We start from the raw sequence: 115343 nt of genomic DNA on the forward strand, positions 1-115343 counted from the left end.
TAGTCGCTGGTCAGGCCACGCTGGCTCGGGCGACGACCTGACGTAGGCGGGAGTCGCTGGCGTGGCGGTTCCGCCGGATGATGTAGCGGCAGATCATGCTGCCCTGTTCCTTGTGGGTGGCGTGGTCGGTGCCGTCGAGGGTGAAGTGGCGCAGGGCGGTGAACCGGGCCTCGATCCGGTTGAGCCAGGAGCTGTTGGTCGGGGCGTAGGCGATCTCGACGTTGTGAGCGGCGGCCCAGGTGCCCACTCGCTGGCACTTCTTCGTGGTCAGGTGCGGGGGAGAAGTTGTCGCAGACAATCTCCATGCGGACACGGTTCGGGTCGAGGGTGCGAAGGCTCAGGCGTTGAAAGGAGACGCCTTCCTCGCGGAGCAGGATGCGCAGACCCTCGTGGCTGATGTCGTCGACCACCCCCTCGGCGACCAGGAGTCCGCCGGTTTGGTCAGGCTCCACGTCGAGAACGGCAGGTCGTACTCGGTCGGCCTCGACTCCGCGATCTTCTTGATCTTGCGCCGCTCGGGCAGCGTGAAGGTTTTCGGCCGGCCGTCGGAGCACTTCGGGCAAAGGGAGTCGAATTCGTCGGCGTCGGAGTTGTGGATCACGTCCCAGGCGCGGTCGCGGCACAGCATTCGAACGGCGCGTCACACTGTGACTGACCGTCCTCGCTTGCCGGCATCTCCGCGTCTCAGCGCCGGGACGGCCCACCGGTAGAGTCGGTCCGAGAAGAGTGCTGATCTGGGGGACTCATGACGGCAGCGGGTGCGACACCCATCATCTTCGTACACGGGACGCGGTTCAGCGCGGGACAGTGGAGCCCACAGCTCGCCGCGCTCCGAGAGGACTTCCGGGTAGCCGCTGTTGACCTACCAGGCCACGGTGCCCGCTCTGCTCAACCCTGGAGCCTGAACGCGGCGACGGAGATCATCGCTTCCGCGGTGGACTCACTCGACTGCGGACCGGCTCTGGTCGTCGGGCACTCGCTCGGCGGATACGCCTCGCTGGAGTTCGCGCGGCGCTGCCCCGAGCGGCTGCGAGGGCTGGTCCTTGCTGGGGCCAGCGCCTCAACTCGTGGCCCGTGGGCGACGACGTATCGGTGGGTCGCCGGGCTCGTCCCTCGCATACCTGCGGACCGGCTGGCCCGGTGGAACGACCGGTTGCTGCGCCGGCTCTATCCACCCGAGGTGGTGCAGGCGACCATCCTCTCCGGCTACGCCTTCCACACCCTGCCGGCCGCCTGGGGCGAGGTGCTGGGCCGCTTCGACGCGGGTGCGATGCGTCATGTGGCGGTTCCCGTGCTCATCTTGAACGGGGAGAAGGACACCGTCTTCCGGTCCGGCGAGCTGGCCTTCGCCCGTGCGCATCCGCACGCCCGCGTCGAATTGATCCCGCGGGCAGGGCATCTCGCGAACTTCGACGATCCAGATGCCTTCACCGATGCTGTCCGCCGCTTCGCCCGGCAGCTGCCTGTTCGCAGCTGAGCGCGCCGGAGTCGGGTCCACCAGGGCGGCCCGAGCGCAGTGGGGCCCTGAACAATCCAACGGGCCCCGCGCTCAGGGCACTTGGCCTCGCCGACCCCGCCCCTGCGCACGGCCGCCAGGCTCTTGCGCAACTGCCGGTCCGTAGGCCACTTCCTGGCACGACACGCTGAGGAGCAGAACACGGCGTCAAGCCGAGCCCCCGGCCTCAGCCGCTCGCCCAACGGGTTCTCTCCCCGGGCCGCCCTCAGTCGGAAACCGGGGATCGGACAGGTACTCAGGCGGCGCGGCGACCCGTGTGGAGCGGGGTGCCGTCTGCGAGGCCCTCCGGGTCCAGCCCGAGCGACAGGGCGGCGGTGGCGCCGACGTCCGCCAGGCTGTGTGCGTCCGGGAGGAGTTCCACGCCGTCCGCGCCGGGCCGGTGGATCAGCACCGGGACGTACTCCCGGGTGTGGTGCGCGTGGCCGATCGTGGGGTCATTGCCGTGGTCTCCGGTGACGATCAACCGGTCGCCGGGGTCCGCGAGCAGCGCCACGAGTCCGGCGAGCCCGGCGTCCACCTGTTCCAGCAGGTGCCCGTACCGTTCCGTGTCCTGCTGGTGTCCTGCCAGGTCCGTCTCCTGGACGTTCGCGATCACGAGGGCGTCGCCCTCGGCGCGTACCGCGTCCAGGGTGTGCGACAGGACGTCGGCGGTGGCGACGGCCGGATGACGTGTCGCCGCCTCGCACACCAGGATGTCGGCGGCCTTGCCCACCAGGGTGACCGGGATCCCGGCCCGGGCTGCCAGCTCGGGAAGCTGGCGGGTGTGATCGAGTGGGGCGCCCAGGTGCTGCACCTGGAGACCGCCGTTGCGGTAGAAGCCGGTGGCGGGGGTGTCCAGGCCGACCGTTCCTCCGTCGCCGGGGCGGACGAAGTCGCTGAGCGGGCCGTCCGCGTGGCCGCCGACCGCGATGACCCGTGCGACCGGAGCGACGGCGCGCACGGTACGGGCGATGGAGAGGATTCCGCCGGGCCCGTCGAACGGGAGGGCGTCGAGGCGGCCGGAGGCGTTCCAGTTGATTCCGGGATCGGCCTCCAGGTTGTCGTGGACCAGGACCGCCCCGTCGACGACGAGCAGCGGCTTGCCGCCCAGCGGTTCGACCCGGTGGCCTGCGGCCGTCAGCGCGTCGGACACCTCGTCGAGGTGGTCGGCGAGCCGGGCGACCGTCACCCGGCTGAAGTCGGCGCCCATCATGGTCTGATGGCCCGCGAAGGTGTCCGCGCCCGGGTAGCCGAGCGCGGCCCTGCCCGCGGCCACGGGCAGGTGGGTGCGGCGTGCCAGGTCCGGGTGCGGGTGGACCAGCCCGAGCCCCAGCGCCCCGAGCAGCGGGAGGCGCAACGGCCGGCCCAATGCGGTGCGGCAGTGGTCGAGTACGTGTCCGCAGGTGTCGGCGGTGAGGTCGCCGGGGCGCAGGGTGCCCGCGTCGGGCATGGCGCCGACGCCGAATCCGTCGATGACGACGATGACGGTCTTGGCCATGAGGTGCTCCTTACAGGGCTCGGCCGTGGGCGTCGTACAGTCCGTTCAGCCGGGGGCTGCCGGAGGCGAGCCCGGAGACGACGGCGACGGTCGAGCGGGTGACGAAGATCTGGGTACGGAAGGCGAGCAGCGCGGTGTCCCCCACACGGACGTCCGCCGCACGGGCGGGCGCGTCGAGCAGCCGGTAGTAGTCGATGTTCTCGGCGGGTGCGTTCTGAACGCCCAGGCGGGTGCCGGTACGCGGCAGGAGGGCGCTGCGGATGTGCGAACGGGTGTAGAAGCCGCCGCCGAATATCGCCGGGCGGCCGTCGTCGAGCGTGTGGGCGACCTCGCTGACGTACACGTACGCGGGCTTCTCGGGCTGGGCCGGATCGAGGGCGTGCAGGGGGGTGGTGCCGGTGAGGGCGTGGCCCGGCTCGCCGTGGGTGGCCCCGAGTTCGGCGAGCAGCGGGAGGGACGCCATCGAGGTGGCGCTGGGGGCACTGAGCTTGAGACCGTGGTGTCCGCGCGCGGTCAGGAGCTCGCGGGCCTTGAGCGCCAGGCCGAAGTTGGGGGTGGCGGCGGGTACCCCGGTCACCGGGTCGCACAGGACGCAGGGGAAGGCGGTGACGCCCGCGATCCGGATGCCGTCCAGTGCTTCGGCGTCCTTGGCGAAGGCCTCCAGACGGTCGAGCGGTACGCCGCCCTCCTGGCCGGGGTAGACGGAGCCGTCTGCGCCTTCGAGCCGGATCAGGATGTCCTGGACGAAGCCGAGGCGGCGCGCCGCGTCGGAGACGGCGCGGGCGTTGGCCAGATCGAAGACCGTGACGGTCTCCGGGCGCCAGGCCAGCATTTCGGGCAGCGCGCGCCGGGGAATCTGGACGAGGTGTCCGAGGTTGCCGGGCTGTGCTCCGGCGGCATGCAGGGTGCGGGCCTCTGCCGGGTCGATGGCGGCCGAGCGGGGGATGTGCCGGGCGATGGCCCGGATCAGTTCGGGGTTGCGGCCGAGCTGCTTGACGACGAACCAGAGGCTGATGCCGAGACGTTCGGCCTCGGCCGCCAGCAGTGCGGCGTTGGCCTCGACGGCGTCCAGGTCGACGACGTAGGTGTCGGGCGGGATCTCGCCGTTGCGGTGCAGTGCGGCCGCGGCATCGACGAGCCCGGGATTGCGGGTGAGTACGGTGTCGAGAAACACGGTCAGTCGTCCTTCGGGTCGTCCAGGGCGGCGAGCGAGCGGCGCAGGATGTCGATGACGAGGTCCGCGCCCGCTCGCATCGGGTTGATGCGTACGGTCCAGTCGGCCAGCTCGGGGGAGTCGTCCAGGGCGGAGCTGGACATCCGGTAGAAGAGCGGGGCGATCTCGTAGCGGGAGTTGGAGCCGACGGGGTAGGGGGCGGCTCCGAAACGGGCGGCGGCGGCGGGCAGCGCCGCGGCGACAGGCCGGTCGAGGCGGACGAGCAGACAGCGGTCCTGGGCGTTGGCGACGCTTACCTGCGCCACTCCGTCCACTTCGCCGGCCGCCAGCCGTTCCGCGATGTCGGCGCCCACCCGGGACTGCACGGACCACATGACGGGAACGTGGGTGAGGGCGCGCAGGGCGTCGAGCGCCTGATGGCCCTGGACCTGCCCGCCGCCGGAGTAGTTGTCGCGGCGGACGTGCTCGACCAGATCGCGGGCGCCGACGACGAGACCGACGCCCTCCGGCCCGTGCAGCTTGAAGAGGGAGAAGCAGGAGGCGTCCGCTCCCAGCTCCACACCGGCGGCGGGAGTGCGCATGACGGCGTAGTTGTCGTCGACGATCGTGCGGACCCCGGCCGCCCGGCACGCGGCGATGACCTCGGCCGGATCGTAGGAGTCGGCGAGCCGTTGACGGGTGTGCTGGATGTACGCCCACCTGAACCGCCCGGACGCCAGGGCCTCGCCGAGCGCCGAGGCCTCGTTGAAGTCGGCCTCGACGGTTTGCACGCCGATGCCCCTCAGGGTGACCGCGGTCGTTCGGTAGACCGGGGCCCGGTGGATGAGCAGCGGGTCGCCCGCCCGGACGGCCGCGTTGAGGGCGGCCCGGATCGCGCCGGTGCCCGCGCCCTGGACGAAGGCGGCGTCCGCGGCTCCGAAGAAGTCCGCGAGGACGGCCTCGACACGGGCGGTGGTGCGGGGCCGGCCGAGACCGGGGACGACTCCCGCGTCGGACGAGAAGAGCTGCTGTCCCTCGAAGTGGGCCGCGGTGGCCTCCAGCAGCCGGAACTGCGTGGCGACGGCTTCGTCCAGGCCGACCGTCGCCAGCGGGAAGGTGACGGGAAGTACGGGGTTCATATCAGTTCTCCTCCACGCTCGCGCCGGTCAGGAAGCGCAGCGGATTGCGGCGGGTCAGCAGGTCGATCAGGTCGTCATCGGCGCCTGCCGCCCGCAGCTCGGGCAGGAAGCTCCGGAACATGTGCCCGTAGCCCTGGCCGCCTTCGTCCAGCAGGTAACCGTGGCGGGAGATGTCGCAGCTGAGCAGCGCCCGGTCGGCGTGTCCGGCCTCCACCAGGTCGAGCAGCAGCCGCAGCCGGGTCCGGTCGCTCTGGTAGGACGACTTGCCCACGGTGTCGAAGGCGACGTACGCCCCGCTCGCCGCGAGCTCCCGGTGGACGCCCGGGTCGTCGAGCAGGTCCTGGTGGCCGATGCTGACGCGGTGGGCGGGCAGCCCCTCACCGGTGAGCAGCTCCAGCTGGGCGAGCCCGCCCCGGCCCAGCTGCGCGTGGGTGGCGAGGGAGAGGCCGGTGGCCCGCGCGGCCCGCGCACCGGCCCGCAGCACCTTGGCCTCGGGAGCCGTGGGGACGTCCCCGTGGCTCCCGATCTCACCGAGGACGCCGGGCCGGATGCCGGTTGTGCCGATGCCCTCCTCGATCTCGCGGACGAGGACCTCGGTGAGCTGTTCCACGTCGCAGGCGTCGATCTCCGGGGTGTGGAACGGCTCGTAGTACCAGCCGGTCGCGGCGACCACGGCGACCTGTGCGTCCCGGGCGATCGCCGCCAGGGCGCGTACATCGCGTCCCATGCCCCGGCACGTCAGTTCGACGACGAGGGAGAGACCGAACTCCTCCCGCAGCGCGCTCAGCTCGGCGGTCACCGCCGCCGCGTGGCGTCGCGGGTCGAGGACGGCTGCGCCGTCGCCCTGCTGGTCCAGGTCGAGGACGAGGTGCTCGTGGGCGAGGGCCGGGCCGCGTACCGAAGCGGTTGTGACATCGCCGGTGACGGTGCGCAGGGTGTGCGGGGCGGGGTGATTCATCGTGGGGGTTCCTTCTTCGCGTACGGGCCCGGTCCGGTCGGGGGGTGTGCAAGCCCTGGTATCGGGGTGAACGGGTCCCCGATCCGGGGGCGTGTCAGCCCTTGACCGGGGTGAACAGATCGAGCCAGTACAGGATGTTGAGCAGAATGCCGCCGATGATCACGGCCGCGGGTGCGGCGGCCATCTTCACGACGGGGCGGCCCATCGCCTCGTTCAGCAGGTAGAGCCCGCCGACGACGAGGATGCCGAGTCCGCCGCCCATGGCGTTGGCGGCCATCAGCGAACCGAAGAGGATCGCGAGCTGGAGGGTGTCGCCGATGGCGCTGCGCAGGTGTTCCGACGAGTCCCGGACGCTGGGCAGCTTGCCGAGGATCCTGCCGATCCAGGAGAGGGCCAGCACCTCGGCGGCGAACACGAGCGCACCGACGACGGCCGCCAGGAACGGGTTCGGCATGAGGTAGCCGATCGGGTACACCAGCGTGAAACCGGCGATGCCGTACGCGCCTGAGGCGAGCGCCGTCGTCGCGATCAGCGGGATGAAGCCGAACACCCGGTAGAAGTCGACCTGGGCGGCCTCGGAGTACTGCCCCTTCGCGATCAGGAAGCTGGTTGCCTCACCGCCGCCGAATATGTGCATCTGGGCGAGCACACAGACCCCGGCCCCGAGCACCATGAACAGCGGCAGGTACCTGCGCAGACGGGCCGCGCTGGCGCTGAACAGCGACGCCATCGGGTCGTCCTCCAGGACGACCTCCTCGACGCCCGCCGCCCGGTCGGCCCGGCGCTGCCGGACGTCCTTGGCGACTGCCAGCCCGATGAGCATCAGCACACCGACGGCCATGGCCAGTGCTCCGGCGAACATGTTCGGCCACAGCTTCATCGTCATGACGACGAGGGCCAGTTCGAGGACGCCCGCGATACCGCCCCACTTGCGGCCGAACTGCTTGGTGATGGCGAGCACCGGGAACAGCGAGAAGAGGAACAGGATCGGCGTCGACATCTGCTGCATCGCCGTCAGGAAGTCGACCGGCAGATCGTGCGCGACGTTGTTCGCGCCGTTCAGACCGAACACGACCACCGCGCCCCAGGCGCCGCCGAGGAGGGGAGCGAGCCACTTCTTCGGCGCCAGCATCCCGAGGATGTCCGTGGGCAGGAAGACCAGCCACGGGTTCAGAACTCCGGTGGACAGGGCCATCGGCGCACCGAGTCCGAAGATGAATCCGGCAGAGAGACCGAACGAGACAGCCGTCGTCGCGCTGCGGGTGGTGCGCCCCTGGATGAAGTCCAGCATGAAGGGGCGTACCCCGTCGTTGAAGACGGCCAGGGCCATGTGCGAGATGTAGGCCGTCAGCGCACAGAGGGCTATCACGGTCAGTTGCTGGGCCAGCGTGAAGTCAAGGCTGGCGCCGGCGGCGAGTGTGGTGCTCACGAGTCACTCCTTGGTGCCCGGGACGATGAGAACAGGCTGTGTTCAGCCGCGGGCGGCGATGGCGCGCGCCATGAGGGGGGCGATGACGTCGATCTGGTCCATCGAGAAGCCGAAGACCCTCTTGCCGTCGGCGAGCAGTTCGGCGACCTTCTCCTCCGTCGGAACGCTCCGCCCGAAGGTGTGGCAGGCTGCGCTGCCCATGAGGCCGACGAGCACGCCCAGCGAGGCGCCGGCGCCCGTGTGACAGGTGCCCAGGTAGTAGTCGGCCTGGCCGACCCGGAGCTTCATCGCGGCGTCCATATCGCTGGAGGCGACGACGTCGAGCGAGTCGATGCCGAGCTTGCCGATGGCCTCGGTGACCTCGACCTTGCCGACTCCACCGGTGAGGATCTTCGTCATGGCTGTGCTTCTCTCTGTGTCGGTACGGGGCGAGGGGGGGATGCCTGCCGTGACCGGTCAGGACGTGGGTGCGGAGGGGGACTGCTGGGCCAGTACAGCGAGGTGCATCCCGAGGAAGTTGACCTCGGACTCGGGGAGCGCGGCCCCGAGCTCCCGTTCGGCGCGGGCCGATACGGCGCGGGCACGGGCCACGGCGTCGGGATGTCCGGCCAGCTCGGCGGCGACCTGGTCGTCGGTGAGGAACTGCTCGATCGCCTCGCCGTCCAGGATCCGGCCGAGCGCCATCATCAGATGGCTGGTCAGCATGCCTGCCGTGGCTTCGGTGACGGTGCGGCCCTCGGCCTCGAGAGAGGTCAGCTCGGTGGTGACGAAGTCGGCCACCTCGGGCCTGACCTGACCGCCTTCGCGAAAGAGCTGGATCCGCAGTGCGAGCTGGTCGTCCATGATGATCCTCCTAAAATCAACAGTAACCAGGATTTTGTATTTTGAAGGCGAGTGACGCCTCGGAGTTATGAGACCCCGGTCACTGAACCCGCTGGTCAGTACGAGGGGACGCGCTCACCGCGCAGCACCTCGCTCTGCAGCCGGGTCACCAACGACAGATCCAGCGAGTCGCGAACGGCGGCGAGCGCCTGGGCCCCGTCCGACCGGCCGATCACCGCGGCGGTGGAGTTGCGCAGGGCCAGCTCCCGGTTGACCTCGTCCCCGAGCGGAAGCACGTCGACGCCGATCCCGAGCCGGTCCTGTGCCTCGTCCAGGTTCCAGACCGTCGCATCCACCTCGTTCCGGGCGAACAGGTCGCTCAACTGCATGTACGACGCCTCCCGCCACTCGACGTCTTCCCGGCCGGCGAAGACCCGCTCCACGAGCATCCGCAGATCCTCCGAGGCGTGGTCGACCGCCACCCGCAGTCCAGGTGTGTCCAGGTCGACGCCGTGGCGCACCAGCATGCCGTGCGCACCGACGTAGGTGGCGGGACCGAGGTCGGCCACCAGCTCCACCGGGTGCTCGGCGATCAGCTGGTCGGCGGCGAACCGCGACAGGACGACCAGGTCGACCTTGCCCTCCAGCAGTGCGGCGGTCCGGGCTCCGGCGCCTCGCATGAAAGTGATCGCGAACGGTGCGCCCGCCTCCTCGAACGCGCTGCGCAGGCCGGTTGCCAGGCCCTCGTACCGTCGCGAGTAGGGAAGTGGCATCGCCGCGAGCAGGGTCCCCAGGCCGGACAGCCGCCACAGGATGGTGCGGTCCGAGTGGACGAGGAACGTGCCGAGATGACCGCGAGCGGTCGTGGAGATCGCCCCGGACTCCTCCAGCAGGTGGAGGGCGGCCTGGACGGTACCGTTTCCGCAGCCCAGCTCCTGCGCGAAGTCGCGCACGCGGGGCAGGCGGGTGTCCGGCTCGTGATGCAGGAGCAGGACGGCGAGCTGCCGCGCGGCGAGGCCGTTGCGCGTGAGGAAGCGGTCGTCGAAATCGTTCACGAATCAAACAGTAACCAGGATTCTGGATACTGACAAGAGGCGTGAACTTCGCAGATGGGCGAGTTCCAGAGTCGGCTTCGCCCTCTGGGCCGCCAAGCTGACGACGCTCTCGATGTGCGACCAGTGGCCGTACGCGGTGCTCGCCGGTGCAGGCATCGGCTTCCTGCTCGCGCCCGCCTCCACCGACGCCGTCAACCGGTCGATCGGTACCTCGCGCGACGAGGTCACCGGCATCACGCAGACGGTCCGCAACTTCGCCGCCGGCATCGGTCTGGCCGTGTCGGCACGGTGCTGACGCACGTCGCGGTGAACCGCTTCGGTGAGACGCTGCGGTCGGAGGGCGTGCCGCGCGGACCCGCCCACGCTGCTGCCCACCGCATCGCCGAAGCCGTCACCGGGAACGCGGACGCGCGGCAGTCCACAGGCGACGGCAGGGCCGCCGAGCTCGCCCAGGAGTCGATGCAGGCGATCCGTTCGGATTCCGCCGAGGTGAACCAGTGGGTGTTCTACTCCATGGCGGGCGCGCTCGTAGTCGCCTTCATCTGTGTGCTGTGGCATCCGGGCAGGCGTGTGACGGGGGATGCCGGCGGCGCTGCGTGCCCCGAGGAGCCCGCCCCGCACCCATACCTGGGCCCGTCCACTCCGAGGCCCGACCCTTGGGACCTTCCGTCCGGACCAGGATCGCCCGGCCCCGGGCGATCGGCTCGCGAGATATTCCTTGACGCGAATATTCGTCTCAAGGAATACTGGTGCTCATGACCGACGCACTCCTCATCGCGCTGGCCGATCCGGCCCGCTGGCGGCTTGTGAGCCTGCTGGCCGAGCGGCCTCGCTCGGTCGGCGTCCTCGCCCAGCTGGCCGAGGCGCGCCAGCCGCAGACGACCAAGCACCTGCAGACTCTTGAGCGCGCCGGAATCGTCACCTCCCAGCGCAGCGGCCAGCGCCGCGTCTACGCACTCCGGCCCGGTCCCCTGCGGGACCTGGCGGCTGAGCTCAACCGGCTCGCCGACACCGCGGATCAGGTCGACGGCCCGCGTGCGGCCTACGACCAGTACGGGCTCAGCCTCCACACGGAGCGGCTCGCCGCCGAGAAGTCGGGGTGGGCCGACGGCCGCTCGTTCAAGTTCCTCCGGTCGCTGACGGGGCGCCCCGAGCTGGTCTGGCGCCATCTGACCGAGGCCGCCCTGCTCGCCCACTGGTGGACACCCGACGATCTCCGCACCTCCGAGCTCGTCTTCGAGGCGCGACCGGGCGGACGGATCGTCCTGGAGTACCGCGACACCGAGGACGCCGACGGCTCGGACCTGGTCGTCGGGCGGGCCGAGGGAGCGGTCGACGAGACGAGTCCCGGTGAGCGCCTCGCCTACCGGCTCTCCCCCCTGCTCCCCGGCGGCGGCCTCGCCTTCACTGCCCATGTGGATCTCGATCTCCGGCCCACCGATTCCGGTACGGACCTCGACGTCCACTACCGGATCACCAACAGCACGGTCGACTCCGCGGACTTCATCGCGGGTATCGAGATCGGCTTCGGCCAGAGCCTCGACAAGCTAGCCGCGACCCTCGCCGCAGACCCGCACCGCACCGACGTCACTCACGACACCGGCATCACCCACATCACTCGTGTTGCCGACGACTCAGACGGCACCGATACCGATACGAGGAGCACGAAATGACAGAGCCGACCGCCGGACGCAGGATCGTCACCAACATGAGCCTGTCCCTCGACGGCCACTACGCCGCGCCGGACGACCCGCTGAACATGGGCTGGGTGATGCCGTACGCCGTCACCGACGTCGCCCGCGACCACCTGGCCGGCCTTTGGAGGTCGGCGACGACCGTTTTGCTCGGTCGGGTCAACGCCGAGGGGTTCCTCGGCTTCTGGCCCACCGTCATCGACATGGAGGGGGCCGACGCACGCGACGTGGGCTTCGCCAAGTGGCTCGTCGACAGTGACAAGGTGGTCCTGTCCTCCACCCTCGACGACGCGCCGTGGGAGCGGACGACGATCGTTGACAAGCCGGCTGCCGAGGTGGCAGCGGACCTCAAGGCGACCGAGGGCGGCGACATTCTCGTGCTGTCCAGCGCGAGCGTCATCAAGGCACTGCTGGCGTCCGACAAGGTCGACCGGCTGGCGCTCACGGTCTGCCCGGTCTTCCTCGGTGGCGGGCCGCGCCTCTTCGACGACGGCCTGCCTGCGGGACGGTGGACGCTCGTCAGTCAGACTGCGGGCGAGCACGGAACGCTGGCCCTCGTCTACGACCGAGTCCGCTGAGCGAGTCGTTCATAGCACTCGCCCTCCGAGCCGGCCCGGACCGGTGGGCAACCGCGCCTGGCCGGCCCGCTCGTAGAGGGCCCGTCGCGCACGCGTCCACCAACTCGCCTCCCTGAGTGCAGCGGTGCTCCCGCCCTCACTTCGGATCTTGCCTGGGACGTGGCGGGGGACCCGGACATGTTGCGTGCCTGGGCGCTCGCCTGGGACGGCGGAGACGGCAGCGCGGGCCTCTTCCGGCCCGAGTTGCTCGACGACCCGGCCACCTTCCAATCAACTTGCTACAGGGGCGCGAAGCACCCGTCCACACGCCCTCACCGATTCCGAGAGGAAGCCAGAAGAACCTGCTCCGCTGATCCCAGAACACGTGCTTACGAGCAGTTGGGGAACCCTGTCTGCGACGCACGATCCTCGGCTGCATTGAACGGAAGTTCACGCAGGTCGTCACCCATCCGACGATCATGACAGCTCATTCGGCCTCCCCGGCGAGCAGTCCGGAACACGGACGGGCCGCCTTCTCCGGATTCGTGTGACAGGTACTCAGCGGGCAAGAAGTACGCCGGCGAGTTCGCGCCAGGCGCTGCGTGCGAATGTGCCGCGCGATTCGGTGGCGATCTGCACGGCGATGTGGTCGGCGCCTGCCTTGAGCCGTTCGGCGAGCCCTGCCGCGATGTCCTCGGTGTTTCCCCAGAGGAACAGAGCGTCGATGAGGCGGTCGCTTCCTCCGCCGGCCAGGTCCTCTTCGGTGAATCCGGACCGCAGCCATGCGGCCCGGTAGTTCGCCAGGGACATGTAGGGGGAGAGGGTCCAACGCGCCCGGGCTCGGGCAACCGCCGGATCGGTGTGCGCGACGACGGTCTGCTCCAGGGCGAGCAGCGGCCCGTCTCCCAGCAACTCCCTGGTACGGATCACGTGCTCGGTGTCCACCAGGTACGGGTGCACACCGAGGGTCCGGTCGGCCGCCAGCCGGGTCATCCGGGGCCCGTGTGCCCCGATCAGCCGTGCGGAGACCGGCAGCGGAGGCACGCCCGAGTCCAGTTCCTCCAGGTAGCCGGCCATCGCGGTGTAGGGCCGCCGGTACGTGCTGACTATCTCGCCGTGGCTGACACCCAGTCCGATCACCAGCCGCTCCCGGTCGGCCGGCGGCAGCGCATGGTAGGCGCGGGCCAGTTGATCCGCGGGCCGGTCCCAGACGGAGACGCAGGCGGGGGCAACGACCGCACGGCGGGTCGCGTCAAGCATCCGCGCCACTGTGACCAGATCGCCCCGCGGGTTGCCGCCGGGATCGCCGCCGAGCCACAGCGTCTCGTACCCGAGTTCCTCGGCCTCCGCCGCAGCGTCCGCGGCCTCACCGGGGTCGCCGTGGGTGAAAGCCAAGCTCCAGATGCCGAACATTCCCAGTTCCATTGGCCGCCCTCCTGATGTCGGGTACGGCTCTTCCTATCGGAACAGTGACCACCCCTACTGCTGGATCCCGCTGAGCCCCGTGAGTTCGTGAAAACTGAAGGGTTCTCGGCAGGAACCCACGGGTCCGACAGCAGAATTTCGGGTGAGAAGGCGCGGGTTCACGACGAACCTGGGGTGCGGGGCCAGCTACAGAGGTCGGTAGGTGCCGTAGTTCCCGGCGAGGGAGTTAGTGGCGGCTTCGGCGACATCGGATCGGGGGCCGGTGATGCATGCAGTGAGGAAGTCGTGTACTCGCTGCCCTGTCCAGCCGGCCGCGGCGACAGCGGGCCAGAAGTAGATCCCGTCGTGTGGGGATCTGGCTTCGATGAAGTCGAGGACGCAGGTCACGGATTCCAGATCCAGCGCAAGCCGGAGCATGGCCACAGCCTGCAACGCTCCGCCCACAAGCGTCTCGTTACCGGTACTCAGGCACCAGCCAATGACCTCGGTGTGGGAGTGCTCCATGTAGCTCAGCCGGACGATGGCGTCGCCCCCGGCAGTGTGAACCGCATGGAGAGTTTCGCGCTGAAGGACGAGGTCTCGCAGGTAGGGGAGGTCGGACGGGGAGCCGCAAGTACCGAGTGCCATCGTCATCTGGTACTGGGTTTCCCAGGTCCGCGAATCCCTCACCTCATTCTTCAGGGCTTCGAGCAGGGCAGGACCCGCGGATGGGTCGCCCAGCTTTCGAAGTCGCTTCGCGGCCGAGCGGCGCTTGGCGGAACTTCGGTCTTGAAGCTGACTGATCGCCTCAACGGCGTCGAGAGCCACGGTCTCTCCTACTGGATGCGGACGTCACCGGACTCTATTCGGCTTCTCTGACAGTCCCACCTGGGGTCTCACCGGGCGAGGCCAGAAGCAGCTGGCGGGCCGAGTCCGCGTAGCGCATGGCGGTCTTCTCATCGAGCCCGAAGACCTCGGCGAGGTGGAGCGGGTCCGGACCCTGGGTCATTGCTTCTTCGAGCTGTCGGTCAACGCGGAGCCGCTCCAGCGTTGCGGCCTGTCCGCGCATCGCGGCGCTGATCCAGTGGTTGCTGGCTCGGGTGGTCCTGTTCGCGGTCTGGTTGTTGATCAGCAGGTGGAGGTTCGCCGTGTTCGGCCAGCGGGTGCGCCGGTGCTCCAGCCAGTCCAGCAACAGCTTCAGGGTGAGGTCGTCGAGGGGACGGACGCGGCCGGCGATGGTCAGCCGCCGGTTGCCGATGTCGACGTCTTCGAGCATGAGCGTGCCGATCTGGGCGACCCGGGCGGCGTGCACCGCGGCAAGAGCGAGGATGAGCCGTGTGGCTGGGGTCGTCGCCGCCGCGACGGCCCGGTTGACCTGTTCGGGGACGAGCAGCTGCAGCACGGCGTACTCGTGCTGCCCGACCTTCATCCGGCTGGTGGGGTTGCGGAAGATGAGCCCGTTCCGCTTTGCCCAGCTGAACAGCGAACGTAGCGCAACGAGTTGATCGCGGCGGTGATGGCCGTGGAGATCCTTGAGGTGGGTAAGGACGTCGTCGCGGGTTACCTCCCGCAGGTGGTCGTAGCGATCCGACCACTCCAGCAGTGCCGGACGGACCCGGTTGAGGTAGAGCCAGACCGTTCCTTCTCGTCGCGGGAGACTGCGCGGGCCGCCGTCGTGCAGGACGCGGGTCCAGCGTTCGGTCTCCGAGCGGATGCCGGGCGCGAGGCCCTCCAGCCGCTCGGCGAGCCATCGCTCGAAGGAGGGCTCGCTGTCGTCCTCGTAGATCCTCATCTCCTCCAGGACCGTGACGATGTGGCCGACCGGCAGGTCGAGGGCTCTCAGCGGAATGAAGAGCTCGGTGTGCCGGATGACGTCGCCCTCGACGTAGCCGGTGAGGAGGTGCGCCAGGCCGCGATTCACCGCGAATCGGATGTTGCGGCCCCATCCGCGGGCCTCGGCCAGTTGGTGGGCCAGGTGTTGCGCCCAGGCCAGCCAGGGGCCGACCGGGTCGCGGTTGGCCGGGTCGAGTTGGCCGTAGTCGCGTGGGACCTGGTCGAAGAGTGGTAGCTGCCTCCAGGCGGGATCCGGGCGCCATGCCGGCGGGGGCGGTGGCTTGCGCGGGGCTCCCCGGCGGTCGTGGGGCTGCGGCAGAGGAGGCGTCGATCTCCGGCGGTAGTGCATGCCGATGAAGAACAACTGGTGGTACCTGACGGCGCCCAGTCGTGTCCGCACGTCCGCCTCGTCCATCGACGAACCGGCTTCGGCCTTAGCGCCGAGGCGTGCCTGGCACCAGCACAGACGGCAGTAGCCCCACTTCGTCGGCTGGACGCGATGGCAGCCGATGCAGGCGGCCTCGTCGTGGCTCCGGCCGAACATGTAGCACGTCGGGCAGCGGCGGCCGCTGAAGTTTCCCCAGGCCAGGCAGCTGTCGCAGGAGTCGGTCGGTTTGACGTACCCCTTCGGGAAGCGGGCCACCGGGTCACTCCGGTGGAAGCGACCGGCCGTCCCGGCGCTTGGGGACCACCGTTGGTGGGGCTGCCATCGCACCGACGGCGACCCGCGCTGTCTCTTGGCCCGGACGGACGACCTTCGCCGGTTCGGGGATCAGCAGGTCGCCGATCTCGCAGCCGAGCACGACGCAGATCACGTCCAGGTCCTCCAGCTTGAGGGATACCGGCTGGCCGGACCACAAGCCGGACATCTTCCCGGCCGAGATGACCAGCCCGTGCTCGGCCAGGCTCCGCTGCAGTTCGGACGCCTTCCAGACGCCCTTGTTCGCGGCGGTCAGCCGCAGGTTCCACTTCATCCCATCAGTCCTTCCAGCCGCCTCGCGGCCCGTTGCTGCCCGGCGAGCCAGGCGTCTTCCACCCGGGTCTGCTGGACGTGGACGTACCGCATCGTCGTGGCGATCCAGGAATGTCCCAAAATCTCCTGAATTGCAACCAGGTCGAGACCGCCCGAGTAGAGCTCGGACGCACAGAAGTGCCGCAGGACATGCGGCGTCAACTTCTCGGCCCAACAAGGAAGATGAGCCTCGACAGCCGCGGCCAGGCCGTTCCGCAGGGCGTCATCACCGACCCGGCGCGAGGACCCGTCGGTGTTTTTGCGCTCGGAGGGGAACAGCGGGGTGCCGGGGCGGGTGTGATCGTCGTCGAACTGGCCCCAGACGTCCTCGATGAACCACCGCAGCGTTCGGTCCGCGCCGTTGATCAGCGGCACCATCCGCTCGCGCGGGCCCGATCCGCGGGCGCCCTTGCCGTGGCGGACGTGGAGCTTGCCGAAGCGGCCCAGGTGCCACTTGATGTCGTCCAAGTCGAGTCCGCACGCTTCGCTCACCCGAAGTCCGACCTGGGACATCAGCTTCGCGGCGGTGTAGTTCCTGGCGGTTGGGGCGAACTTGCGGCAGGTCGCCATCTCGCCGCCCCAGCCGGTGAACAGCCGACTGATCTCCGGCGCGGTCGGTGGGATCCGCAGCTGGGCGTCCTTGGAGCCGCGCGGTCGGTTCATCTCGTCGATCGGGCACTCGACGACCCGGCCGGTCATCCGGTGGATCTCGACCTTGTGCCGCAGCTCCAGGAACAGGAAGTACGTGCTCAGCGCCTGGGAACGGGCCAGACGGGTGCCGCTGGGCGAGCCCCGCAGCACCCGTCCGAAGTATGCGTCCGCGTCGGTCGGCTCCATGTCCCACAGCGGGTGGCCGAACCAGGTCCTCACCTGCTCCAGGTGCCCGACGTCGCCGCGGATCGTGCCGTCCGTCAGCCCCGCCGACGCCCGGGCCAGCACGAAGCCAGCCAGCACGTCCGTCTCGAACCGCTCCAGTTCCTCCGCCGAGACCGGCTCCCGGTACTCGCGCAGGTCCCGCACCACCGCCAGCGCCGCCAACCCGCGCCTCCTCACCTTCGACCGGACCGCAGATCGGTCGCACGAGCTGAGAACGCTTCAGGATTCCCGAAGTTACGTCACACTCCGGCGGATCACTCGAAGGGGGAAGAAGCCGCTGGCCACGGCTTCGGTGACTCAGCGGGGCTCAGGAGAACTCGCGGGATGTCGCACAGGCTGTCCGGAATTCGCAGACCAGCCCGACGGGATTCGACCGGGAATCAGGCAGAACCTTGAACTGCGCCGGTACGGGCTCACGTCCGGCGTGGGAACCGGCCGGGAATGAGCGTGTTCCTATGGGCCTGGTCCCGGCCCGGCCCCGGCCGGCTCGCGACCGGATGCGTGCGGGGAGCGGACGATGCATCCCGCCCGGACCGACTGGCCAGGGAGCCCGCCATCGGAACATGGGAGTCGTGGAGACCTGCCTGTGGGGCAGGCGTCAGTCTTGGTGCCAGACCAATGTGTATCGCCAGAAGACTCGTCGGCGGAGCCGCACACCGGGCAGCACGTGCCGGGCATCACGAACGATATCGGCGAAGCTCATCGTCGCCGGTCGGGTGGGAGCGGTCATCGATGCCGGCCGTGCTGACCTGCCACCCCGGTTCTTGATCCAGGCCATGGCGACGTTCAGCGGAACGGCAGCCGTGCCGATCACGCGATCGCCGGATGACTGCGCGCGGGCGAGTCCTACGACAACCAGAGTCCCGCCCGGCGCCAGGTGCTGGCGAAACAGGGTGAGGGCCTCGGAGAACGGCAGATGATGGATGGCGGCGACACATGTGATCACGTCGTAGGAGCCGGGCGGTATGTCGGTCAGCGCGTCTCCCACGGTGAACGTGACGGGCACAGCCGGCGCGGTGAGTTCCCGTGCCCGAGCAACAATCGTGGGGTCGGCGTCCAGGCACAGCACGGACTTGGCACGTGTGCCCACCAGCCGGGCCAGGTCCCCGCTGCCCGATCCGATGTCGAGGGCCGTGTCGAAGCGCCTCGGAATCTGCCGCATGATCCAGCGGTGGTAATGGGCGTTGTGGTCCCACGGGTGGACTGCGTGGAATTGATCCAGCGCCTTGAGGATGCGGGGCAGCCGTGTCGTCATGGCACGATTCCATCATCCGCCTTCCGCAGCCGGCGCCGGATCTCCGCCGCGCCCTGCGCGCTCGCACCGGTACAGCTGCGACGGTCCAACTCTGCTCACAGTGGGCCCAGGCACTGTTTCTCGGATCTCCTGACGCGGGTCGGGTGTTGGGTCCAGGGTGGTTGTATGGGGCGTGGGGATCTGACGAATGCGGAGTGGGACCGGCTGGAGTCGTTCCTGCCGCGGGGCGGTACGCGTGGCGGTCGTTGGAGTGATCACCGGAGGGTGATCAACGGGGTTCTGTACCGGGTGCGGACGGGTGTGCAGTGGCGGGATCTGCCGGAGCGGTTCGGGCCGTGGGAGACGGTCTATAAGCGCCATCGCCGCTGGTCGGCGGATGGAACGTGGGAGATGTTGCTGTCGAAGGTGCAGGCTGCCGAGGATGCCGCGGGCCGGATCGACTGGGACGTGTCGGTGGACTCCACCGTGGTGCGGGCTCACCAGCACGCCGCCGGCGCGAGAAAGGCGCCCCCGGCCGCAGTTCCTCAAAAGGGGGCCGGACGGGGGACGAACCAGGTCGATCCGGTGCTGCGGAAACTGGTCGTCCGGCTGGAGGAGGTGGTCAGGTCAGCGAATGCCTGGGACGGTCCCGAGGCGGCTTCACCACCAAGATCCACCTCGCAGCCGAAGGGCGATGCCGGCCCCTCGCCCTCGTCCTGACGCCCGGACACCACGGGGACGGTCCGCAGTTGGAGCGTGTGCTGGAGCTGATTTCCGTGCCTCGCACGCGGCCCGACCGTGTGTTGGCGGACAAGGCTTACACCTCCCGGAAGAACCGCCGCTACCTGCGACGACGCGGAATTCGGCACACCATCCCCGAACGCCTTGACCAGCACAGGCATCGCAAGAACCGAGGCTCCCGAGGCGGTCGGCCCACCGGCTTCGACCGCGAGCACTACAAGAAGCGCAACACCGTCGAACGCGCCATCAACCGCCTCAAGGGCTTCCGCGCCGTCGCCACCCGCTATGAGAAACGCGCCTACATCTACCTCGGCACCGTCACCCTCGCGGCCCTCATGATCTGGCTCCGAACATGATCCGAGAAACAGTTCCTAGTTCGGTATCCAGGCCTCGTCTCCGGGAGGGGCGGGACGTGCGGCGTCGAGGCGGGTGCGGCGTGGGCGAGGCGCGGGTTGTTGGTGCGCCAGAGCAGTGAGCACGTTCGAGGTTGAGGCATGGCCGGGCGCCACCTGATGCGAAGGCCCGATTCCGCGGACGGCGTGGCGATTCCTGAGCCCCTTGCAAAGGTTCCCTGACCTGGGGACCCCGTTCTCTCTTCCGTGGGCGTCGCACCTGCTCACATTTTCTGGAACTCATATCCAGAATCCTGAACAGGTATGAAGGGTCGGTGCGTTGTGCTCACCCTGGTCTTCGTGACCATGTGTGCGGGTGGCATCACCGTTCCGGTGCTCGCCTCGGGCGCGATGGCGGGGCCGGGGCGGGGCCGCTGCCGCGGTAGCGGCCCTGGAGGATCGTCAGTCGTCGGTCGCGACGAACCGCAGCCAGTACGGATCGCCGATCCGCTTGCCGACGCGCAGGGCGGCGTCCCGCACCGTCCTGCCGAAGCGCTCGGGCATGTCGTTGCGCAGCTCCTGGGAGGGGAGTGCGATGCCGATCCCGAAGATCTGGCCCGTGTCGCCGTCCATGACGGCGCCCGAGATCCCGGCCACGCCGGGGACGTACTCGCCCCGCGAGAACTCCCACCCGTCGACCCGGACCCGCGCCAGCTGCGCCAGCAGCTCCCTGCGCGTCTTCGGCGCGGCTCCCGCGCTGTGCTTCAGGCGGTCGTCGACGAGGCGCATCACCTCGGCGTCCTCCAGACGCGCCAGCAGGGCCCGGCCCATTGAACTGGCGTAGGCAGGTGCCCGGGTGCCCGCCGGGGTGTAGGCGTGCAGAGCGCCGATGGCGCTGACGCGCATGTGCAGTACGAGCGATTCGCTGCCGTCGAGGACGTCGACGTACCCCGTGTAACCGGTGTCGGCGACCAGCCGGGCTGCCTCCTCCTCCAGCAGGGAGACCGTGCCGCGCGAGGCACGGAAGTGGTACGACGCCTCCATGATCAGTTCGCCGGGGCGGTAGGCGCGGGTGAGCGGGTCGCGCTCCAGGAAGCCGTACTCGGCCATCATGCTCAGGGTCCGCGACACCGAACTCTTGGGAAGCCCGAGTTCGCCCGCCACATCGGTGACGGTGACATCGCGCTGCAAGTGGGCCATGAGACGCAGGACGTCCCGGGCGTTGGCGAGTGTGCTCACCGTCTTCCTCCCTCTCCGGCCTCTCCCGGCCGTGTCGCGTCCGATGGTATGCGGCCCCGGCACGGTCCCCGGCCGTCCACATTCCGAGACCCCTTGACGGCGGGCCCTCCTCGATCCGATGATCCATGCGTAGTCCAGATATTCGTACTCGGTTCCATATTTTAGAACTTTTCGATGGTTGACACGGCATCGCCCCCGCACCGACCTGTCAGGAGCACCGATGAGCCACGACGCCGACACCGCTTCGTCGGCCGAGACCACGCGCGTCGAACGGCCCGCAGCCTCCCCGCGACGCCATCATCGGTTTCCCGCCGGAGGCCCTCGTGGTCCTGGCCGGCTTCACCGCCGCCACCGGCCCGGCCTTCGCCGACATGGGCTACGACCTCAAGACCGGCCACCTGCTGCGCGGCGGGGACGGCGACCCGGCATTCGACCTGGAAGGCCGCCGACAGCAGTTGATCGCCGCCATGATCGGCTTCGGTGTGGCGGTCGTCGTGGTGCTCGTCTCCTACCAGATGTTCTTCGACAACGGGAAGGTCCCGCCCATTGACGCGGCCTACGTGGCCGCCATCAAGACCGGTCCCTTCATGGAGACCGCGCGCAATCTCGCCCTGTGGGCGATTCCCGGTGCCCTGGTGCAGTTCCTGGGCGGGCCGCGCCGTCAGCTCGGCATCCTGTTGGTCACCGGCCTGCTGATCACCACGCCCATGGCGGGCTGGCTGGTCGCGGCGGGCCTGGTCTGCCGCCTGCTCGCGCCGCGGGTGCTCGGCCCCCGCGTCCAGGAGGACCTCGAGGTCTTCGCCGGCGGTGCCATCGCGGGCGACGCCCTCTACTCCTTCGGCCACGGAGCGTTCGACGCCCTGCGCAAGTAGCCGGCAGCCCGCACACCGGACCGCTCTTTCAACCAGCCCCCTTCAGAGGAGAAGAAACGTGAAGCGACAGTTGACCCACGACGACATCCGCGCGGCCGTGTACGGCGGCGCCGTGCTCGGTGGGGGCGGCGGCGGATTCGTCGAGCGTGGGCTGCGCACCGCCGAACTCGCCCTCCAGGCGGGTGCACCGGAGCTGTGGAGCGCCGACGAGTTCGCGCCCGAGGACCTGACCGCCACCGTGGCCCTGGTGGGCGCGCCCGCCGCATCCGACCCGCTGGTGCTGCCCACGCATCTGCTGCGCGCACTGGAGCTGCTGCGCCGCGACCTGCCGCGCCCGCTCGCGGCGATTCACACGAACGAGAACGGCGCCGAGACCACCGTCAACGGCTGGTTCCACTCGGCGATGACGGGCCTGCCCGTCATCGACCTGGCCTGCAACGGTCGCGCCCACCCCTCCAGCGTGATGGGCGCGATGGGTCTGCACCTGAAGGACGGATACCGCTCCGTGCAGGGATATGCGGGTGGCAAGCCGTACACGTACGTCGACGGCGCCGTCTCCGGCGGCCTGGAGGCCACGTCGTCCGTGGTCCGGCGCGCATCGGTCGAGGCCGGCGGCTGGGTGGGCGTTGCCCGGAACCCGGTCGAGGTCGGCTACGCCACGGTGCACGGCGCGCCCGGCGCCATCGGCTTCGCCATCGAACTCGGCCATCGGTTCCTGGCCGACGGCCCGGTCGGCGCGGCGCGCCACCTGGGCGGCGAGATCGTCGCCACCGGCACGGTCCGTGAGTACCGCTGCGAGCAGCGAGAGGGCCTCGACGTCGGCGTCGCCGTGCTGGACGACGCGGCCGGCACCACATTGCACTTCGTCAACGAGTACATGACGCTGGAGTTGGGCGGCGAGCGCAGGGCCGCGTTCCCCGACCTGATCACGACGTTCGACGCGGACGGCGCGCCGCTCGCCTCCGCCGACGTCGCGGTCGGCAAGCAGCTCGGCGTCCTGTTCGCCCCGGCCGCGAACCTGCTCCTCTCGTCGACGATGTACATGCCCAAGGTGTACGCACCGGTCGAGGCACTGCTCGGCTTCCCCTTCGCGCCCAAGGACAGGACCCTGGCCCACGCCTGAACCGGTTCGAGGACGGACACCGTCCGCGTGCGTGACTTCCGCGACGCCCGATGGGGCGGGGGCCACTGCCCCCCCGGGCCAGGAGCCGCACAACTCACGTCATGTCAAACGACCGGCCGGGCAACAAGGGGCCGCCCGGCCGATCGCCGAAATCCATGCGGTGCTGTCAGCGCAGGAAGCTGCCGAACAGCGCCTTGGTCGCCGGGCCCCCGACATCGCCGGGGCCGAAGGCCTTCGCGTGCTTCGTCGTCAGGCCCTTGGCGGTGCCGTCGAGGGTCCATACCGCTCCGGCCGAGGCGTTCTCCGCAGTCGAGGAGACCGCGAGGTCGCGGTGGCCGTCGCCGTTGACGTCAAGGAGCGCGCAGGCCGCCCCGAACTTGTCGTTCGCCTCGGCGACACCGGGCACGCCGGAGGTGTTCTGGTGCATGACCTGGCTGCCCTCACCGGTGACCCCGGAAGCGGTGCCGTGGAGCAGCGCGAACGAGCCCGCGTCGGCCAGACCGCCGAAGTCCTCGCCGTCGATGCCGAGGGCGATCTCCGCGCGCCCGTCCCCGGTCACGTCGGCGACCGAGACGCACGAGCCGACGTGGTCACCCTTCTCCTGCGTTCCGGGGAATCCGGGCAACGACTGGTCGAAGGTCTTCACGCGCCTGGACGAGGGGCCGGAGGCCGAGCCGTACACGACGGTGACCTTGCTGGTGCCCTTGCCGCTGCCGATCACCACGTCGCCGTAGCCGTCGCCGTCCACGTCGCCGATTCCGGTGGCCCCGGCGCCGCCCACGGAGCCGATGCCTCCGATCGTGCCGGACCTCTTGAAGCCGCCGGCGCCACCGAGCAGGACGCTGTTGCCCCACACACCGTCGCCCTCGTAGGCCCAGACGGCGATGTCGTCGCGGTGGTCGCCGTTGACGTCACCGACCGCCTCGGCGGTGACGGGCCCACTGAGTGAGTGGGGGCCGTCCACGCACGAGTCGTCCGTCGCGCAGCCGTCGTCGTCGTTGTTGTAGCCCCACCACTGGGACCGGTCCAGGAAGTCGAGCCGCGCGGTCGGCTTGCCCGTGCGCGAGATGGGCCCCTTCCACAGGTTCGCCGACTGCTGCACGGGGTCGTCGCCTTCTACCTCGGCGTCACCGAACAGCGCCAGATCGGCCTTCCCGTCACCGTCGAAGTCGCCCACCTGCGGGGTCCGTCCGTAACCGGCGATGGCGGTGCCGCCGGTGAGCCCCGAGGGCGAACCCCATACGACGACGCTGCCCGTGGCCCCCTGGGCGGAACCGATCACGAGGTCGCTGTAGCCGTCGCCGTCGAGGTCACCCTTGCTGAAGGTGTCCCCGAACCGCTGTTTCGCGGTGGCCGACCCGGGCACTCCGCTCGTCGAGCGGTTCACGAGCGTCTTGTGCGCGGGATCAATGCCGTTCGCCGAGCCGTACGTCACCGCCACATAGCCCGCCTGCGCCTTGCCGGAGACAGTCGCGCCAGGGGCTGCCGTGACGAGGTCCGCGTAGCCGTCGCCGTTGAAATCCTCCGCCGGCGCCGCGCGGCCCCCGGCCGCGTGAGCTACCCCGGGGGTGAGCGATACAACGGTCAGACCGCCCGCGACCAGGAGCGCTGCGGCCAGCGGCGCTGCCGCACGGGCGCCATGCCGTCTGCCGGTCCGTCGCGCATTGTGGGTGTCAGGGCGTCGTATCCAGAGCATGAGGTCTTCCTTCGGTCGCCTGTTCACATCCACTCGGTATGACGGCGTCCCCACGGAGATGGTTGTGCCCCACAGGGCATCCGGGGTTTCACGTACGGGAGTTGTGCGGTGGGTGACCCGTGGTGTACGACTCCGCTCTGACGGGGTTCAGGGCCCCACCGGGTTCCGGCGCATGCCCTGGAGGCGAATTCAGGCAACGTTCGCCCGGCTGGGCGTTCGAAGGATGTGACCTGAGTCACGGTTGACGTTTGCTGGATTCGCGCAAATTTATGCAAAGCGCCAGCCGTGAGGCGTGTGTGCTGGTGGTGGTGCTGGCGTGTGCGTGGCGTGAGGTGGCTAACGGCGCTGGATGAGCAGGAGGGAACGTCTGTGCGTGAGTGGCCTTGTCGCTCCGTAACTTTCCCTGAATTGCCCCTGCACACTTGTTCGTTCCCAGGTGTTGTTGAGAGTGAAGGGCGCACGACCCGCGCACTTCCCGGGCTCGAAGAAGCGCCCGGCTCTTCGCACGAACAGAGGCTCTCGCCTGTGACGATCCACCTCGTAGGTGACCTGATGATCCTGGCGGTCACGCTCCGCGTCTTCGGCAAGGACACCCTCACCCTGCTGCGCCACCTCGCGGCCGCCGGAGTCCGGGTCGGGGTGAGCGAGATGAGCCGCCGTCCCCACGAAGGGAAGGAAGGCCGGTGAGCGAGTACCGAAACCGCACCCGTCAGGGCACCGATCCGATGACCCAACAGCTCCCCGACCTCTCCTTCACCGCCTTCCACCAGATGAACCGGCCGCGCTACATCCACTACGCCGAGACGTTCCTCCACAACCGCCATGACGCCGAAGAGGCGATCGACAGCGCCTTCGAGCAGCTCCTGCGCACCTGGGACAAAGTCCTGCTCGTCGAGAACCCCTCCGGCTACGCCTGGACCGTCATGCGCAACAAGGTCAACGATCACAGCCGCGCGCGCAGGCGCCGGCCCCCGCTGCTCGACGACGAGGCCTTCAACACCTTCGCCCTGCGCGACGCCGTGGATCCGTACGGACAGATCACCGAGTCCCTCGCCCTCATGAGGGCCATGCGTCAGCTCACCGTGCGTCAGCTCGACGTCATGGTGATGACCTACCTCCATGGACTGAACGCACCCGAAGTCGCCGACGTCCTCGGTATCACCAGCGCTACCGTCCGCTCCACGGTCCGCCACGCGACGCGCCGGCTGCGGGACATCCTGGGACCCGACCGCGCCATGGAAGGACGACGATGACACGCCACATCACGGAGTTCCTCTCCCGCGCACGCCTCGTCACCACCCCTTACACCCAGGACGACATCAACGCCGCCGAGACCCGGCTCCTCGCCCGGCTCCGCACCACCAACCCGTCCTTCGCCCCACCGCCACCATCTGTCCCCGCGCCGGAGGAACCGACGGAGCACGAAGCGGCCCAGAACCTGCAGACCCTCTGCGAAACCGTCGTCACCCGCAACACCGCCCTCAGCACCCTGGACACCTTCCTCACCCCGCAACTCCCCGAACCCCCGGGCGCACGGGTCCTGGGCTGCATCCTCCAGCTCGCCGAATCCGAGGAGAACGCCCGCTTCTGGTGGCAGTACGCGGCCGGCGCCGGTGACCCCGCGGCCTCCTACTGCCTCTACCTCCACCACCTCGCGCTCGGTGAGCACGGTGAAGCCCGCTGGTGGTACGAGCAGACCGAGCAGATCCAGAGCGCTCCCCCCTCCACCGACGACTTCACCGACGCCGCGCCCGACGTCACAGCCGACGACGTGCCGGGCATCGTCAGCGACGCCCTCAACGCCGTGACGACCACCGACGCGAACCTGCTGCCCACGGCGCTGCGGATCCTCGGCGCGCTCAAGACCGATCCGGCCCCGGTCCCCGCCATGGTCGGTGCCGTGCTCGACTACGTTCCCGCGGCCGTCGGCCACATCGACGACTTCGAACTGCCGCTGCCCGCCCCCGGCTTCACCGACCACATCCGCACCCTCACCGCGACCAGCGCCCCCGCCCCCGGACGGCCTCCCGTGCGCAACCGGCTCCAGCCCCGGCCCAAACCCACCCGGCCACTCATCGCCGCTGCCCGCCGGAACCCCAAGTGGTGCTGGGGGTAGAAGAGCGGAGCGCCGGTGCGACACGTGGGCCGAGACGCATCCTCAGCCCCGCCGGGGCCCGCCGATCCGGCCGAGCGCATTGGCCAGTTCCGCCGCGTCGGGCGGGTTGGCTCCGGCCCTGGACACGGTCACGGCCGCCGACGCTGCCGCGTGGCGCAGGACATCGGTGACGGTGGCCCGGTCCAGTGAACGGAGCCGTTCCCGGCCGTCCGCGCCGAGCAGTCCGCGCGCGGCGAGCGCGTGCAGGGTGCCCGACATGAAGGCATCCCCCGCCCCCACCGTGTCGGCGACGTCCACGGGCGGCGCTTCGACCGCGACCCGGCCGTCGGGCAGCACCGCCAAGGCCCCGTCGCCGCCCCGGGTGACCAGGACGACGGCCGGGCCGGTGGCGAGCCACCGCTCGGCGACCTGCCCCGGCTCCTGACCCGGGTAGAGCCATTCCAGGTCCTCGTCACTCGCCTTGACCACATCGCTGAGCGCGACACAGCGCTCGACCTTGCGGACGGCGGCCGCATGGTCCCCCATCAGTTCCGGGCGCACATTGGGGTCGTAGCTGACGGTCGCGGCCGTCCGGAGCGCGTCGACGGCAGCGACGACCGCGGTCGCCCCCGGTTCCATCACGGCGGCGATCGACCCGGTGTGGACGTGCCGGGGCGGCTGCTCCAAGGACACCGGGCCGAGCGTCCAGGTGATCTCGAAGGTGTACGCGGCCTGCCCGGCGCCGTCCAGGGTGACGGCGGCGGACGGGGTCGGGGCCGTGGCACCGTCGGTGCGCACCTCGACCCCGGCACCGGCCAGATGGTCGCGGATCTGCCGCCCGTCGGCGTCCGGGCCGAGCTGGGTGAGCAGGGTCACGCCGTGCCCGAGCCTGGCCAGGCCGTATGCGACGTTGGCCGGGCTGCCTCCCGGGTGGACCTGGTCGGCCGCACCCGGCAGCCGGACGATGTCGGCGACGCATTCACCGATGACCAGCAGGTCGATTCTGTTGAGCATGAGGGTGAGGTCTCCCAGAGTGCGGTGACGTAGGTGTCCTGGTAGGCCGCGGCACGGCCTCCGAACACATTGAGCCCGATCCTGCCTCGCGCATAGCGGGTATCGGTCGCGTCGAGGACCTGCCGGCCGTCGATGAACGCCTCGATGCGCCCACCCCGGGCCAGGATCCGCAGGGTCATGATCGCTCCCGAACGGATCGGCAGGGGCGTCTCGGCGAGTACGGTCGTCTGCCCGCCGTGCCCGCCGTGCCCGCCGTGCCGGCCGCAGGTTCGGATCGAGGTTGCCAGTGCAGGAGGTCGGTGGAGTCTGCGTGCGCCCACCGCCCCGAGTCCTGGTGGAACATCGCGGATGCATCGACGCACAGACGACGGCATGAACGATTGGGGCCACACAAGCCCAGTTCATCCGGCCCCCAACCGTTCATGCCGTCGTCCGGGTGCCATGGCGTCCCCGGAGCCCACTCACTCCGCGCGCGTGGCCGAGACCCGGAGGCCGGGTAGGGCGTGCAGAGAACCCCGTCGGGAAGACCGCGACGCGATGACGCTACCTACGACCGTCCCGACCTGACCGGGTTCGCCCGGCTCGATGCACTCGGCCTCGAAGCCACCGGGCAGCGGCTCGACCCGGATCGTGCAGCGCTGGCGTGTCCGGTCGTTGAGCCGGACCAGTGGTGTCGCGGGTGCGGCGAGAAAACGCCGCGCGACACGGTGAGCGCATGCTGATCGACAAAAAGGGCCGGTTCGACGCGGTCTGAGGAGCCCGGTCGAGCAGCCGCGCATCCTCATCACCCTCGAACCCGGCCGGCCACTGACCGACGGCGATCTGGCCCACCTGGAGCACAAGTACCTGCGCTTCCGACTTCCCCAGCAGTACCGGGCGTTGATGACCGGGAGTGGCGGCGGCCGGCCCGCCCGGCCGTGCACATGGACCACGGGTTCGTACTCGACCAGCAGTTCTTCAACCTCTATGTCGAGGACAACCCCTACGACCTGCTCGATGTCGCGATGCGCTTCGTGGACCGCTTCACCGGCGATCTGCTCACCATCGCGTGGGTCCAGGGCGGCGCCCTGGTCATGGCGACCAAGGGGCCGGACGCCGGATCGATCTGGTACTGGGACAACGATGACCGTCGGGGAACCCAGCGACACGATCAGCCCCAGGAGAACGTGGAGTTGCTGTCCCCGGTGGCGGACAGCCTGGCCGCCCTGTTCACCCACGCCTTGGTCGAAGTCCCCGCCAGGCTCGACGAGATCGCCCGCAACAGCATCGCTGAGGGACACTTCAGGCAGGTCGCGCCCGACAACGCAGGAACGGCCCTGCCCCCCGAACTCCGCCGCTGACGGCCCGACAGATGTGGCGTCGCCTCCGGTGCGGGCACTTGTGGCTCTCTGCCTCCTGGGCGGCGCCGGGCCACTGCCGGCGGTCGTCCGGTATGTGAGGGATGGCGGTTGGACGGCCGCCGCGCGAAGAGCCTGAAGACGGCTGAACTCCGGAAGTTGTGATCCCTCGAAGTGAAGCAACCAGCTCGACCCGGGTGCGACGACGCCGACGTTCACCGCCGCGGGCAACAACTTCGAGCTGGCCACCGCGGTCGCCGTCGCCATCGTCGGTGCCACCCCGGCCAGGCCCTCGCCGGAGTCGTCGACTCTTCATCGAGGTGCCAGTCCTCATCGGCCTGGTCTACGTCGCCCTGGCCGCTCGCCGTTTCTTCCCCCAGCCCGCCCCGGCGGCCGGACCGGCTGCCGGGGCGGAAAGTGCCGCCCGTGTCCGAGAGCCCGAAGCCGTCCGTGCCGTTCGTGTGCGTCCACAACGCCGGCCGCTCGCAGACGGCCGCCGCGTTCCTCACCCACCTCGCGCAGCTCCGGGGCGAGGTCCGCTCTGCCGGGTCCGCACCGGTCAACGCCGTGAACCCCGCCGCCGTGCGAGATGCCGGAGGTCGGCATCGACATGCCCGCCGAGACACATCGAAGGGCCTGACCAGCGAAGTCGTGCGGGCGTCGGATGTGGTGATCACCATGCCGACCCGTCCGAATCCCTCGTGCGCCTCAGGAGTCATGCTGTGATCAACAGCGACCCGGGCCCGTTGTCCCCGGCCGGCCGGGGATTGTCCGTACGGATGAGAAAGCGCCCCTCACGCCTGGCCGCCGCTGACGTCGAACGATGCCTGTGAGCCGCGTACCGTCACCACTACCGCGGACGGCGGTGGATTGCCGGGGTTGGCGAAGGTGAAGAACCCGACCGCGTTGATGCTCAGCAGCTCCAGGGTCGTCAGCGGACCGGGAGTGGGACCGCTTTCCCTCACCAACGTCCGCTCTCCTGCGGTCACTTCAGCCTGCAGATCCGAATCCTGAAGGTTGTCCTCGGCGGACACCGTGACACTGACGTGCAGTTTTACGAGTCCGTCCGCGGCCGTGTCGACGGTTGGCAGGACCCAGTAGTCTCCCGCCTGTTGAGGCGGGTAGTCCGGAATTCCACTCATCAGGGCACCTCGCAGGTCACTGTCCACTCGTTCTGCTGAAGGACCGCACCCCCGTTGCACGTATCGATCACCCGGCCGCGGAAATCTATGTCCATGCGAATGAACGCGCCTTGCGGCGACTTCATGCTGGGCGTATCTCGACCGGTATACGTGCAACCCGTACGCCGGGGGAACGGCTGGTAGAGGTCGTTGAGGTCCACCGTCGCCGTAGGGCGCGGGCGGTGTCCGTAGTGCAGGTCCACGTGCGTCAGGAGGTTCTGTGAGGCCGGTCTGCCGTCCTCTCGGAAGTTGTCGTCCGCCGCGCCGGATTCCGGCCGCGGCCGCAGAACCACGGGCGGGACGTTCACGCCGTCCTGCAGAATGAAGTTGATGCGCTCGCCGTCGACGAAGAAGTCACCTCGCACGTACTGGCGATACTCTCCGCAGGCGCACAGGGATGGATGGGCCTGACGCATGGCTGCCCGCATTTCGAAGGTGCGTACGGCGGTGACGGCCGGTGCGGTGGTGGTCGCGCAGGCAGTGAAGCTTGCCGGGGCGGTGAAGGAAGTGACCTCGGCCCGGGGCCACTCGATCGCCTCCTGCAAGCGGTCGGTGAACCCGACCCCGGCGAGCTGTGTCCAGCCCTCGGCGGTGTCGCGGGGGTAGACGCTTGCGTCGACTGTGTCGTTGCCGATGTTGTACTTGATGTACTTCGGTCCCTTGAAGAAGTACGCGTATCCGTCTCCCCAGTTGATGGCGGCATCGATTCCTGTGCGGAACGACGCGGGGAACGCCGTCCAGCCCTCGGCGGTGTCGCGGGGGTAGACGCTTGCGTCGACTGTGTCGTTGCCGATGTTGTACTTGATGTACTTCGGTCCCTTGAAGAAGTACGCGTATCCGTCTCCCCAGTTGATGGCGGCATCGATTCCTGTGCGGAACGACGCGGGGAACGCCGTCCAGCCCTCCGCGATATCGCGCGGGTAGTTGCTTGCGTCCACCGTGTCGTCGGTGGCATCCCAGCGCACGTACGTGCTGCCCTTGAAGAAGTAGACGAAGGCATCGGGCCACGTCACGGCGGCGTCGATGTTGTTGCGGAAGGAGACGGGCATGGCGTCCCACCCCGCACCGATGTCACGCGGATAGCTGCCTGTGTCGACGGTGTCGTTACCGGTGCTCGGATTCACGTCGTACCGGACGTACGTGCCGCCACGGAAGAAGAACGCCGTCCGGGTTGCCATGATTCCTCCTGGTCTGAAGGGTCACTGGGGCCACTCACCGGCAGAGGCACGGAGCCGGTCGGTTTTCCTGATTGAGCCTTCCCGCACGAGTCGGGGAGATGGTTGAGATGCCTCTCCGTCCACTCAACTCCTCCAGGGTGAACAGCGCATCTTGGCTCGCTTACGGCGCCCGAGATTCTCCAAGTGCGCTCACTGAGAGCGGATTTGGCGGGGGCGCAGGGCAACGGGACGCCGATGTGTTCGCGCATCGCTACGGCCGGCGACGGGCTCCGGTCGCCCTCGGGTGCCCGCCGGAACTACGCGACAGCCCCTCGGGCGCGGGTCGCCGGGCTGCGGCGTCCGAGCGGGTCGACAACGACGAGGTCGAAGTGCGCGTCCGGGACCGGCGAGGGGTCGGTCCAGGACAGCGTGGGGTCGAGCACGGGGACGACTGCCTGCTGTTCCGCGAGGGTGCCGGCCGTTCCCCGGTAGATCTCCAGCAGGTAGGGGGCGTCCGCAGCGGGGAGAGCGGTCGGCAGACCGCCCAACGACAGTGCCACGGAGCCGTCCGCGCCCGTCGTCACGTCCGGCGCGGCAGGTGCTCCCGGTCCGTCCGGTGGGACCAGCAGCGATTCGGCGGCAAGGGACGGCTCGCTCCACAGGCCCTCGGAGCTGCTTCCGACCGTGCTCCATGCAGGCTCGATGCCGCCGTCCGCGGGGAGCGCGACCACACCCGGCGGGAGCGCCGGCTCGGCAGGATAGCGGACCTCCGCGTACCAGACGCGGCGGACGAAGGGGGCCAGCTCGACCGGCGGTACGTTGACCGTCGCCGACCAGACGCCGTCTGCGTCGGGACCGGAGAGGAACCCGGTCAGATGTATGGGGGCGTAGTGGCCGTCAACGCCACGACTGGTGCGGCGCAGGTGGTATTCCGGCGTGCTGCCCGGTGCGGCACCGAGCAGTTCGGGCCGCAGCCCGTGGGCGCGCAGGGTCAGGGTGAGTCCGAGGTTCGGATCGGTGCGCGCATCCAGGAGCGGCGGCGGCGGACGGTCCTGGACGGGGACGGCGATGGGGACGAGGCCGCAGGACGGGAACGCGGCCTCGGCGCCGCCGGCGGTGAGAGGGACCACGCGGACGAACTGGATACTGCGCAGGCCGCCGGGGATACGGGTGGCGAAGTGGACGAAACCATCATCGGACGGGGCGCCCCCGGTCTCACCGAGGAAGGTGAAGGCGCTCTTTGTTGTGAGCTGGTCACCGGCGAGATGGATCGGGTGGGCCTGCGTCGCCCGGACCGGGGTGAGGGGGAGGGAGAGGCCGAGTTCGCCGGCGAGGCGGCGGGCGTCGCCGAGATAGATCCGGTACCGGTCGGCATGCGGCTGGGGCGGCCAGCGGAGGGCCAGCTCAGCCAACCCGGTCGCGTCCTTCTGTCCGGCCCACAGGACCATCGGTGAGGTGGGAACGACCTGCGGGGCGCGAGTGTCGTGGACGGCGCAATCGTTCTCGGACGCAGGCGACGCCGTTCCGTCCGCGTCCAGGTAGGTGGAGACGATCCGTACGCTGCGGCGCTCGCCGACATCGAAGGGCTCTGGTGTCGCTTCGAGGACGACGGTTTCGCCGGGATCGAGCGGCCTCGGTGCGAGGGGCTCCCCGTCGACACCGACGCGGAGTTCCACGATCGGAAGGCTGCCGGGTGCGGCGGAACCTGGATCGGGTGCGGTGTACCGGAGCCGGAGGGTGCCGGGCACGCGTGGCCCGTTCGAGCCGTCGGCCGGCTCGGCGCGGAACGTGGCCTCCAACACGGGTGCGGGCGGCGCGGGCCGCATGGGCAGCGGTACGCCGAGTTCGGCACCGTCGGACCACTGGCCGAATTCGTCCGCTCCCCAGACCCGCCAGCTCGCGCCGGCCGGATCCGCCGGAACCGTGCGGTCCTCCACGACGCGTTGATTGTTGGCGGCCCAGTTCGGTACGAGCGGCAGGGCCCGGGTGACGTAGCCCTGGGCCTGCGGCGGTGCGAAGCGGTGCAGGGCGACGGGGCCGTCCGGGCCCGTGCGGGCGAAGCCGACCATGCCGCGTGCCGGCTGCGCGCCGAGGGAGACGGGCTGTCGCCAGCTCTCCGGGCCGGGGTCGTCCGGATCGGCGGAGGGGTTCCACTGGCCGGGCTCCGCCGCCGCGAGCTGGAACGGATCAGGCGGGTCGGGCGGGGCGTCACCGGCGGCGACTGCGACCGCGAACAGGGTCGCGCCGGACCACGGTCCGTCCTCCCCGCCGGGCCGTTGGGCGAGGTCACCGATGAGCTGCGGCGCCTCCGGGAACACGCCGTCGAGCAGGCCGTCCGCCCAGCCGCCGGAGGCGGGTGGCCCGAGTACGTCGCCGAGGGTGAGCGGAGCGCCGAGCTGATCGCTCGACGGGTGGAGGGTGCGCTCCCGCTGAACGGCCCAGCGCCCGGCGACCACCCAGACATTGGCCCGCTGAATCGGTGCGGTGGCGGAGAACGGGACGGTGGTGGCAAGGCCGAGGTACCGGGCGATCTGCGGGTCGACAGCCATGGTCGAGAGTGACGGGGTGATGGCCGCGGTCGCCTTGACAGGCCGGTTGTCGGCGCCCGTGACGGAGTCGCTGAACGTGGCGTGCGCCGGAGCGAGGTCTGGGTCGTACCACCCGCTCTGGAGCCACGGGTCGACGTACTCCGGGGCGATCCGCTCCACGATTCTGCGGGTCTCGGCGTCCGGGTCGGTGTCGTTGGGGAGCCGTCCGTCGGGGTTGTCCGGTGGGTTCAGTCGACGTGGCGCGGCAAGGGCGACCCGTTCCGCCGCGGCGCCCAACGGGTCGGTGTTCGAGTCGGGGGCGTACCAGGGGCCCGGGGGGAGCGGCAGACCGAAGACGAGATCCGGTGGCCGGTCGGCGATCGCCGTCTCCTGGAGGACGGAGGTCTGTCGCAGGCCCCATGCCGTGCTGACGGTTCCCGCACCGGATGCCTGGAGACGGGCGACGCGGGTATGGCCGAACCTGAATGGCGCGCTGCGGCGGGTGGCGAGGACGCGTGCGCCCCCGGCAGTGGCGTGCAGAGCGTCCAGCAGGTCGACGCGCAGCCCGCGATCGTCGACGTCCACCTCGGCCCAGATGCAGGGATCGGCTGCGGGGTATCCGAAGAGCGAGCCTTCGGCGAAGCCGCCGGTCTGCTCCAGGTCGAATGGGACGGTCAGCGCGTTTCCGTAGGAATCGCGCCACTGGATCGGCAGCTCGGTCAACTCCTCGTCGAAACCCAGCCGCCAGGCAGCGAAGGGGTGGATCGGGAAGCCGATCCACGGGTTCAGCTTCACGCGGAGATGGAATCCGTCGGCCAGCCAGGGCACGCCCGCGGCGGCGATGGCACTGGCTCGGAACAGTGTCGGCGGGGCGACGTCGAGGCTCATGTCAGATCCTTCGCGAAGCCGGGCACCAGGGGCGCCGGGCAGCTGAGGGCCGTGTCCACCGGCACGGTGGTGGCCTCCAATGGGACGTCCTGCAGGGTCACAGCGAGAGTGAGCGGGCCGGTGGGCACGACGGGGCTCCCGGTCAGGAAGAGGAGCCGGTCACCGGAGGCGGAACGGATAATGCCTGGGAACAACTGACCACCGCAGTCAAGGCTGTTCACCCTCAGCCGGCCGCCGAAGTCGACGAGGTCGAGCGAGTCGGGACGGTGGATTGGTTCGGGAGCTTCCAGCAGCACTCCGTGCAGGGCCCACGTACCGTCGTCGTCCGTCCACAGGGCTGTTGTGCGGCCCTCGTGAGTGGGGGAGGGGCGGCCGAGAGCCAGCATGGCGAGAGCGTGTTCCAGCGCGCCGTCGGCGGTGATGTCCCCGACGGCCACCGGAATACGGTCCACCCGCAGATCACCGGTGATGTGGCCACCTTCCGCTCCCGGGGGGACGAAGCCCAGATCAGCCAGGAGGGCGTGGGGGCCGGTGTAACGGGAGGTGGTGAACACTCCACCGCGGATCGCCGATCCGCCCGATTGCCCGGAGCCTGCCGAATCCAGGAAGGGGAAGGCCAGGGAGAGCTCGTAGTCGGACAGCGGCTGGAGGGCCGGCCGGCCTCCGAGCGTCGCTCCCGGCCCCGGATAGGGGCAGGAGCCGGCCGTGTTCGTGGCCCCGTACAGGCGCAGATCGGCCTGCGGCTGGAGGTTCGAGACGCCGGCCTGCCAGATGTCGGCGGCGGGGAAAGCCTGCTCCTCGAACGGATCCGGGTGGCCCCGGGTCGGGTCGGTACGGCGGACGCGGACGAGCGTGTCGTGGTCGTAGGCGGCGGCGAGGTCCGGCACGTGGCTGACTTCGAGCTGGACCCCGACGGGGTCGTCGAGGAACCAGGAGCCGGCCTTGTCCGCGGGCATCCAGGAGAGGATGTAGCGCTCCAGATAGGCCGGGTCGAACCGGTCCGTCCGCAACAGGACCGCAGGGGCGGCGACGTAGTCCTCGTAGTGCTTCAGGGCGAGGGCGGACGTGGTCCCCTGTGGGTACTGCGTGCCGTTGCTCGGCGCGGGGCCGGACATGTCCGCGGTGCGGAACCAGTAGCTCTCCACGTGGGGGACCACCGGACCGGTGGCGCCTTCGCGCCGGCCCTGGCCCTCGACGCCGATGTCGATGCGGTAGACGGTGTCCGGCGACAGCATGGGACGTGGCGTCACCGTGTGCGCCTTGGCCGCGGCGGCCTGGCCGGCGCTGCTGTCCGCTTGGGTGGCCGCCTCCGCGTTGCCCTGCGCGCGGACCGAGACGGCTCGTACACCGAGGACCTCGGGAGCGAGAGCGGCGTGGTACTCCAGCACGATCGCGGTGTACGGGCCTCCCTCCGCCGCGTAGCTGCGGACCTCCGCGTCGCCGGGTACGGGCTCGGCGCCGGTGCCGGGGAAGGGGACTGTGCCGTCCGGGCCGATCAGGCTGACCCGCACCTGGTCCGCCCGGCCCGGAGGCCAGTCGGGCAGGCGCAGGCCGAGGCAGGGATCGAGCAACGGCTCGGAGAACGAGAGTACGGCTCTGACCGGCACCTCGCCGATGCCCGGGGCGATCTCGTCCGGGTCACGGTCGAGCGGCAGGCCTGCCACGTGAGGTAGCGCGAAATCGCCCGCGAAGCCGCGGCCGATCACCGGCAGCGGTTCGTCGAACACCGTGGGAGCGCCGAGTCGCAGCGGGAAGACATAGGGGAAGAACCCGGCCGTCGCGTCATCGATCGGCACGCCCCACCATTGCGCGGCGACGCTGACGTCGAACACCGAGGAGAAGAGGCCGGGTCCGGGCTCGGTGGGCAGATTCCAGTCCTCGCCGGGGCCGTGGCGGTTGCCGAGGCTTCCCAGCGCCCACCCGGGCTGTGCGGAGAACTCCGTGCGGCAGCGGTGCGCGATGGCGGGAACGGGGTCGTTCGGGTCATTGACCGCGCCGTCCACCAGCTTGCGGGTCCAGAGCGCCGATTCCCAGCTGAGGAGGGCGAGTTCTCGTGCGCCGGGCTCGCCCGGGGCGCCGGTCCTGATGTCCTGCCAGGCGGCTTCGAGCTGACCTGGGACCGGTGTCTCGTTCCCGGTGGCGGGGTCGATGGCGGTGAGGTCGACGGAGGTGAGGGTGTAGGTGTAGCTGAGGCGGTCGTTCCCGACGATGCCGCTGCCGACCGCGGTCGGGTTCCAGGCGAGCCTGTCGTGGAACGGGCCGGGTCGGAGGCCGTCGGCCGGGCCGTTGGTGAACTGGAGGAGGGGGATGACGTCCGGCCAGACCACCGGGAGGCCGTCGACGGGGGGTGGGACCGGTGCCCCGACGGCGTCGGCCAGTTTGGTGTAGCGGTGATCGGCGAGCGCCACCGATTCCAGCGGCCAGTCGACCGGATCGGGAACCTCCGTTCCCTTCTGGCCGAGTTCGATGGTGACGCAGCCCTCCAGGCTGAAGAAGAAGAGGTCGACCTCACCGCACACCTCGAACCGCACCCAGGTGTCGCCGAGTTCGGGGGCGATCAGGAAGCTGACCTCGGCACTGGCCCCGATGGAGACGGGACCCAGGTGCAGACTGCCCGAGAGGTGTCCGACGCCGCCGAGCAGCAGCGGACGGGTGCCGAGGGCGAGGATGACGGAGGCGCTGATGTCGACGTGGATGAGCGGGATGCCGTAGACGGCGGTGAATCCGGCTCCGAAGCCGAGCGAGAACCCGGTCGGTGAGAGTGCCGGAATGCCGCCGAGGTGTGCGATGCCGTCGCCCTCCACCATGAAGAACGCCCACGCGTTGATGTTCAGGAAATCCGGGAGCACTTTGGCCTGGATGAGGCCGGGGCCGCGGCCGGGCTGACCGTCCGAGCCGAGCCGGACGTACCAGTCGCGCCCGTGGTTCGGGAAGCGGGCGCCGAAGGGGACGTCGAGCGTGAACAGGACGGGTACTTCGTAGTGGCCCCGCATGGCGACGGTGACACCGTCTCCGGCGACGGCGAGTGCGCCGATGAAGGAAGCACCCTCTCCCGGCGGGCCCAGGCTGTCGGTCATCTGTATGCGCGGTGACAGGATGCGGCCCTGAAGGCTTGCCCGGACCGCGACGTCCGGCAGGCCGATCACCACGACACCCTTGGCGCTGAACGTGAAGCCGAGGTCCGGGGCGGTTCCGACCACGACGCCCAGGCCGAACACGCTTCCGTCGGGGGCGCAGGCGTAGCTGCCGGCGTCGAACGGATCCAGCCCCAGCTGGAAGAGGATGGGATCGTCCCCCGGGCCGGGGGAGGGCAGCGCGGCGTTGACGCCGAAAATGCCGCCGAGCCCGTAGAGTCCGAGGCCGCTGTTGGCGAGGGGGACCGGCCCGGGCAGGTCGACGCCCAGCGCGAGGACCAGTTCGTTGACCCCGTCACCGCAGTCCTTGTAGCTGAGGTCGGCGAACGCGGCGACGTTGAGCGGGACGATGTGGGCGGCCAGGGCGAGGTCCAGCTTGCCGGCGCCCAGCGATGCCTTGCCGCGGGCCTCGAACAGCCCCGGCAGGACAAGCGCGGCGTCAAGTCCACGTACCTCCGGGTGGAGTGCGCCCCCGGGCCCGAGCGTCACGCGGACCGTTGCCCCGCTGACCTTGACCGGACCGAGGTCGAGCGCGAAGCGCAGATCGGTCTCGAACCATTGAGAGCCGTGGCCCGAACGGCTGCCGAGCACATCGAAGAGGTCCGACAGGGTGCCGGGAGACTGGATCTGCCAGCCGCCCGGATCCTCCACGTCGATGTCGGCCTCCCCGTAGGAGAGGTGGAAGCGCTCAAGGCCGGACTGGGCGAAGTCGACGAGCAGCCGTACATTGCGGTAGCGCAGCCGCATGGGCACGCTCGGCTTCATGCCGATGCTCATGAACCCGAGGTCGATCGTCTTGATCTGGACGTCGACGCTGTAGTCCACCCGCAGGGTGACCTGCGTACCGGCCGAACCGAGCCCGGCATCCACCTCTACGGCGTGCAGGACGACCGTACCGTCGTCGAGGAAGGCGCTTAGTCCGGCAGCGGCGACCAGCAGCATGTGCAGGGTCGCGCCGAAACCGTCGTACGAGGTCTGAGCGGGGGTGGGCGGATCCGCATCCGCCATGAAGGCCGTTGCCAGGGCTGCCGCCGTGACGACGACCTTCCCGGCGGTGTCATGTCCCGTCACGGAGAGGAGCCCCTGATCGCCACCGGCCTCGACCACCAGGCCGAAGTCGAAGTCGCTCGTCCCGGGCCTGCGCGAGAACCGTCCCGTCACACGCAAGGGGCGGCCGCCGAGCAACTCGATGGTCCCCAGACCCGGCGGAGCGGTCGCCTGGTCCAGGTTCCATTCCGTGCGTATTTCGATCGAGGCCGGCAGCGTGGAGGCGAGCGAGGTCGCGCCGGGATCGTCCCAGACGACGGTGACGTCGAATGCGGGGCGTGATCCGTCGGCAGGGACGTGCGCCTCCGTACGTCCGTACAGGCCGTTGGGCAGGCCGAGGTCCAGCTCGACGGGGATCGGACCACTGCCCACGAGCGGAGTCGCCTCCGGGAGGAAGAGTTCGGCCCGGCGGATCGCGACCCCCTCCCAGCCCGGCGCCCCGGAGGGTGCCGGTCCTCCGGTCCCGTCCGTCACCGGTACCGGTGCGCGGGTCGCGGAGGAATCGACCGTCAGACCACCGGGGAGATGGAGACCGAATCCCTGCGTACCCAGGAGGAATGCGGCCGGGCTGGTACCGACCGTGCCCAGCCCCTGCCCGGCGGCGTCGAGTACGACGACGCCCTGCTGTGCGGGGGAGTCGACACCGCCCTCGACGCGGATTGCCAGAGGGTCGGCACCATTGAGCGTGAGGGCGACTTTGCCGCCGCCGGCCTGCGCCACCAGGGTGCGCCGGCCGGCGGCACCGACCTGGACCGCGGCCGGCACACAGGCCGCCGGAAGCTCAAGCAGGCCGTCAGCCGGCTTCAGATCGAGCTGGAAGCCGGACGGTACGGCGGAAGGACCGGTCAGGCGTAGGTCGAAGGGGATCGGCGGGCCGAGCGGGTCGATCGAGAGCTGGGCGAAACCGCCGGCCGAGTCGTCGGCAGTGGCCCGTGCGTCGCCGGAGAGCGGAGCGGCGGAAGGACCGGCCGGCAGTGGCAGATCCGTGGAGAGGTGATCGAGGAGAAGCCTGATCCCGGGCGGAAGGACGATGCGGTCGAAGACACCAGGCAGGAGAGGCTTCACGAAGTCGAGCAGCGGCGTGGTCATGGCCTTGCCCTTCTGGCGGGCGCCCGACCGTACCTGGCAGGACGCCCCGAGACCGGACCCGCTGTCACGGAGACCCCGTTGGCACTGGTCAGCCGTCTCATCGCTCGGGTGGAGCGAGAGCCGATCGGCTCTCGCGCCCCTCCCCTGTCAGGCCTCGTCCCAATCGACGACCGTGTCGAGGTCGCTCTGGAATTCGGTGGGGAGTGCGGGCCAGTTGTCGGAGATTTCGGTGGGGCCGACGTCGACTGTGTCGTTGGTGATGTTGTAGCGGAGGTAGCGGTCGGCCTTGAAGAAGTAGGCGTTTCCGTCTCCCCAGTTGATGGCTGTGTCGAGGTCGCTCTGGAATTCGGTGGGGAGTGCGGGCCAGTTGTCGGAGATTTCGGTGGGGCCGACGTCGACTGTGTCGTTGGTGATGTTGTAGCGGAGGTAGCGGTCGGCCTTGAAGAAGTAGGCGTTTCCGTCTCCCCAGTTGATGGCTGTGTCGAGGTCGCTCTGGAATTCGGTGGGGAGTGCGGGCCAGTTGTCGGAGATCTCGGTGGGGCCGACGTCGACTGTGTCGTTGGTGATGTTGTAGCGGAGGCAGCGGTCGGCCTTGAAGAAGTAGGCGTTTCCGTCTCCCCAGTTGATGGCTGTGTCGAGGTCGCTCTGGAATTCGGTGGGGAGTGCGGGCCAGTTGTCGGAGATCTCCGTGGGATCGACGTCGACTGTGTCGTTGGTGATGTTGTAGCGGAGGTAGCGATCGCCTTTGAAGAAATAGGCAGCTCGGTCACTCATGACTCGCCCTTCAGCGCGGCGGCTGAAAATTCCGGAGGGAAGGCGACCAGCGGAGTACTGTCACTCACCCGAGTCTGCCCATCAGATGGCAGCTTTCCGGTCGATGATTCCCTGCCTCCACGGTCTCATCCAAGCTCCGGCGCCGCACCTCAGGCGGCTCCGTGAATTCCGTCCGACGGGAACCACCGGACGGGCGCTGTCTGGCCCTCGGCGGGGGCGTGGGTCAAGGGCAGTCAGCCGTATTTGGGTCGGCTCCGGCGTACTGGTAGATCCAACCGGCGGAGGTCTCGGGGGCTCGAACTGAGGTGTGTGTCAGGCGGCAGGATTCCAAGGTCCCTGCCGCCGGCCGCCCCGAGCACGCAGGCGTGCGGGCGGTAGCCCGTCCTGATCTGAGGGTGATCTTGGTCCGCCCGTCGTAGCAGGCGCGTGAGGCCGCGGCTTCGCGGCGCCGCCGGCGGTCCGCGGTGACGGCCCGGCGGGTCCGCTGGGCCAACTCGGCTGTCCGGGCGGGCGGGCGGAGGGGGCGAGCTCAGCAGGGTGGACGGCCGGTCGGTAGCAGCAGCCCGCACCAGCGCCAGTTCCCGGGCCGGCTCACCCTTCTCTCTTGGGTGTCCTGCTCAGCCGTGCAGCGAACCGCGAAGTCACCTTGGAGCCTGGTGACCGGATTGCCCAAGCGGGCTGCGGTCTCAATGCGGTTGTAGTGCTGCGGCCACTCCAGCCACTCCGGATCATCGAGCTCGCGCAGCAACGCCGGCAGATCCGTTTCGCTCTCGGTCACGCCCTCATCCTGACGCGGACAGCCAGACGCGGCGGCGATCGGAGTACCACCGCGCTTGCCCTGCCCCGACAACACCCATTCACGTCCCTGCCGCCGGCCCGCGCCGGGGAGGGGGCCAGGAGCGGGGCCGCGCATGCCGTATGCCGCCCGGTGCCGGATTCCGCGGTCGGGTTGTCCGCGGACAAACGAGGGTTGTCCGCACCTCGGCTGGGCTTTTGTGCCGACCGCTTTACGGACAATCGGCGTCGGCCGCACGGTGGTTCTCGCACCGAATCCGCGGACCACGTCACTACAGAACGGAAACGTGATGGCGAACTCACTCAACCCCGAGGACATTACGGTCATCAGGCCCGAGGGCCTCGAACTCGCGCGGCACGACATCAGCAGGGGGAACCACGACGACAACGACACCAACGATTCCGGCAAGAGGGACGTGTTCAACCAGTACATCGACAACATCTACGTTGACGACGAGGATTAAGGGCTGTCCCGCAATTCCCGGCGGGCGCGCGACGACAGTTACGGCACCTCGCCGCGTTGTCGGAACGTCCACATACATCCAGTATGCGGACGCCCCTCCGCCTTGCGATGCACCGCATCTGACGCCGCGCGCTGATCCGCCAGGAATTGCGGGACAGCCCTTAGGGCTTGCAGATCATTAACACGGTGTCTTGATCTTGATGCTGGTGTCGCCGGTCAGTGCGAGGACCCTGGCTTGGAGGACTGTGAGGGACGCGGGTGGGGTCTTCGCGGGCGGGATAGTGATGCCCTGGGCCTCGAGCAGTCTTCTGTTCTTGAGGAGAGTGCGGTGCATGGCCGTGCGGCTGCTGGCGAACAGTACGGCGAGTGGTTCCGCGGCCAGGGCGACCCGCAGGTGGAGCACGGTGGCCAGGACCTGTTCAGGGAAGGTAAGTCGGGGTGGGCGACCTCGCTGAGTATCCCCGTCGGGAGCCAACATTGTCGTGAGGTTGTCCAGTTGCTGGCGGGGCATCCCGGTCAGGGAAGGATCGGTCAGTAGGGCCTGGTCCCACTGTGTGTCAGCGGCCTGCGGGGCTCGTGCCGCCGGGATGGCAGGGCGTGTCTGGGGGTGCAGTGCATAGTTCCAGTCGGCGTGGAAGGCATGCCGGGTCAGCGGCAGGGCAGCCATCTCTGCGTCGCCGATCTTCACCCCGATGGGATAGCTGTTGGTGTCAAGCGCGGCTTTCACGCGCAGTCCGGTGCGGGTGGTGGTCGCTGCGATGCTGTTCACGATGACTTCGTGGCTGGTCAGCGGGCGGCCGCGCCAGTTCATGGTGATGTGCGAGAAGAGCCGGTGCTCGATCTTGTTCCACTTTGACGTGCCCGGCGGTAGGTGGCACACGGTGATGGTCAGTCCCGTTTCGGCGGCGAGCCGTGCGAGTTCGAGTTTCCAGGCCCGGGTGCGGTAACCGTTCGAGCCGCCCGCGTCGGCGGTGACGAGCAGTCGCGTCGCTTGCGGGTAGGCGGCCCGACCCTGGCCGCACCACCAGCGGCGGATCGATTCCACTGCGAATGCGGCGGTGTCGTGATCGGTGCCCACGTTGACCCAGCCGGTGTTCGCCGCGAGGTCGTAGATCCCGTACGGGACGGCCTTGCCCAGCCGGGGGTCGGCGAAGTCATGGACGTTCACCGGCGCCGGATCAGCCGCAGGCCGCCACTGGAGACCGTTGTTCTTGAACTCGCCGACGAGTTCCTTCTTCTTGGTGTCCACGCTGATCACCGGCTGGCCAGCGTCCCGGTGATCACGGGCCTGCTCGTTGAGATAGCGGAACTGGGCATCTCGGTCGGGATGTTGGCTTCCCTCGATGGTCTTGGCGTTGGCCTGCAGACTGAAGCCTTCCTCTCGCAGCAGGTCCGCGACGGTGTCCGCACTGACTTTGTGTCCGGTTCGGGCGAGTTCCCGCGCCAGAGTGCGGGTCGACTTCACCGTCCACCGCAGCGGCGACATCGGATCGCCTCGCTCGTCTGGCTCGACAAGCGTCAGGAGAGCCGGCCGCAGCCCCGGATCGAGATCTGCGACCCTCTTGCGGCCTCCGCCCGGCCGCCGCACTCTCCCCAGAGGCTCCTCGCCGGCCTCCAACTCGGACACGCCCTTGCGGACCGTGGTCTCACTCATCGAGGCCGCCCGCGCGACGGCCCGAACGCCACCGTGTCCCAGAGCACGGGCCTCTGCGGCCATCAGCAGCCGTCGTTGCCGCTCATCCAGATGAGGGAACAACACCTCGAACTTCATGGTGAGTTGGGCACAGGCCTCTTCCAGGATGCGCATACCACATCAACGAGCCAAGGGACGGGAAGCAACACCTTGATGATCTGCAAGCCCTTAGGCCTTCCCCCTTCGAGCTGTGCGCTCATTCAGCAAGGAGAGTCAGAAGCAGATGACCATTCCTGTCGGCCGGCAAGAGGTCGGTCCCGGGCCTCGGCTCGTTCCGGGAACCGAGGAGCGAGTTCCTTTCGGTCTTTCTCGGATAATTCACCCGTTGGAAACGGAATCCTTTCGGGAAAAGTACTGGGAGAAGCAGGTTCTTTTGGTCCAACGCGAAGATCCCAGCTATTTCTCGGACCTTTTGACGCTGGACGACGTGGACCTGTTGCTCTTCTCCTCGGGCGTGAATCTCGATGGCATACGGGTCCTGACCGAGGGCAAGGAGATGCCGGTCTCCGAGCTGGAGCACCTGAGCGGACAGAACGGCCGGGTCACGGTCCTCGAAACGCTCTACCAGCTCTACCGGACGGGATCCACGATTGCGCTGAACGCCCTGGAGCCGCGCTGGGAGCCGCTGTCCCGTCTGTCCGCCGAACTCAGCGCGGAGACCAGTGCGCGCGTGCAGACGAATGTGTATCTCACTCCGGGCGGTGGCGCCCAGGGACTCAGCCCGCACTACGACACTCACGACGTCTGCGTTCTGCAGGTGCACGGGGTGAAACGCTGGAGCCTCTACGGAACGGCGCACGAGCTGCCTCTCCGTGATCAGCCCTTCGACCACTCGAAGGTCTTCGAGCGTGAGGTGGAGCAAGAAATAGACCTGAAGCCGGGTGATGTGCTCTATCTCCCGAGGGGAACCGTCCACGCGGCGACCTCGACGGACTCGGCATCGGTCCACATCACCGTGGGATTTCGTCCGCTTCTGTGGAACGCGGTGATCCAGGAGGCCGTCAACGCGGTTCTCGGCGACGACGTGCGGTTCCGCACCGGCCGATGGGATTCGCCAATGACGCGCAAGCGCAGAAGGAGACCGAGGAGACCCTGACGGATCTTCTCGCGTCGCTGGCCTCCAGGCTGTCTCCGACGTCGATGACCGCCAGGGCGGTGAAACGTGCGGTGTCCTTGGCAGCGCCACGGCTGCGGCACCACTTGACCGACCTGGAAGGCGTCGCGTCCATCGGGCTCGACACGCCGGTGCGACTCCAACCCGGTGTTCGGTGGCGTATCGAGGCGAAACCCGAGGGAATCGAACTCCGGTTCCACAACAAGACGGTCGCGTTCCCCGTCCACGTGTCGGACGAGGTCCGGTACGTGGCCAAGAGAGACGAGGCGTCGTTCTCGCCGCGGTCGATTCCGGGCCTGTTGGACGAGCCTGGTCGGCTGGTGCTCGTCCAGTCACTCGTACGGGAAGGATTTCTGACTCTGAGCTGACCTGCGGTGCCAGCAGCAAGTGATCACGCCGGACCGGTGGCCTCGTCGGACGCAGCGCCGACGGGGCCACCGGACGTCCGGCAGTCCGGAGGGGGAGACGCGCTTGACCGCCGAGCTGAAGGGTCCGCAGCGGGTGGGGTTACTCAGGGTGCTGAGGCTCTTCCTGCCGTACCGTGGACGCCTCGCCGTGCTGATACTCCTGATCGTGGGGGCGTCCCTGGTGTCGATGGCTCTACCCTTCCTGCTGCGCGAGATCGTGGATGTGGCCCTGCCACGGGCACGCACCGGTCTGCTCACCGCTCTGTCAGCCGGGATGGCCGGAGTCGTGGTACTGAGCACCGGGCTCGGCGTACTCCAGTCGTACCTGACCGTGGTCCTGGGACAGCGGGTGATGCAGGACTTGCGTATCGGCGTCTACAACCATCTCCAACGAATGTCGCCGGCGTTTTTCACGACCGCTCGCACGGGCGAGATCCAGTCCCGGATCTCCAACGATATCGGAGGTATTCAGGCGACGATCACGAGCACCGCCACGGTGGTCGTCGGCAGCGTCACCACGGTTCTGGCCAGCCTGGTCGCGATGGTCGCACTGGACCCGGAACTCACCGTTCTCTCTCTCGCCATACTTCCGCTGTTCGTATGGATCAGCCGCAAGGTCGGGGCCGAACGACGCGGGATAGTCATGGAGTACCAGCGCAAACTGGCTGTGACGTCAGCCCTGGTGGAGGAGTCGCTGTCGGTGAGCGGCTTCCTCCTCGGCCGGACGATGGGCCGGACCAGTACGTTGAACGCCGAGTTCGCCGCGGACTCCCGGGCCCTGACCGACCTCGCGGTCCGGTCGACGATGGTGGGCCGGTGGAGGCAGTCGACGATTGCGATCATCATGGGGACGATGCCCGTCATCATCTACTGGGCGGCGGGAGTCATCGGTCATCAGAGCCAGGACCCGGTCTCCATCGGCACACTCATCGCCTTCACATCGCTTCAGCAGGGCCTGTTCGGCCCCGCGGTCTCGCTCCTGCAGGTGGGCATCTCCATCCAGAGTTCCATGGCGCTGTTCGACCGGGTCTTCGAGTACCTCGACCTTCCCGTGGGCGTCCCCGAACCGGCCGATCCGAAGCCGCTCCCTCACCCGAAGGGCAGGGTCGAACTGCGGGGAGTGCACTTCCACTACCCCGGATCCACGACAGGGCTGTCAGGGATCGACGTGGACATCGCCCCCGGTGAACACCTCGCGGTCGTGGGAACGACTGGAGCAGGGAAGACGACCCTGGGATACCTGATCACGCGGCTGTGCGACCCGACCAGCGGCACGGTCACCGTCGACGGGGTCGACGTCCGGGACCTCGGCTTCGAGACCCTCGCGGCCACGGTGGGCCTGGTATCACAGGACACCTACCTGTTCCACACCACCATCGCCGACAACCTTCGTTTCGCGAAGGCGGGCGCGACGGACGGAGAGCTGGTCGCCGCGGCCAAAGCGGCCCACATCCACGACCTCATCAGCAGCCTTCCCGAGGGGTACCGGACGATCGTCGGCGAACGGGGGTACCGATTCTCCGGCGGGGAGAAGCAGCGCCTCGCCGTCGCCAGGACAGTGCTGCGTGACCCACCGGTCCTCGTCCTGGACGAAGCCACCAGCGCGCTCGATGTCGACACCGAGCGACACGTCCAACGCGCGTTGGCGGAGATGTCCGGCGGACGCACCACGATCACCATCACCCACCGCCTCTCCACGGTGGTGAACGCCGACCGGATCATCGTGCTGGAGCGCGGACGCATCGTCGAGCACGGCTCTCACACCGATCTCCTGGCACACTCGGGCCGCTACGCCGCGCTGCTCCGGCCGGACCACCGGGAGCGGCCCCGGGTGTGAGGAGACGCGTGGACTGACAGAGCTCCGCGCCGAACCGGCGCCTCCCCCGACCTGGAGAAGATCGTCCGGCCAGGAGGCGTCACTCCGCGACCACGAGTGTTCGGACACGTCCCCCGATACGCAGCCAGTCCGTCCCGTCCCATTCCCGGACCGCCGCGCGATCGCGGTCCAACCGGTAGAGATGGTCCCCGCGGGTCCCGTACGCGGCTCCGGCATCGCCGACGCGCGACCAAGCGCCCGCCCGATAGCGCCAAAGCCCGCCGTCTCCGTAATTCGTGACGTACAGGTCCGAGAGACCGGCGAAGAGTTCGCCTGCCGGCCCGCCGATCGGGCTCCAGACGCCTGCCTTGCCGCTCCAGCGCATCACCGCGCTGCGTTCGGGGTTGAGCCCGTACAGATGGTCGCCGCTCACGGCGAAGTCGGCGCCGGCCGTTCCGGCGCAGAACCAGACGCCGTCCTTCCCCCCGTACGCGAAGATCCGGCCGTCCACGGGATCGGTCGCGAACAGCCCCGCCCTGCCGCCGTACAGCCTTCCCGCCGGACCGCCGATCCGCGTCCAGGTTCCACGGGCCCGGTTCCACCGGTGGACGGCGTTGCGGTCCGCGGCCAGCCGGTACAGCTGCCTGCCGCTCATCGCGAAAGCGACTGCGCGCGCGCTGACCGCTGTCCAGTCCCCGGGCACACCGGTGTACCCGGGCAATTCGCCCGTCTCCGGGTCGGTGGCGAAGACGCCGGCCGGGCCCGCGTAAAGATCCTTGGCGGGACCGCCGATTTTCACCCACGCGGCATCCGCCCCGCTCCACTGCACGATCGCACGGCCGTCCGCCGCCACGGCATAGACGCCGCTGCCCGACGGCTTCGGGATCTCGGCGGGCAGCGGTGCCGTGGACGACGGCACCGCCTCGGACGCGAACCGGCTCGGCACAGGCGCGGACGGGTGTGAGGGAGCGCCGGCAGAGGGCGCCGTTCCCGGCGGTAATCGGCTCGATGTCGCCACGGGGGGCCGCAGCGGGGAGCCGGTGGCGTGCTTCTGCGGGGCCATCTCCGGTATGCGGCCGGACCGGAAGGGGGCCGCGGATTCGGCGCGCGGAGCGGACGGCATCGGGTCCAGCGACGTGGCCGCCGCTCCGAGGACCAAGACCACGCACACCATGAACAGGACGCGCCGCTGCCATCCCGGGTACAACGGCGCACGAGCGAATACGCGTCGCAGTGCGACGGGCGAACGGCTGCGTCCGCCGAACGCGTTGTCCGCCCGGCTCACCACGCGTCCGGAGACGACCTTCGCCTCCCCGGCCGCGATCATTCCGGCCCTGGTACGAAGTTGGGGCAGGTCCGCACGCCGGACCTCCACATTGGCACCGACCGGAATGAGAGGCGCTTCAAGGTCTCGTGTCGCTGGCAGATACAGATCTCGCAGGACGAGCTCCGCTCCGGGCGGGATACCGCTCGCTTCGTCCTGCGCGTCCGGCTGCCGGTCGTCGCACAGTTCCCCGGCTGCCGGGGACGGAAGGACGTCCCTCTTCTCCCGGGCGACGGCATGTTCTTGGGACGGCTGTACGAGGTCGTCCTCCGCCGCACCCGGCCGGGACTGTGCCGAAGGTCCGGGCTCCGGCCCCGTGGACGGAGCCCAGCCCACCGCCGTCACGCCGCCCGCCCTTCGGAGGGCGTCGTCCAACTCGCTCTGCAGCCGTGCCGTCACCCCCAGCAGACTGCGCACCGACCTCGCGGATTCGGCCAGGCGCGCCTCGGTGAGCCGCTTGGCCTCCCGCATCGGCTCGAGCCATTCGCCGCTCGCCGAAACCTCCTTCGCGCCTGTCCCTTGCCCTCTTCCGCCGCGCAGGCAGCGGCGTGCAGCCGCCTGGCCCGGGCAAGCAATTCAGCGCGGCCTCGGTCGTCGCGGACCCGGCTGAACGCCACCCGTTCCAGCAGCTCCAGCGGAGCGATCTTCGCCCCGGAGCGGTAGTCGCTCCAGCTGGCTCTGCCGGCCCCGTAGCTCTTGGCCAGGTCGCGGACCGTACGTCCTTGTGTGATGTCCCGCAGGAAGACGGCCAGCGCGTTCGCCTCGGCCGTCTCCCTTCTTGGCTCCTCTTGTCGGCGTCCCGCCTTGCCCATCTCCAAAATCTTTCAGTGGGTGGCGGACTTCGCGATCCCGGCGAAGGCACGAACGCGCCCCAGCCGGTGCGGGCGGCTGGGGCACTGACGGCTGCACCGGCACAGGGTGATCCAGGTGACCAGGGCGGCGACACCGGCAGCGCGGTGGGCCGCTCTGCCCAGCCCCGTGAGCGCGGTGCCGGGCCCGCCTACGTCTCGGCAAGGACGGCGCGAAACGAGTGCCGTCAAACGACCCTGATCGCCGAGGGATCAGCCGCGAACGAGAGGTCCATGAGTACCAGAGCGGGCGGAGGAGTCGCAGGGGCGGCCTGCTCGGGTGCGATGCCCCCACAGCCATGTCGTCGTTGTCGGGGACCTGCACCCTGCCGTGGGCGAGCACGTCGGGTTCGGGATGCCAGCGAACACGAGGGCCAGGGCCTGCATTTCACTGGGCGTGACACCGGTCTCGGGCCGGATCGGTCGACGCCGAGGCCGCGGGGCAGATCTCGTCATGGCCTTGCCTCTCGAACGTGTGGGGTCGCCGCCTATGAGCTGTCGGCTCGCCAACGCGACGGTTGAGTTCGCAGGGGTTGCCCTTTGCGATGGCGAGCAAGGTAGTTTCTACTCACTGACCCTGGGAGCTTGGATGGGACTCGGCCATCCGCAGCACTGACAACCACGTGTCCTTCATGGGCCATGAAGGGCCCCAGCCAGATTCGGTGGCCGGGGCTCCGCCGCCGGTGTCAGCGCTCGGGCTTGGGAGGCCGCTACATCAGCGCGGCCCTGGCCTGGTCGAGGGTGACCGTCTCGTGCAGCAGCGCGGAGATCACTTCCGTGATCGGCATCCCGACATCGTGCGCGAGCGCAAGAGCAAGGAGTGCCTCCGCGCTCTTGACGCCCTCGGTGGTCTGCCGGGTGGCAGCGGTTGGGCTTCCTGGACGCTCAGGCCCCGGCCGAGGTGTGAGCCGAAGGTGCGGTTCCGAGAAAGCGGGGAGGAGCAGGTGGCCACCAAGTCGCCCACACCGGCGAGACCCGCGAGGGTGGCCGGGTCGGTGCCCATCGCGGTGGCCAGCCGGGTGGCTACCGCCGACCCACGGGTGAGGAGCATGGCGGCCGCGTTGTCGCCCAGATCCATGCCCGAGGCGATGCCGACCGCCAGGGCGATCACGTTCTTCACCGCTCCGCCGAGCTCGCAGCCGGTCACGTCCGTGCTGGTGTAGGGGCGGAAGTACGGGGTGTGGCAGGCAGCTTTGAAGCGTCGCGCCACGTCCTCGTAGGGGCAGGCGATAGTCGCGGGCAGCGGGCCGTCCGGCCATGACCTCGCGGGCCGGATTCGGGCCCGACAGCACCGCGACCTGGTCGGCGGAGAGGCAGGCCACCTCCGCCATGACCTGGCTCGCGCGCAGCCCGGAGCCGACCTCGATGCCCTTCATCAGCGACACGATCACGGTGTCGGGCCCGACGCACGGCGCCCACGCGGCGAGGCCGGCCCGCCGGGACTGTGCGGCAATGGACAGCACGAGGTAGCTCGCAGCTGACCATCACTCTGCCGCTGATCGCCTCGCGCCTCCCGCCGGGCGGGAGGTTGCGGCCGCACCACCGACCTGCCCGAGGCGGCACGTCGCCAAGCAGGTGCCGGGGAAGGGCCGACTACGGCCTCGGGAAGTGCGCGTGCCGGTCGTACTCGGGGTGCCCGGGCCGGTAGACGGCCTGACGGGTGCCCCATGCCGAGAGCTTTCCCGGACCGAGCACAGCCCGCCGCGCAGCCCCGCGCCGCGGAACACGGCGACGGGGGCGTGAAGTCGGCAGCCGGTACGCGGGCAGGCGTTCAATGACATTAGCTCTCATACAGAGCTAAAATGGACGGATGAAGGCGAGTGATCTCTCTGATGAGCTCGCCGGACTTCTGCTCCGCATCCAGCGGCTCGCCCGGCGCAGACTGTGGAACGGCTTGTCCGCTCCCCGGCTGCGAGGGGCGCACGCCGAACTGTTGCGGCTGGTGGCCACCGAGCCCGGCGTGCGGGTCTCGACGGCCGCACGGAGCCTCTGCCTCGCGCCCAACTCGGTCAGCACGCTGGTGAACCACCTGGTCGCGGAGGGACTGCTGCGGCGGGAGAAGGACCCCGGAGACGGGCGTGCCGCCTTGCTGTACCCCACCCCCGCGGGGGTGGAGAAGTTGCACGAGTGGCACACCCGCCGTGAGGCGCTCTTCCGCCGGCACCTGGCCGGACTCGACGCCGACGACCGCACGGCACTCGCCGCCGCACTCCCGGCCCTGCACAGACTCGCCGCGTCACTGGGCAAGGGGGATGAGACCGCGTGACCACAGATACCGCGCCCGCTGTCCGCTGCACCGCCCTGACCTACAGCTTCGGCAGCTCGAAGGCCGTCGACAGCCTGGACCTGCTGGTCCGGCCCGGGGAGGTGTTCGGGCTCCTCGGCCCGAACGGTGCGGGCAAGACCACCACCATGCGCGCCATCACCACCCTGCTGCCTGTGCCGACCGGAGTCGTCGAAGTGTTCGGCCATGACGCGGCCCGGCAGCAGATGGCGGTGCGGCGCCTGCTCGGTTACGTACCGCAGCAGTTGTCGGCGGACGCAGGGCTCACCGGTCTGGAGAACGTCCAGCTCTTCGCCCGCGTGTACGACGTACCTCGCCGCGAGCGCGCGGCACGCGTCTCCCAGGCCCTGGACGCCGTCGGCCTCGGCGACGTCGCGCGCCGGCTCGCCGCCACGTACTCCGGCGGCATGGTGCGCCGCCTCGAACTGGCCCAGGCCCTGGTCAGCGCCCCCCGCCTGTTGATCCTGGACGAGCCGACGATCGGCCTGGACCCGATCGCACGGGACAGCGTCTGGGACCGCATCAACGAGATCCGGACCGGCACCGGGATGACCGTCCTGGTGACCACGCACTCCATGGACGAGGCCGACCGCCGCTGCGACCGGCTCGCCCTGATGCACCTCGGCAGGCTCCGCGCGCTCGGCACCCCCACCGAGCTCAAGAGCGAACTGGTCACCCACCGCCGGGAAACCGGTGAACCCGCCTCCCCGCCGCCGTCCCTGGAGGACGTCTTCCGGTACCACTCCGGAAGCGGACTGGACGACCCCGGGGCCGAGGAGGAGAAGGGAGCGTTCAACGATGTCCGCCGCACCCGCCGCACCGCAACCCGCCGCGGCTGAGCCCGATCCGCGCTTCGCCCTGCTGCTCACCCCGCCACCGCCTCGCACCGGCTGGCGGGTCGTACCGTCCCGGGTCGGCGCGATGTGCGCCGTCGAACTGCAGAAGCTGCTGCACGACCGCACCGAGATCTACACCCGCGCCGTCCAGCCCGCACTCTGGCTGCTGATCTTCGGTACGACGTTCTCCCGCATCCACGCCATCCCCACCGGCGGCGTCCCCTATCTCGACTTTCTCGCGCCCGGGATCATCGCCCAGTCGGCCATGTTCATCGCTATCTTCTACGGCATCATGATCATCTGGGAGCGCGACTCCGGCGTCCTCACCAAACTCATGGTCACGCCGACCCCACGGTCGGCCCTCGTGACGGGCAAGGCGTTCGCCGCCGGGGTCAAGGCCGTGATCCAGGCCGTCGTCGTCATCGTGATCGCCGCCCTGCTCGGCGTCGGCATGAGCTGGAACCCGCTGCATCTGCTCGGCGTGGCCGTGGTGGTCGTGCTGGCCTCGGCGTTCTTCTCGTGCCTGTCGATGTCGATCGCCGGGATCGTCCTCACACGCGACCGGCTGATGGGCATCGGCCAGGCCATCACCATGCCGCTGTTCTTCGCCTCCAACGCGCTCTACCCGGTCGCCCTGATGCCCGGCTGGCTCCAGGCCATCAGCAAGGTGAACCCGCTGAGCTACCAGGTCGACGCCCTGCGCGGCCTGCTCATCGGCACTCCGTCCCATCTCGGCCTGGACTTCGGGGTGCTGGCCTTCGCCGCGGCGGTCGGCATCGCGGCCGCCGGATCCCTGCTCGGCCGGCTCGCCCGCTGACGGCCCGTACCGACCCACCCCTGCACGAGCCCCCGTACCGCTCCCGTGGGAGCGCTGCGGGGGGTTCCATGCCGGTGTGGCAGCCACATATGTGAAGCGATTCACCATGCGACCGCCTCGACACCGGCTTACACCGGCCAGCTATTCGCGGAGGCCGGCCGCCGGCACAGTGACCGCCTCCGGCACCATCCCCAGCGCCCGCGCGCACAACCTCACCGTCAACCAGCACCTCGTGCACCACACCCATGACCCCAGCGTCGTCGTCTCCTATGAAACGGTCCGGCGATGGTGCCGGAAGTTCGGGCAGGCCTGGCGGTGAGGCCGAACTGAACCGGATCACCGGAGTGCAGACGCCCTCGGGCGTGCCCGTCACCATCCCCGCACCGCTGACCGAGCGGCCCAGGAGCGGTGGCGCGTCGTCCCGAGGCCGGCGCGGACGCCCCGTCCGGGCAGTCGCGTCGCTCGGAGCTGCCCACGCCGGACGCGCGCGCCGCCGGCAAGCAGCGCCGTACCAACCGGGTGTGGTGACCTCGGGGGCAGTGCCCCTCAGGCGATCATGAAGTTCCTTACGGGCAGGGCGCGTTCGACGATCCTGATGTCGCCGAGCCAGCCGTGCATCAACTGGTCGAGTCTGCCCCCGTACTCGTAGGCGCCGAGCAGCCAGGGCAGGCCCAGGGTGGCGAGGCCAGCGGTGTGGGTGGCAGGGTTGCGGGCGACTATGCAGCCGTCGATGTACATCGTCGTGTGCTTCCCGTCATTGACGACCGCCACATGCCACCACCGTTCACGCAGCAGTTCATGGCTCCAGTTGGTGACGGCCCCCGGCTGGTTCAGCGGCGCCGCCGCCCACTGGAGCCCGGGGCCGTCCGACACGGAGAGGGTGGCGACGGGTTCCTCCGGGTCGCCGGAGGTCTTGCCGGCCGCTCCGAGGGTGCCACGGCGGCCGAGTACGGCGCCCCAGGCATTGCGTCCGGCGTCCCAGTCGGCGGGGAGGCGGAGGAATGCCTCGATGGTGTAACCGGACCTGAACGTCTTGGTGTTGAGCGGTGCGTTGCTCTCCGTGCGCAGATACGCGCCCCGCAGCGGTGGCTTCGAGCCGTCGAAGTAGAGGCTGCCGTGGCCGGGCTGGTCGGGGTGGTGGGCGGTGGACCAGCGCAGCGCGTCGGGCGCACTGCCGGGGACGGCTTCGCGAACCAGGTCGTTGCGGTGCCCGGACAGGTCGGGGACGCGCAGGCCGGCGTCGGCGGCGGAACCGTCCTGTTGCGAAGGGAAGTCGAAGCGCCAGTAGGCGACGGTGCCCGGTATCACCAGCTGCTTCGCTGGGCGGGGGCCCCGCACGGGCACGGGGGCGAAGCCGGCGAAACGCTTCTCGAAGTCGATGGGAACGGCGAAGCTGTCCTGTGGGCCGGTCAGTTCGATCTCGCCGCGCTCCAGGTCGTTGATCCTGTCGCCCGCGCGGCCGAGGATCCATGGAGAGATCGTCTCCACGTCGATGGTGTTCCTGGCCAGGTCGAAGCGGTAGAGGCGGATCATGGCGCTGCCGCCGTAGTAGCGGTTCTGGTAGTTCGTGATGTGCAGATGGACGTCGTTGCCCGCGGTGTTCTTACGGGTGGTGCGTCCAGCGGGCCAGTAGTGGCCGTTGAGGGTGAGGAAGATCTGGTCGTGCCCGGCTATCAGCTCGTCCCACAGATGCTTTCCGTGATCGGAGAGTTCAGCCTCGTCGCCGTCCGTGTCCGCGTATACCAGCTCGTGGGTGGTGAGGATGACCGGAGTGTCCGGGTGCTGGGCGATGACGTCCTTCGCCCAAGCGAGCCCGGCCGCCGATGGCCGCCAGTCGAGCGCCAGCACCAGCCACTCGCGCCCGGCGGCGCGGAACAGGTGGAAGGTGTTGTAGCCATCCAGGGTTGCCCCGCCGAACGTCGGCAGGCGTCGCATCCGCTGCGGACCGAAGGTGTCCAGGTACGGGGTGCGGCCGCGCTGATCGTCGGTGGAGGACTTGATGTCGTGGTTGCCCGCGACGACGCTGTAGCCGACTCGCCGCCGGTCGAGCAGCTCGAACGCTTCGCCGATCGCCTCGAATTCGCCTGACTGGCCGCTCTCGGTGAGGTCGCCCAGATGGGACAGGAAGACGATGTTCTCGTCGCGCCCGTGATCGAGTACGTAACGCAACGACGCCTCGACCGGCGCCTTGTTGATGCTCGCCCCGTCGAAGAGGTACTGGGTGTCCGGCATGACGACGAGCGTGAACCTGGAGCTCTCGGGGTCGGGCCGCCAACCGGCCGTGACGGCGTCGGCCGTCTGCTGGGAGAGAGCCGCGGCGGGCGCGGCGGACGCGAGCCCCGTGGCTGCGGTGGCGGCACCGGTGAGCGCGGTTGCCCGCAGGAACGTACGACGGCTCGCGCCGGGAAGAAGCGGTCCGTCGGGCTGGTGGAGGGGGCTGCACATAGATGTCTCCGCGGAGGATGAACGTCGGGGTGATCGTCTGCAAGCTAGCCGCGGGGTGAGGGAGAAACCGGTCCGTAAGGGCGACAGCCGGGCGAAGACTCAATGAATTGCACAGCGCCGGCGCGCGGGATCGTGGTGGTGGGAACGTGAGGGCGCGGGTTGGCCTGGGCCGGGTGGCTCAACGGGCCGCCACCAGCAGTGAACGTCCACGCGGGCTCCTGGTCCCGCAACCGTTCAGCGTCCACCCTGATCGCGGCGCCCACACCCTGCTCGCCCAACCACTCCAGGATGAGCAACACCGCATCCTCGATGCCACTGTCCTGGTCGATCTTCGGCCACCGGCCCCGGCTCGCTGTCACAAACGCAACTCCAGCCACAACCCGACGAAGGCAGCCGTGCCGATCAACCGCAGTCTAACTTGATCTTTAACCTCGGGGTCCGAACGGCTCGTCGTACTTGATCACTCGGATTGGTAACTGCCGTACACACGGGCGGCCTTCGGCTGAGCATGTGATCCGACCAAGGAACACACAAGCTCAGCACGAAGGCCGTGGGGATGACTCTGTCGCACCATGCTGTCGGGCAGGATCCGTTTGCGGAACTGTCACGCTTCCGGGGTGAGTTCTACTCCTGTCTGACCAGGCGTGCGGATGCGCTGTTCGAACTCGCGGACGCGGTGCTGTGTGCGGACGGTCCCGTCCGGTCGCTGGTGGAACTGTCGCTGGTGGGTGAACACCGTCGCGGACACGGCGGGCTCTACGACGCCCTGTCTGCAGGCCGGGTCGACGTCGCGCGGCTGCGACGGGCTCTGGCGGCGGTGCCGCTGCCGCGGGCGGCGGACGGCCGGCTGGTCCTGGCCGCCGACCTCACCTGCTGGCTGCGGCCCAGCGCGCACACCTCACCACAGCGGATCCTGTGCCACACCTACGGACGGGGCAAGGACCAGCACATTCCCGTGCCCGGCTGGCCCTACTCGGTGATCTGTGCGCTGGAGACGGGCCGCAGTTCCTGGACCGCACCGCTGGACGCGCTGCGTCTGGCGCCGGGCGATGATGCTGCCACTGTCACCGCCGGGCAGATGCGTGACCTTGTCGAGCGGCTGATCGCGGCGGGGCAGTGGAAGGACGGCGACCCGGAGATCCTGATCGTGGTGGATGCCGGCTACGACGTGCCCCGTCTGGCCTTTCTGCTGAAGGACCTACCGGTGCAGGTACTGGGCCGGATGCGCTCGGACCGTGTCCTGCGACGCGCGGTCCCATGCCGCGAGCCCGGTGTCCGGGGGCGGCCGCCCCGCCACGGCGGCGAGTTCGTCTTCGGTGACCCCGCCACCTGGGGCACTCCCGATGCCCAGACGGTGACCGCAACCCGCCTCTACGGCGCCGCCATCGCACGGGCCTGGGACCGTCTTCACCCGAGACTGACCCACCGCTCTGCCTGGACGGCCCAGCTCGGCGCCCTGCCGGTCATCGAAGGAACCGTGATCCGTTTGCAGGTCGAGCACCTGCCCAGCGGCGCGACACCGAAGCCGGTCTGGCTGTGGTGGTCAGGCACCGACGCCACCACCGGCGACGTCGACCTGCTCTGGCAGGCATTCCTGCGACGCTTCGACATCGAGCACACCTTCCGCCTGTTCAAGCAGACCCTGGGCTGGACCTGCCCGAAGATCCGCAGCCCCGAAGCCGCCGACCGCTGGACCTGGCTGACCCTGGTGGTCTTCACCCAGCTCCGACTCGCCCGCCCGCTGGCCGCCGACCTCCGACGGCCGTGGGAGAAGCCGAGCCCGCCGGACAAACTGACCCCCGCACGAGTCCGCCGAGATTTCCGGCACCTCCGCCCGAAGGCTGCCTGTCCTGCCGGAGCACCGAAATCCTCACGGCCCGGCCCAGGACGGCCACCCGGCCGCAGAAACAACCAACCCACCGCACGCTACGACGTGCACACAGTCGGCAAACCAGGCCCCGCAAAGCGACGGACGAAAAAGTCAACAACCCCCCGTCCCCGCCGCACAGGATAAAGATCAAGCTAAGGGCTTGCAGATCATCAAGGTGTTGCTTCCCGTCCCTTGGCTCGTTGATGTGGTATGCGCATCCTGGAAGAGGCCTGTGCCCAACTCACCATGAAGTTCGAGGTGTTGTTCCCTCATCTGGATGAGCGGCAACGACGGCTGCTGATGGCCGCAGAGGCCCGTGCTCTGGGACACGGTGGCGTTCGGGCCGTCGCGCGGGCGGCCTCGATGAGTGAGACCACGGTCCGCAAGGGCGTGTCCGAGTTGGAGGCCGGCGAGGAGCCTCTGGGGAGAGTGCGGCGGCCGGGCGGAGGCCGCAAGAGGGTCGCAGATCTCGATCCGGGGCTGCGGCCGGCTCTCCTGACGCTTGTCGAGCCAGACGAGCGAGGCGATCCGATGTCGCCGCTGCGGTGGACGGTGAAGTCGACCCGCACTCTGGCGCGGGAACTCGCCCGAACCGGACACAAAGTCAGTGCGGACACCGTCGCGGACCTGCTGCGAGAGGAAGGCTTCAGTCTGCAGGCCAACGCCAAGACCATCGAGGGAAGCCAACATCCCGACCGAGATGCCCAGTTCCGCTATCTCAACGAGCAGGCCCGTGATCACCGGGACGCTGGCCAGCCGGTGATCAGCGTGGACACCAAGAAGAAGGAACTCGTCGGCGAGTTCAAGAACAACGGTCTCCAGTGGCGGCCTGCGGCTGATCCGGCGCCGGTGAACGTCCATGACTTCGCCGACCCCCGGCTGGGCAAGGCCGTCCCGTACGGGATCTACGACCTCGCGGCGAACACCGGCTGGGTCAACGTGGGCACCGATCACGACACCGCCGCATTCGCAGTGGAATCGATCCGCCGCTGGTGGTGCGGCCAGGGTCGGGCCGCCTACCCGCAAGCGACGCGACTGCTCGTCACCGCCGACGCGGGCGGCTCGAACGGTTACCGCACCCGGGCCTGGAAACTCGAACTCGCACGGCTCGCCGCCGAAACGGGACTGACCATCACCGTGTGCCACCTACCGCCGGGCACGTCAAAGTGGAACAAGATCGAGCACCGGCTCTTCTCGCACATCACCATGAACTGGCGCGGCCGCCCGCTGACCAGCCACGAAGTCATCGTGAACAGCATCGCAGCGACCACCACCCGCACCGGACTGCGCGTGAAAGCCGCGCTTGACACCAACAGCTATCCCATCGGGGTGAAGATCGGCGACGCAGAGATGGCTGCCCTGCCGCTGACCCGGCATGCCTTCCACGCCGACTGGAACTATGCACTGCACCCCCAGACACGCCCTGCCATCCCGGCGGCACGAGCCCCGCAGGCCGCTGACACACAGTGGGACCAGGCCCTACTGACCGATCCTTCCCTGACCGGGATGCCCCGCCAGCAACTGGACAACCTCACGACAATGTTGGCTCCCGACGGGGATACTCAGCGAGGTCGCCCACCCCGACTTACCTTCCCTGAACAGGTCCTGGCCACCGTGCTCCACCTGCGGGTCGCCCTGGCCGCGGAACCACTCGCCGTACTGTTCGCCAGCAGCCGCACGGCCATGCACCGCACTCTCCTCAAGAACAGAAGACTGCTCGAGGCCCAGGGCATCACTATCCCGCCCGCGAAGACCCCACCCGCGTCCCTCACAGTCCTCCAAGCCAGGGTCCTCGCACTGACCGGCGACACCAGCATCAAGATCAAGACACCGTGTTAATGATCTGCAAGCCCTAAGGGCTGTCCCGCAATTCCGGATCAGCGCGCGACGACCGCTACGGCACCTCGCCGCGTTGTCGGAACGTCCACATACATCCAGTATGCGGACGCCCCTCCGCCTTGCGATGCACCGCATCTGACGCCGCGCGCTGATCCGCCAGGAATTGCGGGACAGCCCTTAGGGCTTGCAGATCATCAAGGTGTTGCTTCCCGTCCCTTGGCTCGTTGATGTGGTATGCGCATCCTGGAAGAGGCCTGTGCCCAACTCACCATGAAGTTCGAGGTGTTGTTCCCTCATCTGGATGAGCGGCAACGACGGCTGCTGATGGCCGCAGAGGCCCGTGCTCTGGGACACGGTGGCGTTCGGGCCGTCGCGCGGGCGGCCTCGATGAGTGAGACCACGGTCCGCAAGGGCGTGTCCGAGTTGGAGGCCGGCGAGGAGCCTCTGGGGAGAGTGCGGCGGCCGGGCGGAGGCCGCAAGAGGGTCGCAGATCTCGATCCGGGGCTGCGGCCGGCTCTCCTGACGCTTGTCGAGCCAGACGAGCGAGGCGATCCGATGTCGCCGCTGCGGTGGACGGTGAAGTCGACCCGCACTCTGGCGCGGGAACTCGCCCGAACCGGACACAAAGTCAGTGCGGACACCGTCGCGGACCTGCTGCGAGAGGAAGGCTTCAGTCTGCAGGCCAACGCCAAGACCATCGAGGGAAGCCAACATCCCGACCGAGATGCCCAGTTCCGCTATCTCAACGAGCAGGCCCGTGATCACCGGGACGCTGGCCAGCCGGTGATCAGCGTGGACACCAAGAAGAAGGAACTCGTCGGCGAGTTCAAGAACAACGGTCTCCAGTGGCGGCCTGCGGCTGATCCGGCGCCGGTGAACGTCCATGACTTCGCCGACCCCCGGCTGGGCAAGGCCGTCCCGTACGGGATCTACGACCTCGCGGCGAACACCGGCTGGGTCAACGTGGGCACCGATCACGACACCGCCGCATTCGCAGTGGAATCGATCCGCCGCTGGTGGTGCGGCCAGGGTCGGGCCGCCTACCCGCAAGCGACGCGACTGCTCGTCACCGCCGACGCGGGCGGCTCGAACGGTTACCGCACCCGGGCCTGGAAACTCGAACTCGCACGGCTCGCCGCCGAAACGGGACTGACCATCACCGTGTGCCACCTACCGCCGGGCACGTCAAAGTGGAACAAGATCGAGCACCGGCTCTTCTCGCACATCACCATGAACTGGCGCGGCCGCCCGCTGACCAGCCACGAAGTCATCGTGAACAGCATCGCAGCGACCACCACCCGCACCGGACTGCGCGTGAAAGCCGCGCTTGACACCAACAGCTATCCCATCGGGGTGAAGATCGGCGACGCAGAGATGGCTGCCCTGCCGCTGACCCGGCATGCCTTCCACGCCGACTGGAACTATGCACTGCACCCCCAGACACGCCCTGCCATCCCGGCGGCACGAGCCCCGCAGGCCGCTGACACACAGTGGGACCAGGCCCTACTGACCGATCCTTCCCTGACCGGGATGCCCCGCCAGCAACTGGACAACCTCACGACAATGTTGGCTCCCGACGGGGATACTCAGCGAGGTCGCCCACCCCGACTTACCTTCCCTGAACAGGTCCTGGCCACCGTGCTCCACCTGCGGGTCGCCCTGGCCGCGGAACCACTCGCCGTACTGTTCGCCAGCAGCCGCACGGCCATGCACCGCACTCTCCTCAAGAACAGAAGACTGCTCGAGGCCCAGGGCATCACTATCCCGCCCGCGAAGACCCCACCCGCGTCCCTCACAGTCCTCCAAGCCAGGGTCCTCGCACTGACCGGCGACACCAGCATCAAGATCAAGACACCGTGTTAATGATCTGCAAGCCCTAAGGGCCGTCCCGTAAGTGATCTTGCTCTGCGATGATCTTGACCGTGTCAGGTGTGATCACGGCCTCCGAGCCGTCCTGGATAGCCCCGTTTACCGGGCTGCGCCCGCCCGTCTTCAGCAAGTTGGTGACCGCGCTGCGTCGTGAGGGTGCCGACTCCCCGGGCCGGGGCCGGCCGTGGAAGCTGTCGCTGGAGGACCGGGTGCTGCTGGTCGCCGCGTACTGGCGAACGAACTTGACGATGCGGCAACTGGCCCCGCTGTTCGGGGTGTCGAAGTCGGCCGCAGACCGAGTGATCGGCGACATCGGCCCGAGGCTCGCGCTGCATCCCCGCCAGCGGTTCGCCAAGGACGCGGTGCTGATCGTGGACGGCACCCTGGTGCCCACCCGGGACCACAAGGTCGCCGAGCAGTCGAAGAACTACCGCTACTCCACCAACCACCAGGTAGTCATCGACGCCGACACCCGCCTGGTCGTGGTGGTCGGCCTGCCGCTGCCGGGCAATCGCAACGACTGCCGGGCCTGGTCGGAGTCCGGCGCCAAGGCCGCCGTCGGCAACACGATTACCATCGCCGATGGCGGCTACCCAGGAACCGGGCTCCTGATGCCGCACCGCCGCCGCAAGGAGAGGATCTCCCCGACTGGAAACAGGCCCACAACAAGTCCCACAAGCAGGTCCGCGCCCGCGTCGAGCATGCCTTCGCCCGTATGAAGACCTGGAAGATCCTGCGCGACTGCCGCCTGAGAGGCGACGGCGTGCGCCACGCAATGCACGGCGTCGCCCGCCTACACAACCTCGCCCTCACGGGATAACCCCCGCCGCATGCGGACCTGAGAGGGTCCAGGTAAGACAGCTCCCCACCTCGCAGTCTCGGAGGAGACTCAGTCGAGGCAGAACTCGTTGCCCTCGATGTCCTGCATCGTGATGCACGACTCGTTGACGCCATCGGCGCGCTGCGTCAGCACGTGCTTCGCGCCGAGCGCCATCAGCCGTGCGCATTCAGCCTCGAGTGTGGCCAGGCGCTCGTCACCCACGAGCCCGGCGCCGGCCCGCACACAGAGATGCACCCGGTTCTTGACGACCTTGCCTTCGGGAACTCGCTGGAAGAGCAGGCGCGGGGCCACACCCGAGGGATCAGTACACGCGAAGTAGATCTCGTCCTCGGGCGGCAGCGAGCGGTGGTACTCCTCCCACGTGGCAAAACCCTCCGGGACCGCCGGTACGACGTACCCCAGCACCTCACACCAGAAGGCGGCGAGGCGCGCAGGTTCAGCGCAGTCGAAGGTCACTTGAAACTGCTTGATCGCTGACATCGGCGCACCCTACCAAGGGGGCTCTGCTGCACTTTCCCCAGGTGGATCCCCATGCCGTCGAGATGTCGACCCAACCCCGCCGAAACCTGGCCCGGATCGGACATCAGGTAATCAAACCGAACAGGTCACGCGAACAGCGCAACCCTGGCGCGTAGCTGCGTGCCGAAGACCAGTTACGGGACAGCCCTTAGGGCTTGCAGATCATTAACACGGTGTCTTGATCTTGATGCTGGTGTCGCCGGTCAGTGCGAGGACCCTGGCTTGGAGGACTGTGAGGGACGCGGGTGGGGTCTTCGCGGGCGGGATAGTGATGCCCTGGGCCTCGAGCAGTCTTCTGTTCTTGAGGAGAGTGCGGTGCATGGCCGTGCGGCTGCTGGCGAACAGTACGGCGAGTGGTTCCGCGGCCAGGGCGACCCGCAGGTGGAGCACGGTGGCCAGGACCTGTTCAGGGAAGGTAAGTCGGGGTGGGCGACCTCGCTGAGTATCCCCGTCGGGAGCCAACATTGTCGTGAGGTTGTCCAGTTGCTGGCGGGGCATCCCGGTCAGGGAAGGATCGGTCAGTAGGGCCTGGTCCCACTGTGTGTCAGCGGCCTGCGGGGCTCGTGCCGCCGGGATGGCAGGGCGTGTCTGGGGGTGCAGTGCATAGTTCCAGTCGGCGTGGAAGGCATGCCGGGTCAGCGGCAGGGCAGCCATCTCTGCGTCGCCGATCTTCACCCCGATGGGATAGCTGTTGGTGTCAAGCGCGGCTTTCACGCGCAGTCCGGTGCGGGTGGTGGTCGCTGCGATGCTGTTCACGATGACTTCGTGGCTGGTCAGCGGGCGGCCGCGCCAGTTCATGGTGATGTGCGAGAAGAGCCGGTGCTCGATCTTGTTCCACTTTGACGTGCCCGGCGGTAGGTGGCACACGGTGATGGTCAGTCCCGTTTCGGCGGCGAGCCGTGCGAGTTCGAGTTTCCAGGCCCGGGTGCGGTAACCGTTCGAGCCGCCCGCGTCGGCGGTGACGAGCAGTCGCGTCGCTTGCGGGTAGGCGGCCCGACCCTGGCCGCACCACCAGCGGCGGATCGATTCCACTGCGAATGCGGCGGTGTCGTGATCGGTGCCCACGTTGACCCAGCCGGTGTTCGCCGCGAGGTCGTAGATCCCGTACGGGACGGCCTTGCCCAGCCGGGGGTCGGCGAAGTCATGGACGTTCACCGGCGCCGGATCAGCCGCAGGCCGCCACTGGAGACCGTTGTTCTTGAACTCGCCGACGAGTTCCTTCTTCTTGGTGTCCACGCTGATCACCGGCTGGCCAGCGTCCCGGTGATCACGGGCCTGCTCGTTGAGATAGCGGAACTGGGCATCTCGGTCGGGATGTTGGCTTCCCTCGATGGTCTTGGCGTTGGCCTGCAGACTGAAGCCTTCCTCTCGCAGCAGGTCCGCGACGGTGTCCGCACTGACTTTGTGTCCGGTTCGGGCGAGTTCCCGCGCCAGAGTGCGGGTCGACTTCACCGTCCACCGCAGCGGCGACATCGGATCGCCTCGCTCGTCTGGCTCGACAAGCGTCAGGAGAGCCGGCCGCAGCCCCGGATCGAGATCTGCGACCCTCTTGCGGCCTCCGCCCGGCCGCCGCACTCTCCCCAGAGGCTCCTCGCCGGCCTCCAACTCGGACACGCCCTTGCGGACCGTGGTCTCACTCATCGAGGCCGCCCGCGCGACGGCCCGAACGCCACCGTGTCCCAGAGCACGGGCCTCTGCGGCCATCAGCAGCCGTCGTTGCCGCTCATCCAGATGAGGGAACAACACCTCGAACTTCATGGTGAGTTGGGCACAGGCCTCTTCCAGGATGCGCATACCACATCAACGAGCCAAGGGACGGGAAGCAACACCTTGATGATCTGCAAGCCCTTAGCTTGATCTTTAACCTGTGCGGCGTGGACGTGGAGTCGTTGGCTTCTTCGTCCGTCGCTTTGTGGAGTCTGGTTTGCCGACTGTGTGCACGTCGTAGCGTGCGGTGGGTTGGTTGTTTCTGCGGCCGGGTGGCCGTCCTGGGCCGGGCTGAGAGGATTTCGGTGCTCCGGCTGGGCAGGCGGCCTTCGGCCGGAGGTGCCGAAAATCGCGGCGGACTCGTGCAGGGGTAAGCCTGTCCGCGGGACTTGGCTTCTCCCAGGGTCGGCGCAGGTCCGCCGCCAGGGGGCGGGCGAGCCGGAGCTGGGTGAAGACCACGAGGATCAGCCAGGTCCAGCGGTCGGCGGCTTCGGGGCTGCGGATCTTCGGGCAGGTCCAGCCCAGGGTCTGTTTGAACAGCCGGAAGGTGTGCTCGATATCGAAGCGCCGCAGGAATGCCTGCCAGAGCAGATCGACTTCCGCCTCAGTGGCGTCGAGCCCTGACCACCACAGCCAGACCGGCTTCGGTGTTGCCCCGCTGGGCAGGTGCTCGACCTGCAAACGGATCACCGTGCCCTCGATAACCGGCAAAGCACCCAGCTGAGCGGTCCAGGCCGAGCGATGGGTCAGTCTCGGGTGGAGCCGGTCCCAGGCCCGGGCGACGGCGGTGCCATAGAGGCGGGTTGCGGTCACCGTCTGCGCGTCGGGAGTGTTCCAGGTGGACGGGTCACCGAATACGAACTCGCCGCCATGGCGGGGCGGCCGACCCCGGACACCGGGTTCGCGGGGCGGGACCGACCGTCGCAGGACACGGTCCGAACGCATCCGGCCCAGCACCTGCACCGGTAGATCCTTGAGCAGGAAGGCCAGGCGGGGCACGTCGTAGCCGGCGTCCACGACGATCAGGATCTCCGGATCGCCGTCCTTCCACTGCCCGGCATCGATCAGCCGCTCGACGAGATCGCGCATCTGCCCGGCAGTGACGGTGGCGGCGTCATCGCCCGGTGCCAGACGCAGTGCGTCCAGCGGTGCGGTCCAGGAACTGCGGCCTGTCTCCAGCGCGCAGATCACCGAGTAGGGCCAGCCGGGCACGGGAATGTGCTGGTCCCTGCCCCGCCCGTAGGTGTGGCACAGGATCCGCTGCGGTGAGGTGTGGGCACTGGGCCGCAGCCAGCAGGTCAGGTCGGCGGCCAGGACCAGCCGGCCGTCCGCCGCCCGTGGCAGCGGCACCGTGGCCAGGCCCCGTCGCAGCCGGGCGACGTCGACCCGGCCCGCGGACAGGGCGTCGTAGAGCCCGCCATGCCCGCGACGGTGTTCGCCCACCAGCGACAGTTCCACCAGCGACCGGACCGGACCATCCGCGCACAACACCGCGTCCGCGAGTTCGAACAGCGCATCCGCACGCTTGGTCAGACAGGAGTAGAACTCACCCCGGAAGCGTGACAGTTCCGCAAACGGATCCTGCCCGACAGCATGGTGCGACAGACTCATCCCCACGGCCTTCGTGCTGAGCGTTGTGTGTTCCTTGGTCGGATCACATGCTCAGCCGAAGGCCGCCCGTGTGTACGGCAGTTACCAATCCGAGTGATCAAGTACGACGAGCCGTTCGGACCCCGAGGTTAAAGATCAAGTTAGGGCGTGCCGGTAAACAACTTGCTGTCGAACACCCTGCTTGAGCAGCGGTGTCAAGGGCTACAACACGCAAGTTAATGCTCTGCACGCCCTTAACCTCGCGCTTTCATGAAGCGGGCTGTCCGACGGGTGGCGGCCGAGTTACCACTCGGTCGTGACTTTGCCCCCCGCCGGCAGCGGGTCCTCCCTCGGACCGTGCCCTATGCGGTGACGCGGCATCCGGCCACGGAGCCTCCGCGAAAACCCGTTGGCGAACCACGATGGCCACTGCTAACCTCTCGGAGGCCGTGCGAGAGAACGAGGAGGTGGTACCCGTGAACGCAGTATCGACATGGGTGCTCCCCTCCGGGGTCACGGTCGGACGATAGGTCGTCCGGGAGCGCCGTTCAAGAGCACTCCCGAAAGGCACGACCATGCAATTCACTTCCGAACAGCGCCTCGACGACGGCGTCCTCGAACGCGAATTCACCCTCAGCGAGATCCCTGGTGTCCTGTGGATGCCTGACTCCGCACCGGCCCCGCTGATCCTGATCGGCCACAACGGTGGCTTGCACATGCGGGAACCGCGGCTGGTGGCCCGGGCCCGGCACTACGCGGCGAAGTACGGCTTCGCGGCGGCTGCCGTCGACGCCCCCGGACACGGTGACCGGCCCCGTTCCGCCGCCGATGAGCAGTCCCGTGCTGACCTCCGCCGGGCAGCGCAGGCCGGTGAGCCTGTCGACGAGATCCTCGACGCCTTCATCCTCCCGCTGGTCGAAAAGGCGGTCCCGGAATGGCGGACCACCCTGGACGCCCTCCTTTCGCTGCCCGAGATCGACGGCCCGGTCGGGTACAACGGGATGACCGCCACCGGCATTCGGCTGGCGGTGGTCGAACCGCGCATCTCGGCCGCCGTCTTTTTCGGCCAGGGTTTCGTGCCCGGCACCCTGCGCGAGGAGGCCCGGCAGGTCGCCATTCCGCTGCAGTTCCTGATGCAGTGGGACGACGAAGGAATGGAACGGCAGCCGACCCTGGACCTGTTCGACACCTTCGGCGCCAAGGAGAAGACGCTGCACGCCAATCTTGGCGGACACGCCGGCACTCCGTGGTTCGAGGTGGACGACGCGGCCCGATTCTTCACCCGGCACCTGAGGTGAGGCCGGGCCGTCAAGCCGGCAGCAGACGCTAGGCCATGTCGGCCAGTATGCCGGTCATCGAGGACGGGTCCCGGCCCTCATCGAAGCGGTGGCCAGCAGATGCATAGCCGCCCCGATCGCGGCGATACCGGTCATCTGCGGTACCGGCCGGTCGGGGCGGTGCCGGCCGCCAGCGCGCGGCCTCGGTGGTTCGGCTGACCTTGGAGAACAGGGGCTCGGTGGCGGCTCGGTACGCGGTGACGAAGAAGCCGTTCTTGGTCTTTGGTCCGTGCCCTGTGTGGTGGGGCGGAGAAGCCGGTTGTAGCAGCAGCGGTGGTGGCGATGATGGCCCTGTGACTTGCTCCGTACTTCGCGGGTGGCTGGGTCGGGTGGAGTTGCTGCCTGGCCGTGTCCGGTCCGGGGCGGTCGTGTTGACCGGGTGTGACGAAGTCTTCCCGGTCCCCGCGGCTGCGGACGGTGCGTCCGCGCGTGGAATGCGTGGTCACCTCCGTGGTGGAGAAGCGTCTGGGCGCTCTGCCTGTCGCTGCCGGGTTGCTGCGCCGGCTTGATGTGGCCGGGACCGTCGATCGGCTGCGCCGGGCCGCGACATCGCCCACCTCACGCATGGTCAGGTCATCGAGGCGCTGGTGGCCGACAGGGCTGACCGCGCCGTCGCCGTTGTGGCGGGTGGTTCGCTGGGCCCGTGGCTTTGTCCATGAGAACGGGTTCTGGCTCAGTTTCGTGGTCGACCACACTGCGCATCGCCCGCGTCTCATGCGATCCGAGGATGCTGCACGAGATCGCGCGCCATACGCACGTTGGGCAACCTGTCTCGCCACAGCTCACGCTCACCCGTGAGCTGGAACCCGTGGCGCTCGTAGAACCGGATCGCTCTCCCGTTGTACTCAGTCACCCACAGGTGCATGGGAGTACCGTCCGCCCATAGGAAGAACTCACCCATCAGCTGACCGCCGATGCCCTGGCCTTGGGCTTCGTTCAGCAGATACATCGGTCCGAGGGTCACTAATTCGTCCCGGCGACCACAGAGGACACCAGTGATCTCAGCCCCGGATCGGACGACACGGCAGAAAAGCCGTTCAGGGTGGCGTGCGACCTCGTCAATGAACTCTCGCCACTGCGCAATGCCCTCGGCGGTGACAGCGGACGCTCGCTGCTCGCGGATCCACGTCTCATCAATGCCGGCGTCCTCGTTGGGGTAGGTCTGGAGCCAGGCCGTGAGCTGCATGCGGCCCACGGGTGCAGCATCGTCGGGACTGGGCGCTTCGATTCGGTGGACCATGGGCACCATTCTCAGAGATGTAACTGACCTGCCGCATGCGGTTATGCCACTGCTGGCCTGTCGATACCCAGAGGCGGCCAACGGGTGTCGGCGATCACAGAGCGTCAGGACAGAAGGACGCGCTTGCGGAGTTCGAAGCCGGCGCGGCCGAACATCTGGCGCTTGAGCATCTTGATCCTTGACATGTCCTTCGACGACGCCCGAGTTCCAGGGCAGGGTCAGGCCGGCGATCACAGCATCCCGGTCGCGTTCCAACCCTGTGGCGAGGGCGTGGAGACTGGGAAGGTCGTCCTGTCGGATGGCGTCGAGCCAATCCGGTAGACGCTCGCCCTGACGCTCGGTCAGCATGGTCGCGAAGGACCGGACGTGGCGGGTGAGGGCGGCGATCTCCGGGCAGTTGGTCGAGACGGCCTTGAGCTGGAGCTGTTAGAGGACGTTTCGGTTGAAAACCGGATAGTTCATGGGTTGTGCCAGGTTATGGGCGTTTCGCCGGTTACTCGCTTCGCAAGGTTCGAGATCATCGCGATGCGGATCATGCTTTCGGAGTGTGCTGGTTTGGTCTCGTAGTCGCGGGCGAGGCGGCGGTGCATCATGATCCACCCGAAACTTCGCTCGACAACCCAGCGCCTCGGTACCACGGAGAAGCCTTTGACCTGCTCGTTTCGTGGGACCACGTCGACGTCGATGCCGAGGGCGGCACCATGCTCGATGGCCTTGGTCTTGTAGCCGGTGTCGACCCACGCCTTGGTGATCGTGGGGTAGTCCGCGGCGAGCTGGGTGAGGAGCTGTTTGCCGGCCTCGTTGTCCGAGACGCTGGCGGCGGTCACGATGACCAGCAGTAACAGGCCGAGAGTGTCGACAACGATGCTGCGTTTGCGGCCCACGATCTTCTTGCCGGCATCGGTTCCCTGGGTGCCGATAGGGACGCTGGAGGCGGTCTTGACGCTCTGGGCGTCGATCAAGCAGGCGGTGGGTTCGGCGGTGCGTCCTGCCTGTTCACGGACCATCCTGTGCAGGTGGACGCCGAGATTCTCGATGGTGCCGTCGGCACTCCAGGCGCTGAAGTAGCCGAACACGGTGGTGTGAGGCGGGAAGTCGTGCGGAAGGTAGCGCCACGGGACGCCGGTCCGATTGAGGAAGAGGATCGCGTTCATGACTTCCCGCAGGTCAGTGACCTTGCCGCCGAGGTTGAGCGAGGTCTTCTGGCGCTCGGCCCGCCAGGCTGTCAAGGTCGGTTCCATCAACGCCCAGCGGGCATCGGAGAGGTCACTCAGGTACGGCAGGCGCGGCTGCGAAGAAGTCATGGGGATACTCATGCACAAGGTCTCTACCTGGGCATATCGCTCGATCGAGCGAGGCAAAAGCCGCTCTCAGTGGGTTCTTCGAACCGGACAGGAGCTACTGGCTGGAACCGGGGCGAAACGTAAGGTCATGCCTGCCGAAGCTGCTGCCGCAAATCGCCTGTTCTGCCAGTATGCGGCTAATCCTGGCGCGACAGAACCGGCGCAAACCGTCACATAAATGACACGAACGTCCTCTTAGGACTCGCTGAGAGTCTCGGGGCGGCGGAGGATCCATCCGGCGACCGCGCGGGGCGACGGCGGTCGGGTCGCAGCCGGCCGTGGCGATGTCCGTTTGAGACGCAGGTAGGCGCGGACGCGCGCGTAGCTCCCCTGGTAGCCGAGGGGAACGATCTCCTCCCACAGCTTCCAGGCATTGGTGCAGCCTGAGCTGCCCTGGGTTTCGTAGCGGCCGGTTTCTATGGTTTCAGGCAGTGTTCGTGGTCGCCTGGGATCGGTGGTGGCGGGCCTCGAATTCTTCGGGTGGGCGGTAGTCGAGGGCGGAGTGCAGGCGTTCGGTCAGGCCGACGCGCTGGAACAGCTCGGATGCGGCAGTGAGAACGGGACCTGGCGCAACTTCTACCTCATGGGCGCGCTGGAGCTGCGTCACGGCTCGGTCGGCACCCCCACCTTCATGGTGGCGCCCGATCTTCTCGCGGTACTGCCCCTGGATCAGCTGTGCGACGCCCTCGCCATCAGGGTGGACGGGCCGCGCAGCTGGGACGCGGACATCACCGTGCGCTGGAAGCTGTCCGACGGTGAGCCCCTCACGCTGCGGCTGCGCAGCGGTGTCCTCAGCCACGCCATGGGCACCGGGCGGGCCGCGGGCGCCCCGGACGTCGAGATCTGTCTGACGGTGGCCGAGGTGCGGGCCGTACTGCTCGGTGTCGTGGCCCCGGCCGACCTCGCGGCCCGCCCCGGAGTCGAGAGCACCTGGGACGTCGGCAAGCTGACCGAGCTGCTCGGCCACCTCAGCGATCCGGACCCGCACTTCGCCATCGTCACCCCCTGACCTGGTCGGCCCCGCAGCAGCGGGCGAGCGCGCGACCGTACCCGGCCCGAGCCACGGGGGCCGGGTACGGCTGCGTCACCCGTCACCCGTCACCCGTCACCCGTCACCCGCCGCCGGAGCGGCTGGGCATCAGGCGCTCCGTCGTCGTACGTCCCGTCCGGTTGGTGCGTAGTACGGGGGACGGAGCGAGAGCGGCAGGGGGCCTGGCGGGAAACTCTGAATGATGGTTCACTTTTTATATGGCCTACCGCAAGACCCCAGCCGAAATCGGCCGGCTCGAAGCCGCCAGGGAGCACCTCGTCACCTGTGCCACCTCGGTGGTCACCGAGGTGGGCTGGGCGCAGGCGTCCGTGACCGCCGTCGCCGACTCGGCGGGCATCGCCGCCGGCTCCGTGTATCAGCACTTCGCGTCCAAGACGGCACTGGCCGTCGAGGTGTTCCGGCGCGCCGCCGGACGCGAGGTCGACGTACTGGGCGAAGTGCTCCAAGGGCCGGGAAGCCCCGTCGAGCGGATCGGCCACGGCGTCGAGGTCTTCGCCCGCCGCGCCCTGGAGAACCGTGGACTGGCCTACGCGCTGCTCGCCGCCCCGGCCGAGCCGGCGGTCGGCGCCGAACGTCTCGACTTCCGCCGCCGCTACCGGGCCCTGTTCGCCCGGGCCGTCCACGAAGGAATCGAGGACGGCCTGCTGCCCGCCCAGAACGGCGAGATCACCGCGGCCGCGCTCACCGGGGCGATCGGCGAGGTGCTCGTCGACCCGCTCGGCACCCGCGACGAGGAGGCCGCGGAGGAACTCCTCGTTGAACTCGTCGCCATGGCGTTGCGCTGCGCGGGCGCCCCGCCCGCCGCTGGGCAGCCCTGACCCGGTCGGTGCGTCCCAGCCGCTTGCCCCCGCCTTACGTTCCCTTCCACTCGGAGGACCCCGTGCGCACGACCGACGCTCCACACAGCCACCCCACCACCCTGACGCACGAAGTGACCAACCAGCCGCCGCCGTTGACCGGCCATGACGTCGCCGACGACGCGGTCCTGCTGGAGGGAGTGCGCCGCGAGGGTGCGGAGTGGCACACCGAGGAACTCCACCGCCTCGGCCGCCTCGTCGGCGGCGAGGAGGCCCAGGAGTGGGCCGACCAGGCCAATCACCACGAACCCGTGCTGCGCACACACGACCGCTACGGTCACCGGGTCGACGAGGTCGAGTTCCACCCCGCCTACCACCACCTCATGGACACCTCGGTGGGTGCGGGCCTCGCCGGCGCGGCGTGGGCCGACGAGCGGCCGGGCGCCCATGTGGCCCGCGCCGCGGGCTTCATGCTGATGACGACGCTGGAGCCGGGACACCTGTGCCCGGTCTCCATGACGTACGCGGTGGTCCCGGCGCTGCGCCACTCACCCGGCCTGGCCAAGACGTACGAACCCCTTCTCACGAGCCGGGTCTACGAGGCCGGGCTGCGCGCCCCCGCCGGCAAGCGGGGACTGCTCGCCGGGATGGGCATGACCGAGAAGCAGGGCGGCACCGACGTACGAGCCAACACCACCACGGCCGCCGAGGCGGCCGACGGAACCTGGCGGCTGCGCGGGCACAAGTGGTTCACCAGCGCACCGATGAACGACCTCTTCCTGGTGCTGGCCCAGGCGCCCGGCGGGCTCTCCTGCTTCCTCGTGCCCCGCGTGCTGCCGGACGGCAGCCGCAACACCTTCCGGATCCAGCGGCTCAAGGACAAGCTCGGCAACCGTGCCAACGCCAGCAGCGAGCCTGAGTTCGACGACACGGTGGCCTGGCTCGTCGGCACCGAGGGCAAGGGCGTACGCACCATCATCGACATGGTGACCATGACACGCCTGGACTGCGTTCTCGGCTCCGCGGCCGGGACCCGTGCCGCACTCGCCCAGGCCGCCCACCACGCCCGCCACCGAGCGGTGTTCGGCGCCAAACTGATCGACCAGCCCCTGATGCGCAACGTGATCGGCGACCTCTCCGTGGAGTCCGAGGCCGCCACCACGCTCGCGCTGCGCCTGGCCGGCGCCGCCGACCGGGCCCAGCGGGGCGACGCGGGGGAGCGCGCGTTCCTGCGGCTCGCCACGGCCGTGGGCAAGTACTGGGTGTGCAAGCGGCAGCCCGCCGCTGTGGCCGAGGCGCTGGAATGCCTGGGGGGAAACGGCTATGACGAAGCGTCAGGAATGCCCCGCCTCTACCGGGAGGCGCCGCTCAACGGCATCTGGGAGGGCTCGGGCAATGTGAACGCCCTCGACCTGCTGCGGGCGCTGGGGCGCGAGCCCGAGTCCCTCGACGCCTTCCGCACCGAGATCGAGGCGGCCTCGGGCGCCGACCGGCGGCTGGACGCGGCCTGGCAGGCGCTGCGCGGCGAACTCGTCCTCACCGAGGACGCTCCTCTGCGCGCCCGCCGTCTCATCGAGCGCGCCGCGCTCGTGCTCCAGGGCTCCCTCCTCGTACGGCACGCGCCGGCTGCCGTCGCCGACGCGTTCTGCGCGTCCCGGCTGGACGGGGACCAGGGCCTGGCATTCGGCACCCTTGCGCCGGGCACGGATTTCGCCGGGCTGCTGGAGCGGCTCCCCGCCTGACGCAGGGACGGCGGGGGCCGGCGCGCGGCCCACCCCGTGCGGCTCAGTGCGTCGGAGCCGGCGATGTGCAGGCGTCGGCGACAGCCGCCGTGTCCCAGTAGAACGGACGGACCTCGGTGATCCGCCCGTCCTCGACCGTGACCGTTTGCAGGATCGGGAAACTGAGTTCACGGCCGGTCGCCCGGGCGCGGGCACGGACCTGCGTGAGCACGACCGCAGTCTCACCGGTGGCAAGGAACTCCTGCTCGACCATGTCGAACGACTCCCACACCTGTGCCATCCGGAGGAAGAAATCCGTCATGCTGTCGTGTCCGCGCCATGTGCCCCCATAGGGCAGAGCAGCTGCTTGGTACAGCGTGACGTCCGGGGCGAAGAAGGGGGCGAGGAGGCCGAAGGAGGCCTCGCCGGGACCGCCGGCCGCCAGGTACTCGGCCTCGGCCGCGTACATGCCGGTGAGAACGGTCATTGAGTCCGTAGCTGATGACTTCGTCATGCCGCCAGCATGATCACCGCAGTCCGGCCGTGTCCGGCGGCAAACAGACATCGTTGTCGAACGGCAGTTACTCGTGCGGTTCCCGCCCGGACCGGTCGCCCGCCACCAGCTGCCGTGCGGCAGCCGCATGACGTATGCCCGCCGGGTAGGGCAACGCCCGCACCAGCTTCTCGGCCCGGTCCAGGGCCTCCCGCGCGGCGTCGTCGTCCGCGAGCCGGAACAGGGACACCGCGAGGGCGATCCGTGCGTCCGGCTCGGCGATGCGCTCACCGGTCCGTCCGGCCCGTTCGGCCTCCGCGTGCGTGAGCCGCCGCGTCGATTCGGCGTGTCCCGCCCGGAGTTGCCCCAGGCCACAGCACCGGGGCCTCCTGGGCGAAGCCGTCCACCGCGCGGAGCGCCTCGCCCGGAAGGCCGGTACGCGGGGCGAGTCGGCGCGGGCCGTGCGTACTTCATGGCAGGCCTGCCGGTCCATCATCCCCGCCGCGGACCTCGGCCCGGTCCAGGAGGGCCGCGGCGTTCGAGGGAGCCCCAGTGCGTATCCGGACCAGGGCCGGCGTCGCCAGGCTGTACGGCAGACACCATGCGTCGTCCGGCTCGGCGATCGCCACCGCTGACCGATCGGCAGGCCGGTTGACGGTGAGTGCTGTGGCCGCCCATGCGGCGGTTCTGCGCCGGGGCGATCGGGACAGGTGCATCGGGATGCTCCTCCAGGAACGGTACGGAGGAGCCCGGACGCCAGAAGAGCAGCATGGCCCCGTTCGGGTCCCTGTCGAGACTCCGCATCCGCATGGGTGCCCTGAATGGCCCAGCCCTGCTCGCGCCCGCGCGCCGCAGGCCGTTCCCTGACAGACAGACAGACAGACAGACAGACGAGCCGGACCGGACCGGACCGGGCAGGGGAGCAAGGGTGGAGGACGGAAGGGCACGGGAGGATGACGGCTCCGGGCAGTCCGAGCAGTCCGAACTCGAAGGTCTGCGCACGCGGGTGACAGCCCTTGAACGCGGAGTGGCACGGTCGCCCCGGCACCGCGGCCGGTCCTTCCTCGCCGCGCTGCTGATCACGGTCGGATGCCTGCTCACACCCCTCTCCGTCGTCGCCGCCTGGGCGGCCGACGAGGTGGGGGACACCAGCCGCTACGTGGACACGGTCGGACCCCTGGCCTCCGACGCCGATGTCCAGGACGCCGTGGCCGGACGGGTGACCGACGCGCTCATGACCCGGATCGACCTCTCCACCCTGCTCGCCGACGTGGCGCCCGCGGACCGGCCGCGCCTGGAGAAGGCCCTGGGGCGGCTGGGTGACTCACTGGAGGCCGCGGTCCGCAGCTTCGTGCACGACAAGGCGAGCGCGGTCGCCGCCTCGGACGAGTTCAAGAAGATCTGGACCGAGGCCAACCGCCGGGCGCACAGCGCCGTGGTCAAGGCTCTGACCGGAAAGGGCGGCGGGGCGCTCACGCTGACGAACGACGCGGTCACCCTCGACCTCGGCCCGGTCGTCGAACGCGTCGAGCAGCGTCTGGTCGACGCCGGGATGACGGTCGCCGGGCGGATCCCCGAGATCCACACCGACATCACGCTCGTCAGGTCCGATGACATCGGCAAGGTCAAGACGTACATGCGGGTCCTGCAGTTCCTGGGCAACTGGCTGCCGGTCATCGCCCTCGTCCTGATCGCCGCCGGTGTGCTGCTCGCGGTGCGGCGACGGCGGGCCCTGGTCGCGGGATGTCTCGGCGCCGCCGTCGCCGCCGGTGTCCTCGGCATCGGGCTGCGCATCTTCCGGGGGTTCTACCTGGACGCGCTGCCGGCCGACGTCTCCCAGGGCGCGGCGGGCGCGGTCTACGACGCCCTGACCCACTTCCTGCAGACCACGGTCCGGATGGTCGTCGCACTCGGCGTCGTCATCGCCCTGGCGGCCTGGCTCACCGGTCCGGGCCGACGCGCCGGACTCGTACGGCGGCTATGGGTCTCCGGCATCGCGGCGGTGCGTTCCACCGCCGACGGTGCCGGACTGCGCACCGGGCCGGTGGGGCCCTTCGTGCGCCGCTTCCGCACCTGGATCACCTGGGTGCTGGTGGCCGTCTCGCTGCTGGTCTACCTGCTGTGGTCGTACCCCACGGGCTGGGTGGTTGTCGGGCTCGCGCTGTGCCTGCTGTTCCTCATGGCCGTGGTGGAGTTCCTGGCGGCCCGGCCGGCCACGGGGGACCGGGAACCGGTGGCGCCTCCTGTCTGACCGGCCGCCGCCACCCCGAAGGTGATCTCGGACATGTTGTTCGGTGCCTCGCCGGTCAGACGCAGCACATTGGTCCGCCCCTCGACGATCGAGACATGGACGTCCGTGCCGGCAGCGATGTCCGCCTGATCGGGGAGCGGATCGCCTGCGTCGTCGCGCAGGACGACGTCGCTCCCGCAGCCCGCGATGGCGTCCGACCGGTCCCGGAAGGCCCCGAAGAGCCCGTCCGGGTCGGGCAGCCCCGTGGTGTCCGTGACCGAGGCGACGGGCCGTCGGGTGGTCGTCACCCGACGGCGACCGACGACAACGCCGCGAGGTGCGGCACCAGACCCCGCGAGCCCAGCATGATCCAAACGAAAGACCCTAGCTCTGCGGGACGTCCTTGACGAAGACGATCCCGTCGACTCGGGCCAGATGGGCCGGGTCGAGCGGGGCATAGCCGTAGTAGGGGGACACGCGGGGTTCGGGCCGCGTGTCGCCGAGGGCGATGGCCAGCCGGGGAGCGTCGACGACGCAGCGGTCCTCGGGGAGCGCGTACAGGAGCCCCTCGACGGTGTCCGGTGCCGGGGTGTCCACTCCCTGGTGCCGGATCGTGCCGAGGACCGTGGCCACGAAGGCATACTCCGCACCCAGGTGTGCGCTCACGTGCGCGCCGGCGCTCCACCACTCCAGCGGCAGGCCGCCCATCCGCGTCGTGCTCTTGTCCCGCTGAAGGTGCCCGTTGTGGGCGTGGACCAGCGCCGGGCCCCGTTCGGCGATGGCGAGCAGGTTGGCGGCCATCATCGAGTCCCGCAGGCTCACCAGCCATGTCATGCGGCTCGGCGAAGTGTCGGCCATCCGGAAGTGGTACCGCAGCAGCCCGGTGGCGGTGCGCCCGTACAGGCGCGCCCGGTCCCAGTCGTCCCACGAGGTCGCGGTGATCAGGTGTGGCGTCTGCGCGTCGAGCAGGGCCACCAGATCGTCGGCGAGCAGCCGCAGCTCCCCGGCCTCTTCCGACTGCCCCACGGACTGGGTCGGGTCCATCATCGCGGCGGGATTGGTCCACCGGTCGTCGGTGCCGAGCAGGCGGTCGAGCGTTTCCGCGGTGCAGGGGAGCAGGCCCGCGTCCACCTGGGCCGAGAGATAGCCGTGGAGCGCGGTAAGAGCGGGCCGGGGGCTCGCGGCGCCGGTGATCTCCAGCGGGCCGTCGAAACCGGCGAAGCGGATCCGCTCGGACGCGGGGCGGCCGTCGTTGTGGGCGCGCATCCAGCGCACGAGCTCGCGGTTGGCCGCTGAGGCACCCCAGCCGTGGCTGAACCCGTGCTCCATGACCTGGTCGAGAGTGCCTGTGCCGGAAGTGACGTAGCCATCCACGACCAGGCCCATCAGACAGTCGCTCTCGATCGCGATCGTCCGGTAGCCCTCCTGCTCGACGAGCTGGCGGAAGAGCTCGTTGCGCACGTCGAGCAGAGCGTCCTCGCCGTGGGTGGGCTCGCCCAGAGCGAGCAGCCGCGGCCGGGCCGGGAGCAGTTTCATGACGGCGGAGGCCTCGACGGCATGGGCGATGTCCTTGATTTCAGTAGCCATGCCTTCAACGGTATCGTTGAACCCTCGATTGAGACTTTCCCGCGATACTGGCAGGACGATGAGACGAAACCTTCAAAACGGTGAACGGCTCAGGCCGGTTGATCTGGCGCGCGGGCACGGTCTGTCCACCCAGGCGATCAGGAACTACGAAGAGGCCGGCATCCTTCCGGCCGCCGGCCGCTCACCCCACGGATACCGCACCTACACCCCGCTGCACGCGGGTGCCCTGCGCGCATTTCTCGCCCTGGTGCCCGGCCACGGCCACCGGACGGCGACGTCGATCATGCGCGCGGTGAACGAGGGCGCGGCCGATGAGGCGTTCCACCTCATCGACGAGAGCCACGCCCAGCTCCACGACGACCGCCGGACCCTCCAGGCTGTGGAGAGCGCCCTCCGTGACCTGGAGCCCACCACGGCGTCCGGGGCCGGTGCGGGCTCGGACGCCGCCGCGACCCCCGGGCCCGGTGGCACGTTCATCGGGCCGCTCGCGGGGAAGCTCGGAATCCGGCCCGCGACGCTGCGCAAATGGGAGGGCGCCGGGCTCGTGAGCCCGGGCCGCGACCCGCTGACCGGCTACCGCGTCTACGACGAGGCCGACGTACGCGATGCCCGGCTGGCCCACCAACTGAGGCGGGGCGGCTATCTGCTGGAGCAGATCGCCCCGCTGATCGCCCAGGTGCGGGCGGCCGGCGGGCTGGAGCCGCTGGAGGCCGCACTGGGCGACTGGCGCGGCCGGCTGTCCGCCCGCGGGCGGGCGATGCTGACCGGGGCCGCAGAGTTGGAGGCGTACCTCCATCAGCGCGATGCCGCTTCGGCCGCCGGTGTCGGCCCGGTCCTGGACTGAGCCCCGCCCCTCACCGCACGCGAGATGAGACGGCCGCGCACCCTCCGAGCCGTCCAGGAGACCGGGCGCGACAGAGGAGTTGCGCGAGGCGGACATGAGCCGGAGAAGCCGCTGAGGCCGGAGCAGTCGTCGGAGTCAGGGGAGTGCGGCTCCGTCACCTCCCTCGCTGTGGCTGAGCCACGTCACGGGGTCCCTGGCGGGCGGCTGCGGGTAGAACCGCCGGGCCCAGCGCCGGAACGGGCCGATCGGGCCGTCTCCGGCGGCCAGCCGAGGAGGTTGCTGGTACTGCTTGTGATGCCAGATCGGGAAGTCGGCCGCCGTGAACTCGCAGCTGGAGCGGAAGATGACCCGGTCCAGAAGCCGAGCAGCAGTGCGGCTGACCGCCCGCGCGAGCGGCGGCGGCAGCCGGCCCGGCTCGGTGAAGGCGATGCGGTTCAACTGCCGGAACTGCATCCGGTTGGGCGCGATCGCCGTCGGCATCACCATCGTGCACATCCGCAGCCCGAAGCGGGGCGTGTGCACGTCGGCGTGCAGGCAACCGAGCCCGTATCCGTCCACCTCCACATCGACGGTGAAGCTGCCCACGAGCGGCGCCGTCTCATGGGCTCGCACAGAGACGTGGAACGCGTCGTCGTGGTACACCACCGGCCCGCCGATCTCGGCCTTGACCCAGCCGTGCAGGGTGGCGAAGTGCCCCAGGTCCACCGAGTTCTCGATGACCTCCTGGACGTTCCCGGCCAGCTCCCAGGCGGCCGTGCGGGCGGGCCGGTGGCCGATCTCGTGCCAGCGGGGGACCCACCAGTCCGGAGCACGGCCGTCGTGGTGACGCCAGACGAAGACGGCGCCATTGACCTCGTGCACGGGCAGTTGCGTCAACGGGGAACGCGGCGGCGGCGTGCCGTATCCCGTGCGCACGCACGCACCGTCGGGGCCGAACGCGAAGAAGTGGAAGGGGCACGTGAGCTCGTCCCCGTCCACCGTCGCCAGGCCGAGATGGGCACCGAGGTGCGGGCAGTACGGGCGGACGGCCCGGAGCGCTCCGCTGCCCAGCCGGTACAGCACGACGTCCTGGCCCGCCAGCGGCCGGGTCAGCACGGTGCCCGGCCGCAGCTCGTGCGAGAACGCCAGTGCGGACCAGCCGCTCGGGTATGGCAGGGCCGGCGCACCAGCGGCGTCCGCCGGGGTCGGACCCTCACTGATGGCGCGCCCGTATTCGGGTGACACTTCCACGACTTCCCCTTCTACGATCCGTCGCCCGGAGGCTGCCCAGACCGCCGCGCGATTCCCTCAACCCATCCCACGCCACCCGAACGGAGGTGCATGCGAGCCAAGTTGACGTCGCATGCGTGCATGTGCCGAGCCGCGCTCACCGCGGACGGTGCGGGCCGCGGCGGCCAGGTTCGCCAGGGACGCTGCGGTCTCGGGCCGGGCCCGGGTCTTCAGACCGCAGTCGGGGGATCCACAGCCGGTTCGGCCCCTCGGCGGTGAAGTCCCGGTTGACGAGGTCCGGGGCGAGTGTGGCTTGGGATCGCGACGCGTGAAACCCTTGTGGCGCGGGCTGAGACCCGCCAGAACGGCCTCGCGCATCAACCGCTCGACCCGTTTGCGGCTCACGTGGACGCCCTCGCGTTTCAGCATGGCGTGCACGCGCCGTGACCCGTGGACGCCATCGGACCCGGTGTGGATCTCCTTGATCTGCTCGGTCAGTTCAACGTCGCGACGCCGCCGCTCGCAGGGTTCCTTCTCGGCGTGGCGCCAGCGGTAGTAGGCGGAGGGGGCGATGGAGAGTTCCCGAAGTACGCACTCGACTCCCAGGTACGGATGCTCGTCGAGGAGCGCGGCTACCTGGGCCGGGTCGGGTCGAGCTGCGCCGCGAAAAACACCGAGGCCGTCCGCAGTACGTCGTTCGCCCGCTTGAGCCCGCGGGTCCCCGAAGGCGCGACGGCTACCGGTGCGCCGTCCGCCGCAGGGCGATCGCGGTGACAAGTACGCCCTGGCGGGAGAGCCACCGGCCGTTGAATCCTTCGATGCGTCGCCCGTCGACGGTGGGGCCTTGGACGAGCAGTTGCGCGGAGAAGGTGCCGTCGTCGGGGTCGATGCGCAGGTCGGCTTCGGTGAAGTCGAGTCCGCGCTCGGTGAGCGGGAACCAGATCTTGAACACTGCTTCCTTGGCGCTGAACAGCAATCGGTCCCAGCAGACTTCGGGAGAGTGTTGCGTCAACGCGTGGACCCGCGCCCGCTCCTGGGGCAGCGAGACGAACTCCAGCAGGTCTTCTGTCAGGGGAAGGTTGGGCTCGGCGTCGATGCCGATTCCCACGAACGCAAAGGAGCGGCCCATGGCGGCGGCCCGGAACCCGGGACAATGGGTCAAGCTGCCGACGATGCCGTCGGGCCACAGGGGTTCGCCGCGCTCACCCGACAGCACAGGCGCCGGCGGCACGCCCAGTTCGCGCATGGCGCGGCGCGCGCACATGCGGACGTTCGCGTATTCCTGCCGGCGCTTGGGCCGGGCGCTCGCGACGGCGGCGGCCTCCTGTGGGTACAGGGCGGTCAGCGCCGCGTCGTAGTCAACGAACGTGCTGCCCGTGCCGATGGGGGAGGGTAATATCTCAGCGATCACGACAGCACCCCTTGTTCACGCCCTCGCTCCCGAGCTTTCGTCCCATGCGCCGCGCTCACCGCGATCGGGCGAGCCTGAAGCCGAGGTCCTCGGCGGCAACCTCGACCGTCCAGTCCGTCATCGTGCCCTCGTCCCGCAGCACGATCTCTCCAGCGGGCAGGTCGATCATGGGATCGGCGGCCAACCGGCGCAGCGTTGCTCCACGCTTCATCGCCGCCCTACTCCTCCACTTCGGGTCGTGTCCTCAACGTGCGATTACCGTCAAGGCACCCGCAGGAGTCATCAGGGACTCCCGGTCTGTTCAGCCGGACAACGGTGCGAGCGGGCCGGCGCTTTGCGCCGCGTTCGTCTTACAGGCGCAGGGTGACCGGGCCGGCTACTCCCGGGTGTTCCCCGGTGCGGGATACCCGCACCGGGGAACACCCGCTGCTCAGCCCTGTCCGGCGCTGAGCGACACCGGCAGAGACCTCAGCCCGCGCAGCGCTGTCCCCGGCTGCCAACGGAGCTCCGCCGGGTCGGCGGCCAACCGGATGTGCGGGAAGCGCTCGATGAGGCGGTCGAAGGCGATCTGCGCCTCCAGCCGGGCCAGTTGCGCTCCGACGCAGTAGTGGATGCCGTGTCCGAAGGACAGGCTGGCGCCAATCCCGCCTCGGCAGCACAGGGAGATCAAGTCAGGACGGTGCGGGTGGCCGATTCCGGCCAACAACATTTGCCGACAGCGGCGAACTTCATCTTGTCGGGGACCTCACCGGGCGCGAAGGCCCTGGTCATCGCCACCGACATCACCCGCTTCATGGTTGCGGAGAGCGGCGACGCGCTCTCCGAGGACTGGTCCTTCGCCGAACCGAGCGGCGGTGCCCGCGCCGTGGCGATGATTGTCAGCGACACCCCGCACGTTTTCCAGATAGACGTCGGCGCGAGCGGCTACTACGGCTACGAGGTGATGGACACCTGCCGTCCGCTGCCCGACAGCGAAGCGGGCAACGCGGATCTGTCCCTGCTGTCGTACCTGGACTGCTGCGAGAACTCCTTTCGCGAGTACCAACGGCGTGTCGGTGACGTGGACTTCGTTTCGAGCTTCGGCTACCTCGCCTTCCACACGCCCTTCGGCGGAATGATCAAGGGCGCGCACCGCAATCTGATGCGCAAGGTGGCCAAAGCGCGCCCGGCGGCCATCGAGGTCACGCTGATGACCCAGCCGTTCACCGCCGAACAGGCCGTGAACTGGCACCTCGTCGATGCCTGCGCGGACAGCAGCGACAACCTGCTGCGCCGGCACCTCCTGCGGCTGCGCTATCTGCCCAAGACGGGAACGGCCCGCTACAAGCACTACCTGCGCGAGCTCGATGACCTTCTGCTCCCCTCCCGGGACAAGGCCGTCGCGGCCAACCGGGAGGTGTTCTCCGACCAGGAGAACCTGCGCAAGATCGAGCGCTATGTGAACACCGGGCAGTTCCCCTGGGAAGGAGAGTAGGAATGCAGAGCCAACCCGTGGAATACCGGGAGATCACCCCCTCCATCGTCCAGATCACGATGCAGGACACGGTGCACAAGAACACCTTCTCCGATGAGCTCATCACCGGCCTGCAGGATGCCTTCGCGAGGGTCGGGGCGAACGAGCGGTGTAAAGCCGTCGTACTGACCGGCTACGGCAACTACTTCGCCAGCGGCGGCACCAAGGAGAGCCTGCTGCTGATCCAGGAGCGGCGCATCAGTTTCACCGACGCCGACATCTACGGCCTGGGAGGCGCTCGCGCGCTGCGGGCTCACCCACGCCCGCATCAACGCGACCAAGTCGATCACCGGGCACGGGCTCGCCGCGGCGGGGGCAGTGGAGGTCGTGGCCACGCTCCTGCAGATGCGGGAGCAGAAGCTGCACCCGACCCGCAACCTGGACGATCCACTCGACGCCGCTCTGGAAGCTGTTCTGGTGGCTTTTCAGGCTGTCGCCGACTCTCTCCCTGAACATCGCGACCAGCATCCGCGCGAAATCCACGGCGAAGGAGATCCCGAACTCCAGCGAGACCGCCTCCGCGACCACCGCCCCGCCGGAACCGTCGACTGATCCAGCACGAAACTTCCGTCGGCTTCATGAGAGAGCGAGGGAAGAGACTCTATGTCCACGCCGCAGAGGTCATAGACCTCCGCCCGGTCGATGGAGTTGGCTCCCAGGTCGCGCAGCGAGTCGGAGGGTTCGAAACGGTGGTCCTCCAGTTCGGGGATCACCTCGCGGATGTGGTCCACGATCAGGTCGAAGACGCGGGGCTCCGGCATGTGGTCAGCCTCTTGTGTAGTGGGACGTGATGAGGGCCCGGACCTCGGGCTGATGGAAGGTCTTCGCGTGCATGGCCACCTCGCGCTCGATGCGTTCCGCACGGCGGTCAGTCTGAGCATGGGCTTCGGCGGCATCAGCTCGGCGATCTGCCTCGAAAAATGGTGACGCCGAGCACACCGCGGACCGGACCCACGACAAAGACCCCTCGAAGGCGCGACGTCGTCGTCACCGGCCTGGGCCCGCGTCGCTCTCCGCCAAGGCAGCCCTGACCACGCTGTACGAGGCATGGCACGAGGCCGGGCTGGAGGAGGCCGATCCGTCCCCCGGGACTTTCGGACGGTTTTCGAATATCGGCACTTGGGAAAGCACGCCTATCCTTCGCTCACCCGCAGCCTCGATCAGAATCTCAACCGCCTGCTCCATGCGGCGTTCAGCCCCTCGGTTGTCCATTAGCCTCGATCTTTCGTGATGGTCCGCCGGTTTCTTCGGCGGGCCGTTTCGGTTGTTCGGGCTGGCGGTGGTCAGGCTGATGGCCCGGCTGTCGCGTCGGATGGGCGCCGGGTTCCACGGCTCCGGCGGGAGGGTGCTGCTCGCAGGGACGGGAACGTGCTGGTCAGCCGGGGTTCGGGAGAGCTTCGAGTCGCGCCAGGGCGTCGGTGATGCGCAACTGCGCGCAGGGGTGCGGGCGTTCCTTGCGGACGGTCAGCCGCATTACCTTGGGCCAGCCCCTGAGGACGTCGCCGTCGAGTTCGGCGACCCAGGCGGCGGCGGTGTTGCTACCTGCGTTGCCCGGCCTGAGCAGGACGGCCACCGGCTCTCCGCTGCCACCGCTTCCGTGATCGACGAACCCGATCAGCGCGAGGTCAAGGCCCTGTCGGCCAGGGTCATGTCCAACCTGGCGCGGGCCGTCCACGGCGTCGAGGAACGCGCGGGCGGGCCATGACGTCGGCGAAGGGAGGCGCATCGCCAGCCTGTCCGGCGGTCAGAACAAGGCTCAGCGGCCGTCGACGGCGAGGTGGGTCTTCGTGGTCGGTCCGCCGCGGGACCGCTGGAACTTGTGGGTGATCGCGTCGACTACCTCTCGGGGTCACGCCATCGGCCACCCCGCTTCGGCGTCCCAAGCCGTAGCCGTAGCCGTAGCCGTAGCCGTAGCCGTAGCCGTAGCCGTAGCCGCAGCCCCGCATCCGTGCTGAATGCATGCCTCAACTCGCCATATTCATATACGGGTTGACGGGAGTCTGGGTCTACCGGTCGCGCGTAAGCGCGTCATCAGCTGCGAGCCGACCGTGGGACGCGTCCGTCGGCCCCGCATCCTGTACGCGGGTGGCTGCCCGCCGGGTCAGACCGTGGAGGCCGACAGTCAGCGTCCACGCCAGGAGGGGAAACACCGCGACCCGTTCCATGCCCCCCATGCCGAGCCCGAGATAGCGCTGGGCGAGGAACAGCCCCAGGGCCGCGATCGCCGCGATGCCCAGCAACCCCGTCGCACGGCGCAGTGGGGCCGGAACGTGTCCGGCCAGGCCGAATCCCGCCAGGAGAAGACCGATGTTGCCCGCTCCCATGATGAGCAGGGCACCCAGAACATGCTGGTTCTCGTTCACATCCGCAGGGGCGAGCCCGGCCAGCACGAAGACGACGCCGGCACCGGCCAGCAGTACCCGGGTCACGGCCGCGGTCCGGCCCCTGCGCCACAGAGCTCCACCACCGGCCAAGGCGGCGCCGACGACGAGCAGTGTCCCCAGAGCGATGAACGAACCGTTCATCAGGCCGTGTTCGGGTGAGCAGATGTACCGGGGCTCGGGCTCCGGCTGAAGGGCACAGTGGGCGTTGCCCAAGTCGCTGATGTTGTTCTGTGCCCAGCTGTACGGTCTCGCCCAAGCCGACTCGGCGATCACGTGGACGGCCAAGAACTGCACCACGCCCACGGTCCATGCGCCGTATCCGATCCGAGCCTTCAACGGTCCACCTTCCCTCGCACGGTTCCTGTGCGGACAGCGGATCACGCGGCGCCGGTCCCCGGCACGCCGACAGACCCCCTGGGCCGTGGTGGGGCAGTCCCCACCGTGACGGCGCCCCCGGGGGAATGCGTGAGCCCGCGAGGAACGGTCACGCCGGTCCGGCCGGCCAAGGGGGCGGTGTTCCGCACCCCGCCGCGTGACCTGGCCCGGGCCCCACGTTCTCAGTGAGCGTGATCCGCGCTCCTGTGGGACGAATGTATTGCCCACCTGGAGCAGGCCGTCGCCGTCGGAGCCGGGAGGCGGCCGAAGACGGACAGGGACGGACTGACCGAGGTGACCTGCCAGGGGCACCGCCACCACTGACCGGTAGCCGTCCGGAACCGCGGTGGCCATGCATCAGCGCCGGTCATCCGGGTACCTGCACCGGGTACAAACGCCTACGGGAGGAAGCGAGAACACTGTGAACGACCTTCACCCGAAAGACCCCGGGAACAGTGGGAACCCGATTCCGCGGGACCCGCCCGATCAGCAGGCCACGGCCGACGAGGACCCCTTGGACGTGGTCGGCGGCTCGATGCGGCCGACGGCCGACGAGCACCCGGACCTGGAGCTTCCCGACACGGACGAGGCGGGCACCGGCCGGCGCGGCGCTCCGCACGCGGGCCATCGCCATCCCGACCACCCTGTGCCCGACGAACCGTCCGGCTGACCCCGGGATCCCGACGACACCCGAGGGCGGGCTCGGCTCCGGGCTGACGATGATCTGCCGAGGACGGCGGCCGCACCGGTTCGGCCTGAACGTGCCGAACGAAGCGCTCTTCACCCTTGTGCGAGCGGCGGAACCCGCGGGCGTGGATCATAGGTGCATGACCCACCTGGGGGAGCGCCGCGTCGCTGTCTTCACCGGCCCGGCCGTGGACCTCAGACCGCTTCGGCCGGACCGGGCGGCGTGGTGCGACGATGTCCTGGAAGGCGAGGTCCGCTGATGAGCACCGGTGCGGTGAGGGTGCGCCACGCACGTTCCGCCGATCTCCCGCACATCGTCCAACTCGTGGCCGAACACGCCCGGTACGAGCAGGCCGAGCAGCCGCCCGCCGACCTGGCCGGGCGACTGGAGTCACTGCTCTTCGGCACCGCGACTCCGCGCCTGCGGTGTTTCGTCGCGGAACTGGACGACGCCGGGATCATCGGTTACGCCTCCTGCGCCCCCGAGCTGTCCACCTGGGACGGCGCGGAATACCTCGCCATGGACTGTCTCTTCCTGCGGGACGGCCACCGCGGTCTGCGGGTCGGCCCGATGCTGGTGGAGGCCGTGCGGGCCGAAGCCCGCGTCCTGGGACTCACCGAGGTCCAGTGGCAGACCCCTTCGTGGAACGCGGACGCGATCAGGTTCTACGACCGCCTGGGCGCCAGGGCGAAGGAGAAGCGGCGCTTCTTCCTGTCCGCGGGCTGAGCCCGCTGCCGCTGCCCGGCACCGGTGACACCTTTGGTGTCCCCTGAGCCGTCGCTCGTTCGTTGTGAGGGTGAGAGCCCGCTGATTCCGGAGGCCGCGATGCAGTACGCCCTGATGATCTACACCGAGCCCGGCCACGAGGAGAACCTGTCGGAGGAGCAACGCGAGGCGGCGTACGCCGAGTATCTGGCGTTGGCCGACGATCCGCGGTGCGTCGGCGCCGAGCAGCTGCAGTCCGCCGGGACGGCGACGAGTGTGCGCGTGGTCGGCGGCCGGACCCTGATGACCGACGGCCCGTTCGCGGACACCAAGGAGGTGCTCGGCGGCTTCTGCCTGATCGAGGCGGCCGACCTGGACGAAGCGATCGAGATGGCGTCGCACGTCCCGGCCGCCCGGCTCGGCGGCGCTGTCGAGATCAGGCCGGTGGTACAGCGCTGAACGTGCTGGAGCAGGTCTTCCGGGACGAGTGGGGCCGGGTGCTGGCGTCGCTGGTCGGGTTCCTCGGTGACTTCGACAGGGCCGAGGACGCCGCGCAGGAGGCGTTCGCCGTTGCGGCGCAGCGCTGGCCCGTGTCCGGTGTTCCGCCCCACCCGGGTGCGTGGCTGGTGACGACGGCGCGCAACCGGGCGATCGACCGGATTCGCCGGGAACACACGCTGGCCGGGAAGATCCACCTGCTCCCGGTACCCGAGGCCGTCATGGACGAGTTCGACGACACCGTGATCAAGGACGAACGACTTGAGCTGATCTTCACCTGCTGCCACCCGGCGCTGCCGCTGGAGGGGCAGGTGGCCCTGACACTGCGGGCCCTCGGCGGCCTGGAGACCGCCGAGATCGCTCGGGCGTTCCTGGTCCCGGAGGAGACGATGAAGCGGCGCCTGTCGCGCGCCAAGAACAAGATCAGGGCGACCGGGATCCCGTTCGCGGTTCCCGGCGTGCAGCTGCTGCCGGACCGTGTCGACGCGGTGCTCGCGGTGATCTACCTGATCTGCAACGAGGGCTACCGCGACCGGGTCGACCTCGGCGCCGAAGCCATCCGCCTGGGACGGGTGCTCACCGCGCTCATGCCGCACGAGCCGGAGGCGCACGGGCTGCTGGCCCTGATGATGATCCACCACGCCCGGCGGCGGGCCAGGTTCTCCGGCGACGACCTCGTCCTGCTCGACGACCAGGACCGGTCGCTGTGGGACACCCGCCGGATCGCGGAGGGGCGGGCGGTGCTCGACCGGGCGCTCGCACTGGGCGGGCGCGGCGCCTATGTGGTCCAGGCCTTGATCGCGTCGATGCAGACGCGGGAGCGGATCGACTGGCCCCGGATCGCCGCGCTGTACCGGCGGCTGGTCGAACTCACCGGCTCCCCGGTGGTCGAGCTCAACCACGCCGTGGCGGTCTGCCAGGCCGGCGACCCCGCCGCGGCGCTGCGCGCCGTCGACAGCCTCGACCTGGACGGATACCTCTACTTCCACTCGACCCGCGGCGAGTTGTTGCGGCGTCTCGGGCGTGACACCGAGGCCCTGGACGCGTACCGGCGGGCGCTCGAACTGGCCACCTCGACCCCCGAGCGGCGGTTCCTGACCGGGCGGCTCGAAGATCTCTGACCCGGGCTGTCCCCTGGGCGGGTGCTCGTTCGTCGCTTTGGTATGAGGGACAAACCAGTGGTCCTGCCCGGGGCGGTCCGTGGCGGTCGCGTCGCGGGACCCGCGCACGGGCGGCCCGCCGGGGTGTCCCCGCCCGCGCCGCCCGGCAGCGGCACCACCGAACCATGGAGGAAGTCATGAGTTCCGCCCCTGTGACCGGCACGATCCCCGGCTACACGGCCGGCACCTGGAAGGCGGACCCGGCGCACTCCGGGATCGCCTTCGCCGTCCGGCACCTCATGGTCAGCAAGGTGCGTGGCCGGTTCACCGGCTCCGACGTCACGATTGTCACGAGCGAGGACCCACTGGGCTCGTCGGTCGTCGCGACGATCGATGTCGCGTCCATCGGCACCGGCAACGAGCGGCGTGACCACCACCTCCGCTCCGCCGACTACTTCGACGTCGAGAAGTACCCGACGATGAGCTACCGCTCCACCGGCATCCGCCGGACCGGTGACGGCTGGGTCATCGACGGTGAACTGACGTTTCGCGGTGTCACCAGGAAGGTGCCGCTGGCCGTCGAGGCGTACGGGTTCGGCCCGGTCACGTCCGGTGGCCGACGGGCCGGCTTCTCCGCGAGCGCGCAGATCGACCGTCGTGACTACGGCATCCACATCCCGATGGACGGAGTCGGCGGCGTGGTCGGCGAGACGGTGTCGATCAGCCTCGACGTCGAGGCCGTCCTCCAGAGGTGACCGGACCCGGACGGGCTGTCGGACACCGGCGGCCACGCCCTCGCCGCGACCAGCGGCAGCCACCCGAATGTTCGCGCCGACCCGAGGTGAAGCCAGATGTCCACAGACCGGTCAGCCCACAACAGAGCGGTGCTCAGCCGGCTGCATGAGGCCGTCAACCGCGGCGATGCGGAGCTCATTGCGAAGACGATCGACGAGCTGTTCGAGCCGGACGTGCTGATCCGCACGCCCTTGCCGGTCGAGGCGACGGGGGCACAGGCGCTGAAGGAGGTGTTCACGACGCTCTGCCGGGCCTTCCCCGACCTTCACATCGAGGTCGAGGACATGATCGCCGAGGGAGACAGGGTCGTCTCCAGGAACACGGTCACCGGAACCCATCTGGGTGAGTACACGGGCCTCCCGCCCACCGGACGACCGGTCACGTACAACGAGATCTTCATCTTCCGCTTCGCGGGCGAACGAATCGCTGAGACCTGGGGGGTCGTCGACGTCCTCGCGCAGATGCGACAGCTCGGCGTGGCTCCCGGAGGAACTTCAGGACCGCAGCGGCATGACCGCGACGGGTGACCGCAGCGGCATGACCACGGCGGCGGACAGGCCGGTGCGTCCCGCGCTCCTCAGATCTCGCCGAGGTCCGAGCTGAGCCAGCGTTGCGGCCGCATGTGGATGACCGCCTGCTCGCCGTGCTCCTTCCAGGCGAAGTCGACATAGCCGTCGACCTTCTCGGCGGCGAGGTAGCGCGACGACATCTCCACCAGGTGTTCGCGTGTGGCCGGGACGGTGGAGATGACGGGGCCCTCGACCGACACGTACCGGACGGTCGGTGAGACACGGTCGACCATCAGGCAGAACCGGCCCGCCTTGGTGATCGATTTCCCCTTGCGGGAGTCGGGTCCCGTCATGATCCAGACATCGCCGCCCGGCTGGTACTGGTACCAGATCGGGACCGTCAGCGGTGACCGGTCCGGCTCGGCCGCGCTCACGGCCAGTGCGGCGACGTGCGGCTCGGCCAGAAACTGCTCGCGCTCTTCACGGGTCAAAGCCACGAGTGACTCCTTCGTGGGTGGTTTCGTGAACTCCTGGTGCTGCATTATGCAACGTTTGGGACGTTTCGTCCTTGGTGTCGCGGCGCGGGCGGTTCGTGAATCGGCCCCGCGCCGGAGCGGGGCCGGTGCGGGCGGCGGTCGGTGACGTGCGGTACGCGGATGTCAGGGTGTGAGGACGATCCGCTGGCCGGGGGCGGTCGGGGTGTTCCACGCCTGCTCGACCTGGCTGAGCGGGATGAGCAGCGGGTCCACGCTCAGTGTTCCGGCGACGATCTGTTCGGCGAGGGGCGGCAGTTCGGCGACGATGCCCGCGGTCGTCACGGAACCCTGGCCGCTGCCCATGATGTTCAGGTTCGCCGCGCGCAGCAGGGAGGAGGGCAGGGTGATGTTCTGGCCGGCCGTGGACCCGATCTGGATCCAGGTCAGAGCCTTCGAGCGGTCGGCGCGGGCTGTCAGCAGTGCGGGCATGGCCTGCTGGGTGACGTGGCCCCACAGATAGTCGATGACGACGTCGACGTCCGCGGCCGCCTGCCCGAGCCGGTCGGCCACGGTCTTGTCGTCGCCGGTCAGGCTCACCGTCTCGTCGGCTCCGACGCCCTTCAGCAGGCGGAGGCGTTCGGGGTCGCGGCCCGCGCCGATCACCCGGCCGGCCCCGAGGTGTCCGGCGATCTGGACGGCAAGCTGTCCGGCGTTGCCCGTGGCGCCCAGGACCAGGACGGAGCTGCCGGGCCGGAGGGAGATACGGGAACGCAGTGCCACCCAGGAGGACATGCCGGGGTTCATGGCCGCGGCCACGTCGGCCGGGTCGGTTCCGGGCGGCAGGGCGATGGCCCGGCGGCGGTCGACCACCGCCTTCTCCGCCATGGTGCCCAGGGCCGTGTCCGTGGCGACGAAGTAGAGCAGTTCGCCCTCCTGGGTGCGGCCGACCGCGTCGAAGCCGGGGATCAGGGGCAGCGTGCCGTCGGAGGTGTAGTGGCTGCCGTTCGCGGCCGAACGCACCCGAGGGTGCAGACCGGTGGCCAGGACGTTGACAAGGACCTCGTGGTCCCCGGAGGCGCTGGGGGTCGGGAAGCTCTCGAACCGGGGCGGGGAGCCGAAGGACCGTACGACTGCGGCGTGCATGGGGTTCTCCCGTTCCGATTGGGCTGCCGCCACCATTTGGTTTGCGGAGCGTACTAAATCCGAAGGTAGTTTGTGCCACGTACTACGTCAAATAGGCTGGCCCCATGACCCTCGAATCCGACCCGTCCGGCCTTGCCGACGACGGGCCCCTGAACACAGTGGACGCGTTGGTCCAGCTGTCCTTCCTGATCCACCGCATCGTGTCCGCCGCAGGTGGCGAGCACGACCTGTCGGTCATCCAGATCAGGCTGCTCGGCATCCTGCGCGACCGGCAGGCGGGAATGGTCGAACTCGGCCGCCATCTCGGCCTGGACAAGTCCTCGATGACCGGACTGGTCGGCCGCGCGCAGAAGCGCGGTCTGGTCGAGCGCACGCCCTCCCCGTACGACGGCCGCGCCGTCCTCGTCACCCTGACCCCCGGCGGCAGGCGGGTCGCCGAGCGGTGCGCGGACGAGATCGGCCGCCGGGTGACCGCGCTCACCGAAGGGCTGTCCGCCGGTCAGCGCACCCGGCTCACCGAGCTCGCCGCGTCCCTCGTCTCGGCACCGGCCGGCGTTTCGGGGCAAGCCGGTTGAGGGCGGCAGCCGCTGGTCCGAGCCGCGTACCCTCGTCCCATGGATGATCAGCCCCTGGCGGACGCCCAGCGCCTTGCCAACCTCGCGCACCTGCGCCGGGCGCGGGACCTGGTCGACCGCGAGTACGCGCGGCCGCTCGACGTACCGGCGATGGCTCGCCGGGCGCTGATGTCGCCCGGACACTTCTCCCGGGCGTTCCGGGCGGCCTACGGCGAGACGCCGTACAGCTACCTCATGACCCGGCGGGTCGAGCGGGCGATGGCGCTGCTGCGCGCCGGCATGAGTGTGACCGACGCGTGCATGGCGGTCGGCTGCACCTCCCTCGGTTCGTTCAGCTCCAGGTTCACCGAGCTCGTGGGGATGACGCCGAGCGCGTACCGGGCCGGGGACCACAGCGACGTGCTGGCGATGCCCGCGTGCCTGGCCGAGGCGCACACCCGGCCGGTCAAGGACCAACCGCTCAGGCTCTGACCGGTGTTCATCCCCGGGTCCGGGGCCCGCACGTGCTGCCCGTGCCGGGTGGCGGCCCCGGTAGGGCCGGAGGGACGGGTACTCCCCATCGGTGGGCAGCGGCGCATCCGCGCGCCATGTTCCGGACGCACGGGGTTCATCCGGAACGATCATGATGCGAGCGCCCGACCGATGCATCCCGACCCGAACCGGTGAACTCATGCGGAAACGAACCGTCGCCGTCGCTCTGACACTCACCGCCTCCGCGCTGCTGTCGACCGCGCTGCCGGCGCAAGCGGACTCCTCCGGCCACTACGCCACCAAGACTCCGTACGCGCCGCAGCAGAACATCCGCGCGTACCAGCAGGCCCCCAAGGGGTTCGTCCCGGTGTTCACCGAGAACGTCTCCCGCCACGGCTCCCGCGCGGCGTCCGACAGCGAGGACGGCGACCTGATCCTGGCGCTGTGGACGAAGGCGGCGGGCGAGGGGCAGCTCACCCGCGCCGGTGAGCGGTTCGGCGGCGAGACGAAGTCGCTGCTCGCGGCCATGGACAAGGTCGGGTACGGACAGCTCAGCGGCCGGGGCGAGCGCGAGCTCGCGGACACCGCCGCGCGGCTGGAGAAGCGGCTTCCCGCGCTCTTCAGGACGATCGCCAGGAACTCCGAGCAGATCAATGTCGTCAACTCCGGCAAGGACCGCGCCGTCGACAGCGGCAATCTGTTCGCAGCGGCGCTGGCCGACAACGACCCCGCCCTCAAGCCGCTCATCACGCCGGCCAGGACCGATGCCGACCTGCTCTACTTCCACAAGTCGGCCGGGGGCAAGGAATACCGGGACTACGTCGACAACGACAAGCGGCTCGCCTCCACGCTCAAGGAGATCACCGACCGGCGGGCCACTCGCACCGCCGCCCGCAACGTCCTGGAGAAGATCTTCAAGCCGGCCTTCGCCGAGCGGATCTCGGCGGGCGAGTTCTCCTCGATCGGCACCGGGACGCAAGCCGCGCAGGCGGTCTACGCCCTCTACAGCATCGCTCCGGCCATGGCCGACGAGGGCAGCTGGAACATGGGGCGTTACATCGCACCGCGTGACGCGCGGTGGTTCGCCTACCTCAGCGATGCCGAGGACTTCTACGAGAAGGGGCCGGGCTTCTCCGACAGCGACATCACGTACAAGATGGCGAACGTCCTGCTCGACGACTTCTTCGAGAAGATCGACGCCAAGCGGGCCGGGACCGGAGACGTGGGCGCCGAGCTGCGCTTCACGCACGCGGAGGAGATCATCCCGCTGGCCGCGCTCATGGGCCTGCCCGGCAGCACGAAGCCGGCTTCGCCGGCCGAGCCCTACACGTACGCCGACAACGCCTGGCGAGGTGCGTCGGTGGCGCCGATGGCCGCGAACATCCAGTGGGACCTGTACCGGAAGGGGAACAAGTACCTGGTGCGGATGCTCTACAACGAGAAGCAGACCGCGTTCAAGCAGGGCTGCGAGCCGGTGTCGAAGGGCAGCTACTTCTACGACGCCGACGAGCTGAAGCGCTGCTTCGGCCGCGCCGCGTCCTGACAGCCCGCGAACGGGAGCAGGGCCGCGGCGGCGGGTGGTCCCGGCGCCTACTCCCCGGCCGGGGCATCGCCGGAGGCGTCCCCGGCAGCCCCCGCGAGCATGGCGATCAGCCCCCGCACCTGCTCCCGGGGGCCGGGGGCGCCCGACCAGCCCGTCATCAGGAGATGATGGGTGGTTCCGACCACGGCGAGCGCGACCGCGGCCGTGTCGGTACCGGCCGCGAGGCGGCCCAGGCGCTGTTCGGCGTCCAGGTATCGGGTGATCGACTCCTGGATCGCCGAGAAGCCCGGCGCTCCCGACTCCAGTGCCCGGCGCAGCCGCAGGGAGGCGGCGGGGCGCGTCATGGCCAGGCCCGCGATCGTCGGACCGCCGGAGTCCAGTAGCGCGAGCGCGACACCACAGAGGTTCCCGGCCGCCGTGCCCTCGCCCGCCCGTCGGGGGAGTGCCTCGGCCTCCCGCGCGGTGTGCGCGAACCTGTCCAGCACCAGATCGGCGACGAACTCGTCCAGGCCGGCGAAATGGGCGTGCAGTACGCCCTTGGCGCAGCCCGCCTCTCCGGTGATCGCCCTGCTGGTCAGGGCGCCCGGCCCCTCACGGGCCAGCACGCGTTCCGCCGCGGCGAACAGCCGCTCCCGAACGTCCGGCATCGCCACTCCACGCGGTGACATGAGGCTCCTCCCGATGTGATGCCGCGGCCCGCCCGGGCAAGGCCCGGGTTGTCAGTATGGGCGCGCGCCCATACTGTATGGGCATACGCCCATCATAGGTCCGGCGTTCCCGCACCCAGCAGGAGGCACCCGATGCCCGACATCGCCAACACCGAGCAGGCACAGGCATGGAACGGCTACGAAGGCACGTACTGGGCGCGCAATCAGGACCGTTGGGACGCGGTGAACGGGGGCTTCAACGAACCGCTGCTCGCCGCCGCCGCGATAGGCGAGCGGGACCGGGTGCTCGATGTCGGCTGCGGAGCCGGAAAGACGGCACGGCTGGCCGCGCGGCGAGCGGCCCGCGGGCGGGTGCTGGGGGTCGACCTGTCGCTCCCCATGCTGGAGCGCGCCCGGCTGACGGCGGCGGGCGAGGGCGTGGGCAACGCGACGTTCGATCACGCGGACGCCCAGGTCCACCCCTTCGAGTCCGCCGCCTTCGACGTGGCGATCAGCCGCTTCGGGGTGATGTTCTTCGCCGACCCCGTCGAGGCCTTCGCCAACATCGGCCGCGCCCTGCGCCCCGGAGGCCGCCTGGCGTTCATCTGCGCCGCGGACGCCGGGGGCAACGAGTGGATCCGGGCCATGGCTGTGCTGCGGGACCACCTGCCCCTCGGGGAGTTCGGGGCGCCGGGCGGTCCGGGCATGTTCTCCCTGGTCGATCCGGACCGCATCCGCACGGTGCTGTCCTCGGCGGGGTTCGTGGACGTCAGCCCGGTGGGTGTGGAGGCGTACGGGAACTGGGGGCGGAACGCCGAGGACGCGGCGGACTTCCTGCTGGACAGCGGTCCCGGACGCCATCTGACCGATCAGGTGGACCAGGAGATCCGGGACCGCGCCCGTGAGGCGCTGGTGAACCGCCTGCGCGACCACGAGGAGCGGGGCGCCGTCCGGCTGCGCGGCACCGCCTGGCTGGTCACCGCGAGCCGCCCGGCGTGATCGCGCCGGGCAGGCCGGAATCGGTGCGCGCGCCCGGAGGCCGAGCGCCCGTGGTGCGCTCATCGCGAGACGTGTGCCTCGCTTGCGGCCGGGAGGCGGGGGCGGCAGGGTTCGGGGGTGTGGCCACTTTGCTGATCGTGCATCACACGCCCTCGCCGAACTGCCAGGCGCTGTTCGAAGCCGTCGTCTCCGGTGCGACGACGGAGGGGATCGAGGGCGTCCGGGTCGTGCGGCGCGCTGCACTCGCCGCGACGGCGTCCGACGTGCTCGCCGCCGACGGCCTTCTGCTCGGGACCCCGGCCAACCTCGGCTACATGTCCGGCGCCCTCAAGCACTTCTTCGACCAGGTCTACTACCCGTGCCTTGATGCGACGAGCGGCCGGCCCTTCGGGTACTACGTGCACGGTGGCAACGACGTCACCGGCGCCGTGCGGGCCATCGAGTCGATCACGACGGGGCTGGGATGGCGCCGGGCGGCGGACGCCGTGACGGTGACGGGCGAGCCGGGCAAGGCCGATACCGAGGCGTGCTGGGAGCTGGGGGCGACGCTCGCGAGCGGCCTGATGGACTGATCGCCCGGGCCGCCACCGGCCACTTCCGACCACCACGGGCCCTGGCCCGACGGCGCCCGCCGGCATGGCCGGGGGCGCCGTTCCCCATGCCGCGGAACCGGGGCGATGTCCGCTTGCCGGTCCGGAGGTTGCCGCTGACGTCACCCGGCGCGACCCCGCCGCCGACATCCGCCTGCTCGTCCGCGAGGACGGAGTCCGTGGCTGCTTGGGGGAGTTCTGGCGCAAGTTGCTCAGAGGGGAACCGGGGAGTCGGCGGCAACGTCGAGGGTGCGCGCTCGCGAGCGGTCCTGCTGGCAGCCGTGGTTGCCGGCCCCCTCTCCCGTGGGAGCCGGAAGCCGCGGGACGCGTCTGACCGGTGACCGGTTTTCGGTGTCTAGTTAGGTTAGGCTAACCTTCGCCGAGTGATCGTGACTGCACTCGACAGAGAACACACCCCACCGCGTCGTCACGCCGTGGTCGCCCCCGGCGATGCGGCCCCCGGCGCTCCGTTCGGCCTCGCCGCCACCGGCGTCACGGTCGCCTACGACGGCGTCGATGTCGTGCACGGGGCGGACCTCCGCCTGCCCAACGGGCAGGTCACCGCACTGATCGGCCCGAACGGCAGTGGGAAGTCGACCCTGTTGCGTGCCGTCGCCCGCCTGCACCGAGCCCGCGCAGGAAGCGTGACGATACGGAGCGAGGGCAGCGACGCCGTCGATGCCCTCGCCCTCTCCCGCACCGATTTCGCCCGGCGGGTCACACTGCTGGCGCAAAGCCGCACGACCCCGGCGGGCCTCAGCGTCCGCGAGGTGGTGGGTTTCGGCCGCCACCCGTACCGCGGCCGACTGCGGGGGAGTGACCCGGACGGCGCGAGGCTCATCGAGCACGCACTGGCCATCACGAACGTCGCCGACCTCGCGGACCGCGGCGTCGAGAGCCTCTCCGGCGGCCAGTTGCAACGCGTCTGGTTCGCCTGCTGCCTGGCACAGGACACCGAAGTGCTGCTGCTCGACGAACCGACCACCTATCTCGACCTGCGCTACCAGGTGGAGATCCTCGACCTCGTCCGGGATCTCGCCGACACGCACGGCGTGACCATCGGCGTCGTCCTGCACGACCTGGACCAGGCCGCCGCGGTGGCGGACCGGGTCGTCCTGCTCTCCTCGGGGCGCGTCGCCGCCGCCGGAACCCCGGCCCAGGTGTACGACCCCGAACTGCTGACCGACACCTACGGAATCCGTATCGAGGTCGAATCCGACCCGTCCACGGGCACCCCCCGCACAAGAGCGGTGGGAAGACACCACCTCCGGCTCGAAAGGCCCTGAACCCTCCATGACGACCAAGCACTGGGCATGGCCCGTGATCGCCGGGACCGCTGCGATCACGCTCGTCGGCTGCGGCACGACCGAGGCACCCAAGAAGGAGGCCGCCGCGGACACCACACTGACGGTGACCGACTCACGAGGCAAGAAGGTGAAGCTCGACGGGCCCGCCAAGCGCGTCGTCGGCACCGAGTGGAACGTCGTCGAATCGCTCATCACGCTGGGAGTCGACCCGGTCGGCGTCGCCGACGTGAAGGGATACCGGGCCTACGACACCGCGGCGCCGCTGGCCGGCGGCGTCAAGGACATAGGTACCCGCGGCGAACCCAGCGTCGACACGGTCGCCGCCCTCAAGCCCGACCTCATCGTGGCGACGAACGATCTGTCGGACTCCGCCATCAAGCAGCTCTCCAAGGTGGCCCCCCTCATCGTGGTGCGGGCGGCGGACGCCGGCCGGCAGATCGATCAGATGACCGACAACGTCAGTCTTATCGCCGAGGCCACCGGAACCGAGGCCAAGGCCAAGACCGACATCGCGGCATTCCGTCAGAAGCTCGCCGACGGAAAGAAGAAGCTCGCCGCCGCCGGACTCGGCGGAGAGGAGGTCGCCTTCGCCGATGGCTGGAAGGCAGGAAGTCAGGTCTCGGTGCGCCCGTTCGCGAAGGGCTCCCTGATCACCGACATCAACACCGAACTCGGCCTGGTCAGTCCATGGGCCATGAAGGGTGACAAGGGCTACGGCCTGGCGGCGACGGACGTCGAAGGACTCACGAAGATCGGCGACGCCCAGTTCGTCTACATCACCAACACGACGGAGAACAGCGACCCGTTCGCCGACGGGCTCAAGGACAACGCGGTGTGGAAGTCACTGCCCTTCGTGAAGAACGGAGACGTCCACCGGCTGCCCGACGGCATCTGGATGTTCGGCGGCACCGCGTCGATGACCCAGTACACCGACGCACTCGTGGACGCACTGACCAAGTGAACGTGATCACCCCTACGACGAAGGCCGAACGAGTGCCGCCGTCCGCCCAGACGGAGGAACCGCCCTCCGACGGGGCGGGCCGGCCGGCCCGCCGCGGACCTCTGTCCCTCCTGGTCCTCGGGGCGCTCCTCGCCCTGCTCGCTCTCATGGCCGTGCACATCAGCCAGGGCACGGCGACCGTCGGACTGCACACCCTGTGGCGGGCCTTCGCCACCCTGTGGACCGGCAACGACGGGGCCGGCCAGGCGGACGCCGTGCTGGTCGCCTCCCGGCTGCCGCGACTCGCCGCCGGGCTGGTCGTCGGCTGCACGCTGGGCACGGCGGGCGCCGCCCTCCAGTCGGTGTCGCGCAACGTGCTGGCCTCGCCCGACACGCTCGCCGTGAACGCCGGCGCCTACCTCGCGGTCGTCGCCGTCGCCGCGTTCGGCATCACACTGCCGGCCCTTCCCGCGGGCGGCACTGCCCTGATCGGCGGTCTGCTCGCCGCGGGCATCGTGCTGGGACTCGCCCGCGCCGGCGCCGGCCCCACCCGGCTGGTGCTGGCCGGTTCGGCCCTCATGCTCGGGCTCAGCGGCCTGAGCCAGATGCTGCTGCTCCTGCGCCCCCAGCAGACGACCGGCCTCTACGCATGGGGCAACGGCTCCGTCGCGCAGATCGGCATGGAGACGATCGATCAGCTCGCCCCGGTCGCGCTGCTGGCGCTGGCCGGACTCATCGCGCTCGGCAGGCGGCTCGACATCCTCGCGCTGGGCGACGACGGCGCCGCGGTCGTCGGCGTCAGCCCACGGCTCACGCGGACGATCGTCGTCATTCTCGCCGTGGTCCTCTCCGCTGTCGCCGTCACCGTCGCCGGCCCCATCGGCTTCGTCGGGCTGTGTGCGCCGGCGATCGTCCGGCTGGCGGGTGGCCGAGTGCCCGAACTCCTGCGGCACCGGGTGTTCCTTCCCGCGTCCGCGGTGGCAGGCGTACTCGTCGTCCTGGGCGCCGATGTGCTGCTGCGTGCGCTCTTCGGAGCCCAGGCCGGTGCCACCGTGCCGACCGGCATCGTGACGAGCTTCCTCGGCGCCGTCGTACTCGTCGTCCTCGCATACCGCTCCCGTGACGCGGGCGCCGCGGGCTCCGAGGCGGCGTTCGCCCGTCTCCGCGGCCGCCGAGCCTTCGTCGTCACCCTCGTGGCGGTGGCCGGGGCGCTGGTCACCGCTGTCGTCGCGTCGACGCTCCTCGGCGACGCGCCCCTGCTGCTCGGCGACGTGGCGAACTGGCTCATGGGCAGGTCGGGAACGTTCGTCTCGTTCGTCCTCGACACCCGGATGCCGCGGATCGCCGCGGCGCTGCTCGCCGGAGCCGCTCTGGCGGTCGCGGGGACGGTGGTGCAGGCGGTCTCGCGCAACCCGCTGGCCGAACCCGGCATCCTCGGGGTCGTCGGGGGAGCGGGAGTCGGCGCTGTCATCACGTTGACCGCCATCCCGCTCGCGAGCTTCTGGCTGGTCGGCGGATCGGCACTGGCCGGGGCCGCGGCCGCGGCCGTGCTGGTCTTCGGGCTCGCGGCACGGCGCGGACTGGAGCAGAACCGGCTGGTGCTGATCGGTATCGGTGTCTCCGCGGGGGCGGCCGCCCTGGTCAGCCTGCTCATCGTGCTGACCGACCCGTACAACGGGACGAAGGCCCTCACCTGGCTCTCCGGCTCGACCTACGGACGCTCGTTCCCCGAAGTCCTCCCGGTGCTCGGTGCGTTGGCCGTGGCACTGCCGATTCTCGCGGTGCGGCGCCGCGAACTCGATCTCATCGGCCTGGACGCCGACACTCCGAGACTGCTCGGCATCCGGCTCGGCACGACGCGTCTGGGACTGCTCGTCATCGCCGTCGTGCTCACCGCCGCGGCGGTTGCGGCGGTCGGTGTCATCGGCTTCGTCGGACTCGTGGCACCGCACGCGGCCCGTGCCGCTGTGGGCCAGCGGCACGGACGGGTGCTGCCGGTCGCCGCGCTGATGGGGGCCCTGCTGGTGGTCGTCGCCGACACAGTCGGCCGTACGGTCATCGCGCCCGCACAGATTCCGGTGGGAATCGTCACGGCGGTGATCGGCGCCCCGTACTTCGGCTGGCTGCTGTGGCGGTCCAACTCCGGCAGATAGCAGGGCCGTTCCGGGTCGGTGCACGGCCGCGCCCGGGGGGAGCCGGTCAGGCTCCCGCGCGGTTCACGCGGCGGCCGGCCCGGCGGCCCGCTCCCAGGTCTCCGGCGACCACAGTCCCGAGCGGCGGAGGGCCGCCGGGCAGTGGCGGAAGATCTCGTCGATCTCGACGACCAGGGCGAGCTCCGGTCGCCGGCCCTTCACCGTCAACGAGTCGAAGAACGGGGCGTCCGTGAGGACGCGGGCACGGCCGTTGATCCTCAAGGCGTCCATCACTCCGGGTATCAGGTAGAGCAGGCCCACGTGCGGGTTGGACAGCACGTTGTGGAAGCTGTCGCAGCGCCGGTTGCCCGGACGGTCGGGCAGGGCGAGGGTGCCCGCGTCGAGCACCCGGGTGAATCCGGGGCCGTCACCGCGCGGGGTGACATCACAGTTTCCGGCCGCGTCGGACGTGGACAGGGTGCAGAACGGCGACCGGGCCAGCAGGTCCAGGTCTTCCTCGGTGAGCCGGTCGTGAACCTTGTCGATGACGATCGGGTGCGGCGGGCCGAGGATGCTCCGCAGCTCGTCGGCCGAGCGCAGAGGTACGGCTCCGGCCAGTACGTCAGGTGCAGGCGCGGGCGCCAGATTCGACAAGGGGTGCTCCATGCCTGGGTGAAGGATGCCGCAGCGAGGCGCTGAACAGGCATTGTTAGGTTTACCTTACTTGAACCTCCGGGAGTTCCCAGGGCCGGGGAACTCCCGGAGCGCCGCGGAGGGCTCCCCCTCAGCTGCCGCTGGTCCGAGCTGTCACGGTCAGCCGGACCTCGCGGGTGTGGTCCGAGGACGGACCCGTCCCGATCGCGAACTCTCCCGGCTCCACCGCCGCTCCCACGCGCGGGTGACCGAAGCCAGAGCCGGCGCCCCCAGCGGGAAGGAGACCTGGGCCCGCTCTCCGGGCACCACGCCGATCCGGGCGAAGCCGCGCAGCTCCCGTACTCGCGGCCATGACGTCGCGCCGATTACCCGGCGCACGTAGAGCTGCACCGTCTCCCCTCGGGCGATCCGCTCGCTCAGGAGCTCCGGCGCCGGGGCCGCAGGACCCTCCCCGGTAGACGGGTGCTCGAAGAGGCCGAGCCGGAACTTCAGCGGCCGACGGCGGTGTCCAGAGTGCTCTCGTCGGCCAGGCCGCGCCGCACGGCCTCCTCCAGGCGGGGGAAGCAGCCGTCCCACAGGCTCAGGCCGGTCCCCGCCTCCAGCGTCATCGCCCCGGCCGCCACCGGGTCCCCGGCCGGCCGCCCCGGCCGGCGCGGCCTCCAGATGGATCTCGTGCAGCTCGTGGGCGCCCAGCTCGGTCGCCGCACTGCTGCGGCCACCGGCCGTCGCTCCCTGCCCGGCGAAGTGCTTGAGCACGACAGCCGCCCGCTCCGGCCCGAACTGCCGGTCCGGGGGCCCCTGGACGCCGCGCACCAGGGCGTCGGTGAACCGTGCCGCCAGGTACGGCTTCTCACCGAAGCACTCCTGCGCGCGGCCCCGGCGCGGCTCGCGCACCAGGTCGAGACGCCGACCTGTCGGGCGGGTCGGGGGCTTCGGCCGGTGACGGGGACGCGGCAGGCGGAACCGGAGGGCTGTCCCGCCAGGGATTGCGGGACAGCCCTCAGTCGCGACCCTTCCCCCGGTACAGCTCCAGCTCACCGTCGAGTTCGACCGCCAGTACGGTGGCGTGCGGGTCGACCTGACCGGCGGTCGGGGCATCGATCCACAGGACCCCCGGCACCTGGCCGAGCCCGCCCGTCACCCGGTGCGGCAGGACGTCTCCCGTGGCCAGGACCGAAACGCGCTTCACCGGTGTGCTCAGCCCTCTGACCGACACCGTCTCGTGAGGGGTGCCGAAGCAGATCAGGTACAGCGTCCGGCGGTCGGCCGAGAGGGTGCTGGGTCCGTAGTGGTGGCCGGCCGGGAGACCGGCGCCCGTACCGTGGACCGCCTCCGTGTGCGGGGCGATCCAGTCGCCGAGCCCGGTCAGCCGGTCGGCCTGTTCCTGCGGGATCGTGCCGTCCTCCCTGGGCCCCACGGCCAGCAGCAGATTGCCGCCCATCCCGATCGTCTCGGTGAAGTAGCGGACCAGCTGTCCGACCGACTTCTGATTGGTGTCCGCGTGCTGGTATCCCCAGGAGTCGTTGACGGTAAGGCAGAGCTCCCACGGGCCCTCCGGGGCCTCGGTCGGCAGGCCCTGCTCCGGGGTCGCGTAATCCCCGTGACCGGTCATCCGGGCATTGAGGACGGTGTCGGGAAGGACGGAGGCGACGTCCCGCGCCAGCTCGTCCATGCGCCACTGCTCCTCGCTGCGCTCCCACTCACCGTCGAACCAGAGGAGATCGGGGCGGAAGCGGTCGGCCACCTCGCGGACCTGGGCGGCGCGGAACTCCAGGAACCGTTCCCAGCGCTCCGGGTCCTCCTGGCCGGCCGGCGGCGCGCTGAATCGGGAGTCGACGAGTGCGGCGTCCCGGGGGGCGGGGTGCCGCACCGTGGCGTAGTCGGGATGGGACCAGTCCGAGTGGGAGAAGTACAGGCCGACCTTGAGCCCGCGCTCGCGCAGTGCCTCCGTGTACCCGGTGACCAGATCGCGGCCCGCAGGTGTACGGGTGGCCACGGAGAGGTCGGAGTGGAGGGTGTCGTAGAGCGCCACCCCGTCGTGGTGCTTGGCCGTCAGCACCGCGTATCCGGCGCCCGCACGGGCGAAGAGATCGGCCCACTCCCGGGGGTCGTACCGCGAGGCGGTGAAACCGTGCAGCTGGTTCATATAGCGCTCGTAGGAGACCTGCCCGTTGTAGAAGGACCAGGACTCCGCCACACCGTCCACGGCATAGATCCCCCAGTGCACGAAGATCCCCAACTTGGCATCGCCGAACCATTTCTGCATCGCCACAAGGCACTCCCGCGTCCATCAGGCCCGGTGCGCGTCCTCGCGCACCCGTCACACCCGTCCTCCCACGCTAGGAGCCGGACCGGGGCGGGCGCGTGGGCCCGGTTCACCACTACTGGTAAATTCTCACCATGATCCCCATTCACCTGAGCGAGCCGCCCAGGGTCGCCGCCGTGGGGGTCGGTGTCCACGGGACGACCGCCGCGTGGGACGTCTTCCAACTGCCGGACCTGTGGCAGCTGCACCTGTACGGCTACGAAGGCCGGCTGACCGTTCGCGGCGAGGTCCACCCCATCCGGCCCGGCCATGTGAGCCTCGTGCCACCGGACACCCCGGTGGAGTTCCGGTACCGGGGGCGGTCCGAGCACCTCTTCGCGCATCTGTCGCTGCCGGGGACGGGCGACCCCTGCTCGGTGCCGGTGATGCAGGACGCCGGGCCGCACGCCACATCTCTGTCCGAACTGTTCCGTCGCGCCATCGCCGCAGCGCCCGCCGCACCCGCCCAGGCATCGGCGGAGCTCTGGACAGCCCTGTGGCGGGTGGCCCGGCTGCCGCCCACCGTGAGCCGCTCCGTCCCGCACCCCGCTGTCACCGCCGCCGTCGCGTACATCGAGGCGCATCTGGCCCGCCCGCTGGCCGTACCGGACATCGCGAGTGCCGCCGGAGTCTCGCACAACCACCTGACCCGGCTGTTCCGGGCGGAACGCGGTGACACCCTCGTCGCCTACATCAGGCGCCGGCGGCTGGAACGGGCCGGGCATCTGCTCCGGGAGTCGACCCTCTCCATTCCCGCGGTCGCCGCCTCGGTGGGCATCACGGATCTGCAGGCCTTCAACAAGGCCTGCCGCCGCGAGCTCGGCGCCTCCCCACGAGCGGTACGGGCCGGGGCCGGATCCCGGTGAGTGAATGAACGTATTGAACGCAAGCGTTCGATACGCTGTCCGGCGATACCGCGACCTGCGGGGAGTCGCTCTCCGCGGCCGTCCGGCCTTGCCACAGGGGGAGCCCATGCGTCTGCATGTCGACCAGCGCCATGAGCGGGTACTCGAACTCGTCCGACAGCGCGGCAGCCTCCGGGTCGCCGAGCTGGCCTCCGAACTCGGCGTCTCCGCCGTGACCTTGAGACGGGACGTGGAGACGCTGGCGGCCCGGGGCAGCTTGCGGCGGCTGCATGGGGCCGTGGTGTGGCCGACGGACCGGCCCTCGGAAGCGGCGCGGATCCCGAGCGCCGACGGCGCGGTGATCGGAATGATCGTGCCGACCACCACCTTCGTCTTCGCCGACATCGTGCGGGGTGCCCGGGAGACCGTGGAGGCCCAGGGCGGCCGGCTGGTGCTGGGCATGTCGGGCTATGTGGACACCGAGGACCCGGTGCAGGCGGATCATCTTCTGGCCGGCGGCGCCGAGGGCCTGCTGATCGCACCCAGCTGGTTCGGCGGGGTGCCCGCCGACGGTCAGGAGAAGTGGCTGCTGGAATGCCCCGTCCCGGCCGTCCTGGTCGAGCGCTCGGCGCCGGCCGGCAACCCCGCCGCGGGACTCGACCGGGTGCGTACCGACCGGGCTCACGGCGCCGCGGAAGCGGTGGGCCACCTCGCCGGACTCGGGCACCGGGCCGTCGCCGCGGTGCTGCAGGAAGGGCCGCACGCCGCGCAGATCACCGCGGGATACCTGGCAGCCGTGGAATCACTCGGACTGATCCCCGTGCCCGGATCACCGGTCATCAGGGCGCACGGCGAGTACGACGAGATGGCGGAGTACCTCGTCGGCGCGGTCAGGAACCAGGGGGTCACCGCAGTCCTCGTCCACAGCGACGAGGACGCGATCGTGCTGGTGCCCCGGCTGCGGTCGCGCGGCGTCAACGTCCCCGCCGACCTGGCTCTCATCGCCTACGACGACGAGGTGGCCGGGCTGTCCGACGTACCGCTGACGGCCGTCGCACCGCCGAAGCGCGCGGTGGGCGAGCTGGCGGCGAAGCTGATCCTGCAGCGGCTGGCTGAGCGGGCGTCGGGAGCCACGCCGACGCCCCGCCAGCACCTCGAACTGTTGCCGGAACTGCGGGTACGGGAGTCCTGCGGTGCGGGCGAGGCGGCTCGGGGAGCACAGGACTAAGGGCTTGCAGAGGACGTAAAGAAATTCATTAGACAGACAAATCTCTGGTCTTGCCGTCGGTAAGGGCAGGCATCATTTTGTACGTGTGGCGACGCGTATAGGGTATGGAAATTTTATACGAGGGGGTAACCGTGAAATTTGTTGTCATTATTTCCGGCATTCTCGTCGTGGGCACCATTGCCTACATTGTTCACCTCTTCATTCGTGGCCATAAGATCGAGACGCACGGGCGGGACATTAAGGCCCTGGTGGAGGATGTTCGCCATGTCGGCACAAATGACAGCGGATCCTTCGAAATAGCATATCGTCTTTCATGGTGCGAGGGTGACGTGACGAGACGCGTGGATGGCCGGGATACTATTCCCGCCTCCCGCATGTCAAAGGTACGGAAGGGCTGCGAGGTTGATATCAAATACCTGGACGATGCTCATATTCTGTTTATTTTCGACACGTAGAAAATGCGGGAGGATTTCGAGCCGGTTCGATCCTCGACCCACTGTGAAGTCGTCCCGATCAACGGTCCCCGCTACCGGCTGAAGAACCGCCTCCAGGTCATTGAGAGCGAGACGGATGTGGCCTGACGGGTGGGGGCGAAGAAAGGTACGTAACTGGGGACCTGGGCCGTGATTGAAAAGTTCGGCATCGCCGGGATGGAATAGGCTCACTGCATGGTGCAGAGCAGTGCGGTAAACGTCGACGGGTATCTGGCCGAGGTTCCGGAGGAGCGCAGGGATGTCCTGACCAGGCTGCGGCAGTTGTGCCGGGCTGAGCTGAAGGGGTTCGACGAGGTCATGGCGCACGGCATGCCCGCGTACGAGCGGAACGGCGTCGCCGAGATCGCGTTCGCGAGTCAGAAGCAGTACATCTCCTTCTACCTCATGCGGAGCGATGTCCGGGAGGCGTTCGAGGGAAGGCTGGCCGGGCAGGACATGGGCAAGGGCTGTCTGCGGTTCCGTAAACCGGGGAGCATCGACTTCCGCCTGGTGCGAGACCTGCTGAGGGCCACTGCGACCGTCCCGGGCAAGATCTGCTGACAGCAGGGGCGCGGAAGTCTCCGCCCCACAACATGATCCGAACCAGGAACGCTCTCTATGTCCTCCCGGCGGGGCCCTGCCGGCGTCACCGCGTCAAGAGGCAGCGCACGCTCCCGATGCCCAGGACGGCGATGCCCCGCTTCAGGCCCACGGCGCGCCGATCTCCGATCCGAGTGACCGCAGTGGCCAGGTGCCGCACGCCGAACCGCGGAATCCAGGATTCCCCGGCCGGGTCCCACACCGCACCGGGAGCGGCGCGACCCGGGGCGCGGGCCGCGCCCATGGTGGTCAGCGGTCGCCGCCATCGGTATGAGGCCGGGAATCCACCCCGCACCATCGCTTGACCCCGCGCCTTCGGCTCGTGCAAGGTCGCCGGTCAGTGGCTCGGTCCCTCCTCCCCACTTCTCCGGTTGGAGCTTCCCCATGAACATCAGCCGTCGCACGATCATCGGCGCCGTCGGCGCCGCCGCGGCCCTCGGCGCAGCGAGCGGCACCGCGGCCGACGCGTCACCGGGACGATCCGCCGCCTCCCGCGCGCTGGCGCGGCTACTGCCCCACCACCACGACCAGGTCACCTTCCGCACCGTTCCCGCCAAGGACGGAGCCGACGCCTTCCGCGTCTCCGGGACAACCGGGCACATCACGGTCGAAGGCACTACTCCCGCCGTTCAACTCACCGGATTCCACCACTACCTGAGGTCCACCGCACACGCCCACTTCTCCTGGACGGGCGAACAGACCGCCCTTTCCCGGAAGCTGCCAGGTGTCACGGAGCCCCTGGTCAGAGCGGCGAACGTAGCCCACCGCTATGCCCTCAACGACACCAGCGACGGCTACACCGGCCCCTACCAGGGCTGGGACTACTGGGAGCACGAACTCGACGTCCTCGCCCTGCACGGCTACAACGAGGTCCTCGTCCACACCGGCGCGGACTCCGTCTACCACCGCACATTCATGGAACACGGCTACACCGACACCGAGATGCGCGCCTGGATCGCCGGGCCCGCCCACCAGCCGTGGTGGCTGCTGCAGAACATGTCGGCGTTCGGTGGCCCCGTCTCCTCGCAACTCCTTGACCGGCGACTCGCGTTGGGCAGGCGCATCGTGAACCGGCTGCGCGAACTGGGCATGACGCCGGTGCTCCCCGGTTACTTCGGTACGGTCCCGCCCGGCTTCGCCGACCGCAACCCGGGAGCCCACGTCGTGCCGCAGGGCGACTGGGTCGGCTTCACCCGCCCCGACTGGCTCGACCCGCGCACCGAGAGCTTCACCCGGCTCGCCGAGACCTTCTACCGAGTCCAGAGCGAGCTCCTCGGAGACTCCGACATGTACAAGGTCGACCTCCTGCACGAAGGCGGAGTACCGGGAGACGTCCCCGTCGGTGACGCCGCCCGCGCGGTGGAGAGCGCGCTGCGCACCGCGCATCCCGGTGCTGTCTGGAACATCCTCGGCTGGCAGACCAACCCGCGGCGCGAGATCATCGACGCCGTCGACAGGACGAAGCTGTTCATCGTCGACGGTCTCTCCGACCGGTTCCCGACGGTCACCGACCGCGAGAAGGACTGGGCGGGGACCCCGTACGCCTTCGGCTCGATCTGGAACTTCGGCGGCCACACCACCATGGGCGCCAACACCGCCGACTGGGCGGAGCTGTACGGGAAGTGGCGCACCAAGCAGGGAAGCGCGCTGGCCGGCATCGCCCTGATGCCCGAGGCTGCCGACAACAACCCTGCGGCGTTCGCGCTCTTCAGCGACCTGCCATGGACCGAGGGCCCACTGGAACTCACCACCTGGTTCGACCGGTGGGCGGTCCAGCGGTACGGAGCCCCCGACCGGCACGCCACCGCCGCCTGGGACACGCTCCGCCGCACCGCCTACGGCACAACCCGCCAAGACAGCTGGGCCGAAGGGCACGACGGCCTCTTCGGCGCGCGCCCCTCGCTCACCGCGTCCCACGGGGCGTCCTGGTCGCCCGCGGCGTTCCGCTACGACCCCGCCGAATTCGCTGCGGCGCTGCCCGAACTCCTCGCGGTCGCAACGCCACTGCGCAGGAGCACCGCGTACCGGTACGACCTGCTCGATGTCACCCGGCAGGTCATCTCGCACCGCAGCCGCGTACTGCTCCCCCTCATCAAGACGGCGTACGACACCGCGGACCGGCCGCGGTTCGCACGCCTCACCGATGAGTGGTTCGGCTGGATGGAACTCCTGGAGGACGCCGTGTCCACCGACTCCCGCCACCTCCTGGGCCGTTGGGTTGCCGACGCCCGCGCATGGGGTGCCACCGCGTCCGAGCGGGACCGGCTCGCACACGACGCGCTGTCGCTCCTCACCGTGTGGGGCGACCGCTCCGCCTCGGACCGCGGTGGACTGCACGACTACGCGAACCGCGAGTGGGCGGGTCTGGTCGGCGGCCTCTACACCCTCCGCTGGAAGACCTACTTCGACGAGTTGGCGGCGGCGCTGGCCGAGGACCGCGCGCCGGCGGCCGTCGACTGGTACGCGCTGGAGGACACCTGGGTGCGCACCCGCCGTCCGTACGCCACCAGGCCCTCCGGCGACATCGTCCGAGTCGCCCGCAAGGCCGCCGCGCTGGAACGGGACGCCGCCGCACGGGACGCCGCCGCGACGAGCTGACACCACCAGGTGCCCCGCCGGGGGCAGACACCTCCGCCGGCCGGAGAGCGGCGGCCCGCGGAGGTGGCGGAGCCCGGTGGCACCGGGGACCGTCAGGCCGTGCGGACCCTGACCCGGTGGGTCGCTCCGTAGCTGCCGCTCAGGTCGCCGAACGTGAGGGTGAGGGCGGAGCCGGTCCGGGCACCGGTGACCGCGGGGTCCTTGGAGAGAACGGACGCGACCGGCCGCTTCCAGGTGAGGGTCAGGCTCTTGACGCTGCGGGACGGGTCGGCCACCGAGACCGTCGCCGTACCGTCGCGCCTCTCCCGGATCTGTACGCTCACCGGTGCGTCGGCCGTGACCGTGCCGACCGTTCCTGAAGCCCAGAAGTTGATCCCGGTGAAACCGAGCGAGGGTACGCGGATGCCGTGCTGCCGGGAGGTGTTGGCGAGTATCCGCAGCCACAGCGGGTCGAGGGCGCGGGCGGCGGTGCGGAGCTCGCCGGCGCCGGGCATGAGGATGTACGCGTACGAGGCATCCCGCGGGTCCGTTCCGTGGTCCTGCCACAGAGTCAGATAGCGTCGGGTGAAGGGGGCAGGCGAACTGCCGGCGTTGATGTCCTTCCACGCGCCGGTGCGCTCCTCGCGCAGTGCGCTGATCCGGCTGCCGCCCGCCTGTGGGAAGACGTAGCCGGCGTGCCCCTGGATGTGCGCCCACCTGGTGTGTGTCCGCGTGGTGCTCCAGCCCTGGGCGGCCGGCTGCGGGATGCCGTTGAGGGTGAGTGCGGCGGTGCCCGATGCACCGAGGTTGCGGTTGTCGATCACCGTCTCGACCGCGGCGCCGTCGGCCGAGGTGATGCCCGCGCCGAGGCAGACGATCGAGTCGTCGAGCCAGAACCACGACTTCCGAGCGGTCATCGTGCTGTCGATGCCCCGCAGATGCTGCCCGGTGGTGCCGAACTCGCCGTCGGTGGTGCCGCCCACCCAGGTGGTGTCCGGCTTCGGATTGCCCCAGTTGCCGCCGAATCCGTCCGAGAGGAGCTTCTTCGAGACGGTGACGCCGGGCAGCCGGTACGGGTCGACGGTCGGCCAAAAGGTGTCCGAGTACTGCGCCAGACCGTGGTCGCCGCCCCACCAGGACAGCCAGCCCGACCCGGTGTGGTAGCCGCGGGCGTGCTCGCCGTTGCCGAACTCGTAGTGCGCGATGCGGGCGGAGGCCATGCTGACCGACGCGCCCCAGTCCCGGCGGCGGTGGGTGGCCCGGTCCATGTTGTGGAAGGTCCGGTGCTCGGCCGGCTCGGGCGACGCCTTGACCGTGTCGTCGTCGGCCAGCTTCTGCAACAAGGCCGTGTTGACCAGGCTCAGTTTCGGATTCCTGAGGGCGGGACCGTACGAGTCGCGTTGCAGCCAGCCCTTGACCATGGAGTTCCAGCGGGCCCGCTCCTCGGCGCTCGCGCCCCGGCCGACCAGGACGACCGAGGCCATCACGCTGTGCGCGCGGGTGTGGTCGTCCTGGGGCAGCTGGAAGGCGTCGGCCTCCGTCAGTCCGCGGCTGATGCCCCGGCTGGAGACGTTGTCCATCATCAGGCCGTTGTAGATGAAGGGCGCGATGGCCTTTTCGACGGTGTCGAGGAAGAGCTGACTGCCCGGGTCGTCGACCTGCCACGTCGAGTCCCGCAGCAGTGCGAACAGCCGGCCGAGGCCGTCGTGGAGCACCGCTCCGTAGCCCCCGATGTACGGGACGTCGGTGTGCTGGACGAACGAGCCGTCGGCGTAGAAGCCGTCGCCGGAGGTGACGTACGGGAAGACGGGGGACAGGGCGTCACGGCCCAGCGCGATCTTGGCGGCGCTGTCGCCGACGACACCGCGCAGGATGATCCCGCGGCACAGGTCGACCCGGTTGGCACCGGTGCTGGTCCCGGTGTACTTCGCCACGGCCGAGTCCGGCAGGAACCTGTCCACGGACCGGCAGTAGGTGGCCAGTTGCTCGGCCGACAGCTGGTCGTGGAGCAGCACGGCGGTGTCGAGGAGTGCCTGCGGGGAGCCGATCTGGAAGTTCCACCAGTTACCGAACGGTGCGGCGTCCGCGCTGTAGACGTCCGAGCAGAGGTGGTCCAGGCCGGTGACGACGGCGTCGCGCAGGGCCTGGTCCCCGGTGACCCCGGTACCCGGCTGGGCGTACGCCTGGGCCATGGTGCTCAGCCGCGTGAAGCTGTCGTTCATCCGGGCCGAGTAGCCGTACGACTCCTGGTCGGTGTCCGGGGACGGATCGGCGTAGCCGAGGCCGGGCCAGAGCGAGCCGGCGGCCGGAGCCATGGTGGCCCGGAGACCTGTCGCCTGGGTGCCGAGCGTGGCGAGCTTCGACCGGAAGGGTTCCGCGGTCGGGCTGAAGCCCTCACCGAGGATCAGCGTGCGCCACTTGGCGCGCAGGGCGGCGAATGCGTCGTCCGCCTCGGTGGCGGCCGGCGCCTGGGCGACGGGTGCGGCCGAGGCGGTGCCGGTCTCGGCCAGGCCGGCCGCGAGTGCGGTGCCGCCGGTGGCCGCGAGGAAGGTGCGGCGGGACCAGGGGGACGGGGGAGGGGGCGTCATGGGTGCTCCGGAGGCCGGGAGATGGACGGGAGAGCGTGGTGAAGTCAGCCGGTTTTTAACACGCATACGCTCAACCGCTCAATAGAACCGACGGAATTGATCGTTTCGATCGCTATGAGTGCCCGCTGTCCGGCCCGCTTTGTCGCGGACGCCGCCCTTCGTCTTGCCCTGCGCGAGGCGAACCGACCGCCGACCCGACCGCGGTGGGAGCCGGCCCGCAGAGGTCGGAGGCGGGCGAGGCGACTCCCGGCGCCGCCGCTGCCCGGGTCTCCTACAGCGCCACGATCGTCGCTTCGGTCGCCTTGACGCTGGTCCACACCGAAACCCCGTCGGCGAGGCCGAGTTCGGCCGCGGCCTGGGGGGTGATCTCGGCGACGAGATCCGGTGCCTGCGGTGAGGTGATGAGGACGCGCAGGCGGCTGCCGCTGGTGGTGATCTCCCGGACGGTGCCCGCCCAGATGTTGCGCGGACTGCCGCCCGGCTCGGTGCGGTGCACGGAGACGGCTTCGGGGGCGATGACCGCCAGTGCCGCCGTACCCGCCGGCAGCGGTTCCGCGATGACGAGGAGGCCGCCGTCGTGGAGCTGGAGTCCGTCGGCGGTCGCGGTGCCGGGCCAGGCGTTGCGCCCGAGCATCCGGGCGACCCAGGGGGAGTGGGGGTGCCGGGTGACCTCGCCGGGCGGGGCGTCCTGGAGGACGTGGCCCTCCTCCAGGACGAGGACGCGGTCGGCGAGGGAGACGGCCTCCACCGGGTCGTGTGTGACGATCAGGCAGACGCCGCCGAAGCCGTCGAGGTGGGTGCGCAGGGTGTGCCGCACATGTGCCCGGGTGGTCTGGTCGAGCGCGGCCAGCGGCTCATCGAGCAGCAGCAGCCGGGGCCGGGTGGCGAGCGCCCTGGCCAGGGCGATGCGCTGGGCCTGTCCGCCGGAGACCTGGGAGGGCTTGCGGGCGGCCAGATGCCCCACGCCGAGGCGGTCGAGCCATTGCTGGGCTCCACGGCGTGCCTCGGCGCGCGGCACGCCCTGGGCGCGCAGCCCGTAGGCGGTGTTCGCGAGTGCGCTGAGGTGGGGGAACAGTGCGCCGTCCTGGGGCACCCAGGCGACGCCGCGGCGGTGCGTGGGCAGGGCGCTGACGTCCAGCTCTCCCAGCCGCAGCGCGGCATGGGCGCGCGGGGTGAGCCCGAGTAGGGCACGCAGGAGGGTTGTCTTGCCCGCACCGTTGGGGCCGACGACAGCGATGGTGGTCCCGGCGTCGGCGTCGAGAGTGAGCTGGTTGAAGCCGGTGACCTCGGCGTGCAGCGGCCAGCTCTCCCGGTTGGCGCCGGGGTCGGCATCGCCCGGCAGCGCCGTTCGGATGTCCTTGGAGGGGTTGGAGGCCGGCTCATCGGCCGGGGCGCGCGGACCGGCCGCCGCGGCACTCGGGGTGCCGGTCCATCGTCCGCGCAGTCCGAGAAGGACGAGCATGGCGATAGCGAGCAGGAGCAGGGAGACCGAGGTGGCGGCCTCGGGGTTGTCCTGGAGGAGCAGGTAGACCTGGAGGGGCAGGGTCTGGGTGGTACCGGGGAGGTTTCCGGCGAAGGTGATGGTCGCGCCGAACTCGCCGAGCGCCCGCGCCCAGGTGAGTGCGGCTCCGGCGGCGAGACCGGGGGCGACCATCGGCAGGGTGACGGTGAAGAAGACCCGGATCGGCGAGGCCCCGAGGGAGGACGCCGTCTCCTCGTAACGGGGGCGCAGTCCGCCGAGTGCTCCTTCGAGGCTGATGACCAGGAACGGCATCGCGACGAAGGTCGCCGCCAGGACGGCGCCGGAGGTGTGGAAGGGCAGCGTGATGCCGAACGTGTCCTCCAGCCACGGCCCGAGCAGACCGCGGCGGCCGAAGGCGAGCAGCAGGGCGACACCGCCCACCGTGGGCGGCAACACCATCGGCAGGAGCACGAGGGAACGGACGAACGTCTTGCCGGGGAAGTCGGTACGGGCCAGCAGCCAGGCCAGCGGAACACCGAGAACGAGCGAGAGCCCGAGCGCCCAGAGGGAGACGAGCAGCGACAGCTTCAGTGCCTCGGTCGTCCCGGGGCTGGTCAGATGGTCTGCGAGCTCGCCCCATGAGGTGCGGGCGAGGATTCCGATCAGTGGCAGCAACAGAAAGCCGATGGCCAGCAGTGCGGGGATCGCCAGGGCGATCGGTGCGCGGGGGCCGGCGGCGCGGCTGCGAAGGCGTCTCATCGTGGTCCCTGAAGCTGGAAGTGCCGTGCGGGCGGCCAGGACCGAGGTCAGGCCGCCCGCACGGGGTGGTCACCGGTTACGGCTGCTGGAAGCCGGCGGCGGCGAGGATCTTCTGGGCCTCCGGGGTGGAGAGCCACTTCACGAACGTGTCCGCGGCTTCGCTGTTCTTGGTCGCCTTCAGGGTCGCAGCCGGGTAGGAGGCCACGGCGTTCTGGGCATCGGGGATGTCGATGGCGTCCACCTTGTCGGCCGCGGCGGCGACATCCGTCTTGTAGACGAGACCGGCGTCGGCCTCACCGAGTTCGACCTTGCTGAGGACGGAGCGGACGTCGAGCTCCTGGGAGACCGGCTTCACGTCGATCTTCTGGGCGTCCAGGATCTGCTTGCTGTAGCGGCCCACCGGGACCTCGGGGGCGGCGAGCACCACCTTCAGCTTGGTGTCCGAGAGATCCTTCAGGCTGTCGATCTTCTCCGGGTTGCCCTTGCCGGTGGCGATCACCAGGCGGTTCTTCGCGATGACGGTCGGCGTTCCGGTGTCGGACTTCAGCCCGTCCATCGTCTTGGTGTCCGCGGTGACCAGGGCGTCGGCGGGCGCCCCCTGCTTGACCTGGGCGGCGAGCTGCTGCGAGCCGGCGAAGGAGAACTTCACCTCGGTGCCGGGGTGCTCCTTCTCGTACGCCGCGCCGGCCGTCTTGAAGACGTCGGTGAGCGAGGCGGCGGCCAGCACCGTCAGGTTCGCCTTCGGCGCCCCGGATGCGGACGCGGTGGCGTCGGCGCCAGAGTCCTTCTTGTCGTTGTCGCTGCCACAGGCGGCCAGCGGGACGAGGAGAGCCGCCGTGAGGATCGCGGCTGCGGTACGGCGTCTGGTGAAGGCGAGGGGCATGAGGGTCGGAACTCCTTGGGAACGCGGTCGGCTGGTGCCGTCCGAGCGGATGGTGGTGAGCCGCGCCGGGGACGGGCGACGCCGCTTGGTGGAGCTGTGGGGCGGTGACTCAGGTGCGGTCGACGTGCACGCCGGTCGATATGACGCGAGTGGTGGTCACCCCGCTGCGACATCAGCCATGGCGTAGGACTGCATGTGCCACACAGTAGGCGTTTTGAGCTTGCATTTACAATGTGTAATGCGAAGGTCCATAGCAGATGCGTTGTCGTTCGGAGGAAGCTCCGAAGCGCTCGCCGCGTGGAAACGCCGAGGTGAGGGCGGTTCGCTGACCCGTTGTCCCCGTTTGCCGGGCGAGGTGGCGAATCTCCCTGGCGTCTGCGGCGGGCGGTCGGCCGGCTGAACCGGAAATGTCTACAGTGAGGAATGCAGACCGGGAAATACCTGGCATTTCACCCTGAATTCGAGGCGCTTCTCCATGAGCCTGAGTATTCGCAATCAGCTCCCCGGCACCGTCACCGCCGTCACCGCGGGCGAAGCGATGGCCACCGTCAAGGTCCGCCTGGTGGGCGGCCAGGAGATGACGGCCGCGATCACCCTCGAAGCCGCGAAGGAACTCGGGCTCACCGAGGGGAGCCCGGTCCGCGCGCTGATCAAGTCCACCGAGGTGTCCCTGGCGACCGGCACCGTCGAGGGCCTGAGCATCCGCAACCGGATCCCCGGCACCATCACCGATGTCGCCACCGGCGGCGCCATGGCGAGCGTCAGGATCTCCGTCGAGGGCGGCGAGCTGACCGCGGCGATCACCAAGGACGCCGTGACCGGTCTGCGACTCG

98 protein-coding genes and 12 pseudogenes (1 of these 110 cut by a window edge) are annotated in these 115343 nt (G+C 69.6%); 56 read left to right on the top strand and 54 right to left on the bottom strand.

Annotation, left to right across the window (positions count from 1 at the left end; all coding sequences use genetic code 11):
• Positions 1-10: 10 nt before the first annotated feature.
• Positions 11-628 (bottom strand): annotated as a pseudogene (locus OG322_RS36950) (hypothetical protein).
• Between the two features lie 117 nt (positions 629-745).
• Here OG322_RS36950 and OG322_RS36955 point away from each other — a divergent pair.
• Positions 746-1477, top strand: a complete 732-nt coding sequence (locus tag OG322_RS36955; protein ID WP_124286400.1) for an alpha/beta fold hydrolase — start codon at positions 746-748, stop codon at positions 1475-1477.
• 274 nt (positions 1478-1751) lie between these two features.
• Here the strand turns inward: OG322_RS36955 and OG322_RS36960 are convergent, their stop codons facing one another.
• The 8 genes from OG322_RS36960 to yhfZ form a co-directional block, all read right to left on the bottom strand.
• On the bottom strand, positions 1752-2993 hold the full coding sequence (locus OG322_RS36960; RefSeq protein ID WP_329307515.1) for a phosphopentomutase: 1242 nt from the start codon (positions 2991-2993) through the stop codon (positions 1752-1754).
• 10 nt (positions 2994-3003) lie between these two features.
• Positions 3004-4167: an alanine racemase gene (locus OG322_RS36965; protein ID WP_124286402.1), complete on the bottom strand. Its 1164-nt coding sequence runs from the start codon at positions 4165-4167 to the stop codon at positions 3004-3006.
• A gap of 2 nt (positions 4168-4169) precedes the next feature.
• Positions 4170-5285: an aminotransferase class V-fold PLP-dependent enzyme gene (locus tag OG322_RS36970; RefSeq protein WP_123466799.1), complete on the bottom strand. Its 1116-nt coding sequence runs from the start codon at positions 5283-5285 to the stop codon at positions 4170-4172.
• Between the two features lies 1 nt (position 5286).
• Positions 5287-6243, bottom strand: a complete 957-nt coding sequence (locus OG322_RS36975; protein WP_123466797.1) for a phosphotriesterase family protein — start codon at positions 6241-6243, stop codon at positions 5287-5289.
• 94 nt (positions 6244-6337) lie between these two features.
• On the bottom strand, positions 6338-7672 hold the full coding sequence (locus OG322_RS36980; protein ID WP_123466795.1) for a YhfT family protein: 1335 nt from the start codon (positions 7670-7672) through the stop codon (positions 6338-6340).
• 42 nt (positions 7673-7714) lie between these two features.
• A complete protein-coding gene (locus OG322_RS36985) occupies positions 7715-8071 on the bottom strand; it encodes a DUF2620 domain-containing protein (RefSeq protein WP_123466793.1) in 357 nt (118 codons plus the stop codon).
• Between the two features lie 57 nt (positions 8072-8128).
• Complete coding sequence (locus tag OG322_RS36990) at positions 8129-8515, bottom strand: PRD domain-containing protein (protein WP_123466791.1); 387 nt, start codon at positions 8513-8515, stop codon at positions 8129-8131.
• A gap of 95 nt (positions 8516-8610) precedes the next feature.
• On the bottom strand, positions 8611-9549 hold the full coding sequence (yhfZ, locus tag OG322_RS36995) for a GntR family transcriptional regulator YhfZ (protein ID WP_123466789.1): 939 nt from the start codon (positions 9547-9549) through the stop codon (positions 8611-8613).
• A gap of 16 nt (positions 9550-9565) precedes the next feature.
• On the opposite strand from yhfZ, the pseudogene OG322_RS37000 reads away from it, so the two are divergent.
• From OG322_RS37000 to OG322_RS37010, 3 genes and pseudogenes are all read left to right on the top strand, one after another.
• A pseudogene (locus OG322_RS37000) lies at positions 9566-10134 on the top strand (MFS transporter); the annotation flags it as partial.
• A 170-nt stretch (positions 10135-10304) separates the two neighbouring features.
• Positions 10305-11222, top strand: coding sequence for a metalloregulator ArsR/SmtB family transcription factor (locus OG322_RS37005; protein WP_329307516.1), 918 nt, complete (start codon positions 10305-10307; stop codon positions 11220-11222).
• Positions 11219-11821 (top strand): dihydrofolate reductase family protein, encoded by a 603-nt coding sequence (locus OG322_RS37010; protein ID WP_329307517.1) that lies wholly within the window; start codon positions 11219-11221, stop codon positions 11819-11821. Before OG322_RS37005 ends, OG322_RS37010 begins: the two co-directional genes overlap by 4 nt.
• Before the next feature lie 537 nt (positions 11822-12358).
• On the opposite strand, the gene OG322_RS37015 is transcribed toward OG322_RS37010, so the two are convergent.
• The 6 genes from OG322_RS37015 to OG322_RS37040 all read right to left on the bottom strand — a co-directional run bounded on the left by OG322_RS37015 (position 12359) and on the right by OG322_RS37040 (position 18180).
• Positions 12359-13225, bottom strand: coding sequence for a TIGR03620 family F420-dependent LLM class oxidoreductase (locus OG322_RS37015; protein WP_124286407.1), 867 nt, complete (start codon positions 13223-13225; stop codon positions 12359-12361).
• 186 nt (positions 13226-13411) lie between these two features.
• Positions 13412-14032, bottom strand: coding sequence for a HEAT repeat domain-containing protein (locus tag OG322_RS37020; protein ID WP_124287027.1), 621 nt, complete (start codon positions 14030-14032; stop codon positions 13412-13414).
• Between the two features lie 34 nt (positions 14033-14066).
• Entirely contained in the window at positions 14067-15680 is a 1614-nt protein-coding gene (locus tag OG322_RS37025; RefSeq protein ID WP_241200635.1) for a hypothetical protein, read from the bottom strand.
• Between the two features lie 4 nt (positions 15681-15684).
• Positions 15685-16011, bottom strand: a complete 327-nt coding sequence (locus tag OG322_RS37030) for a helix-turn-helix domain-containing protein (protein ID WP_123466771.1) — start codon at positions 16009-16011, stop codon at positions 15685-15687.
• Positions 16008-17087 carry a tyrosine-type recombinase/integrase gene (locus tag OG322_RS37035; RefSeq protein WP_329307518.1) on the bottom strand — a complete coding sequence of 360 codons (1080 nt, stop codon included), beginning with the start codon at positions 17085-17087 and terminating at the stop codon, positions 16008-16010. The genes OG322_RS37030 and OG322_RS37035 overlap by 4 nt, the downstream gene beginning before the upstream one ends.
• Before the next feature lie 436 nt (positions 17088-17523).
• Positions 17524-18180, bottom strand: a complete 657-nt coding sequence (locus OG322_RS37040) for a class I SAM-dependent methyltransferase (protein WP_124286408.1) — start codon at positions 18178-18180, stop codon at positions 17524-17526.
• Between the two features lie 165 nt (positions 18181-18345).
• Between OG322_RS37040 and OG322_RS37045 the strand changes: the two are divergent.
• A pseudogene (locus OG322_RS37045) lies at positions 18346-19256 on the top strand (IS5 family transposase).
• 438 nt (positions 19257-19694) lie between these two features.
• Here the strand turns inward: OG322_RS37045 and OG322_RS37050 are convergent.
• Positions 19695-20471 carry an IclR family transcriptional regulator gene (locus OG322_RS37050; protein WP_329307519.1) on the bottom strand — a complete coding sequence of 259 codons (777 nt, stop codon included), beginning with the start codon at positions 20469-20471 and terminating at the stop codon, positions 19695-19697.
• A 299-nt stretch (positions 20472-20770) separates the two neighbouring features.
• On the opposite strand from OG322_RS37050, the gene OG322_RS37055 reads away from it, so the two are divergent.
• Both OG322_RS37055 and OG322_RS37060 read left to right on the top strand, forming a co-directional pair.
• Complete coding sequence (locus tag OG322_RS37055; RefSeq protein WP_260147474.1) at positions 20771-21343, top strand: OPT/YSL family transporter; 573 nt, start codon at positions 20771-20773, stop codon at positions 21341-21343.
• A 58-nt stretch (positions 21344-21401) separates the two neighbouring features.
• Positions 21402-22466, top strand: coding sequence for an S-methyl thiohydantoin desulfurase domain-containing protein (locus OG322_RS37060; RefSeq protein ID WP_123466753.1), 1065 nt, complete (start codon positions 21402-21404; stop codon positions 22464-22466).
• A 166-nt stretch (positions 22467-22632) separates the two neighbouring features.
• Here the strand turns inward: OG322_RS37060 and OG322_RS37065 are convergent, their stop codons facing one another.
• Entirely contained in the window at positions 22633-24162 is a 1530-nt protein-coding gene (locus tag OG322_RS37065; RefSeq protein WP_329307520.1) for an FG-GAP-like repeat-containing protein, read from the bottom strand.
• A gap of 525 nt (positions 24163-24687) precedes the next feature.
• On the opposite strand from OG322_RS37065, the gene OG322_RS37070 reads away from it, so the two are divergent.
• Genes OG322_RS37070 through OG322_RS37080 form a run of 3 tightly spaced genes read left to right on the top strand, consistent with a single transcriptional unit; the run spans position 24688 to position 26278 of the window.
• Positions 24688-24849, top strand: a complete 162-nt coding sequence (locus OG322_RS37070) for a hypothetical protein (RefSeq protein ID WP_164494572.1) — start codon at positions 24688-24690, stop codon at positions 24847-24849.
• Positions 24846-25415: a sigma-70 family RNA polymerase sigma factor gene (locus tag OG322_RS37075; RefSeq protein WP_241200483.1), complete on the top strand. Its 570-nt coding sequence runs from the start codon at positions 24846-24848 to the stop codon at positions 25413-25415. The genes OG322_RS37070 and OG322_RS37075 overlap by 4 nt, the downstream gene beginning before the upstream one ends.
• On the top strand, positions 25412-26278 hold the full coding sequence (locus OG322_RS37080) for a hypothetical protein (RefSeq protein ID WP_124286410.1): 867 nt from the start codon (positions 25412-25414) through the stop codon (positions 26276-26278). The genes OG322_RS37075 and OG322_RS37080 overlap by 4 nt, the downstream gene beginning before the upstream one ends.
• Positions 26279-26320: 42 nt before the next feature.
• Here the strand turns inward: OG322_RS37080 and OG322_RS37085 are convergent, their stop codons facing one another.
• Positions 26321-27271: a carbohydrate kinase family protein gene (locus tag OG322_RS37085; protein WP_329307521.1), complete on the bottom strand. Its 951-nt coding sequence runs from the start codon at positions 27269-27271 to the stop codon at positions 26321-26323.
• A 503-nt stretch (positions 27272-27774) separates the two neighbouring features.
• On the opposite strand from OG322_RS37085, the pseudogene OG322_RS37090 reads away from it, so the two are divergent.
• The 4 genes and pseudogenes from OG322_RS37090 to OG322_RS37105 form a co-directional block, all read left to right on the top strand.
• Positions 27775-27981: pseudogene (locus OG322_RS37090) on the top strand (hypothetical protein); the annotation flags it as partial.
• 213 nt (positions 27982-28194) lie between these two features.
• Positions 28195-28611, top strand: coding sequence for a hypothetical protein (locus OG322_RS37095; protein WP_329307522.1), 417 nt, complete (start codon positions 28195-28197; stop codon positions 28609-28611).
• Positions 28612-28801: 190 nt separating this feature from the next.
• Positions 28802-29033: pseudogene (locus OG322_RS37100) on the top strand (ACR3 family arsenite efflux transporter); the annotation flags it as partial.
• 1 nt (position 29034) lies between these two features.
• Positions 29035-29334, top strand: a complete 300-nt coding sequence (locus OG322_RS37105) for an arsenate-mycothiol transferase ArsC (protein WP_443066579.1) — start codon at positions 29035-29037, stop codon at positions 29332-29334.
• A gap of 68 nt (positions 29335-29402) precedes the next feature.
• Here OG322_RS37105 and OG322_RS37110 read toward each other — a convergent pair whose 3' ends face one another.
• The 6 genes from OG322_RS37110 to OG322_RS37135 form a co-directional block, all read right to left on the bottom strand.
• Entirely contained in the window at positions 29403-29777 is a 375-nt protein-coding gene (locus OG322_RS37110; protein ID WP_124286412.1) for a hypothetical protein, read from the bottom strand.
• Positions 29750-30967: a hemopexin repeat-containing protein gene (locus OG322_RS37115; protein WP_329307523.1), complete on the bottom strand. Its 1218-nt coding sequence runs from the start codon at positions 30965-30967 to the stop codon at positions 29750-29752. The genes OG322_RS37110 and OG322_RS37115 overlap by 28 nt, the downstream gene beginning before the upstream one ends.
• Before the next feature lie 296 nt (positions 30968-31263).
• The gene (locus tag OG322_RS37120) at positions 31264-34362 is read right to left on the bottom strand and encodes a hypothetical protein (RefSeq protein WP_123466737.1); all 3099 of its coding nucleotides are present in this window, start codon (positions 34360-34362) and stop codon (positions 31264-31266) included.
• The gene (locus OG322_RS37125; protein WP_329307524.1) at positions 34359-39632 is read right to left on the bottom strand and encodes a hypothetical protein; all 5274 of its coding nucleotides are present in this window, start codon (positions 39630-39632) and stop codon (positions 34359-34361) included. The genes OG322_RS37120 and OG322_RS37125 overlap by 4 nt, the downstream gene beginning before the upstream one ends.
• A gap of 147 nt (positions 39633-39779) precedes the next feature.
• Complete coding sequence (locus tag OG322_RS37130) at positions 39780-40406, bottom strand: hemopexin repeat-containing protein (protein WP_329307525.1); 627 nt, start codon at positions 40404-40406, stop codon at positions 39780-39782.
• A gap of 529 nt (positions 40407-40935) precedes the next feature.
• A complete protein-coding gene (locus OG322_RS37135) occupies positions 40936-41184 on the bottom strand; it encodes a hypothetical protein (RefSeq protein WP_123466731.1) in 249 nt (82 codons plus the stop codon).
• A 307-nt stretch (positions 41185-41491) separates the two neighbouring features.
• On the opposite strand from OG322_RS37135, the gene OG322_RS37140 reads away from it, so the two are divergent.
• Entirely contained in the window at positions 41492-41665 is a 174-nt protein-coding gene (locus OG322_RS37140; RefSeq protein WP_164494575.1) for a hypothetical protein, read from the top strand.
• 177 nt (positions 41666-41842) lie between these two features.
• On the opposite strand, the gene OG322_RS37145 is transcribed toward OG322_RS37140, so the two are convergent.
• Positions 41843-43471: an ISAzo13 family transposase gene (locus OG322_RS37145; RefSeq protein ID WP_329305897.1), complete on the bottom strand. Its 1629-nt coding sequence runs from the start codon at positions 43469-43471 to the stop codon at positions 41843-41845.
• Positions 43472-43682: 211 nt separating this feature from the next.
• Here OG322_RS37145 and OG322_RS37150 point away from each other — a divergent pair, with 211 nt between their 5' ends.
• The 3 genes from OG322_RS37150 to OG322_RS37160 all read left to right on the top strand — a co-directional run bounded on the left by OG322_RS37150 (position 43683) and on the right by OG322_RS37160 (position 46715).
• Positions 43683-44453, top strand: coding sequence for a cupin domain-containing protein (locus OG322_RS37150; protein ID WP_164494576.1), 771 nt, complete (start codon positions 43683-43685; stop codon positions 44451-44453).
• Positions 44454-44557: 104 nt separating this feature from the next.
• Positions 44558-44839, top strand: coding sequence for a hypothetical protein (locus OG322_RS37155; protein ID WP_329307526.1), 282 nt, complete (start codon positions 44558-44560; stop codon positions 44837-44839).
• A 103-nt stretch (positions 44840-44942) separates the two neighbouring features.
• The gene (locus tag OG322_RS37160; RefSeq protein WP_329307527.1) at positions 44943-46715 is read left to right on the top strand and encodes an ABC transporter ATP-binding protein; all 1773 of its coding nucleotides are present in this window, start codon (positions 44943-44945) and stop codon (positions 46713-46715) included.
• Between the two features lie 79 nt (positions 46716-46794).
• Here the strand turns inward: OG322_RS37160 and OG322_RS37165 are convergent, their stop codons facing one another.
• Both OG322_RS37165 and OG322_RS37170 read right to left on the bottom strand, forming a co-directional pair.
• Positions 46795-48489: a hypothetical protein gene (locus OG322_RS37165; RefSeq protein ID WP_329307528.1), complete on the bottom strand. Its 1695-nt coding sequence runs from the start codon at positions 48487-48489 to the stop codon at positions 46795-46797.
• 1087 nt (positions 48490-49576) lie between these two features.
• Positions 49577-50341, bottom strand: a pseudogene (locus OG322_RS37170) (NAD(P)H-dependent glycerol-3-phosphate dehydrogenase); the annotation flags it as partial.
• 335 nt (positions 50342-50676) lie between these two features.
• On the opposite strand from OG322_RS37170, the gene OG322_RS37175 reads away from it, so the two are divergent.
• The 4 genes from OG322_RS37175 (at position 50677) to OG322_RS37190 (ending at position 53122) form a co-directional block, all read left to right on the top strand.
• Positions 50677-51132 (top strand): MarR family winged helix-turn-helix transcriptional regulator, encoded by a 456-nt coding sequence (locus tag OG322_RS37175; RefSeq protein WP_123466723.1) that lies wholly within the window; start codon positions 50677-50679, stop codon positions 51130-51132.
• Positions 51129-51989 carry an ABC transporter ATP-binding protein gene (locus OG322_RS37180; protein ID WP_329307529.1) on the top strand — a complete coding sequence of 287 codons (861 nt, stop codon included), beginning with the start codon at positions 51129-51131 and terminating at the stop codon, positions 51987-51989. Before OG322_RS37175 ends, OG322_RS37180 begins: the two co-directional genes overlap by 4 nt.
• Complete coding sequence (locus tag OG322_RS37185) at positions 51949-52803, top strand: ABC transporter permease (protein ID WP_207315775.1); 855 nt, start codon at positions 51949-51951, stop codon at positions 52801-52803. Before OG322_RS37180 ends, OG322_RS37185 begins: the two co-directional genes overlap by 41 nt.
• A 169-nt stretch (positions 52804-52972) precedes the next feature.
• Positions 52973-53122, top strand: a complete 150-nt coding sequence (locus OG322_RS37190; RefSeq protein ID WP_329307820.1) for a hypothetical protein — start codon at positions 52973-52975, stop codon at positions 53120-53122.
• 227 nt (positions 53123-53349) lie between these two features.
• Here OG322_RS37190 and OG322_RS37200 read toward each other — a convergent pair whose 3' ends face one another.
• Positions 53350-55248 carry a LamG-like jellyroll fold domain-containing protein gene (locus OG322_RS37200; RefSeq protein WP_329307530.1) on the bottom strand — a complete coding sequence of 633 codons (1899 nt, stop codon included), beginning with the start codon at positions 55246-55248 and terminating at the stop codon, positions 53350-53352.
• A 556-nt stretch (positions 55249-55804) separates the two neighbouring features.
• Between OG322_RS37200 and OG322_RS37205 the strand changes: the two genes are divergently transcribed.
• The 4 genes and pseudogenes from OG322_RS37205 to OG322_RS37220 all read left to right on the top strand — a co-directional run bounded on the left by OG322_RS37205 (position 55805) and on the right by OG322_RS37220 (position 61646).
• A complete protein-coding gene (locus OG322_RS37205; protein WP_329306608.1) occupies positions 55805-57262 on the top strand; it encodes an NF041680 family putative transposase in 1458 nt (485 codons plus the stop codon).
• Positions 57263-57328: 66 nt separating this feature from the next.
• A complete protein-coding gene (locus tag OG322_RS37210) occupies positions 57329-58957 on the top strand; it encodes an ISAzo13 family transposase (RefSeq protein WP_329305897.1) in 1629 nt (542 codons plus the stop codon).
• A gap of 234 nt (positions 58958-59191) precedes the next feature.
• A complete protein-coding gene (locus OG322_RS37215; protein ID WP_329305897.1) occupies positions 59192-60820 on the top strand; it encodes an ISAzo13 family transposase in 1629 nt (542 codons plus the stop codon).
• A 59-nt stretch (positions 60821-60879) separates the two neighbouring features.
• Positions 60880-61646, top strand: a pseudogene (locus tag OG322_RS37220) (transposase).
• 69 nt (positions 61647-61715) lie between these two features.
• On the opposite strand, the gene OG322_RS37225 reads toward OG322_RS37220, so the two are convergent.
• From OG322_RS37225 to OG322_RS37235, 3 genes are all read right to left on the bottom strand, one after another.
• Positions 61716-62147 (bottom strand): VOC family protein, encoded by a 432-nt coding sequence (locus tag OG322_RS37225; RefSeq protein WP_266646419.1) that lies wholly within the window; start codon positions 62145-62147, stop codon positions 61716-61718.
• 204 nt (positions 62148-62351) lie between these two features.
• Positions 62352-63980, bottom strand: a complete 1629-nt coding sequence (locus tag OG322_RS37230) for an ISAzo13 family transposase (RefSeq protein ID WP_329305897.1) — start codon at positions 63978-63980, stop codon at positions 62352-62354.
• Between the two features lie 66 nt (positions 63981-64046).
• Positions 64047-65504: an NF041680 family putative transposase gene (locus tag OG322_RS37235; RefSeq protein ID WP_329306760.1), complete on the bottom strand. Its 1458-nt coding sequence runs from the start codon at positions 65502-65504 to the stop codon at positions 64047-64049.
• 554 nt (positions 65505-66058) lie between these two features.
• Here OG322_RS37235 and OG322_RS37240 point away from each other — a divergent pair.
• Positions 66059-66781 carry an alpha/beta hydrolase gene (locus OG322_RS37240; protein WP_329307531.1) on the top strand — a complete coding sequence of 241 codons (723 nt, stop codon included), beginning with the start codon at positions 66059-66061 and terminating at the stop codon, positions 66779-66781.
• A 751-nt stretch (positions 66782-67532) separates the two neighbouring features.
• On the opposite strand, the gene OG322_RS37245 is transcribed toward OG322_RS37240, so the two are convergent.
• From OG322_RS37245 to OG322_RS37255, 3 genes and pseudogenes are all read right to left on the bottom strand, one after another.
• Positions 67533-68006 carry a GNAT family N-acetyltransferase gene (locus tag OG322_RS37245; RefSeq protein ID WP_241200422.1) on the bottom strand — a complete coding sequence of 158 codons (474 nt, stop codon included), beginning with the start codon at positions 68004-68006 and terminating at the stop codon, positions 67533-67535.
• 158 nt (positions 68007-68164) lie between these two features.
• Positions 68165-68483, bottom strand: a pseudogene (locus OG322_RS41785) (transposase); the annotation flags it as partial.
• A gap of 35 nt (positions 68484-68518) precedes the next feature.
• Positions 68519-69364: an IS5 family transposase gene (locus OG322_RS37255; protein ID WP_123465102.1), complete on the bottom strand. Its 846-nt coding sequence runs from the start codon at positions 69362-69364 to the stop codon at positions 68519-68521.
• Between the two features lie 496 nt (positions 69365-69860).
• On the opposite strand from OG322_RS37255, the gene OG322_RS37260 reads away from it, so the two are divergent.
• The 3 genes from OG322_RS37260 (at position 69861) to OG322_RS37270 (ending at position 72993) form a co-directional block, all read left to right on the top strand.
• A complete protein-coding gene (locus OG322_RS37260) occupies positions 69861-70412 on the top strand; it encodes an alkyl sulfatase C-terminal domain-containing protein (protein ID WP_329307532.1) in 552 nt (183 codons plus the stop codon).
• A 239-nt stretch (positions 70413-70651) separates the two neighbouring features.
• Positions 70652-71272 carry a TetR/AcrR family transcriptional regulator gene (locus tag OG322_RS37265; protein ID WP_123465106.1) on the top strand — a complete coding sequence of 207 codons (621 nt, stop codon included), beginning with the start codon at positions 70652-70654 and terminating at the stop codon, positions 71270-71272.
• Between the two features lie 62 nt (positions 71273-71334).
• Positions 71335-72993, top strand: a complete 1659-nt coding sequence (locus OG322_RS37270) for an acyl-CoA dehydrogenase family protein (protein ID WP_123465108.1) — start codon at positions 71335-71337, stop codon at positions 72991-72993.
• A gap of 43 nt (positions 72994-73036) precedes the next feature.
• Here OG322_RS37270 and OG322_RS37275 read toward each other — a convergent pair whose 3' ends face one another.
• Together OG322_RS37275 and OG322_RS37280 are read right to left on the bottom strand one after the other, a co-directional pair.
• A complete protein-coding gene (locus OG322_RS37275; protein WP_329307533.1) occupies positions 73037-73486 on the bottom strand; it encodes a nuclear transport factor 2 family protein in 450 nt (149 codons plus the stop codon).
• Between the two features lie 67 nt (positions 73487-73553).
• The gene (locus OG322_RS37280) at positions 73554-73961 is read right to left on the bottom strand and encodes a hypothetical protein (RefSeq protein ID WP_329307534.1); all 408 of its coding nucleotides are present in this window, start codon (positions 73959-73961) and stop codon (positions 73554-73556) included.
• A gap of 432 nt (positions 73962-74393) precedes the next feature.
• On the opposite strand from OG322_RS37280, the gene OG322_RS37285 reads away from it, so the two are divergent.
• Positions 74394-75716, top strand: a complete 1323-nt coding sequence (locus OG322_RS37285; RefSeq protein ID WP_329307535.1) for a hypothetical protein — start codon at positions 74394-74396, stop codon at positions 75714-75716.
• Between the two features lie 363 nt (positions 75717-76079).
• On the opposite strand, the gene OG322_RS37290 is transcribed toward OG322_RS37285, so the two are convergent.
• Positions 76080-77282 (bottom strand): erythromycin esterase family protein, encoded by a 1203-nt coding sequence (locus OG322_RS37290; protein ID WP_329307536.1) that lies wholly within the window; start codon positions 77280-77282, stop codon positions 76080-76082.
• 58 nt (positions 77283-77340) lie between these two features.
• Here OG322_RS37290 and OG322_RS37295 point away from each other — a divergent pair, with 58 nt between their 5' ends.
• A complete protein-coding gene (locus tag OG322_RS37295; RefSeq protein WP_123465117.1) occupies positions 77341-78126 on the top strand; it encodes a TioE family transcriptional regulator in 786 nt (261 codons plus the stop codon).
• 135 nt (positions 78127-78261) lie between these two features.
• Here OG322_RS37295 and OG322_RS37300 read toward each other — a convergent pair whose 3' ends face one another.
• The 5 genes from OG322_RS37300 to OG322_RS37315 all read right to left on the bottom strand — a co-directional run bounded on the left by OG322_RS37300 (position 78262) and on the right by OG322_RS37315 (position 81416).
• A complete protein-coding gene (locus OG322_RS37300; protein WP_124285847.1) occupies positions 78262-79356 on the bottom strand; it encodes a Rieske 2Fe-2S domain-containing protein in 1095 nt (364 codons plus the stop codon).
• A 57-nt stretch (positions 79357-79413) separates the two neighbouring features.
• Complete coding sequence (locus tag OG322_RS41790; protein ID WP_123465121.1) at positions 79414-80112, bottom strand: IS3 family transposase; 699 nt, start codon at positions 80110-80112, stop codon at positions 79414-79416.
• Positions 80072-80746, bottom strand: a complete 675-nt coding sequence (locus tag OG322_RS37305) for a 4'-phosphopantetheinyl transferase family protein (protein WP_123465123.1) — start codon at positions 80744-80746, stop codon at positions 80072-80074. Before OG322_RS37305 ends, OG322_RS41790 begins: the two co-directional genes overlap by 41 nt.
• A 55-nt stretch (positions 80747-80801) precedes the next feature.
• Entirely contained in the window at positions 80802-80957 is a 156-nt protein-coding gene (locus OG322_RS37310) for a hypothetical protein (protein WP_164494444.1), read from the bottom strand.
• Between the two features lie 219 nt (positions 80958-81176).
• Positions 81177-81416, bottom strand: a complete 240-nt coding sequence (locus OG322_RS37315; protein WP_398912249.1) for a cytochrome P450 — start codon at positions 81414-81416, stop codon at positions 81177-81179.
• A 15-nt stretch (positions 81417-81431) separates the two neighbouring features.
• Here OG322_RS37315 and OG322_RS37320 point away from each other — a divergent pair, with 15 nt between their 5' ends.
• From OG322_RS37320 to OG322_RS37335, 4 genes and pseudogenes are all read left to right on the top strand, one after another.
• Positions 81432-82220, top strand: coding sequence for a hypothetical protein (locus OG322_RS37320; RefSeq protein WP_329307537.1), 789 nt, complete (start codon positions 81432-81434; stop codon positions 82218-82220).
• A 2-nt stretch (positions 82221-82222) separates the two neighbouring features.
• A pseudogene (locus tag OG322_RS37325) lies at positions 82223-82423 on the top strand (enoyl-CoA hydratase-related protein); the annotation flags it as partial.
• A 121-nt stretch (positions 82424-82544) separates the two neighbouring features.
• Positions 82545-82811 carry a hypothetical protein gene (locus OG322_RS37330; RefSeq protein ID WP_311316988.1) on the top strand — a complete coding sequence of 89 codons (267 nt, stop codon included), beginning with the start codon at positions 82545-82547 and terminating at the stop codon, positions 82809-82811.
• 228 nt (positions 82812-83039) lie between these two features.
• On the top strand, positions 83040-83186 hold the full coding sequence (locus OG322_RS37335) for a hypothetical protein (protein WP_164494498.1): 147 nt from the start codon (positions 83040-83042) through the stop codon (positions 83184-83186).
• A 487-nt stretch (positions 83187-83673) separates the two neighbouring features.
• Here the strand turns inward: OG322_RS37335 and OG322_RS37340 are convergent.
• The 3 genes and pseudogenes from OG322_RS37340 to OG322_RS37350 form a co-directional block, all read right to left on the bottom strand.
• A pseudogene (locus OG322_RS37340) lies at positions 83674-83877 on the bottom strand (hypothetical protein); the annotation flags it as partial.
• Positions 83877-84075: pseudogene (locus tag OG322_RS37345) on the bottom strand (IS5/IS1182 family transposase); the annotation flags it as partial. The pseudogenes OG322_RS37345 and OG322_RS37340, both read right to left, overlap by 1 nt.
• Before the next feature lie 190 nt (positions 84076-84265).
• The gene (locus OG322_RS37350) at positions 84266-84979 is read right to left on the bottom strand and encodes a DUF998 domain-containing protein (protein WP_329307538.1); all 714 of its coding nucleotides are present in this window, start codon (positions 84977-84979) and stop codon (positions 84266-84268) included.
• A 460-nt stretch (positions 84980-85439) separates the two neighbouring features.
• Here OG322_RS37350 and OG322_RS37355 point away from each other — a divergent pair, with 460 nt between their 5' ends.
• The 6 genes from OG322_RS37355 (at position 85440) to OG322_RS37380 (ending at position 89331) form a co-directional block, all read left to right on the top strand.
• Positions 85440-85688 (top strand): hypothetical protein, encoded by a 249-nt coding sequence (locus tag OG322_RS37355; protein ID WP_123465131.1) that lies wholly within the window; start codon positions 85440-85442, stop codon positions 85686-85688.
• Positions 85689-85964: 276 nt separating this feature from the next.
• Positions 85965-86432, top strand: coding sequence for a GNAT family N-acetyltransferase (locus OG322_RS37360; protein ID WP_329307539.1), 468 nt, complete (start codon positions 85965-85967; stop codon positions 86430-86432).
• A gap of 99 nt (positions 86433-86531) precedes the next feature.
• Positions 86532-86870: a YciI family protein gene (locus OG322_RS37365; RefSeq protein WP_124285851.1), complete on the top strand. Its 339-nt coding sequence runs from the start codon at positions 86532-86534 to the stop codon at positions 86868-86870.
• A gap of 2 nt (positions 86871-86872) precedes the next feature.
• On the top strand, positions 86873-88030 hold the full coding sequence (locus OG322_RS37370; protein ID WP_329307540.1) for an RNA polymerase sigma factor: 1158 nt from the start codon (positions 86873-86875) through the stop codon (positions 88028-88030).
• Between the two features lie 176 nt (positions 88031-88206).
• The gene (locus tag OG322_RS37375) at positions 88207-88764 is read left to right on the top strand and encodes a YceI family protein (RefSeq protein ID WP_329307541.1); all 558 of its coding nucleotides are present in this window, start codon (positions 88207-88209) and stop codon (positions 88762-88764) included.
• 96 nt (positions 88765-88860) lie between these two features.
• A complete protein-coding gene (locus OG322_RS37380; protein WP_124285852.1) occupies positions 88861-89331 on the top strand; it encodes an ester cyclase in 471 nt (156 codons plus the stop codon).
• A gap of 50 nt (positions 89332-89381) precedes the next feature.
• Here the strand turns inward: OG322_RS37380 and OG322_RS37385 are convergent, their stop codons facing one another.
• Together OG322_RS37385 and OG322_RS37390 are read right to left on the bottom strand one after the other, a co-directional pair.
• The gene (locus OG322_RS37385; RefSeq protein WP_123466413.1) at positions 89382-89810 is read right to left on the bottom strand and encodes a pyridoxamine 5'-phosphate oxidase family protein; all 429 of its coding nucleotides are present in this window, start codon (positions 89808-89810) and stop codon (positions 89382-89384) included.
• A gap of 162 nt (positions 89811-89972) precedes the next feature.
• A complete protein-coding gene (locus OG322_RS37390) occupies positions 89973-90932 on the bottom strand; it encodes a quinone oxidoreductase family protein (RefSeq protein ID WP_329307542.1) in 960 nt (319 codons plus the stop codon).
• A gap of 104 nt (positions 90933-91036) precedes the next feature.
• Here OG322_RS37390 and OG322_RS37395 point away from each other — a divergent pair, with 104 nt between their 5' ends.
• The 3 genes from OG322_RS37395 (at position 91037) to OG322_RS37405 (ending at position 93521) form a co-directional block, all read left to right on the top strand.
• Positions 91037-91507: a MarR family winged helix-turn-helix transcriptional regulator gene (locus tag OG322_RS37395; protein ID WP_123465143.1), complete on the top strand. Its 471-nt coding sequence runs from the start codon at positions 91037-91039 to the stop codon at positions 91505-91507.
• 39 nt (positions 91508-91546) lie between these two features.
• Positions 91547-91978 carry a helix-turn-helix transcriptional regulator gene (locus tag OG322_RS37400; RefSeq protein ID WP_329307543.1) on the top strand — a complete coding sequence of 144 codons (432 nt, stop codon included), beginning with the start codon at positions 91547-91549 and terminating at the stop codon, positions 91976-91978.
• Between the two features lie 199 nt (positions 91979-92177).
• Positions 92178-93521, top strand: coding sequence for a histidine-type phosphatase (locus tag OG322_RS37405; protein WP_329307544.1), 1344 nt, complete (start codon positions 92178-92180; stop codon positions 93519-93521).
• 47 nt (positions 93522-93568) lie between these two features.
• Here the strand turns inward: OG322_RS37405 and OG322_RS37410 are convergent, their stop codons facing one another.
• Positions 93569-94189 carry a TetR family transcriptional regulator gene (locus OG322_RS37410; protein ID WP_329307545.1) on the bottom strand — a complete coding sequence of 207 codons (621 nt, stop codon included), beginning with the start codon at positions 94187-94189 and terminating at the stop codon, positions 93569-93571.
• A 132-nt stretch (positions 94190-94321) separates the two neighbouring features.
• On the opposite strand from OG322_RS37410, the gene OG322_RS37415 reads away from it, so the two are divergent.
• From OG322_RS37415 to OG322_RS37435, 5 genes are all read left to right on the top strand, one after another.
• A complete protein-coding gene (locus OG322_RS37415) occupies positions 94322-95167 on the top strand; it encodes a class I SAM-dependent methyltransferase (protein ID WP_123465149.1) in 846 nt (281 codons plus the stop codon).
• A 119-nt stretch (positions 95168-95286) separates the two neighbouring features.
• Positions 95287-95739 carry a flavodoxin family protein gene (locus tag OG322_RS37420; protein ID WP_123466417.1) on the top strand — a complete coding sequence of 151 codons (453 nt, stop codon included), beginning with the start codon at positions 95287-95289 and terminating at the stop codon, positions 95737-95739.
• Positions 95740-96191: 452 nt separating this feature from the next.
• Positions 96192-97043: an ABC transporter ATP-binding protein gene (locus tag OG322_RS37425; protein ID WP_164494540.1), complete on the top strand. Its 852-nt coding sequence runs from the start codon at positions 96192-96194 to the stop codon at positions 97041-97043.
• Positions 97044-97050: 7 nt separating this feature from the next.
• Entirely contained in the window at positions 97051-98025 is a 975-nt protein-coding gene (locus OG322_RS37430) for an iron-siderophore ABC transporter substrate-binding protein (RefSeq protein WP_329307546.1), read from the top strand.
• Between the two features lie 2 nt (positions 98026-98027).
• The gene (locus tag OG322_RS37435) at positions 98028-100157 is read left to right on the top strand and encodes an iron ABC transporter permease (protein ID WP_329307547.1); all 2130 of its coding nucleotides are present in this window, start codon (positions 98028-98030) and stop codon (positions 100155-100157) included.
• Between the two features lie 63 nt (positions 100158-100220).
• Here the strand turns inward: OG322_RS37435 and OG322_RS37440 are convergent, their stop codons facing one another.
• The 3 genes and pseudogenes from OG322_RS37440 to OG322_RS37455 form a co-directional block, all read right to left on the bottom strand.
• Positions 100221-100790, bottom strand: a complete 570-nt coding sequence (locus OG322_RS37440) for an MSMEG_1061 family FMN-dependent PPOX-type flavoprotein (protein WP_241200329.1) — start codon at positions 100788-100790, stop codon at positions 100221-100223.
• A gap of 159 nt (positions 100791-100949) precedes the next feature.
• Positions 100950-101693: pseudogene (locus tag OG322_RS41795) on the bottom strand (glycoside hydrolase family 3 N-terminal domain-containing protein); the annotation flags it as partial.
• A gap of 97 nt (positions 101694-101790) precedes the next feature.
• Positions 101791-103062, bottom strand: coding sequence for an alpha-L-fucosidase (locus OG322_RS37455; protein ID WP_123465159.1), 1272 nt, complete (start codon positions 103060-103062; stop codon positions 101791-101793).
• Between the two features lie 128 nt (positions 103063-103190).
• Here OG322_RS37455 and OG322_RS37460 point away from each other — a divergent pair, with 128 nt between their 5' ends.
• The 5 genes from OG322_RS37460 to OG322_RS37485 all read left to right on the top strand — a co-directional run bounded on the left by OG322_RS37460 (position 103191) and on the right by OG322_RS37485 (position 108839).
• On the top strand, positions 103191-103961 hold the full coding sequence (locus tag OG322_RS37460; protein ID WP_123465161.1) for an AraC family transcriptional regulator: 771 nt from the start codon (positions 103191-103193) through the stop codon (positions 103959-103961).
• A 106-nt stretch (positions 103962-104067) separates the two neighbouring features.
• The gene (locus OG322_RS37465) at positions 104068-105168 is read left to right on the top strand and encodes a substrate-binding domain-containing protein (RefSeq protein WP_123465163.1); all 1101 of its coding nucleotides are present in this window, start codon (positions 104068-104070) and stop codon (positions 105166-105168) included.
• A gap of 131 nt (positions 105169-105299) precedes the next feature.
• Complete coding sequence (locus OG322_RS37470) at positions 105300-105623, top strand: hypothetical protein (RefSeq protein ID WP_123465165.1); 324 nt, start codon at positions 105300-105302, stop codon at positions 105621-105623.
• A 213-nt stretch (positions 105624-105836) separates the two neighbouring features.
• On the top strand, positions 105837-106202 hold the full coding sequence (locus OG322_RS37480; RefSeq protein WP_123465167.1) for an iron chaperone: 366 nt from the start codon (positions 105837-105839) through the stop codon (positions 106200-106202).
• A 423-nt stretch (positions 106203-106625) separates the two neighbouring features.
• Positions 106626-108839, top strand: a complete 2214-nt coding sequence (locus OG322_RS37485) for an alpha-N-acetylglucosaminidase (RefSeq protein ID WP_124285859.1) — start codon at positions 106626-106628, stop codon at positions 108837-108839.
• 92 nt (positions 108840-108931) lie between these two features.
• On the opposite strand, the gene OG322_RS37490 is transcribed toward OG322_RS37485, so the two are convergent.
• The 3 genes from OG322_RS37490 to modA form a co-directional block, all read right to left on the bottom strand.
• The gene (locus OG322_RS37490; RefSeq protein WP_329307548.1) at positions 108932-111406 is read right to left on the bottom strand and encodes a polysaccharide lyase 8 family protein; all 2475 of its coding nucleotides are present in this window, start codon (positions 111404-111406) and stop codon (positions 108932-108934) included.
• 271 nt (positions 111407-111677) lie between these two features.
• The gene (locus OG322_RS37495) at positions 111678-113627 is read right to left on the bottom strand and encodes an ABC transporter permease (RefSeq protein ID WP_329307549.1); all 1950 of its coding nucleotides are present in this window, start codon (positions 113625-113627) and stop codon (positions 111678-111680) included.
• A 76-nt stretch (positions 113628-113703) separates the two neighbouring features.
• Entirely contained in the window at positions 113704-114510 is an 807-nt protein-coding gene (gene modA, locus OG322_RS37500) for a molybdate ABC transporter substrate-binding protein (RefSeq protein ID WP_329307550.1), read from the bottom strand.
• Between the two features lie 475 nt (positions 114511-114985).
• Between modA and OG322_RS37505 the strand changes: the two genes are divergently transcribed.
• Positions 114986-115343: the 5' portion of a TOBE domain-containing protein gene (locus OG322_RS37505; RefSeq protein ID WP_123465180.1), read on the top strand. Its footprint extends 62 nt past the window's final position; 358 of the gene's 420 nt are visible here — the first part of the coding sequence; the start codon lies at positions 114986-114988; its stop codon lies beyond the right edge, outside the window.

Origin of the sequence: Streptomyces sp. NBC_01260 (assembly GCF_036226405.1) — a bacterium.
Lineage (GTDB): Bacteria > Actinomycetota > Actinomycetes > Streptomycetales > Streptomycetaceae > Streptomyces > Streptomyces laculatispora.

Coding starts and splice junctions, on each gene's coding strand:
- OG322_RS37130 (WP_329307525.1), bottom strand. CDS start 40,406: ATGAGTGACCGAGCTGCCTATTTCTTCAAAGGCGATCGCTACCTCCGC.
- OG322_RS37255 (WP_123465102.1), bottom strand. CDS start 69,364: ATGACTTCTTCGCAGCCGCGCCTGCCGTACCTGAGTGACCTCTCCGAT.
- OG322_RS37165 (WP_329307528.1), bottom strand. CDS start 48,489: ATGCGGGAGGCCAAGCGGCTCACCGAGGCGCGCCTGGCCGAATCCGCG.
- OG322_RS37245 (WP_241200422.1), bottom strand. CDS start 68,006: ATGCAGCTCACGGCCTGGCTCCAGACCTACCCCAACGAGGACGCCGGC.
- OG322_RS37490 (WP_329307548.1), bottom strand. CDS start 111,406: ATGACGCCCCCTCCCCCGTCCCCCTGGTCCCGCCGCACCTTCCTCGCG.
- OG322_RS37480 (WP_123465167.1), top strand. CDS start 105,837: ATGGTGCAGAGCAGTGCGGTAAACGTCGACGGGTATCTGGCCGAGGTT.
- OG322_RS37095 (WP_329307522.1), top strand. CDS start 28,195: ATGGACCACGGGTTCGTACTCGACCAGCAGTTCTTCAACCTCTATGTC.
- OG322_RS36955 (WP_124286400.1), top strand. CDS start 746: ATGACGGCAGCGGGTGCGACACCCATCATCTTCGTACACGGGACGCGG.
- OG322_RS37085 (WP_329307521.1), bottom strand. CDS start 27,271: ATGCTCAACAGAATCGACCTGCTGGTCATCGGTGAATGCGTCGCCGAC.
- OG322_RS37230 (WP_329305897.1), bottom strand. CDS start 63,980: ATGCGCATCCTGGAAGAGGCCTGTGCCCAACTCACCATGAAGTTCGAG.
- OG322_RS37210 (WP_329305897.1), top strand. CDS start 57,329: ATGCGCATCCTGGAAGAGGCCTGTGCCCAACTCACCATGAAGTTCGAG.
- OG322_RS37175 (WP_123466723.1), top strand. CDS start 50,677: ATGAAGGCGAGTGATCTCTCTGATGAGCTCGCCGGACTTCTGCTCCGC.
- OG322_RS37200 (WP_329307530.1), bottom strand. CDS start 55,248: ATGTGCAGCCCCCTCCACCAGCCCGACGGACCGCTTCTTCCCGGCGCG.
- OG322_RS37145 (WP_329305897.1), bottom strand. CDS start 43,471: ATGCGCATCCTGGAAGAGGCCTGTGCCCAACTCACCATGAAGTTCGAG.
- OG322_RS37265 (WP_123465106.1), top strand. CDS start 70,652: ATGGCCTACCGCAAGACCCCAGCCGAAATCGGCCGGCTCGAAGCCGCC.
- OG322_RS36975 (WP_123466797.1), bottom strand. CDS start 6,243: ATGAATCACCCCGCCCCGCACACCCTGCGCACCGTCACCGGCGATGTC.
- OG322_RS37115 (WP_329307523.1), bottom strand. CDS start 30,967: ATGGCAACCCGGACGGCGTTCTTCTTCCGTGGCGGCACGTACGTCCGG.
- OG322_RS37280 (WP_329307534.1), bottom strand. CDS start 73,961: ATGATGGACCGGCAGGCCTGCCATGAAGTACGCACGGCCCGCGCCGAC.
- OG322_RS37215 (WP_329305897.1), top strand. CDS start 59,192: ATGCGCATCCTGGAAGAGGCCTGTGCCCAACTCACCATGAAGTTCGAG.
- OG322_RS37365 (WP_124285851.1), top strand. CDS start 86,532: ATGCAGTACGCCCTGATGATCTACACCGAGCCCGGCCACGAGGAGAAC.
- OG322_RS37465 (WP_123465163.1), top strand. CDS start 104,068: ATGCGTCTGCATGTCGACCAGCGCCATGAGCGGGTACTCGAACTCGTC.
- OG322_RS37405 (WP_329307544.1), top strand. CDS start 92,178: ATGCGGAAACGAACCGTCGCCGTCGCTCTGACACTCACCGCCTCCGCG.
- OG322_RS37295 (WP_123465117.1), top strand. CDS start 77,341: ATGAGACGAAACCTTCAAAACGGTGAACGGCTCAGGCCGGTTGATCTG.
- OG322_RS37005 (WP_329307516.1), top strand. CDS start 10,305: ATGACCGACGCACTCCTCATCGCGCTGGCCGATCCGGCCCGCTGGCGG.
- OG322_RS37030 (WP_123466771.1), bottom strand. CDS start 16,011: ATGAAGTGGAACCTGCGGCTGACCGCCGCGAACAAGGGCGTCTGGAAG.
- OG322_RS37410 (WP_329307545.1), bottom strand. CDS start 94,189: ATGTCACCGCGTGGAGTGGCGATGCCGGACGTTCGGGAGCGGCTGTTC.
- OG322_RS37185 (WP_207315775.1), top strand. CDS start 51,949: ATGTCCGCCGCACCCGCCGCACCGCAACCCGCCGCGGCTGAGCCCGAT.
- OG322_RS36970 (WP_123466799.1), bottom strand. CDS start 5,285: ATGAACCCCGTACTTCCCGTCACCTTCCCGCTGGCGACGGTCGGCCTG.
- OG322_RS36990 (WP_123466791.1), bottom strand. CDS start 8,515: ATGGACGACCAGCTCGCACTGCGGATCCAGCTCTTTCGCGAAGGCGGT.
- OG322_RS37290 (WP_329307536.1), bottom strand. CDS start 77,282: ATGGCTACTGAAATCAAGGACATCGCCCATGCCGTCGAGGCCTCCGCC.
- OG322_RS37415 (WP_123465149.1), top strand. CDS start 94,322: ATGCCCGACATCGCCAACACCGAGCAGGCACAGGCATGGAACGGCTAC.
- OG322_RS37360 (WP_329307539.1), top strand. CDS start 85,965: ATGAGCACCGGTGCGGTGAGGGTGCGCCACGCACGTTCCGCCGATCTC.
- OG322_RS37395 (WP_123465143.1), top strand. CDS start 91,037: ATGACCCTCGAATCCGACCCGTCCGGCCTTGCCGACGACGGGCCCCTG.
- OG322_RS37010 (WP_329307517.1), top strand. CDS start 11,219: ATGACAGAGCCGACCGCCGGACGCAGGATCGTCACCAACATGAGCCTG.
- OG322_RS37240 (WP_329307531.1), top strand. CDS start 66,059: ATGCAATTCACTTCCGAACAGCGCCTCGACGACGGCGTCCTCGAACGC.
- OG322_RS37390 (WP_329307542.1), bottom strand. CDS start 90,932: ATGCACGCCGCAGTCGTACGGTCCTTCGGCTCCCCGCCCCGGTTCGAG.
- OG322_RS37310 (WP_164494444.1), bottom strand. CDS start 80,957: ATGAAGCGTGGAGCAACGCTGCGCCGGTTGGCCGCCGATCCCATGATC.
- OG322_RS37125 (WP_329307524.1), bottom strand. CDS start 39,632: ATGACCACGCCGCTGCTCGACTTCGTGAAGCCTCTCCTGCCTGGTGTC.
- modA (WP_329307550.1), bottom strand. CDS start 114,510: ATGCCCCTCGCCTTCACCAGACGCCGTACCGCAGCCGCGATCCTCACG.
- OG322_RS37485 (WP_124285859.1), top strand. CDS start 106,626: ATGAACATCAGCCGTCGCACGATCATCGGCGCCGTCGGCGCCGCCGCG.
- OG322_RS37495 (WP_329307549.1), bottom strand. CDS start 113,627: ATGAGACGCCTTCGCAGCCGCGCCGCCGGCCCCCGCGCACCGATCGCC.
- OG322_RS36985 (WP_123466793.1), bottom strand. CDS start 8,071: ATGACGAAGATCCTCACCGGTGGAGTCGGCAAGGTCGAGGTCACCGAG.
- OG322_RS37205 (WP_329306608.1), top strand. CDS start 55,805: ATGACTCTGTCGCACCATGCTGTCGGGCAGGATCCGTTTGCGGAACTG.
- OG322_RS37080 (WP_124286410.1), top strand. CDS start 25,412: ATGACACGCCACATCACGGAGTTCCTCTCCCGCGCACGCCTCGTCACC.
- OG322_RS37400 (WP_329307543.1), top strand. CDS start 91,547: ATGGATGATCAGCCCCTGGCGGACGCCCAGCGCCTTGCCAACCTCGCG.
- OG322_RS37140 (WP_164494575.1), top strand. CDS start 41,492: ATGGCGAACTCACTCAACCCCGAGGACATTACGGTCATCAGGCCCGAG.
- OG322_RS36960 (WP_329307515.1), bottom strand. CDS start 2,993: ATGGCCAAGACCGTCATCGTCGTCATCGACGGATTCGGCGTCGGCGCC.
- OG322_RS37275 (WP_329307533.1), bottom strand. CDS start 73,486: ATGACGAAGTCATCAGCTACGGACTCAATGACCGTTCTCACCGGCATG.
- OG322_RS37235 (WP_329306760.1), bottom strand. CDS start 65,504: ATGAGTCTGTCGCACCATGCTGTCGGGCAGGATCCGTTTGCGGAACTG.
- OG322_RS37225 (WP_266646419.1), bottom strand. CDS start 62,147: ATGTCAGCGATCAAGCAGTTTCAAGTGACCTTCGACTGCGCTGAACCT.
- OG322_RS37015 (WP_124286407.1), bottom strand. CDS start 13,225: ATGGAACTGGGAATGTTCGGCATCTGGAGCTTGGCTTTCACCCACGGC.
- OG322_RS37065 (WP_329307520.1), bottom strand. CDS start 24,162: ATGCTCTGGATACGACGCCCTGACACCCACAATGCGCGACGGACCGGC.
- OG322_RS37375 (WP_329307541.1), top strand. CDS start 88,207: ATGAGTTCCGCCCCTGTGACCGGCACGATCCCCGGCTACACGGCCGGC.
- OG322_RS37430 (WP_329307546.1), top strand. CDS start 97,051: ATGACGACCAAGCACTGGGCATGGCCCGTGATCGCCGGGACCGCTGCG.
- OG322_RS37460 (WP_123465161.1), top strand. CDS start 103,191: ATGATCCCCATTCACCTGAGCGAGCCGCCCAGGGTCGCCGCCGTGGGG.
- OG322_RS37120 (WP_123466737.1), bottom strand. CDS start 34,362: ATGAGCCTCGACGTCGCCCCGCCGACACTGTTCCGAGCCAGTGCCATC.
- OG322_RS37040 (WP_124286408.1), bottom strand. CDS start 18,180: ATGACGACACGGCTGCCCCGCATCCTCAAGGCGCTGGATCAATTCCAC.
- OG322_RS37380 (WP_124285852.1), top strand. CDS start 88,861: ATGTCCACAGACCGGTCAGCCCACAACAGAGCGGTGCTCAGCCGGCTG.